Source organism: Citrobacter sp. ANG330 (assembly GCF_047467925.1).
In the GTDB taxonomy this organism is placed as follows: domain Bacteria; phylum Pseudomonadota; class Gammaproteobacteria; order Enterobacterales; family Enterobacteriaceae; genus Citrobacter_A; species Citrobacter_A amalonaticus_G.
The window spans coordinates 57,672-173,014 of record NZ_JASJUI010000004.1; the positions used below are offsets into that span (position 1 = coordinate 57,672).

Consider the following 115,343-nt stretch of genomic DNA (forward strand, 5'->3'; position numbering starts at 1 on the left):
ATCGAAAATCAACGCTGAAAATTTGATCGTCAATAGTAAGGGGACGTTCTACGCCGTTGGCCTCGATTCGGAATCTGCGGTGGATGCCAACCGTTCACTGATTCGTTATAAAAATGCCACGATTACATCCGTCGCCGATCAGTATGCGGACGGTATCAGTTCCAACGGGGCTGACGTTGAAGCGTTGGGTGACACCTCTATTGATGTCACCGTGAACGATGGGAATGGTGTGATTTCCGGGATCTGGGTTTCAGATGGTCTCACCGGCGTTGATCTGGATGCGCATGTGACCATGGCAGGGACGACGAGCCTGCTGCTGAAGTCGGGCGCGGAGAGTACCATTCTCAGTGGTGTCGAGTCTGTGGGAGCTTCGCAGTTTACCAGTAACGACCTGAATATCACGCTGGATACTCAGGGACATCAGCAAACAATCGGTACCGGCATTCGGGCCAGTAAAGAAGATGCACTCATTGCGGGTAAAATCGACATTAATGGTCGTCTGAACATTGATGTTGTCGATACTTCCCGCAGCGGGAGCTGGAACTACGTCCGTGCGGACAAGGGCGGTGAAATCACGCTGAACGGTGGGGTACAGATGGGGGTTAACTACAATGACCCGGACGCCACCGCCATTCTGGCTGAAAACGCCGACTCTCGCGTGACGATTAACCCGCAGCAAATCCAGGTTGTCGGAACGATTGAAGCCCTGGATTCCGCGGTGGTTGATGTCAGTGCAATAAACCAGTCGCGTTTCGTCGGCGGGATGGTCACCAGCGGCAATGCGGTGAATAACCTGTCGCTGGCCGATGGCTCAGCCTGGAACATGACCAAAAGTTCTCAGCTCACCAACCTGACGCTGAATGACTCCACGCTGACCTTTATGCCAGCCAGTACGAAGATCTTGAAACTGGCACGTGATGCCACGAGTTTCAAAACCCTGACGGTGGATGGTGATTACGCCGGTGCTAACGGTAACCTCGTGATGAACACCCAACTGGGTGACGACGCGTCGCCAACTGACCGGATGATCGTTGCGGGCAACACTTCCGGCACCACGAACGTTAAAGTACTGAACGCCGGTGGCGCAGGTGGACTGACGACGGCTGGTATCGAACTGATTAGCGTCGCTGGCAATTCTGACGGTGAGTTTAAACAGAATGGCCGTGTCGTGGCGGGTGCGTATGACTACACTCTGCATCGCGGTGAAGGCGAGAACAACAAAAACTGGTATCTGAGCAGCGCTCTGTCTCCGGTTACCCCAGTGGATCCTGTGAATCCCGCCAATCCCACCGATCCGCAGCAACCAGCCCCGACGCCGCGCGAACATGCGGTACGTCCGGAAGCCGGTCTGTACGGCATGAACCTGCAGGCGGCGAACACGATGTTTAACACCCGCTTGCAGGATCGTCTGGGGGAAGCGCATTACGTCAATGCGCTGACCGGCGAAGAGGCGGTTACCAGCCTGTGGTTGCGTAACGTTGGCGGGTATACCCGTCAGAAAGACAGCAGCGGCCAACTGGATATGCAGGCAAATCGTTATGTAATGCAACTGGGCGGCGATATCGCGCAGTGGTCTTCGGACAATACCGATCGCTATCATCTGGGGCTGATGGCGGGCTATGCTAACCAGAAGAGCCGTGCCGAGAACCAGCGTAATGGCAACCGTGCTGACAGCCGCGTTAACGGTTACAGCGTCGGTGTGTATGGCACCTGGCTGCAAAACAACGCCACGTACGAAGGGGCTTACGTTGATACCTGGGCGCAGTACAGCTGGTTTGATAACACCATTTCTGGTCGTGGTGTCGAATCAGAAGAGTATGATTCCAAAGGCTTCACCGCGTCTGTTGAATCCGGTTATACCTGGAAACTGGCGGAGCTGAGCGAGCGTAACACGCTGTATATTCAGCCCAAGGCCCAGGTGACCTGGATGGGCGTGAAGGCGGATGAGCACAAAGAAGTTAATGGTACTCGCGTCGAAGGTAACGGCGATGGCAACATCCAGACTCGCGTCGGCGTGCGTCTGTTCGGCAAGGGCCACAACAAACTGGACGACGGCAAAGGCCGCACCTTCCAGCCGTTTGTGGAAGCCAACTGGATCCACAACAGCAAAGACTTTGGCGTCTCAATGAACGGTGAAAACGTGAATCTGAAGGGCGCCCGCAATATTGGCGAACTGAAAGCCGGTGTTGAAGGTCAGTTAACGAAAAACGTCGCCCTCTGGGGTAACGTCGCCCAGCAGGTTGGCAACAACGGCTACAGCGACACTTCAGCGATGATCGGTATTAAAGCGTCGTTCTGATGACAACCCCCCGGTGGCGCAATGCGACCGGGGGAATTCCCGCTGATGCCGGGGCTTCGGGGATTATCGTGCAAAACCATTATTGATACAGATTTGCCCGCTGGTATGCAGGGTAAAGGCGATCTTCCCGGGATAGTTACTGTAATAATTATGCTCTTCTTCCAGTCCTTTTTCCTGCGCCAGTTTTACCGTCTCCAGTGAACAGGTACGGTATATCAAATCTTTTTCCATTAGCTTCTGTTTTTCGAGTTGTTGTGCGGGGGGAAGCGCTAACCATTTCTCTGAAAGTGAATAATCAAAGACCACGCGCTGACCCCTGGCCTGAATGTTTTGCGCTGTAATGTAATCATCAATTTTCACACTGGACTGGCCGCGCATTTTTTTCTGTTCTTCTGCTGCCGCATATTTTGCCAGCGCGGCACTGTCCATTCCGGCGATTTTTTCCTTATAGACTGCCACATAGTCTGCTGACTGCTGGTAGTGGTTGCTGTAGGCCTTGCGCATATCGTTGTCGCTCATCGTACAGCCGGCGAGAATAAATGGTAATAAAAGGAGTGGTTTATTTTTTAACATCAGATTGTTCCCATTCTGCCATTATTATGAATAATTAAACAGTCTCTCTCTGTGTTGAATTTATTTAAAAGAGAGTGCTTAATTTTTCGGGTAATAATGTTTTACAGCAAAGAGAATGGCTGGGGCAAATACTGCCCCCTGAAACTACTTTATTTCAGGGGGAGGGATTTAGCGATGGGTAATGCCTTCGTAGATTAACCGTAACGCCAGCAGGCCAATTATCGCGCCGATGATGCGACTGGCGACGCGCTGTATTCTGCCGTAGGCCCGACGCACCGCGGGCAACGAAAAAGCCTGACTCAGAAAGACGCGCCAGATAACCGAAGAGAGTACAATCCCGGCCCAGGCCATCATCCTTGCCCATGTCGGCGTATCCACGCTCAGCGTGACGGAGAAAATACTGATAAAAAACAGGACGGTTTGCGGATTCGACAGATCGGTCAGTAAGCCGCGACGAAAGAAGACCGTCCACGGCGCGCTAACGGGTTGCTGAAGCGCCGGCATCTGTGGGGTGGCCTGGTGACGAATGCTGTTCCACGCAAACCACAGCAGATACGCGCCGCCACCAATTTTTATCAGCGAAAATACCGCCTCACACTGGGTGATCAGCGTCGCCATGCCGAACAATCCCAGACCGGAATAGATAGCGTCACCCAGTGCGACACCCAGGCCCGTTAATACTCCAGCGCGTCGTCCGGAGGCCAGACTGGTTTGCACCACCACAAACAGGTTGGCACCGGGGTTGAAGAAGGTTAAGACGAACAGGCTGACGGTGAGGAATACCGCGTGAAGAGGGTCCATAAACCACATTTCCCTGAGCTGGATAACGTCACTCCATCTTATTTCTCATAAAATCTGAGGGATGCGAATGGGATCACAAAGGGAGAGCAGGGCGAAGAATACCACCCGTGTTGCCACGGGTGGTGGAAGGTCAGAAGCTGTATTTCAGCCCTAACATTCCCTGAGTATCACTGTAACCGTTATCGCCAATCTGCTGGGCAACGTTACCCCACAGTTGCAGACGCTGGCTCAACTGGCCTTCAACACCGGCTTTCAGTTCGCCAATATTACGGCTGCCTTTCACGTCGTTATTAATGTCATCCATCTGCACGCTGTAATTCTGCGTATTGTGGATCCAGTTGACTTCCACAAACGGCTGGAAGGTGCGGCCTTTCCCGTCATCCATGGCGTTATGCCCCTGCAGGTAGGCCTTCAAGCCAAGACGCGTTTGCAGATTACCGTCGGTTTTATCGACCACCCGGGTGCCGTTTTTCTCAACGTGCGTATCGGCCTGCACGTCCATCCAGGTGAGTTGCGCTTTAGGCTGAATATACAGCGCGTTGCGCTCGCTAAATTCGGCCAGTTTCCAGGTGTAGCCCGTTTCAACAGAAGCGGTGATGCCGTCTGAGTCATATTTCTCAGATGCCAGTCCCTGTCCGGACACGGTGTTGTCAAACCAGTTGTAGAGCAGCCAGCCATCGACGTAAGCTCCGGTTTTATCGGCGTCGTTGGCATACCAGGTGCCGTACAGACCAGCGCTGTAGCCGCTGATTTCCCCGCGTGAGCTGTATCCGGTCAGGCTGGAGTGGCTGCGGCTCTTGCTGTTGGCGTAACCGGCCATCAGACCCAGATGCCAGCGATCCAGACCGTCGGTGCTCCACTGGGCGAGGTCGCCGCCCAGTTGCATCACGTAGCGGTTGCTCTGGGTGCTGATCTGCCCGGAACCGTCCTTGAAGCGGTTATGTCCGCCGATATGGCGCATCCACAGGCTGGTAACTTTCTGTTCGCCGGTGAACGCATCGGTGTACTGGGTTTCGCCCAGACGATCGTGCAGACGGGTAGTGAACAGCGTGTTGGCGGCAAGGGTGTTCGCCAGATAGCTGCCGGTTTCCGGGCGATACTGATGTTCACCTTCCGGTGTCGGAGGGACAGGAATCACGGGTTCTTTCGGCTCAACCGGTGGGGTCGGCTGAACCGGCCCAGGCAAGGCCACGCTGGTCAGCGACCAGTTCTGGTTATCTCGTTTCACAATGTTGTAGTCATAGGCACCCGCGACGATACGACCTTCTTTGACAAAGGTCCCGCCAGAGACGCCTTCAACGTCAACTATGCGGATGCCTTCAATCGTCGCGGCTCCGTTACCGCCCGCGTTACTGACGCTGACGCGCGTGGTGCCGTGAGTATCCCCTTTCACTATCAGCTTATCTGTCGCCGAAAGGTCATCACCCAGTACGGTACGCAAGGCCAACAGACCGTTGTTGCCGGTATAATCGCCATTGATGGTTAACGTGGTTGGGGTAAAGGCGGCTTTCACCCGCGACGGAGAAGAGAGTATCGCCGCGCCTGCCAGTTCCAGCGAGTTCAGGGTTTGTGAATAGCCGTTAAGATCCAGTTGTGCACCGCTGTCCACATGATAATCCGATCTTGCACTTAGGGTATTTTCTGCACCAGCGCGCAGCGTGCCGTTCGCAACGTGGGTGGGGCCAAGGTAGGTGTTGGCCCCGGTTAGCGTGGTTGTCCCCGAGCCGACATGGTTCACTTCACCCGCGCCGGTGATTTTGGCCGAGAGCACGAAGTCGTCGCTGTTATGGTTAAAATTGAGTTCAGCGGTGTTCAGACCGCTGGCGTTGCCAAGATAAATCCACGGTAGATCCAGCGTCCCCGCGGCCTGTTGCGCTTCTCCCTTTGCGCCGCCAATATTCAGGATGCCGGTACTGCCTTCTCCCACTGCCAGCCAGATTAAGTTACCCGAGCGGACCGTTGCACCGTTGCTGACGGTGAGGATCCCGGTGGCGTCATTAGGCGTTGTTGCGAACCCCCCGAGGTAAATACCTTCCGTCACATCCAGCAGTGAGTTTTCACCGTCCACGAGGGTGACACCGTAGCCATTACGACTGGTGTTATTCGTATTGCCGACGTAGCCGATGTTCATATGCTCGCTTAAGGAGAGAGTGCCTCCGCGGGTAATGTTCAGGTTGCCGCGCCCCTGATCGCCGACCACGCTCCAGACGGATGAGATGGACGAATTAGCCCCATCGATGGTGACTGTCCCTTGGGCATTGGCGGCATATTCGCCAATGCGTAGTTCATCAATACCGCTAATTTTACTGCCGTTACTGACCTGCAGTGTTCCTGAGCCATCATGAGTTCCGAGCACCAGATTCAGATTACCCAGTGTCCAGGTTGCGCCATTTGTCATCGTCACGCTGCCGTTCGCGCCGTTCCCTATCATACCGGCGGCGGTGGCGATATCCCGGCCATCGATCAGCAGTGAGCCGTCGGAGTTCTCACCCACCCAGAGACTGCGGAAGTTATCCCATGCCGGGTCGGTATTTTCCGTTGTGGAAAGCGTAATACTTTGGCCATTATTAATGATAATAGTATCGTCCACTGTCGCTGGTGGTGAAATTGTATTATTGGCGGTTGCCGTGGACGTTAAGGCAATCGAAATTGCCATGGCTAATAGGGATTCAGGGAAATGCAGCGCATTTATTTTCATATATTGACTCTTCCTTAAGATTTAACTATTGCTCCTGTGCATGGACAAGAAATCTCCATGCTGAATAGTCGGTCATTAATATATTTGCTTAGGGTAAGCAGGTACGGATTAATTCTAATGGTATTTGTTGTGCGGGAAATAGCGTAATCGTTTTACGGCCGATTTGTATCAGGTATCGATAGGTTGAATCTATTAATGTTCATTAATGAGTGAAAATTGCTCGCACTGTTGCTAATCATTTGATTATTAATCTTTATTGGTTTTCTTTTTTTATCCAGGAATAATGCAAATTTAAAGTCAAAAACAACAAGATAGACTAAGTCTTCGATAAGCGAGGCTGAATGAATGTTACGGCTAAACGTTAATCTGGTAAGCTTGCTCATGTTTTTAATTAGGTGCGGATGTGCTTTTTTTTGAGATTTTTCAGGCTGAGAAAATATCTTTTTCTTGATGAGCGTCAAATTTTAAAAGGGAAGTAATCTGCGGGTTTTTCTGACATTATTAAGATTATTACCAATAATGTCGGGAGGGTTTTAATAATAATCTTAAGTGGTCTTATGCGAAACGGAGAATTTCATATTCTCACAGCGTTCATGCGTTATTAAAAAAGAGGCGTTTACCGTCTGGATAGTGATATGAAAAAAATAACGCAATTTTACTGTAGAATGTATAAAGAAGTACTGAGCAGGCAGAAACCACAAAAGCAACATATCCTTGAAGGGGCTCTGGATTTTTTATGGAAGCTGAACTAGTTATTAATCATCCCTGAACCGCGGCCTGCATTCAGGAGTGATGATAGCGTCATAACATAACCTGGAGCTTTACTATGAAAACTGGATATAAAGTGTTGATTGGTGCATTGGCTTTTGTGGCGACAAACGCGTTTGCAGCGGAACTGTTAACAAAGGCTGAGTTTGAGAAGGTGGAGTCGCAGTACACCCTGATTGGTAATATCAATACCAGCAATGAAACGTCCACTCAGGATGCGAAGGAAGATCTGCTCAAAAAAGCGGAAGAAAAAGGGGCTGATGTGGTCGTGCTGACTTCTGGTCAAACCGACAACAAAATTCATGGTACAGCCAATATTTACAAGAAAAAATAATTCGTAAGCGTGCCGGATGGTACTGGTCTGTAAGGGTTGTCAGCCCGATAAAACGCCACGCGTCACCATCCGGCAATTCACTCCTTCAGCCGTCGCCAGAATGTGGTTCGGCTGATCCCCAGATAGCGGGCAGCGGCGCGCTTATCACCGTTAAACTGCGCCAGCACCTGCTGCGGCGTAGCGGAAGTTAAAGGGGATGACGGCGATTCGTTCAGCGCCAGTTCCGGCAGTATCTGCTGTAATAAATGTTCATTCAGTTGTGGCATCGGTTCAACGCTTAAAAACAGCGCCAGCCGTTCCATCATATTGCGCAATTCGCGAATATTCCCCGGCCAGTGATAGTGCAACAACAGGCAGGCGCTCTGCGCCAGTCCGGCGCGCACCGACCCGGTAAACGGTACAGAAAGTGCGGCCAGCGACTGTTTTAAAAAAACTTCCGCCAGCGGCAGGATGTCGGCGGGTCGTTCACGCAGAGCCGGCAGCGACAAACGTAAAATACTCAGGCGATAAAACAGGTCACGACGAAACTGCCCCCGTTTCATTTCATCTTCCAGATTACAGTGGGTGGCGCTTATCACCCGCACATTCACCGGAATAGGGTGATGTCCGCCTACCCGGGTGACCTCCTTTTCTTCCAGCACGCGCAGCAACCGGGTTTGCAGCGGCAGTGGCATTTCACCGATTTCATCAAGAAACAGCGTTCCGCCGTGGGCGATTTCAAACAGCCCGGCACGGCCGCCGCGGCGCGAGCCGGTGAAAGCCCCTTCCTCGTAGCCGAACAATTCCGCTTCAAGCAGCGATTCGGTAATCGCCCCACAGTTTATCGCGACAAAGGGATGCGAGGATTTGTCATGACGATGGCCTGCGCGGGAACAAAATTCACGGTGAATGGCCTGGGCCGCCAGTTCTTTTCCGGTGCCGGTTTCCCCCTGAATCAGAACCGAGGCCGGCGAGCGGGCATACAGCGTAATGGTCTGGCGCACCTGTTCCATCTGCGCAGAGTCGCCACGTATATCCCCCAGCGCATAGCGGGTGCGCAACGTCCGATCTGACGCGTAGCGCCCATGCTGACGCAGGGTGATACGCGTCATATCCAGCGCATCGCTGAACGCCTGGCGCACCGTGGCGGCGGAATAGATAAAGATACCGGTCATGCCGGCCTCTTCCGCCAGATCGGTAATAAGCCCCGCGCCGACCACCGCTTCAATGCCGCCCGCTTTTAGTTCGTTGATTTGCCCGCGCGCATCTTCTTCGGTGACATAACTGCGCTGTTCCAGTTGCAGGTTAAAGGTTTTTTGAAAGGCCATCAGCGCGGGGAGTGTCTCCTGGTAAGTCACCACGCCAATGGAAGTGGTCAGTTTTCCGGCCTTTGCCAGCGCCTGTAACACGTCAAACCCGCTGGGTTTGATCAGAATAACCGGTATCGACAGGCGACTTTTCAGATACGCGCCGTTTGACCCGGCAGCGATGATGGCATCACAGCGTTCAGTCGCCAGCTTTTTGCGAATATAGGTGACCGCTTTTTCAAAACCGAGCTGGATCGGGGTGATAGTCGCCAGGTGATCAAACTCCAGACTGATGTCGCGAAACAGATCGAACAGTCGCGTTACCGAGACCGTCCAGATTACCGGTTTATCATCATTCACCCGTGGGGGAAGATTTGTCGTCGCCATAGCCAACCCAAATTAAAGACAGAGTATTGGGTGTAGTCGCGTTTCATCATTGTTTCAATGAAACGGAACAGGACGTTTCATGAAACGTTAGCTGACACGCTTTTTTATGTTCAATATGGCATGTGTTATTTTATCTTATTGTTATAGATGCAGTTATTTTTAAATAACCGATCTTGAATAGCCTTTGGCATAGCCCTTGCTTTATGTGAATCAACGTAAGTAACAAGTTGATAACACGAGGATGGACTATGTCTCTGGATTCTCCGGGTCAGGCATTTCGCGCTGCACTCACCAAAGAAAACCCCTTACAAATCGTCGGCACCATCAACGCCAACCATGCGTTGTTGGCTCAGCGAGCCGGGTATCAGGCGATTTATCTTTCTGGCGGCGGCGTTGCAGCCGGTTCGCTGGGACTGCCGGATCTGGGGATCTCCACCCTGGATGATGTGTTGACTGACATTCGCCGCATCACCGATGTGTGTCCGCTGCCGCTGCTGGTGGACGCTGATATCGGTTTTGGCTCATCGGCGTTTAACGTGGCGCGTACCGTGAAGTCGATGATCAAAGCCGGAGCGGCGGCGCTACATATCGAGGATCAGATCGGCGCAAAGCGCTGCGGTCATCGGCCTAATAAAGCGATCGTCTCAAAAGAGGAGATGGTCGATCGCATTCGGGCGGCGGTGGATGCCCGTACCGATCCCAACTTTGTGATCATGGCGCGTACCGATGCCCTGGCAGTGGAAGGGTTAGACGCGACGATCGATCGCGCCCGGGCCTATGTCGAAGCCGGGGCCGACATGCTGTTCCCGGAGGCGATCACCGAGCTTTCGATGTATCGCCAGTTTGCTGATGCAGTCCAGGTGCCCATTCTTGCCAATATCACCGAATTTGGCGCTACGCCGTTGTTCACCACCGATGAACTGCGCAGCGCGAACGTGGCGATGGCGCTCTATCCGCTCTCGGCATTCCGCGCCATGAACCGGGCCGCCGAAAAGGTCTACAACGTATTGCGCCAGGAAGGGACGCAAAAAAGCGTCATCGACACCATGCAGACCCGCAACGAGCTGTACGAAAGTATCAACTACTACCAGTACGAGGAGAAGCTCGACGCGTTGTACACCAAAAAGTAGGCCTGATAAGGCGTAGCTGCCATCAGGCAATGCCGGATAGCACTGCGTTTATCAGGCTGGACGAAAACCCTCAGTACCCTACACATGATAATAATGACGAGGACAACATGAGCGACACAACGATCCTGCAAAATAAAACCCATGTCATTAAGCCAAAAAAATCCGTCGCGCTGTCCGGCGTACCGGCGGGCAATACCGCGCTGTGCACCGTCGGCAAAAGCGGCAACGATCTCCACTATCGCGGCTACGATATTCTCGATCTCGCCCGGCAGTGCGAATTCGAAGAGGTCGCGCATCTGCTGATTCACGGCAAACTCCCGACCCGTGACGAACTTCAGGCCTACAAAAGTAAACTCAAAGCGCTGCGCGGACTGCCTGCCAACGTGCGAACCGTGCTGGAAGTGCTACCGGCGGCGTCGCATCCGATGGATGTCATGCGCACCGGCGTATCGGCGTTGGGCTGCACGCTGCCGGAAAAAGAGGGGCATACCGTTTCCGGTGCGCGCGATATCGCCGATAAGCTGCTGGCCTCGCTCAGTTCCATTCTTCTCTACTGGTATCACTACAGCCACAACGGTGAACGTATTCAGCCGGAAACCGATGACGACTCTATCGGCGGCCATTTCCTTCACCTGCTGCACGGCGAAAAGCCGTCCCGGAGCTGGGAAAAAGCGATGCACGTTTCACTGGTGCTGTATGCCGAGCATGAGTTCAATGCTTCCACCTTTACCAGCCGCGTGATTGCGGGAACCGGTTCTGACGTCTATTCGGCGATTATCGGCGCGATTGGCGCACTGCGCGGCCCGAAACACGGCGGGGCGAATGAGGTCTCGTTGGAGATCCAGCAGCGCTACGAAACGCCGGACGAAGCTGAAGCCGATATCCGCAAGCGCGTGGAAAACAAAGAGGTGGTGATTGGTTTTGGCCATCCGGTTTATACCCTTGCCGATCCGCGTCATCAGGTGATCAAACGTGTCGCGAAGCAGCTTTCCGAAGAGGGCGGCTCGCTGAAGATGTACAACATTGCCGATCGGCTGGAAGCGGTGATGTGGGAGACGAAGAAGATGTTTCCTAACCTCGACTGGTTCTCGGCGGTCTCCTACAACATGATGGGCGTCCCCACCGAAATGTTTACTCCGCTGTTTGTCATCGCTCGCGTCACCGGCTGGGCGGCACACATTATTGAACAGCGGCAGGACAACAAAATCATCCGGCCTTCCGCTAACTATACCGGCCCGGAAGATCGTGAGTTTGTCCCGATCGATCAGCGTCAGTAATCCATTACTTCTAAAGATAAAAAACAGGAAACGTACCCTATGTCCGCTCAAATTTTAAATGTTCGCCCGGAATTCGATCGTGAAATCGTTGATATCGTCGATTACGTCATGAGTTACGAGATAGCGTCAACGGTGGCGTATGACACCGCCCACTACTGCCTGCTCGATACGCTGGGCTGTGGCCTGGAAGCGCTGGAGTATCCGGCCTGTAAAAAACTACTTGGCCCGATTGTGCCGGGAACCGTGGTGCCCAACGGCGTGCGCGTGCCGGGTACTCAGTTTCAGCTCGACCCGGTACAGGCCGCGTTTAACATCGGCACGATGATTCGCTGGCTCGACTTCAATGACACCTGGCTGGCGGCAGAGTGGGGCCATCCTTCTGATAACCTCGGCGGAATTCTGGCGACGGCGGACTGGCTATCGCGCAACGCGGTCGCGGCGGGTAAAGCGCCGCTGACCATGAAGCAGGTGCTGACCGGGATGATCAAGGCTCATGAAATTCAGGGCTGCATTGCGCTGGAGAACGCCTTTAACCGCGTCGGCCTTGATCACGTTCTGCTGGTGAAAGTGGCCTCTACGGCCGTGGTGGCAGAAATGCTGGGATTAACGCGTGATGAGATCCTCAACGCGGTTTCGCTGGCGTGGGTGGACGGACAGTCACTGCGCACCTATCGTCATGCGCCGAACACCGGCACGCGTAAATCCTGGGCCGCGGGTGATGCGACCGCGCGCGCGGTGCGTCTGGCGCTGATGGCGAAAACCGGGGAGATGGGTTATCCGTCAGCGCTGACGGCGAAAACCTGGGGCTTTTATGATGTCTCGTTCAAAGGGGAGTCGTTCCGTTTTCAGCGTCCATACGGCTCCTATGTGATGGAAAACGTGCTGTTCAAAATCTCGTTCCCGGCGGAGTTTCACTCACAGACGGCGGTCGAAGCGGCGATGACCCTGTATGCACAGATGCAGGCGGCAGGCAAAACCGCAGCGGATATCGAGAAAGTCACCATTCGTACCCACGAAGCCTGCATTCGCATTATTGATAAGAAAGGGCCGCTAAATAATCCGGCTGACCGCGATCACTGTATTCAGTATATGGTGGCGATCCCGCTGCTGTTCGGACGCTTAACGGCGGCAGACTATGAGGACGATGTGGCGCAGGACAAACGTATCGATTCCCTGCGCGAGAAAATGAGCTGTTTTGAAGATCCGGCGTTTACCGCGGACTATCATGACCCGGAAAAACGTGCCATCGCCAACGCCATTACTCTCGAATTTACCGACGGTTCTCGGTTCGACGAGGTAGTGGTGGAATACCCGATTGGTCACGCCCGTCGGCGCAATGACGGGATCCCGAAACTTATCGAGAAATTCAAAATTAACCTGGCGCGCCAGTTTCCAACCCGTCAGCAGCAGCGCATCCTGGAGGTCTCCCTGGACAGAACTCGCCTGGAGCAGATGCCGGTCAATGAGTACATGGACCTTTATGTCATCTAGCACCCGCCTCATCAGGCGTAAGTTCAACAGGAGAACGTTATGTCTTATAGCGAGTTTTATCAGCGTTCCATTACGCAACCGGCGTCGTTCTGGGCCGAACAGGCCCGGCGTATTGACTGGCAGCAGCCGTTTACCCACACGCTGGATCACAGCAATCCGCCGTTTGCCCGCTGGTTTTGCGGCGGAACCACCAATCTGTGTCATAACGCCATTGATCGCTGGCTGGATAAACAGCCGGATGCGCTGGCTCTCATTGCCGTCTCATCCGAGACCGAAGAGGAGCGCACCTTTAGCTTCCGTCAGTTATATGACGAAGTGAACGTAGTGGCGTCGATGCTGCAATCGCTCGGCGTGCAGCGCGGCGATCGGGTACTGGTGTACATGCCGATGATTGCCGAAGCGCATATCACGCTGCTGGCCTGCGCGCGGATTGGGGCAATCCACTCGGTGGTGTTCGGCGGTTTTGCCTCGCACAGCGTGGCGGCGCGGATCGATGACGCGAAGCCAGTGCTGATCGTCTCCGCCGATGCCGGGGTGCGCGGCGGCAAAGTGTTGCCCTACAAAAAACTGCTCGATGATGCGATCGATCAGGCCCAGCATCAGCCGAAACAGGTGCTGCTGGTGGATCGTGGGCTGGCGAAAATGGCGCGTGTGGCTGGTCGCGATCTCGACTTCGCGACTTTGCGCCAGCAGCACCTCGGGGCGAGAGTACCGGTGACGTGGCTGGAGTCCAACGAAACCTCCTGCATTCTTTACACCTCCGGCACCACCGGTAAACCCAAAGGCGTGCAGCGCGATGTCGGCGGTTATGCGGTAGCGCTGGCGACCTCAATGGAGACCATTTTTGGCGGCAAAGCGGGCGGGGTGTTTTTCTGCGCTTCAGATATCGGCTGGGTTGTTGGCCACTCTTACATCGTTTATGCGCCGCTGTTAGCGGGGATGGCAACGATTGTGTATGAAGGGCTTCCGACCTATCCGGACTGCGGCGTGTGGTGGAAAATTGTCGAAAAATATCAGGTTAGCCGGATGTTCTCGGCACCGACAGCTATTCGCGTGCTGAAGAAGTTCCCGACCGCGCAAATCCGCAATCACGATCTCTCCTCGCTGGAGGTTCTTTATCTGGCAGGTGAACCGCTGGACGAACCGACCGCAAGTTGGGTGACAGAAACGCTGGGCGTACCGGTTATCGACAACTACTGGCAGACGGAATCCGGTTGGCCGATTATGGCGCTGGCGCGTGGTCTGGATGAGCGCCCCTCGCGCCTCGGCAGCCCCGGTGTGCCCATGTATGGCTACAACGTGCAGTTACTCAATGAGCTAACCGGTGAACCCTGCGGCGCCAACGAGAAGGGGATGGTGGTGATCGAAGGGCCGCTGCCACCCGGCTGTATTCAGACTATCTGGGGCGATGATGAACGGTTTGTGAATACCTACTGGTCGCTGTTTAATCGTCAGGTATACGCCACGTTTGACTGGGGTATTCGTGACGCCGACGGCTACTACTTCATTCTGGGGCGGACGGATGATGTGATTAACGTCGCCGGACATCGCCTGGGCACGCGGGAAATTGAGGAGAGTATCTCCAGCTATCCGAACGTCGCGGAAGTCGCGGTGGTCGGGGTGAAAGATGCGCTGAAAGGGCAGGTGGCGGTGGCGTTTGTGATCCCCAAACAGAGCGACAGTCTGGAAGACCGCGATGTGGCGCATTCGGAAGAGAAGGCGATCATGGCGCTGGTGGACAGCCAGATTGGCAACTTTGGCCGTCCCGCCCACGTCTGGTTTGTTTCACAACTGCCGAAAACCCGATCCGGCAAAATGCTCCGGCGCACGATCCAGGCCATTTGCGAAGGCCGCGATCCGGGCGATCTCACCACGCTTGACGATCCGGCGGCGCTACAGCAAATCCGCCAGGTCATTGAGGAGTAAACAGGGCGCCGGATGGCGGCGTACCGCCTTATCCGGCCTACAAAACCAGCCGTAGGCCTGATAAGCGTAGCGCCATCAGGCAATTAACGATAATGACTACAAAATGCAGGCCTGATAAGCGTAGCGCCATCAGGCAATTAACGACAATGACCCAAAATGCAGGCCTGATAAGCGTAGCGCCATCAGGCAATTAACAACAATGACTCAAAATGTAGGCCTGATAAGCGTAGCGCCATCAGGCAATTAACGACAATGACTCAAAATGTAGGCCTGATAAGCGTAGCGCCATCAGGCACTTAACGACAATGACCCAAAATGCAGGCCTGATAAGCGTAGCGCCATCAGGCACTTAATGACAATGACCCAAAATGTAGGCCTGATAAGCGTAGCGCCATCAGGCACTGAATCTGCTCTCTAACTCCATTTCACCTGATAGTGATAGCGCCCGGCGCTCAGTTGAAATTCAGGTGACACCGAAGGACTCCAGGAGTCGTCGCCGCCGACGCCCATATGAAAACCATCAATGTTCAGCCAGGCCCCGGCCTCCGGTTGTAGCAGATGCCGATGGCTGGTCTCCATCAGTTGCTTCTGGCTGAATCGGCTGATATTGAACAGAAAATCACCGCGCCAGACGTGCGCCCCGAACTTCAGTTCACGCGTGCCGCAGCGCAGGCCGTTCTCACTGGGAAAAACGTAAGGGGTATACATCTCATCCAGTGATAAGTCCCAGCGGTCAAAACAGGCTGAAGCCAGGCGGTCCGGGTAGTTTTCATGCGGACCAAGCCCCAGCCAGTTCACCCGTTCTGCTTCCTGCGTCAACTGGCAGGTCAGGCCGATACGTGCCGGATGCGGCGTGCCGCTGGCGACATCGACATCAACGGTGATCAGCATTTCGCCGTGGCCGTCGATGCGCCAGATTTTACGGCTGATAAACAAGGTTTCGCCCTGATATTGCCAGGCGTGAACGGTGGCTATCTGTACCGCGTCGGAAAGGGCATCGGCATCGCACTGTAGCAGTACTGCCTGTAGCTGATAATGACCAGCTGCTTTCCAGCGCTCAACCCAGGCATTAGGATCGATCCGTGTCACCTCACTGATACCTATATCGTTATCCAGCGGCGCACGGGTAAACTGATCGCGCAGCGGCGTCAGTAACTGCGGTGCATCGCCAGTCCAGTATTGCGTTAACGTGCCCTGCTCACGGCTGAATGCCCAACGTTTATGGCCGAGCGTCACGGTAAACGTCGCGTCGCTGACGCTGAGCTGTGGCGCAGTACTGGCGCGCGGTGTACATACGACGCTCAGTTTTTCCTCCAGCGGCCACTGTTGCCAGGCGCTGATGTGACCGGCAGGCGACCAGGCGGTTGCCTGCGGTTGTTCCACGCGCACCGTCAACCAGAGCTGACCCGCCGCGTCAGGCTGCGCAATGTCCGGCAGGGTGATGACCTGACGACCCTGCGGCGCGATATCCAGCGCGACCTCCCCGGAGGCAATGGGGTTGCCTTCCAGCGCAATCGACCAGTGAAGGATCTCGTTGTCACTCTGGCGGAACAGATATTCGCTGGTGACCTCAATCTGGCGTTTCGCGCCAGGCAGCAACGTGAACTGGAAAAACTGCTGTGCGTGTTTCGCCTCAAACAACGACGGATGCGGCGTGCGGTCGGCAAACACCAGTCCGTCCATACAGAACTGGCGATCGTTAGGCGTGTCGCCAAAGTCGCCGCCGTACGCGGACCAGGGGTTGCCTTCGTCATCGTATTTAATCAGCGATTGATCGATCCAGTCCCAGACAAAGCCGCCCTGCAAACGCGGATACTGGCGAAACGCCTGCCAGTATTTGGCGAACCCGCCGAGGCTGTTACCCATGGCGTGGGCGTATTCGCAGAGGATCAGCGGGCGCTGTTCGCCAGGTAGCGACAGCCATTTTTTGATTGACCACTTCGGCACCGCCGGGAACGGCTGATCCTGATCGACGCGGGCATACATCGGGCAAATAATATCCGTTGCTGACGTGTCCGCCCCGCCACCTTCATACTGCACCGGGCGCGACGGGTCGTCTGATTTTAGCCAGCGGTATAAGGCGTCATGGTTAGCGCCGTGACCGGATTCATTGCCCAGTGACCAGATAATAATGCTGGGATGATTACGATCGCGTTGCACCATGCGCGTTACGCGCTGGCTCATGGCGGGCAGCCACTCAGGATCGTCGCTCAGGCGATTCATCGGTACCATGCCGTGGGTTTCGATGTTGGCCTCATCCACCACGTACAGGCCGTAGCGGTCACAGAGCGTGTACCACCGCGGATGGTTCGGGTAGTGGGAGCAGCGCACGGCGTTAAAATTGTTCTGCTTCATCAGAATAATGTCCTGCACCATCGTCTCTTCATCCATCACCTGGCCGTTTTCAGGATGATGTTCATGACGGTTGGCGCCGCGAATCAGCAGTGGTTTACCGTTCAACAACAGCAGGCCGTTTTCAATGCAGACTTTTCGGAAGCCGACATCGCAGGCCTCGGCTTCAATCAGTGTGCCGTCAGCGGTATGGAGCAGCACAACCGCACGATAAAGATGCGGCGTTTCGGCGCTCCACAGTTTCGGTGTGTCGACTTCCAGACACACGGTGGTGCGATCGCCGTAGGCTCCGCGCTCATCAATGATCTCGCTGCCAAAAGGGGCGGTTCGCTCACCGATCAGGGACTCTTCTTCCCACAACTGCACGGTCACGCGCAGATTGTCTCGCCACTCGCCACGCATTCGGATGTCGGCGGCAAAGGTTGCCCGGCTGAAATCGTCATTAAAATGGGTGGAAATACGCAGGTCGCTGATTTGCGTTGCGGGTTTGGTTAGCAGGCTGACATCCCGGAAGATGCCGCTCATTCGCCACATGTCCTGGTCTTCCAGATAGCTGCCGTCGCTCCAGCGCAGCACCATTACCGCCAGACGATTCTCACCGCTGACCAGAAAATCGCTGAGATCAAATTCAGACGGCAGACGGCTGTCCTGACCGTAGCCGACCCAGCGCCCGTTGCACCACAGATGAAACGCAGAGTTCACGCCGTCGAAAATGATCCGTGTCTGGCCGCCCCGCAGTTCAGGCTCGCGGACGGTAAAGGTGAGCGAATAACATCCTGTGGCGTTTTCAGCGGGGACATACGGCGGATTTACCGGAATCGGATAGGTGACATTGGTATAAATCGGCGCGTCATACCCCTCCAGCTGCCAGTTTGAGGGGACGGCGATCGTATCAGCGTCGTCCAGATCGCAAATGCGCCAGCTTTCCGGCACCGCCTCTGGTGAGGCAAACCAGTTGAATTTCCACGTCCCGTTCAGGCAACGCACGTTCGGCGAAGGGGTATTATCGCGGGCATCGGTGGCGTTACGCCAGCTGGCAAACGGCGGATGCACCTCCAGGCGGTTACGTTGCGTGACGCCGGGATTTTCCCAGTCGCGTCGGGCCAGTATGGCGGCGAGTGAATTCGTGCTGAAGGTCATGGAGGCATCCTGTTGCGCAGTTTTTTCGTTCACAGGTTGCTGAAGATACGGTGCGCGGTGAAAGCCTGTAAAGGTGAGAAAGAGGAATGAGTGAGGTCACTCACTCAGAATCTGCTTGCGTCACGCCCTGAAAGGTTTTTCGCCATTCCATCGGACTGACGCCAAAGCGCGATTTAAAATGCTGACGCCAGGTGACTGGCGAGAGAAAGCCGACCTCTGTGGCGATACGCTCGACCGGAAGCCGGGAGGATTCCAGCAGTTCCTGGCTGCGGCGCAGGCGTTCAGCGATCAGCCATTCTGCAACGCTTGAGCCGGTTGCTTTCATAAAGTGACGGGTCAGGGTACGGCGACTCATCATCACCTTTTGCGCCAGCGAATCCAGGTCATGTTGTTCATGGCTGTGCTGGCGAAGGTACTCCAGCAGGCCGTTAATCCGCTGATCCTGGGTATTTTTCGCCACCGGTTGGGCAATAAACTGCGCCTGACCCCCTTCGCGATGCGGGGGCACGATCATCCGGCGAGCAATCTGGTTCGCCACCGAACTGCCAAACCGCTGGCGGATGAGATACAGACAACAGTCAAGCGCGGCAGCGGTGCCAGCCGAAGTAATAATGCCGTCATCCTCGACATACAGGGCGTTGATATCCAGGCGCGCATCGGGAAAGCGTGACTGGAACTCCTCTTCAAACTCCCAGTGAGTGGCGGCGCGTCTGCCGTCCAGCAGCCCTGCATAACCCAGCACAAAGGCGCCGAGACACAGCCCAACCACCTGCGCGCCGTTTTGCCGGGCCTGAACCAGCGCATCAAGCAGCGACTGCGGTGGACGATTCGCGGTCGTCCCCCACCAGGGGACAATCACGATATCGGCCCCGGACATCGCTTCAGGCCCATGCGTGGCGGTGACGGAAAATCCCTCCGCAGAGGTGACGACACCAGGGACTTCAGCGCAAATCAGCACCTCAAAGCGTTTCTTTGTTGCTGCTTTTTCACTGAACATGATGCACGGCACCGAGAAGTGAAACGGACTGAAATCTTCAACGGCGACGATCGCGACGGACACAGGGCGCATACCACTCCTCGGCTGGGGATTAAAACGTCAGGGTTTCTCCATCTTCCGGTACCCGGACAGATTCTGCAATCTGGTTGTCGCGCGCGTATTCCCTGAGCGCGGCGCGCGTCAGCAGGCAATGGTTTAACGCCTCCATGTGAACAGCCACAATCTGCGCGTCGGGCAGGGTGAGATGGGTTTTCAACACATCTTCTGCGCCCATGATAATCGCGCCAAACCCGATCACGTGCGCAAATCCGGCATTCAGGACCACCACATCCGGCTGGAAAGCGATGAGGTTAGCTTCAACCTCATCGCGCCAGATCGTATCGCCAACCAGATACAGCGTTTTTTCTTGCGGATGCTGGAAGATGACCCCGCAGGCCTCGCCCATCCGCTCGGCCATGGCGGGAATGGCGTACAGCCGGTCGGAGCCGTGCTGGCCGCCCGTTTTGCGCAGGGTGATATCGCCCAATCGGGTCTCGTTCGTCAGTACGGTGAGTTGGCTGAAACCCTGTTCCCGCAGAATTTGTGCATCCTGGTCGTTTTGTACATAAATCGGCTTCTCTTTTGGCACGACCTTTGCGGCGACCTCGTCCCAATGGTCCGCATGAAGATGGGTGACAATCACTGCATCCGCCTGCAACAGGGTGTCGATGTCGCACGGAAGTTCTACGCCAGGATTGCGGATTTCAGCCCGCGCCGTGCCGGGAAAACCGGGATACGCGCCTTGCGGGGCGAGCATTGGGTCAACCAGAAAGGTTTTGCCGCCAAAGGTAATCAACTGGGTGGCATTGCGAATAAGGGTAATGTTCATGGCGATACTCCACGTGAGACGGTCAGTGGTTCCATCGTAGAGTGTTAACCAGAGGCTGAATGTGGGCAAATGGGCGAATACCGATGAGATTGGGCCAACAGAGGGTTTCTGTGCCGTGAAGTATTTGTGTGCAATGTTGCATTTCGATACCGGAGATATTATCCGCGCGATAGCCACGAAAAGTAATATCTTTAGCCAGGAAGGTCATCGGCAGATCTCCGCGATGCGGTGAATGATAAGAATCCGAATGCCGCTTCTACATTTCCCATCTTATTTGTCGGTTGCAGATGAAATAAAGAGATATAAGGATTTATAAACGCGCCGCTTTATATTGTGGGTCACAAGGCGTAACAGCTTGTTTTTATCAAAGATTAAATTAATGTTTTTGCTTAAATGATTCTCTGTGCATTAATGGTGTGGCTATTTATTTTTTGTCTATCTCATTGATTTTGAAATGTTAATATTGTTGTTGTGTGAAATATAAACTTATTTAAGAATTTTGGTTTGTTTTTTTACTGCTATTTACTCTATGACGGTGTTTAGGTAGTTTTCAAATACTATCTTTTCTATCCATTACGCGTTAAGCAAATTCCGTAATTTAAATATTCACTGTTTCTCTTACTCGTTAGTTTTTTCAGGCTTATTTATTATCTAAATAATGCATTGAAATGAATTAAATGTTGTAGAAACTAACAAAGGAGTTATTTATGCAACATTTTAATAAAAATAAAATAGCGTTATTGCTTGCCTCAATCTTCATTTCATCCGGACCGGTAATCGGCGCCACGATCCATGTTGATGGCTCATTTCCTTATACGGCGCAATCCAACACAGGGACTCACGGGAGTAGCGGGGGCAGTGAAGGCGCCGGAGCCGGGTATGTACTCTCGCCGAACCCGGAAACGACCGCGGCGGATAACAGCGTAAGCGTCGGGAGTGGCATTACGATAAAAGGTGGTAATGGCTACGCTGGCGGCGAGGGTGCCGACGGAATGTCCGGTACCAGTGCAACCATTACGAACGGCGGTGCGATTACGGGCGGTGAAGGGAGCTATGGCGCTAGCGGCATTGGCACAGGTGGTAAGGGAATCTCGGGTACTGACCTGTCGATAACCAATTCTCGTACTGGCTCCATCACCGGTGGCGAAGGGGACAGATATTCCGCTAGCGGTGCGGGGATCGCTGGTAACAGCCTCATGATAACCAACGATGGCGCGATTACCGGAGGTGATGGCAGTTACGGCTATGATGACAACGGGGGGACGGGCGGCATTGGCGGCGCCGGAATATCCGGCACTGACCTGACGATTATCAATACTTACCGTATTACCGGTGGCGAAGGCAATTCCAGTGGCACAGGAGGCGATGCCATATCGGGTTCTGCGCTGTCCATAACCAACAGCGGCGCTATTCTTGGTGGCGGTGGGGGGTTTGGCTATAACGGTGCGGAAGGTGGCAATGCCGGCGCCGGAATATCCGGCAGTAATATGGTGATTGATAATATTGCCCGTGGGTCAATTACGGGTGGTCGAGGCAATTCCAGCAGCATAGGTGGCGATGCGATATCGGGTACCGACCTGAGAATCACCAACGGCGGATCTATTGTCGGGGGCGAAGGAGGGTTTGGCTATGATGGGGCGGAAGGTGGCAATGCCGGCGCCGGAATATCCGGCAGCAATATAGTGATTGATAATATTGCCCGTGGGTCAATTACGGGTGGGGCAGGCGAATCCGGCAGCGTAGGTGGCGATGCGATATCGGGTACCGACCTGAGGATCAGCAACGGCGGATCCATTGTCGGTGGCGAAGGAGGGTATGGCTACGGCTACGGAGAGAATGCCAGCAATGCGGGTGCTGGCATATCTGGCAGCGAGATCATCATTGACAACTTAGCTGGAGGTTCAATTACCGGTGGTGAGGGTGGCAGTGGAGGCCTGGACGGCCTCGGCGGTGCCGGGAGACCTTCCGCTGGCGGCACGGGAATACTTGGTGATAATTTGGCCATCAACAATGGAGGTTCCATCACCGGTGGCGAAGGCGCCTTTGCTGGCGGCGATACGACAAGCCCTGACGGTGCAAACGGTGGCACGGCTATATCCGGTCACAACCTGACCATCAGCAATTTGGCTGGCGGCATCATCACTGGTGGAAAAGGCAGTTACAGCGGCAGCACAAATAGTACTAACATCAGCAACGGCGGTAACGGCGGCGTCGGAATATTCGGTGACAGCCTGGGGATTAGCAACAGCGGTTCTATCGTTGGAGGCAAAGGCAGTTACAGTAGTAACGGTGGCGCTAACGGTGTCGGTGGCGCAGCGATATCCGGCAGTAATCTGACGATAATCAATAACCGCGTGATTACCGGTGGCGCTCCGTACTCGAGCGGTGGCGAAGCTGGCGCGGCTATCAGTCTTACCGGCGGCAGCAACATGCTGACACTGAATACCGACTCGACGATCACCGGCGATATCAGGCTGGCCGATGGCGCGACAACGTTGCAGATCGTCAGTAATGATGAGGCAAACAGAGCCATCAACGGTAATCTGACGGTGGGTCAGTCGGCCAGCGTAACGCTGTCTGAACAACCGATTGAATTTACCGGTAATGCGTCGTTTGCCGAAGGCGCAGCGCTCACTCTTGGCAGTGACGTCAGCCTCAAGGCGGCGTCGCTTTCGGTTGGCAATAACGCCTCGCTTAATGCCAACATTACTCACTGGGATATGCAGGACATTCTTCTGGTTGAAACCACAAACGGGATTACGGGCGCGTTTTCTTACAGTAATGCCCTCGTGGCAGGTATGAACCAACCGGATTTTGCCTATATCAATGCCGGCTCACGGATCATCAAATACTCCCTGTACTGGAACGGGCTGGATTCCGATGCGCACGGAACGTTCACGCTTGATGAGGGCAGAACTTTCAATCTCGGTGTCGCCCTGGCTGACAATACGGCGCACGTCAACCCGGCCTGGGACGGTAAAAGCCTGACCAAAGCGGGAGAAGGCACGCTGATACTGTCAGCGGAAAATACCTACACGGGGTCGACTTCTGTCAGTGAAGGCATGCTGAAGACGACGACGTCGAATGCATTTGCCAGTACCTCCGGCGTCACTATTGGCGAGGAAGGGACGCTTAACCTTAACGGCAACAGCCAGACCGTCAATGCGCTGGACAACCGTGGCACCCTGCTGATTGATGATTATGGTGTTCCGCCTTCCTCTCCTCTCAACGTTATGCTGACGGGCGATGTGACGAATAGCGGCAATATCATTCTTAACAACAGCATGACCAGCGCAGGGAATACATTGACCATCAATGGTGACTATGCGGGTCACGGCGGCACCCTTTCATTGGGCACCGTTCTCGGCGGCGACAGCAGCCTGACGGATAAGCTGGTGATTACCGGCAACGCGACCGGCACGACCTATGTGCATGTCAACAATGAGAATGGCTCAGGGGCCTTGCTGCATGAAGGGATTAAAATTATTGAGACCGGCAGTTCAACGCCAGAGGCTTTTGTGCAACAAGGTCGTATTGTGGCGGGAAGCTATGAATATCACGTGAAGCAGGGAACGGCTTCCGGCAGCGACAGGAATAACTGGTATTTGACCCACCTGGCGGACACGCCTGACCCTGACGATGCCCCTGATGTCATCGATAACGATCGTCCTGCGCCAGGCGAACCTTCGGATGCTGTCAACGTCTATCGCCCTGAGGGAGGAAGCTATGCCAGTAACCTCGCGGCAGCAAATACGCTGTTTAACACCCGACTGCAGGACCGTCAGGGAGGTTCCTGGTATACCGACCCTGCTACCGGGGAACGGCATATGACCAGTCTGTGGCTGCGTACGTCAGGCGGGCACAGCAAGGGGCGGATGTCGGACGGTCAGAACACATCGTCGTCCAACCGCGTGGTAATGCAGCTCGGCGGCGCGTTGCTCCAGGGGAGTGTGAACGGCACGGATAGCTATCAGTTGGGTGTAATGGCAGGCTATGGTAAGCAGGATAACGACATCCATAACAGCCTGTCAGGCTACGGTTCTCGTGGCGAGGTGAGCGGCTACAGCGCGGGTCTGTACGGAACCTGGTATCAGAACGCCGTGGATAAAACCGGTCTGTACGTCGATTCATGGGTACTCTATAACTGGTTTGACAACACGGTTAAAGGTGATGAGCTTGCTCAGGAAAGCTATAAAAGCAAAGGGCTGACGGCGTCGCTGGAATCGGGTTACGCTTTCCATATGGGGTCTTTCACGGCACCAGGCGACTGGGAAAGTAATGTCTATATTCGCCCACAGGCACAGGTCACCTGGATGGGGGTGAAGGCAAACGACCATACGGAGAAAAACGGCACGCGGGTTCAGGGGCAGGGCGATAACAATATTCAGACCCGTCTGGGCATGCGCCTTTACGCCAATGGTAAAAGCAGCGCGGAAAAAGGAACCGTACGCGAGTTTGAACCCTTTATCGAGGCGAACTGGATACACAACTCGAAGCAGTACGGCGTCAGGATGAATGACACGAGCACCTCCCTGCAGGGAAGTCGAAACGTTGGCGAGGTGAAAGTGGGCGTCGAGGGGCGTTTGACCCGGGACCTGAGCGTCTGGGGCAATGTTGCGCAACAAATGGGTAATAACGGATTTCGCGATACAAGCGGCGTACTGGGAATCAAATACCAGTTCTAGCCTTATGATGTTTCTCCAGCCATCCCGGTTTTTTTGCCGGGATGGCTGTTTATCTCTTACTTGCCCCGCACGTTGTAGTATGAACAAGTGCGCAGCATTCCTGCTTTCGTCTTAGTGCCAGCCTGCTTTGCACCTGCCAGAGTATAGATAACCCCCTGAAGCGGAGGCGTTATGAGCTGGCGACCCATTCTGTTCCTTATTGTTACGCCTTTCCCGGTGTTAAGCGCGCCACGCGGACGGCTGCGGCTGGTGCAGGGGGAAGGGGATTAGCCCAGGCCAGATACGCGTGGCGTCATCCGGCTTACAAAACAACGAAAACTTACTCCGCGTCCGTCAGCGCAAACATTCCATACGGATGAATTTCAAGGTAATACTGCTCGCCGATATCGGGTTGCAGACGAGTGGCGTTGACCTGTAGCAGGATCTCCTGCCCGTGCCAGTCCACCGTGACTTCGTACTGCGGCCCCATATAGGCGACATGGCGAATCACACAGCGCTGACTCTCTTCTCCACGATCGCTTAAGGTGATCGCTTCCGGGCGTACGCCAACGGTGCCTTTCCCCTGGGATGCAAAATGTGTCGGGCGAGGCAGACGATAACCAAAGATATCAACAGATGCTTCGCTGAAGGTCGCCGGGAAAAGGTTGGCGTCACCCATGAAACTCGCCATAAAACGGGATGCCGGTTGACGATAGAGATCCTGTGGCGAGCCGATCTGCATGATATGCCCCTTGTTCATCACCAGCACGGTGTCAGAAACCGCGAAGGCTTCACTCTGATCGTGGGTCACATACAGCGAGGTGATATCAAACTGCTTTTGCAGTTCGCGGATCTTGTCACGCATGCTGCGGCGCAGGTTGGCGTCGAGGTTGCTTAACGGCTCATCAAACAACAGCACCTTCGGTTTGAGGATCAGCGCGCGCGCCAGCGCCACGCGCTGCTGCTGCCCGCCGGAGATCTGATCGACGTAGCGATCCTCAAATCCTTCCAGATCGACCATCGCCAGCGCTTCTTTCACCCGCATTTTCACATCGGCGCGCGACACGCCCAGCATCTTCAGGCCGTAGCCGACGTTTTCACCCAGCGACATATGCGGGAACAGGGCGTACGACTGGAACACCATACAAATATCGCGCTGCTGAATAGAACGATGGGTGACGTCTTCGCCATCAATAAAAATTTGACCTTCGCTCGGTTTTTCCAGACCGGCGACCAGGCGCAGAATGGTGGTCTTGCCGCAACCGGACGGGCCAAGCAGCGTCACCATCTGCCCTTGCGGGATGGTGAGATTAATATTGTCGATAACCGTGTTACTGCCGAATCGTTTGGTGACGTTGCGCAGTTCAACGAAATTTTTCTGACTCATAGTGCGCTCCATTACGCCTGGTTTTTGGCTTTGGACCGGGAAATACGCGCTTCCCCAATCAGCCAGTCAAAGATGAAAATAATCGCCAGCATGACCACGATCAGAATCGACCCGTAGGCAATCGCCACGCCGTATTCGCCGTCTTCCACGCGGTTCAGAATGTAGGCCGTTGCCACACGGGTGTCCGGCGTAACGAGGAAGACAATCGCGCTGACGGTGGTGATGGCGCGCACAAAGCTGTAGATCAGCGCTGAAAGAATGGCCGGACGCAGCAGCGGCAGCAGGATGTGCGTGATGGTGCGCAGGCTCCCGGCACGCAGACTCAGCGAGGCTTCATCCAGCGATTTATCGATCTGTCCGAGTCCTGCGATCCCGGCGCGAATACCAACCGGCACGTTACGCATCACCATCGAGATAATGACAATGGCGGCGGTACCGGTGAGGTATACCGGGGCGCTGTTAAAGGCGAGGATGTAGGAGACGCCCGCCACGGTGCCCGGTACGGCAAAGCACAGCATAGTGGTGAACTCGATGGTCTTTTTGCCCTTAAACTGCTGGCGGACCACAATCCAGGCGATCAGCAGGCCGAACGCGGCGGTGATCGGCGCGGCAATTCCGGCATAGAGCAGGGTGTCGAGCAGGGAAGGCCATGCGCCGTCGCTCATGCCCTGGCCGAACAGCTTGATGAAGTTGTCCAGCGTCAGGGTGTAGTCCACGCCCCAGTTCACGGTGAAGCTGCCGTAGAAAATGCTGCCATAAAGCAGGGCGTTGAAAGCGATCCAGACCGCCAGAATGACAATCACGCTCCAGACCAGCGTCACCGGCAGCGGCTGGACGTCGCCACGGTACGATTTACCCGAAACGGTAACGTACGAACGTTTGCCAATCCACATGTACTGCACGCAGAACACCAGCAGCGAGAACAGCAGCAGGAACGCGCCGAGCGTGCTGGCAGCCTGGTAATCGAGCTGCGAGCCGGTGATGTAGAAGTAAATTTGCGTCGCCAGCACGTCGAAGTTACCGCCGAGGACCAGCGGGTTACTGAAGTCAGCCAGCGACTGCACGATAACGATCAGGAACGCGTTTGCCAGCGCCGGTTTCAGCAGTGGGACAAACACGCCGTTAAACGTCTGCCAGCGACTGGCGCGCAGGGTATATGACGCCTCTTCCAGCGACGGATGAATGGTTTTTATTGCCCCGTCGAGGATCATAAACGCCATAGGGGTAAATGCCAGCACCTGTGCCAGCCAGATACCGGTGAATCCGTACAGCCAGTTAGTGTTGGTTAGTCCAAACCATTCCACCATAAATTCGGTGACGTAACCGGAACGCCCCATCATCAGCGTGACGCCCAGTCCCACCACAAACGGTGGGGTGACGATAGGCAGAATCGAGAAGATGCGTCCGATAATGGCGCTTCGCTGAGCGATACGGGTGGTATAAATCGCCAGCACCAGACCGAAGAAGGTACAGCCGACACCCACTGCAATCGACAGGACGATGGAGTTAATAATGACCTGAATGATATGCGCCTGCGACAGCACATTCATAAATGCCAGCGGTGCGAACTCCCCGGCGTCGTTGGTGAACATCGGGATGAAAATGGCGATGCTCGGCCAGACGATAAAGATGCCGATGAGCGCCACGATAGTGACCAGCGAACCGATCACAAACCGGTCGCCGCCCAGCCATTCGAGGCGGGTCAGCGCCAGAGTCATGATCGCCCCCAGCGCTACAAACAGCACGATAGTGGCGTAGCCTAAACCCCGCCCTTCAACGGTGGCGCTGACAACAATAAACGCCATACACAACAGCGCCCAGCCAGCATCGAGGGTGTGGCGGCTGCGCTGCTCGCGTCTGGCTTCGTGGAGCGGGCGAATCAACAGCAGGCTCGGCAGCAGATACCACAGCCAACTGATATTGAACCGTGACCAGCCGTAGGCCTCGAGGATTTCATCGCTCGTGGACTCCAGCAGACCGTAATCCAGGCTCCAGCTCGGCAGCAGGACGAATGCCAGCCAGCCGAGTAAAACCCAAAGGAATATCGCATCCCGTTTTTTCACGGGATGGAGTGCAAGTGTGTGTGACATACGTTTTCCGGTGTTCAATCCCGAGTAGGCCGGATAAGCGTAAGCGCCATCCGGCATTCAGGGTGACGATGATTGCCGGGTGGTGGCATTGCCTTACCCGGCCTACGTAACCTTAACGTCATGAAGTCATCGTGTGGGCTTATTTACCCATCTTCACTTCGCTGACCCATTTATTGATCAACGCTTTGCGGACGTCTGTGGAGCCGTATTTGTCCATGTCGTAGTTGATGAGCTTCAGGTCGTCGAGCTTCAGCGAGTTCGGCGAGGTTTCTGCGGTGGTGTTGGTCAGGATCTGATAGGACTTACCTTTCTTCCACGCCAGTTCCTGGGCCTCTTTCGACAGCACCCAGTCGACGAACAGTTTGGCGTTGTCAAGGTTACGCGCCCCTTTCAGGATGCTGACGCCGCCGATTTCATAACCGGTACCTTCACACGGAGAAATCAGCTCCAGCGGCGCGCCCTGTTCTTTTTCCAGCGAATAGTCATGCAGGAAGCCAATGCCGATGGCGGTTTCGCCACGAGCCGCGTTACGCGCCGGGGCAATACCGGATTTTGTGTACTGCGAGACGTTGGCGTTCAGTTGTTTCAGATAATCAAAGGCCTGATCGTCGCCCCAGAGTTGGGCGAAAGTCGCCAGCGCGGTGTAGGCAGTGCCAGAGCTTTGCGGATCGGCAATCTGAATTTCGCCTTTGTATTCCGGTTTGGTCAGATCTTTCCAGCATTTCGGCACCGGCAGGTTTTTCTCTTTCAGGCGCTGGGTGTTGACGCCGAAACCGAGGATGCCTACGTAGACTGCGGAAGATAGGTTGCCTTTCACTTTCGCCGGATCGCGGAATTTCTCCATCACCTGTTCCAGGTTCGGGGATTTGTACGGCTGCAGCAGGCCCATTTCACCGGCCTGCGACTGCGGATCCAGCGTGCCGCCGTACCAGACGTCGGCCTGCGGGTTTTTCTTCTCGGCATCGACCTTCGCCAACGTACTGCCTGAGCCGTTGCGGATAAACGATGTTTTCACATCATATTTTTCGCCAAAAGCTTTGGTTTCCGCTTCGCACATTTCGTTGGTGGCACTGCAATACACCACCAGACGACCTTTCGCCTGTGCAGCGCCCGATAAGGTCGCCAGCGCAACGGCGGAGGCAATCAGAGTAGAGGTAAGGGTCATTTTCATTGTTTTATCCTTTGACTGAGAGTGGTGGTGATGCCCGCCATCAGCAGTGGCATCAGCAGTAAACCCATTAGTACCGCGGCGACCGAGAGCAAACTGAACATCCCCGACCAGCCGTAGCGTTCAATGACCAGCGACAGAGGCCAGCCCGCCAGCGCTGCCCCCAGATAAGCGAACAGGCCGAGAAAACCGGTGATGGAACCTGCCGCCGCTTTGTGTCCGCATTCCACCGCCGCCAGGCCAATCAACATTTGCGGGCCAAAGACAAAAAAGCCCACCGTAAAGAAACAGACTGCGAGCAGGGCGTAATGATGAACCGGTGCCAGCCACAGCGCGGCGACGGAAACCATCAGTCCCAGCGTAAACAGCAAAATCATCGGCGCCCGCTGGCCGCTAAACAACAGGTCCGAACCCCAGCCGGCAAACAGCGCGCCGAGGAGCCCACCCACTTCAAACAGCATCACCGTGGCGTTGGCGCTGAGCAGGTTGACGCCGTGGCTTTCCGTCAGCCAGATATTGCCCCAGTCGTTGAGCGCGATGCGAATCAAATAGACCAGGACATACGAGACGCCCAACAGCCATATCATCGGGTTTTTCAGCATCGTGGTGCGCAGCATTTGCCACAACCCCATCGGCGGACTTTGATGTTCCTGGCGCAGTTCCAGCGGATCGTTACGCCAGTGGCCAACCGACGGTAATCCCTCTTCCTGGGGCGTGCCTTTCAGCTGTAGCGTTAACCCGATCCCCAGAGCCATGCTGATGATCCCCGGCGCCAGCATCGCAGCTTGCCAGCCCCACCAGTGGGCGGCGAAGGCGCTGATCAGCGGGATAATCGCCCCGCCAATGTTGATAGACATATTCCAGCATCCCCACCAGAAACCGCGTTCGTTGCGCGAGTACCAGTGGGTCAGCAGGCGGGCGCAGGGGGGCCACCCCCAGCCCTGAAAAAATCCGTTCAGTGTCCAGACGGCCAGCAGCAGCGTCAGCGACTCGCCAAAAGCAAACACCACGTTCAGCAGGCCGGTAGCGAACAGGCCAACGCCCATAAACCAACGCTGCCCGTGGCTGTCATGCCACAGTCCGGCGGTAAATTTCGACAGGCCATAGGTCAGATAAAACAGGGAACCCAGCAGACCGATGTCGCTTTTATCCAGCCCGAGATCGGTTTGCAGCGCTGGAAGTACGTAGTTCACGCTTTTACGCGTCAGGTAAAACGCGGCGTAACCGATGACCATGTACATCAGCAGCCTGGGACGCAGCGTCCGGTAACGTTGAGTGATGTCAGTTGCTGCGTGCATAGCCGTCTCCGTTTTGCTGACTATAAGAAAGAGAGATCAAAAGGGGATGAGAGAAAGTCCGGACTGACTAAGACTTTTTCCTGGTCAGAAGGCGATTTGTTGCAAATTTGTGGGCAAGTTAACACTTACCCGCGTACCGTGCCGCGACTCCAGCGCCAGTTCGCCGCCGAGGGCGCTGACCCGCTCACGCATCCCCTGAATGCCGAAACCGGCCATTTTGTCTGCGCTGATCCCCACGCCGTTGTCGGTCACTTCCAGATGCAATATGTCTCCCTGCTGACACAGGATAATCTGCACTTCACTTGCCCCGGCGTGTTTACAGACGTTGTTGAGTAACTCCTGTAACAGCCGATAGAGAGTGAAGCGTACCGTTTCATTCTCTGGCGTGGCGGTGAGTTGATAATCAAACTGGCAGCGAATACCGCGCTCCGTGAAGGCGAACTCGTTGAGCAGATGGAGTAGCGCCTCTTTGAACGACAGCTCGTCGAGCGCGGGGGGGCGAAGCTGGCGTAACAACAGGCGGGTCGAGTGGTGGATGCGCCGGGCAAGATCGTTGATCTGGCTGGCGGCGGCCTGGGCTTGTGCCGGATCGTGCGCCCGTTTCACCAGTTGTGACTGGATCTGAATGGCAGTGATATTCTGCCCGATTTCGTCGTGCAGCTCGCGGGCCAGGCTTTTACGCGTATCCTCTTCGGTGTGCACCAGTTTTTCCGCCAGTGCCCGCCGCGCCGCCAGTTCGGCTTCCAGCCGCTGGCGGTAATGGTGCAGGTTTTGCGCCAGATGTTGCTGACGGCTGATGGCGATCCCCAGGCCCATTCCCAGCAGCGACTGCGTTGCGAGAAAGATCTCCAGTTCAACCAGATTGCTAAACCCCACGCCTATCTGGCGGGCGATGGTGATCATCATGCTGCCGAGTAGCCCCGAGAGTACGCCGCCCTGCCAGCCGAATTTCCACGCCATCACTACGTTAGGCAGGAACACCACAATCAGCAGCAGGCGCTCAATTTCCGGCGACAGCACCATCTGGGTGCCAATCCCGATGATAAAAAACAGGCTGCACCAGATGATGAGCGAGGTACGTAGCGGCGGGTTATTGGTGTCCAGCCCCAGCAGGTGGTAGCGATGCTGCTGGCGCAAAAATTCGAAGATCAGGTAGACGAACGGCGTCAGCAACACGCCGCCGGTAAACGACGCCAGCCCAAGCAACATCGCCGGACTTTTGACAAACGGCGACAGCAGGGCGGCGTTGAGCAGTGACGCCGCCGTGACCGTGGCCAGCAATAACGTCAGCCGCTGCCAGTAAAGAGGAAAACGGTACCAGAAGGTCTGCGCGAGGCTGGCGGGAATCACGCTGATGAGCGGCGTGGCCAGCAGAATATAGCCATTAAGCAGCTGTTCGCTGTGCAGCCAGAGCATCATCAGCATCGGTGGCAGCACCAGCGCGGGCCAGTAGCGGCGTGACAGCAGGATCAGCAGCGCCAGGTAGACGCCGTGCGGCAAAAACAGCGCCGCCTGCTGACCGTTGTGTGTCAGATAAAAGCCGAGCGTCCACAACATCAGCCAGCCGGTACCCCAGGCCAATACAATGAATAATGAGAGAACGGCGTGGCGGAGGCTGCGCGACATTAATACCCCGCCAGCAACTGGTGGTCGAGGGCGAAATGCACCAGATCGATGGTGCTGTGACAGTTCAGTTTGCCCAGCACATTGGCGCGGTGCACGTGCACCGTTTTATGGCTGAGATCGAGTTTGAAGGCGATCTCCTTCACGCTGTCGCCTTTGACGAGTAAATCAAAGACTTCTCGTTCGCGTGGGGTCAGTACATCCAGCACCGGTGACGAAGGCTTACCACCGCGCAGCGCCCGTAGCGCATCGGCGCAAAGATAATGCCCACCGAGGCCCACCGAGCGGACGGCCTGCACTAACTCTTCCGGCCCGCAGCGTTTAGTCAGATAGCCGCTGGCTCCCGCATCCAGTGCGCTCTGTACGAAGGCGGGCGTATCATAGATGCTAAGAATAATGGCGCGAAACTGTGGCTTTTGCGCCCGTAGCCGTTTCAACAGGCTCAGTCCGTTTTCGTCCGGCATGGCGATATCCATCACGGCCACGTTGACATCGTCATGCAGCAACGCAGGCCAGGCTTCGGCCGCGTTACTGTACTGGCCCACGACGTCGAGGTCTTCTTCGAGACTGAGTAATTGCGCAAAGCCGGAACGCACCACCACATGGTCGTCCACCAGCACTACACGGATCATGATTTTGCTCTCTTGCCGGATAATATCTCTATGATGCCTGGCGCCGCTGTGCTGGCAATCAATCAGGTACAGTTATGGAATGTATGTAACAAAATGGTGATATTCACAAAGGGTATGTTTTATTGCATACGGTTCCGTTCTCGTTATGCTCCGTACGGGTTGTCAGGTGTTTTCATGTCACTTCATCAAAGGGTTCCGTTCGCTTTATGACTGTTGCTTCTTTGGAACTCACTTACCCGCGAACGTGTTAAGGGCGTTCTCCGCCACGCCCTTAACAATCCCGGCTCCCGGCCGGGAAAATCGCCACTTCGTGGTCCATTCGCCTTATGTCGTCTGCCTGTCGGGTCGGGGCCGAGCCTGCATCCCTGCAGGCCGTCCCCTCCGCCCGCTTCCCTGCGGGCGGACCCGGTCAGCCGTCAACGGCTCATCGATTTTCACGCCGGACCAACGGCATCGCTTCGATTCTCTGCCTTTCAGGTAAATTCATTTCGCTGTAAAAAAAGCAAACCGCAGAGATGGTCAGGTGTGGATGGGGCGAATAATTCGCGAAGCGACAATTATCCTGCCGGGAGCCAGGATTGTTAAGGAGGCGGCGACGAGCCTCCTTAACACGTCCGCGGGAAATTTACGTCCAGAGAATCACGGTTCGTAGGGTGAACGGAACCCTTTAAAGGAGTGACATGAAAGTCATATCCTGACTAACCATTCCCGTTTTTTTTCTAAAAACGCTTTGTTCTTAACAAGAACGTTTAATTCCTTTATCAAATTCAGCCGCAACGAAATACTGCCTCCATAACAAGACAGGGGAGCAGACACTATGGCCGTTTCATCGCGTAACACAATTCTTGCCGTACTGGCATTCATCACCTTTCAGGCGCAGGCGGTAAACGTCACCGTCGCGTACCAAACCTCCGCTGAGCCGGCGAAAGTGGCGCAGGCGGATAACACCTTTGCCAAAGAGAGCGGGGCCACCGTCGACTGGCGTAAGTTCGACAGCGGCGCGAGCATCGTGCGCGCCCTGGCGTCTGGCGACGTGCAAATCGGTAATCTCGGCTCCAGTCCGCTGGCGGTTGCTGCCAGCCAACAGGTGCCTATCGAGGTTTTCCTGCTGGCGTCAAAACTCGGCAACTCCGAAGCACTGGTGGTGAAGAAAACGATCAGCAAACCCGAGGATCTGATCGGCAAACGTATCGCGGTGCCCTTTATCTCTACCACTCACTACAGCCTGTTGGCGGCACTGAAACACTGGGGGATCAAACCCGGCCAGGTGGAGATTGTGAACCTGCAGCCACCGGCGATTATCGCCGCCTGGCAACGTGGAGATATTGATGGAGCTTACGTCTGGGCGCCTGCCGTTAACGCGCTGGAAAAAGATGGCAAGGTGCTGACCGACTCGGAAAAAGTTGGTGAGTGGGGCGCACCGACGCTGGACGTGTGGGTGGTGCGCAAAGACTTTGCCGAGAAGCATCCGGAGGTGGTGAAAGCCTTCGCCAAAAGCGCCATTGACGCGCAGCAGCCCTATATTGCCAATCCCGACGAATGGCTGAAAAAACCGGAGAACATCAGCAAGCTGTCGCGTCTGAGCGGCGTGCCGGAAGCCGATGTGCCGGGGCTGGTGAAAGGCAACACTTATCTCACCCCTCAGCAGCAGACGGCTGAGCTGACCGGACCGGTGAACAAAGCGATTATCGACACCGCGCAGTTTCTGAAAGAGCAGGGTAAGGTGCCTGCGGTGGCAAGTGATTACAGTCAGTACGTCACCGATCGCTTCGTGCAATAAAGGAGGCGCTGATGCTGCAACTTTCTCATCTGTACGCCGATTACGGCGGTAAACCGGCGCTGGAAGATATTAATCTGACGCTCGACAGCGGTGAGCTGCTGGTGGTGCTGGGGCCTTCGGGATGTGGCAAAACGACGCTACTGAACCTGATTGCCGGATTTTTGCCGTATCAGCACGGCAGTATTCAGCTGGCGGGAAAACGTGTCGACGGGCCGGGGGCAGAACGCGGCGTGGTGTTTCAGCATGAAGGGCTGCTGCCGTGGCGCAACGTGCAGGATAACGTCGCGTTAGGTTTGCAACTGGCAGGTGTCGGGAAAGTGCAGCGTATCAGCATCGCTCAGGAAATGTTGAAAAAAGTGGGGCTGGAAGGCGCGGGAAAACGCTTTATCTGGCAGCTTTCCGGTGGTCAGCGCCAGCGCGTTGGCATTGCCCGCGCACTGGCGGCGAATCCACAGCTTTTGCTGCTGGACGAACCCTTTGGCGCACTGGACGCCTTTACCCGCGAACAGATGCAAACCCTGTTGCTGAAGCTCTGGCATGAGACCGGTAAACAGGTGTTGTTGATTACGCATGATATTGAAGAAGCGGTATTTATGGCGACCGAACTGGTGCTGTTGTCTCCAGGACCGGGCCGCGTGCTGGAGCGTCTGCCGTTGACCTTTGCCCGCCGTTTTGTGGCAGGCGAAGCGAGTCGCAGTATTAAGTCCGATCCGCAGTTTATCGCGACCCGCGAATATGTCTTAAGCCGCGTCTTTGAACAACGGGAGGCCTTCTCATGAGTGTGGTGATCAACGACAAACCGCGCCAACGGGCACTGAAATGGCGCTGGCCGTTTTCCCGGCAGATTACGCTGAGCCTGGCGACGCTGACGGTGATTCTGGCGGTGTGGTGGATAGTTGCTGCACTGCAACTGATAAGCCCGCTTTTTTTGCCGCCGCCGGATCAGGTACTGCAAAAACTTATCACCATCGCCGGTCCGCAAGGGTTTATGGATGCCACGCTGTGGCAGCATCTGGCCGCCAGCCTGACCCGCATCGTGCTGGCGCTGCTGGCCGCGGTGGCGTTCGGTATTCCGGTCGGGATTGCGATGGGGCTCAGCCCGACGCTACGCGGCATTCTCGATCCGATCATTGAACTTTATCGTCCGGTGCCGCCGCTGGCTTATCTGCCATTAATGGTTATCTGGTTCGGTATTGGTGAAACCTCCAAGATCCTGCTGATCTACCTGGCGATTTTTGCTCCGGTCGCGATGTCCGCGCTGGCGGGTGTGAAAAGTGCGCAACAGGTGCGGATCCGTGCCGCCCGATCGCTGGGCGCAACTCGGGCGCAGGTGTTGTGGCTGGTGATCCTGCCGGGCGCGTTACCCGAGATCCTCACCGGATTACGTATTGGGCTCGGCGTGGGCTGGTCAACGCTGGTGGCGGCGGAGCTGATTGCGGCGACGCGGGGATTAGGCTTTATGGTGCAGTCGGCCGGTGAGTTTCTGGCGACCGACGTGGTGCTGGCGGGGATCGCGGTGATTGCGATTATCGCCTTTATTTTAGAACTGGGTCTGCGTGCGCTTCAGCGCCGCCTGACGCCCTGGCATGGAGAAGTCCAATGAGTGAACGTCTGAGCATTACCCCGCTGGGACCGTACATCGGCGCACAGATTAGCGGTGCGGACTTAACCCGCCCGCTCAGCGACAATCAGTTTGAGCAGCTTTACCATGCGGTGCTGCGACATCAGGCGGTGTTCCTGCGCGAGCAGGCTATTACGCCGCAGCAGCAACGGGCGCTGGCCCAGCGCTTTGGCGATCTGCATATTCATCCGGTCTATCCGCATGCAGAGGGCGTGGAGGAGATTATCGTGCTGGATACGCACAATGATAATCCACCGGATAACGACAACTGGCATACCGACGTGACGTTTATTGAGACGCCGCCTGCCGGAGCGATTCTGGCGGCAAAAGAGTTACCGTCAACCGGCGGCGATACGCTTTGGGCCAGCGGCATTGCGGCGTTTGAAGCGCTGTCGGAGCCGTTTCGTCAGTTGCTGAGCGGCCTGCGGGCGGAGCACGATTTCCGAAAATCCTTTCAGGAATATAAATACCGTAAGACGGAAGAGGAACATCAGCGCTGGCGTGAAGCGGTAGCGAAACATCCCCCGCTTACGCATCCGGTGGTACGAACCCATCCGGTGAGCGGTAAGCAGGCGCTGTTTGTTAACGAAGGTTTCACGACGCGCATTGTTGATGTGACAGAAAAGGAGAGTGAGACGCTGCTCAGTTTCCTGTTTGCCCACATCACTAAACCGGAATTTCAGGTGCGCTGGCGCTGGCAACCCAATGACGTGGCGATCTGGGATAATCGCGTGACGCAGCATTACGCGAACGCAGATTACCTGCCGCAGCGGCGCATTATGCACCGGGCGACGATTTTGGGTGACAAACCGTTTTATCGCGCGCCTTGAGCGTCGGGCAACGGCGTTATAAATGTGCCTCAATATAGCGCTGATAACGACTGGTTTTCAGACGGGTTAAATCCACCAGGACCAGCCCATCTACGCAGTGGTTAAAATCCGGGTCGCTGCCAAAATCGATGAACTGAACGCCGCCCGGTTCGCACAGTTCCGAGTATTGCTTATAGAGCGGGGGAATACCGCAGCCCAGATTTCCCAGTAAGGATTTCAGGCGGATCAGATCTTCTGTGTAATCACGGCCTGAAAACTGCGCCAGAACGTTCGGCAGCGAAGCAGGATACGGCTGGCGCGAGATGGCCAATGGATGAGTGGGTGGAAACCACAGTCGATAGAAGGCAACCAGCAGATCGCGTGCATCTGGCGGCAATCCTCCGGAAATAGACACGGGGCCAAACAGGTAACGATACTGCGGGTAACGCGCCAGGTATGCGCCGATTCCTGACCAGAGATAATCCAGCCCGCGACGACCCCAGTAGCGAGGCTGAATGAAGCTGCGTCCCAGCTCAATACCGTGCTGCATGATGTTTGCCATTCGCTCGTCGTAGTCAAACAGACTGTGACTGTAGAGTCCTTCCAGCCCCCGTTTTTCCAGTTGCTGTGCGCAGGAGATAAACCGGTAAGCGCCGATGATTTCCAGCTCCTCCTCATCCCATAAGATCAGATGCTGATAGTCATCATCGTAGCGATCGATATCTCTGCGCTTGCCGCTCCCTTCGCCGACGGCGCGAAAGGCAATTTCGCGCAACCGTCCCAGCTCGCGCAGAATTGTCGCCTCTTCCTGGCCGTTGCGCTGCCACAGATAAATGCGTTTGCCATCGGCGGTGCGCCCGAGGCACTCCGCCTGCGCCAGCTCGCGCTTTAGACGCACCCTGTTTTCTGGCGGCGCGATGGTCGCTTCAGTCCGAAAGAGAGCAGGACGGCCTTTTCCCAATGCATTCACGTGCTCCCGGCATTTTTCCGCCTGCTCGCGAACGTGGCTTTTGCTGACGGACCACTGCGCCCAGGCAATCTGTTGACCGATGCGTACAGGCAGCGTGCTGCCGCGACGGCGAAACATTTGCTGCATTAACAGCAGCAGCGTGGCACGGGAAGAAATCAGCCCGCAGGTATAGAAGAGCGGGCTGTTATACGCCTGAATATGTACCGGCAGCAGCGGCGTTCGGTATTTTTCCGCCATGCGAATAAACCCGGAATGCCAGCAGCGTTCGGCTATCCCTTTCAGCGTCAGACGCGAGACTTCACCCGCAGGAAAGAAAACCAGCGCGCCGCCCGCCTGCAAGTGCGCATCCATATGCTGTAACGATGATTTTGGCGTCCGCCCCTGAATATTGTCTACCGGGATGAACAGCGCGCGCAGAGGTTCCAGATGAGAGAGCAGTCGGTTGGTCACCACTTTGATATCGCGACGCACGCGGGAGAGTGCATAGATAAGCGCCAGTCCGTCCAGCGCACCGGTAGGGTGGTTAGCGATAATCACCAGCGGGCCATTTTCGGGGATGTTTTCGATGTGGTGCTCGGGGATTTCACAACGTATTTGCAGGTGCTCCAGGATTTGCTCCACCATATCCACGCCTTTCAGATGGCGATGGCAGGCAGCAAACTGCTGGAACTCTTTTTCATATAACAGGTGTTTTAACACCTTTTTTTGCCAGGGCGCGGTCCTCGCCTCGGGCCAAAGGTCGCTGAGTACGTTATCGAGACTGAACATAACACCACCTCCTTCTGTCCTGTGCTGACAGTAGAAGCGGTAAGTGTCGCGGGTATGACGTTTGAATGACGTTTTGAGGAAGGGCCGGATGGCGAAACCACCCGGCAAAATAACGAAAACTTAACGCAGGATTTTTTTCTCTGCCAGATCAAGCGCGAAGTAGCTGAAGATCAGATCCGCGCCGGCACGTTTGATGGCACCTAAGCTTTCCAGCACCACTTTTTCTTCATCAATGGCGCCCGCCATGGCGGCAAATTTGATCATCGCATATTCGCCGCTGACCTGATACGCGCCGAGCGGCAGCTCTGTGCGCTCACGGATATCACGCAGCACATCCAGATAGGCCCCTGCCGGTTTCACCATCAGGCAGTCCGCGCCCTGCGCTTCATCAAGCAGCGATTCACGAATCGCTTCACGGCGGTTCATTGGGTTCATCTGGTAGGTTTTGCGATCGCCTTTCAGCGCGGTGCCTGCGGCTTCGCGGAACGGACCATAGAACGACGAGGCAAATTTGGTGGAGTAGGACATGATGGCGGTGTCAGTAAAGCCTGCGGCATCCAGCGCCTGGCGAATCGCCTGGACTTGTCCATCCATCGCCGCGGAAGGGGCGATGAAGTCTGCGCCTGCGGCGGCCGCGACAACGGCTTGTTTACCCAGGTTTGCCAGCGTTGCATCGTTATCCACGCCGTGCTCGCAGAGCACGCCGCAGTGACCGTGGGAAGTATATTCACAGAAGCAGGTATCTGACATCACGATCATTTCCGGAACGGTCTGTTTGCAGATACGCGACATCCGCGCCACCAGGCCGTCTTCCTTCCAGGCATCACTGCCGGTGTCATCGGTATGGTGGGAGATGCCAAAGGTCATTATGGAGCGGATACCGGCATTGGCAATGCGTTCTATCTCGCGCGCCAGCTGTTTTTCCGGGATGCGCATGACGCCGGGCATAGCCTCAATCGCTTTGTAGTCGTTGAGTTCTTCTTCAACAAAGATCGGCAACACCAGATCGTTCAAGCTGAGTGTTGTCTCTTCAAACATGGCGCGTAGCGCTGCGGATTTGCGCAGACGGCGAGGGCGATGGATTAAGTCTGTCATGGGATGCCTGATGTTTGTGAAAGTGTGAGCCATAGTATACCTGAAGCCGCGGGCGAGTGTTTTACGAAAATTGGCCTTATGGTTCTGTTTTATTAATAAATAAAAAATATTGCATGGCAATTTTTTAATACGAATAGCTAAAAATTCATATTCGGAAGTGTTATTGTTATTTGTCAGATTATTTAAAATATCTATTTGTTTGAATTTCACTACATATAAATTAATTAATTCTTTATTTATTCATCGTTATCACTGCCCGCTATGTTAAGTATCACTTTACTATATGCTTCCCCGTCTTTTTATTTTTTATTGCATTGATTTATAAGTCATTTTTTATTTTTCAATTGAATTTTTTCCTGGTTTTTATTATTGTCTGTATTCGGACTACAGGGAAAGAATAATTGAACCTTTCATTGTGGAGACCGCATAATCCTCCTCGCAAAACAAAATGTTTTCTATGCATTGATATTGATGGATCAACACTATTACGTCCCTGAGGAGGGATGACAAATGCACTCCTGGAAAAAGAAACTTGTAGTCTCACAATTAGCATTAGCCTGCACTTTGGCAATCACTTCTCAGGCGAATGCTTCAACAGATATTTCTGGCAAAACTTACACCACCTTTGAACATCTTAACGACGCGACTTATGCGGATGGTGTCTACTACGATGGCTATGTTGGCTGGAATAACTACGGCACCGATAGCGTGTATAACGGAGACATCTATCCGGTCATCAATAACGCGACCGTTAACGGCGTGATTTCAACGTACTATCTGGATGATGGTCTGGCGACCAACACCAACAGTAACAGCCTGACGATTAAAAACAGTACTGTTCACGGAATGATTACCTCACAGTGCATGACGGAAGAGTGTACCGGTCGTGATGCGACGGGCTATGTTTATGATCGTCTGGCGCTGACCGTTGATAACTCAACCATCGACGACAACTACGAGCATTATACCTACAACGGCACCTATACCGACGGCACTGCAGATACGCATGTTGTTGATGTTTATGATCTGGGTACTGCAATCACCCTGGATCAGGAAGTTGACCTGGCTATCAGCAACAACTCCCATGTTGCCGGTATCACCCTGACTCAGGGTTATGAGTGGCAGGATGTTGACGATAATACCGTCAGCACCGGCGTAAACAGTACTGAAGTGTTCAATAACACCATTACCGTGAAGGACTCTACCGTGACCTCAGGCTCATTGTCTGACGAAGGCACCACGGGCTGGTTCGGCAATAACGGTAACGCCAGCGATTACAGCGGTACAAATACTGCAGATGATATTGCATTAGCTGTGATTGCAAATCCGGCAGCGGATAACGCGATGCAGACTACCGCGACTTTCAGTAATTCTACACTGATGGGCGATGTGGTTTTCTCCAGCAACTTTGACGAAAACTTCTTCCCGAACGGCGCAGACAGCTATCGTGATACCGACGCAAATGTCGATACCAACGGCTGGGATGGTACCGACCGTCTGGATCTGACGTTAGATAACGGCAGCAAATGGGTCGGTGCGGCGATGTCCGTCCATCAGGTGGATACCGATGGCGACGGTGTGTACGACAGCGTTGCTGCGGGTACAGACGCTACTGCTACGCTGATTGATGTCGCGGCTAACAGCCTGTGGCCAACCTCAACGTATGGCATTGATAATGGCGATACCGCCTATGACGAAAATGGTCATGTTGTGGGTAAAGAGGTTTATCAAAGTGGTCTGTTCAACGTCACGCTGAAGAATGGTTCACAGTGGGATACCACCAAAACCTCTCTGATTGACACGCTGAGCATCAACAGCGGTTCTGTGGTGAATGTTGGGGACTCCACTCTGGTTTCTGACACCATTGGCCTGACCGGTGGCGCAGCGCTGAACATTAACGAAGATGGTCATGTAGCGACGGATACCCTGACGGTTGACAACAGTACCGTAACTATCGCCGATGATGTGGCTGCAGGCTGGAGCGTGGGTGATGCTGCGCTGTATGCCAACACCATTAAGGTCACAAACGACGGTGTTCTGGATGTCGGTAACAGCGCGGACTATGCGCTGCAGACGGATACCCTGAATCTGACCAGCACCACCGATGCGGGTGGCAATATTCATGCCGGCGTGTTTGACATTCACAGCAACAACTACGTTCTGAACTCTGATCTGGTGAACGATCGCACCGCTGACACTACCAAGTCTAACTATGGTTACGGTGTTATCGGCATGAATTCCGATGGTCACCTGACGATTAACGGTAACGGCGATGCTTACACCGCTGACCTGTCCGAAGTAGATAATGCGGGCGACGGCATTGCGGCGGCAAGCGGTAACTACAAAGTGCGTATCGATAACGCCACGGGTGAAGGCGCTATTGCCGATTACAAAGGTAAAGAGCTGATCTACGTTAACGATAAGAACAGCACCGCGACCTTCTCTGCGGCTAATAAAGCAGACCTGGGTGCATACACCTACCAGGCTCAGCAGCAGGGTAATACGGTTGTTCTGCAACAGATGGAGCTGACTGACTATGCCAATATGGCGCTGAGCGTCCCGTCTGCAAACACCAATACCTGGAACCTGGAGCAGGATACCGTTGGAACACGTCTGACCAACTCTCGTCACGGTCTGGCTGATAACGGTGGCGCATGGGTCAGCTACTTCGGCGGCGGTTTCAGCGGCGACAATGGCACCATTAATTACGACCAGGATGTCAACGGCATTATGGTGGGTGTGGATACCAAAGTTGATGGTAACAACGCTAAATGGATTGTCGGTGCTGCAGCCGGTTTCGCGAAAGGCGATATGAGCGACCATACCGGTCAGGTGGATCAGGATAGTCAATCTGCTTACTTGTACTCCTCTGCCCGATTTGCCAATGACATCTTTGTGGATGGCAACCTGAGCTACTCTCACTTCAACAACGACCTGTCTGCCAATATGAGCGACGGTCAGTATGTCGATGGCAACACCTCAACAGATGCCTGGGGCTTCGGTCTGAAAGTGGGCTACGACTGGAAAGTGGGTGATGCGGGTTATGTTACGCCGTACGGCAGTGTGTCCGGTCTGTTCCAGTCTGGTGACGACTATCGCTTGAGCAACGACATGCATCTTGACGGTCAGTCTTACGACAGCATGCGTTATGAACTGGGCGTGGACACCGGCTATACCTTCACCTACAGCCAGGATCAGGCTCTGACGCCTTACTTCAAACTGGCGTACGTGTATGACGATCAGGGTAACCATGCTGATGTCAACGGCGATTCTATCAACAATGGTACCAAAGGTTCAGCGGTTCGCGTTGGGCTGGGTACACAGTTCAGCTTTACCAAGAACTTTAGTGCGTATACCGATGCAAACTACCTCGGTGGCGGCGATGTTGATCAGGATTGGGCGGCTAACGCGGGCGTGAAATATACCTGGTAATCATTCCCTTATGGAAATGGATATCGCGTAGTTAATCTAAATAATGCCCGTCAAGGATTTGACGGGCATTACTGCAAGGAATGCACAGATGTTATCTCTGAATAAGCCGCTAAAAGAATTTGCTCAGCTCGATAAGGCTTTGTCTAAGTTTGCAACGCGCTTTGAAAATGTCCATGAAAAACATTTTCTTTATTCTAATGAAAAGAATTCCGATACAACGATAGTTATTCTTGAAGGGATTATTTCATTAAGGCGTAATGAACACATTCTTGTGGGGATCGCCCAGGCCCCTTTCATTATGGGACTGAGCAATGGAGTGATGAAAAATGATGCTCATTATGATCTCATCAGCGAGGGAATCTGTTCAGGCTATCACCTTTCGTCGTCACACGCTGTTGAGATTATTGAAGAATGCCAGCTGTGGCGTGAAGCATTTTACTGGTTAACCTGGCAGAACCGGGTCCTGCAGCAGCGCGATCGACAATTAATTGGCAATAATTCCTACGAACAGATCAGAACCACCCTGCTCTCGATGATAGAGTGGGATGAAGGTTTACGCTCCAGAATTGGGGTGATGAACTATATTCACCAGCGCACGCAAATTTCGCGTTCCGTGGTGGCAGAAGTCCTTGCGGCGTTACGAAAAGGCGGCTACATCGAAATGAATAAAGGCAAACTGGTGGGAATAAACCGTCTGCCTTCTGATTATTAATTAAGACGCCGGAACCGCGCGCGGTGTATTTTCGCTCAGTTCGACCACCAGCTCATTAATACCGTCGCTCATGCTTGTGAATCGGGTGAGCGGAGAGCGAGTCACGACGACAAAAGCACCGACATTTTTTTGCGGAATCATCGCCATATAGGTAATGAACCCGCCGCCGCCGCCGGTCTTTTGAATAATTCCCGGGCGTCCATTCTTCGGCGCCATATAGACCCATCCTAAGCCTAACGCATCGGCCTTGCCGGGGACATCCATGCCGGTTACCCGTGTTAACTGCGCGCGCTGATAAATCAGCGTTTGCATTCTGTCGGCCTGATTACTGCGCTGGTAAAAATCAGAGGAAAGATACTGCTGCATCCAGCGCATCATGTCCCCCGGAGTTGAATAAACCCCACCGCTGCCGATGGCCGCCAGCGTGTTATTACACGGGCTCGCCCCTTTCTCCGCTATCATCAGACGTTTGCACTGATCGGGAGAGGGCGTGTATGTGGTGTCTTTCATGCCAAGCGGACGAGTGATCTTCTCTTCAAACAGTTGGGTATAAGGTTTGCCGGAGGCATTTGCCAGCGCATCCGCCAGCAGGTCGAATGCCAGGTTGGAATAGGCCGCCTGTGACCCAGGCGCTGCTTTCAATGTCGCGGTGGAGAGATAACTCCAGCGTTGTTCACGCGTTGGCCAGACGAATACCGGACGCTTTGCCGCGCCGCCGGGTTGTTCACGGGGCAGCGCGCTGGTGTGCGTCGCCAGATTAACCAGCGTGATCGGTTTTCCCTCATACGACGGTACGCGCGCGCCCGGAGGCGCATATTTACTCAGCGGATCGTTCAGTTTAACCGTGCCCTGATCAAGCAGTTTGACCAGCATTTCACTGGTCATCAGCTTAGTCAGTGACGCAATGCGAACCACGGAATCCAGTTGTGGACGCACGTTATTTCCCGGGCGGGTTTCGCCGAAACTGCGAAAGACGCGCTGATTACCGTCGATCACGACGAGCGCCATCCCCGTCGCTCCGCTGCCATAAAAGATATGTTCAGCGTAACGCTCGACAATATCAGACGCAAAAACAGGGTCGGCGACAGGCTGGGCCGCCTGGACTGAGGTCAATGACGCCGCACACAGCGCGGCAGAAAAAAGCAGACTACGTTTCAACGGTGGTGTCCATGAATGAGAGTAAAAAAACTAAGCGTATTTATACTACTGTACCGCCTGTTGCAAAGCGCTAATTAGAGCAAGGATAGTGAGAAAAACGTAACGGAGCGTAAACACGGCACTTTTGTCGTGAAAGAAAGTCCGCTTTTGTGATCCTGGGCGTGCAATAATCTTTCATTACCACGCTTGAAAGGGGCTTACGATGTCTGAAAAACGGGTTGTGATGGTTGTTGATATGCAAATCGGTGTGTTTGCCACGCCGCGTATTCATCGGGCTGAGTGCGTAGAACGTATTAATCAGCTGACGCGGGCGGCCGATCTCACCATTTTTATTCAGCACACCGAGGCGGGTGGCCTGGAGGAGGGGAGCGTGGGGTTTGCGCTGCTGCCTGAACTGGATACGCCCGCGAACGCAAAATATGTCACGAAAACCGCCTGCGATGCTTTTTACAAAACGGCGCTCGAACAATTGCTTTGCGAAGAGGCGATTTCACACTTTGTCATCTGCGGCTGCGCGACGGACTATTGCGTTGATACCACCATCAGAAACGGTGCCAGTCGGGGTTATCGCATTACGGTTGCGGAAGATGCCCACACCACCGCCCATCGCCCGGCAGCACCGGCGCAGACGCTGATTGCACACCATAATGATGTCTGGCGTAATCTTACCGTACCGGGTAATCCGGTGCTGGTGAAACCCGTCGAAACAATTCTTCAGAACTGGAAAACGAACTAAGCGCCACCATGTTGGTCACAATGGGCGGTTTCGCCTGTTGTGAGCGTTTATTTTTAGCCCACGTAGCGGCAAAAAGCACAAACACAGCAGTTGTCATAACGATAAGAAGTTAGCAGGAGAGCATCATGTTTAAGTCTTTTTTCCCAAAGCCGGGTCCTTTTTTTCTTTCGGCTTTTATTTGGGCACTTGTCGCGGTTATCTTCTGGCAAGCCGGTGGTGGGGACTGGGTTGCGCGGCTGACTGGTGCAACGGGCGCCGTCCCCATTAGCGCCGCCCGTTTCTGGTCGCTGAGTTATCTGATTTTTTATGCCTACTATGTCCTTTGCGTTGGACTGTTTGCACTGTTCTGGTTTCTTTACTGTCCGCATCGCTGGCAGTACTGGTCAATTCTTGGCACCTCGCTGATTATCTTCGTCACCTGGTTTCTGGTGGAAGTTGGGGTGGCCGTCAACGCCTGGTACGCGCCATTTTACGATCTGATCCAGACCGCCCTCAGCGCGCCGCACAAAGTCACCATGAGCCAGTTTTATAACGAACTGGGGATCTTTCTTGGCATCGCGCTGATTGCCGTGGTGATTAGCGTGCTGAACAACTTTTTTGTCAGCCACTATGTGTTCCGCTGGCGTACGGCGATGAACGAATATTACATGGCGCAGTGGCAGCATTTGCGTCATATCGAAGGGGCGGCACAGCGTGTGCAGGAAGACACCATGCGTTTTGCGTCAACGCTGGAAAGCATGGGCGTGAGCTTCATCAATGCCATTATGACGCTGATTGCCTTCCTGCCGGTACTGGTTGCGCTTTCGCCACATGTGCCTGAACTGCCGATTGTCGGCCACGTGCCTTACGGTCTGGTGATTGCGGCAATCGTCTGGTCATTGATGGGCACCGGTTTGCTGGCGGTGGTCGGGATCAAACTCCCTGGGCTGGAATTTAAAAATCAGCGAGTTGAAGCGGCTTACCGTAAAGAACTGGTGTACGGGGAAGACGATGCCAGTCGCGCCACGCCGCCGACCGTTCGCGAGCTGTTCAGTGCGGTTCGTCAGAATTATTTCCGTCTCTATTTTCACTACATGTATTTTAATATCGCGCGCATTCTCTACCTGCAGGTCGATAACGTTTTCGGCTTGTTCCTGCTGTTTCCGTCGATTGTTGCCGGTACGATTACGCTGGGTTTGATGACGCAAATTACCAACGTCTTTAGCCAGGTGCGGGGCGCGTTCCAGTACCTGATCAACTCGTGGACGACGCTGGTTGAACTGATGTCTATCTATAAGCGTTTGCGCAGTTTTGAGCGCGAACTGGACGAGCGGGATATTCAGGCTGTCACCCACACACTTGGTTAACAAAAGGAAACGTTATGTCGGTGGTATCTCGTCTTTATCCTTTGTCATTGCTGGCCGGACTGGTGCTGGCAGGCTGTAGCAGCCAGCCTTCGCAACCGCTCAAAAAAGGCGAGAAACCGGTCGATGTCGCGAGCGTGGTACGACAGAAAATGCCGGCCAGCGTGAAGGATCGGGACGCCTGGGCGCAGGATATCGCCAAAACCTTTGAAAGCCAGAAGCTGGCACCAACCGTGGAAAATATCTGTTCGGTACTGGCGGTCGCGCAGCAGGAGTCCAACTATCAGGCCGATCCGGCTGTTCCGGGATTAAACAAAATTGCCTGGCAGGAGATAGACCGGCGCGCCGAACGGATGCACATTCCGGTTTTCCTGGTGCATACCGCGCTGAAAATCTCCTCCCCGAACGGGAAAAGCTACAGCGAGCGTCTGGATACCGTCAAAACGGAAAAACAGCTCAGCGCAATTTTTGATGATTTTATCAATATGGTGCCGATGGGGCAGACGCTGTTCGGCTCACTCAATCCGGTCCATACCGGCGGACCAATGCAGGTGAGCATTGCGTTTGCCGAGCAGCACAGTAAAGGGTATCCGTGGAAGATGGAGGGAACGGTGCGCCAGGAAGTGTTCAGCCGTCGCGGTGGCCTCTGGTTCGGAACCTACCATTTGCTCAATTACCCGGCCAACTACAGCGCGCCGATTTTCCGCTTTGCCGACTTTAACGCCGGATGGTATGCCAGTCGAAACGCCGCTTTTCAGAACGCGGTCAGTAAAGCCAGCGGCGTCAAACTGGCGCTGGATGGCGACCTGATCGCTTACGGCAGTAAAGATGCCGGGAAAACGGAGCTGGCGGTGCGTAAACTGGCAGGAAAACTGGATCTCAGCGACAGCGCGATCCGTCGCCAACTGGAGAAAGGCGACAGTCTTGCGTTTGAAGAGACGGCGCTTTACGAAAAGGTGTTTACGCTTGCTGAAGCGAAAACAGGCAAAAAATTACCGCGCGAAATGCTGCCGGGTATTCAACTGGAGAGCCCGAAAATCACGCGTAATCTCACTACGGCCTGGTTTGCAAAACGGGTCGACGATCGTCGTGCTAAGTGTATGGGTCAGTAATGGCCGGAGATCATTACTGACGGCGATAGCGCCAGCGCAAAATAGCGGCGATGACGCCAAAAATCAGACTGCCGACCAGAAAGGGCACCAGTCCAAAGATGGTGCCGACGCCCAGCCCAATTTCTACGCGCGGGCGTCCTGTCTCTTGCACCTGCATCAGGTGCTCGTATACGCCTGGCGCGTGAACCAGCAGATTCAGGATCTGCGCCCCGGCCCAAAAGCAGAACAGCACAAACACGGCATAAGCGATGTTGCCTGGCGTAGAGGCGGTTTCTCGATGTTTCCCGTTAAACAAGGATTTTGAGAGAGTGAAATCAGCCATAAATGACCTCCGCGAGTGATTCTGCATCTCTGACACCATGCCAGTAACTTACCGTGAGTGTGACAGGTCATCGCGTTTGTCAATATCAGAATGATGGTAATTTCAGCCTGGGATGAATCCTGAATTGCAGATTTTTGTGAGTTGTCACAAATTGGTTACCTTAAATTAAATTTGGCAACATTTAAGAAATTCCGTACACGACACAGACCGGTTTCCCGTAATATGTGACGATACGTTTTTTCGCTGCGGAGTTGCCATGAACCTGCCTCTAAAAATACGCCGTGACTGGCACTATTACGCCTTTGCTATTGGCCTGATTTTCATTCTGAACGGAGTTATCGGGCTGTTGGGGTTTGAAGCCAAAGGCTGGCAAACCTATGCCGTGGGCCTGGTGACCTGGATAGTCAGTTTCTGGCTGGCAGGATTGATTATTCGGCGTCGTGTGGAGGATGAAGCGGCGTAAGCCTGACAACAAACCGCTGTCAGGCTTACCGGGAAGTACAGATTACATCGTCGTTTTCAGCGCGTTATCCGCAGCGTGGCGCTCCAGCGCCAGTTCGATCAATCGGCTGATCAAATCAGTGTAACCTAAACCACTGGCCTGCCAGAGTTTCGGATACATGCTGATATTGGTAAAGCCTGGCAGGGTGTTGATCTCATTGATCACCACCTCATTGTCGGCCGTTAAGAAGACATCGACGCGTGCCATGCCAGCGCAGCCCAGCGCCTGATACGCCTGAATGGCGATCTTGCGAATGTTGTCGTTGATTTCAGGTGCAATCGCCGCAGGAACTACCACTTTCGCGCCATTATCATCAATGTATTTGGTGTCGTAGGCATAGAAATCACTGTTGAGAACGATCTCGCCACAGGTACTGGCCTGCGGGTGATCGTTACCCAGCACCGCGCACTCGATCTCGCGTCCCTTGATCCCTTGCTCCACCACCACTTTGTGATCGAACTCGAACGCCAGGGCGACAGCCTGCGCGTACTGCGCTTCGCTGGTAACTTTACTAACGCCGACAGACGATCCCTGATTGGCGGGCTTAACGAACAGCGGCAGGCCAAGACGGGCTTCTACCTCGGCAAAACTTATCGTGTTGCGGTTGGCTCGCGTCAGCGTAATAAACGGTGCGATATTCAGTCCGGCATCACGCAACAAGCGTTTGGTGACGTCTTTATCCATGCACGCCGCAGAGCCCAGTACGTCAGAACCGACGAAGGGCAGATTCGCCACGCGCAGCATGCCCTGCAGGGAACCATCTTCACCCAGCGTGCCATGCACAATCGGGAAAATCACGTCCACGGTCGGCAGCGGCTGGCCATTCTGGGCATCAATTAACTGTTGTTCATGTCTGCCCGGCACCTGCGCAAGGCTGGTCGCCGAAGGACGCAGCGCAATATGTGCCGGATCGTTCGCGTTAAGCAGGTAATTGTTGGCATCGCTGATGTGCCATTGCCCTTGCTTATCAATGCCTAACAGCACGACGTCGAAGCGGGACTTGTCGATGGCATCGACAATATTTTTTGCCGATTGCAATGACACTTCATGCTCCGCTGATTTACCACCAAAAACGATACCTACCCGCAATTTTGCCATCTTAAACCCATTCCCTCGAACACAAAGCGTATACATTACCACGACAAAACGAGGGATTCGCGGGCTTCTGCCATAATGTTAGGGAGAATTGCGCAGGAGGGGGCGTGAAAGGAAAAGGCTGGCTGGTGATGATCATTCTGGGCGTGGCGTGCGGCGTGGTGTATCGCTATCTGCCGTCGTATTACGATCCGCTCGCCCCCCTTGAGCTATCCGATCCGCCAAACTGGATCACTCAATTTAAGTTTAAACGTCTGACACCGGCGCGTTGTCAGGCGTTACTGGAGCAGGCAAACCAGCAAAAATTGATTACCTCACAGCCTGTGGCAGACAGCGCTGGCGAATGTCCCTTAACTGACGTGGTACGGGTGCGGGATTTTGGTGCAGTCAAGCTGAGCAACAGTTTTCTTGCTTCTTGTCCGTTGGCACTGCGTTCTGCGCTGTATGTCGGTCAACAGGCTGCACCCTTAACGGAACGTATGATGAAGAGCCGCTTGATCTGGGTAGAGCATCTCGGCAGCTATGCCTGCCGCAACATTTACCATCGCCCTGATGCGCGCCGTAGCGAACACGCCAGCGCGCAGGCCCTGGACATCAGCGGCTTTGTCCTTGCCGATGGCCGACACATTACCGTGCTGCAAGGCTGGAAGCAGGAGGACAGCGCCCCGTGGCTACGGATGCTGCTCAGCACGAGCTGCACGTATTACGGCAACAGTTTAGGACCAGACTATAACGCTGCTCACGCGAACCATTTTCACCTGGGAATGCGCGGCTATGGACTCTGCCGATAAGCAGGAAACCCTACTTATCCAGGGGTTTTAATGTGATGTATTTCACAAATCTGGTGAACGGGAAGATAAAATAGCAAATTACGCGGCAGCGCACCTCTGGATCCCCTGTCAGACGTGGACATTGCTACACTAGCCGACGTTTTCTGTTATTTATCACGATGAGCGTTTATGGAATCCTGGAAAGTTAATCTCATTTCCGTCTGGTTCGGCTGCTTTTTTACCGGTCTGGCAATCAGTCAAATTCTGCCGTTTTTACCGCTGTATATTTCGCAGCTCGGGGTAACCTCCCACGAAGCGCTTTCGATGTGGTCTGGTCTGACGTTCAGCGTCACATTCTTAATCTCGGCGATTGTCTCTCCGCTCTGGGGTAGCCTGGCAGACCGTAAAGGTCGAAAGCTGATGCTGCTGCGCGCCTCACTCGGCATGGCGATTGCGATACTGTTGCAAGCCTTCGCCACCAACGTCTGGCAGCTTTTCCTGCTGCGCGGCATCATGGGCTTAACGTCTGGCTATATTCCTAACGCGATGGCGCTGGTGGCGTCTCAGGTGCCCCGTGAACGTAGCGGATGGGCGCTCAGTACCCTGGCGACCGCGCAAATCAGCGGCGTGATTGGTGGCCCGCTAATGGGTGGTTTTATTGCCGACCATGTGGGGTTACGCCCGGTCTTTTTTATCACCGCGATGTTGTTGGTCGTCAGCTTTCTGGTCACACTCTTTTTGATTAAAGAAGGCGTGCGTCCGTCGCTGAAAAAGAGCGAACGATTGAGTGGGAAAGCCGTCTTTGCATCGCTGCCGTACCCGGCGCTGGTGATCAGTCTGTTTTTTACCACGCTGGTGATTCAGTTATGTAATGGCTCAATCAGCCCGATTCTGGCGCTGTTTATTAAGTCGATGGCTCCGGACAGCAATAATATTGCCTTTTTAAGTGGGTTGATTGCCTCGGTGCCTGGGGTATCGGCGCTGGTATCCGCCCCCCGACTGGGTAAACTTGGGGATCGCATTGGCACCGAAAGGATCCTGATGGCGACGCTAATCTGTGCGGTCGTGCTGTTTTTTGCCATGTCGTGGGTCACGACGCCTTTCCAGCTTGGGGTATTACGTTTTCTGCTTGGCTTCGCCGATGGCGCAATGCTGCCTGCCGTTCAGACGCTGCTGGTTAAATACTCCAGCGACCAAATTACCGGGCGTATTTTTGGTTATAACCAATCGTTTATGTACCTTGGCAATGTCGCTGGCCCGCTGATGGGCGCAACGGTATCCGCAATGGCGGGATTTCGTTGGGTATTTATTGCCACGGCAGTCATTGTGATGATTAACATTTGTCAGTTAGCGCTTGTCCTGCGCCAGCGGCGTAATATGCGTAAGCGGGTGTGAAATGGTAAAAAAAGAAATGACTTAAGTGAAACTGGCCGTTTTTTTATCATAACGTTAGATTATGGTCAGGGGTGACTATTTTATTCCTGACTTTTAATTGTGTATTCTGTTTCCGCAAGAGAAACGTTTCGCTCCCCGTATTCTGTGATTATTTACGCAAAGTCTTTCCTTTCTTATAAAAATACTACTTTAAGACTCTAGGCAGCATGGATTCATAATGATACCGTCAGCTTTCTTTGGATAAGGAAATGCGGTCATGAAAAATCTAATAGCTGAGTTGTTGCTTAAGCTTGCCCAGAAAGAGGAAGAGTCAAAAGAACTCGTTGCTCAGGTAGAAGCATTAGAGATAATCGTTACAGCGATGCTGCGCAATATGGCTCAGAACGAGCAGCAACTGCTGATTCATCAGGTAGAGGATGCACTTGATGGCGTAAAGCCCGATGCCAGCGTTCCGGATAACGATACGGAGTTGCTGCGCCAGTATGTACAGAAGCTGTTGAAGCATCCTCGTTACTAGCTTTAGCCGTTTTACACTGTCATAAACCTGTCATGTCAGAGACTTATAGTCGCTTTGTTTTTATTTTAAGTGTATTTAGTACATGGAGAAAATAAAGTGAAACAAAGCGCTATCGTTCTTGCATTGTTACCTCTGTTGTATATCCCTGCCAGTCATTCAGAAACATCATCAATCTCGGTCATAGACAACCGTGCCGCGCAGGGTGATATTACAAAGCCAGGCGGCGCTCGCCGATTATCAGCCGATCAAACGCAAGCATTGCGCGAATCACTGAATGATAAGCCCGCAAAAAATATTATTTTATTGATTGGCGATGGTATGGGAGATTCAGAGATCACCGCGGCGAGAAATTATGCTGAAGGCGCAGGTGGCTATTTTAAAGGGATTGATGCCTTACCGCTCACGGGACAATACACCCATTATGCGCTGAATAAAAAAACCGGTAAGCCGGATTACGTGACAGATTCAGCGGCGTCGGCAACAGCATGGACCACCGGCGTCAAAACTTATAACGGTGCCCTGGGCGTTGATATTCACGAAAAAGATCATACGACGCTACTGGAAATGGCAAAAGCGGCGGGACTGGCGACAGGTAACGTTTCGACCGCAGAATTGCAGGACGCCACGCCTGCTGCGCTGGTGGCGCACGTGACATCACGCAAATGCTATGGTCCGGGCGTGACGAGCGAAAAATGCCCGACGAATGCACTGGAAAAAGGCGGCAAAGGTTCGATCACTGAACAACTGCTGAATGCCCGTGCGGATGTGACGCTGGGGGGCGGTGCGAAAACGTTCGCCGAGATCGCGACGGCGGGCGAGTGGCAGGGAAAAACGCTGCGTGAACAGGCCGAGGCCCGGGGTTATCAACTGGTCGGTGATGCGGCTTCATTAACGGCGGTTACCGACGCTAATCAGGATAAACCGCTATTGGGGCTTTTCTCTGAAGGTAATATGCCGGTGCGTTGGGAAGGCCCGAAAGCCTCTTACCACGGTAATATTAATAAACCGGCCGTGACCTGTACGCCGAATCCAAAACGCGACGAAAGCGTGCCGACGCTGGCACAAATGACTGACAAAGCCATTGAGTTGCTCAGCAAAAATGAGAAGGGCTTCTTCCTGCAGGTAGAAGGGGCCTCTATTGATAAGCAGGATCACGCCGCCAACCCTTGTGGACAGATTGGCGAGACGGTGGATCTGGACGAAGCCGTACAGCGCGCACTGGCCTTTGCGAAGAAAGAGGGTAACACGCTGGTGATCGTCACCGCCGATCACGCCCACGCCAGCCAGATCGTCGCGCCGGAAACGAAAGCGCCGGGCCTGACCCAGGCATTAAACACCAAAGATGGCGCCGTGATGGTGATCAGTTACGGTAACTCCGAGGAGGAATCGCAGGAGCATACCGGCAGCCAGTTGCGTATTGCGGCCTACGGCCCTCATGCGGCTAATGTGGTCGGACTGACCGATCAAACCGACCTGTTTTATACCATGAAAGCGGCGTTAGGCCTGAAATAATCCAACCCCCGGCAGGATAACTTTTGCTGCCGGGTGGTTTTTTTATCGTTAGCAGCCAGACTTATCTGCATATCTGCGCGTTTCCCCGCGCGAGATAGTCGAGTAAATACTCAAAAAAGGATGGTGCTATGAAAATAACATTACTGGTTACCCTATTATTTGGTTTGATCTTTTTAACGACTGTTGGCGCGGCAGAGAAGACGTTAACGCCACAACAGCAGCGCATGACCACCTGTAATCAACAGGCGACGGCGAAAACGTTGAAAGGAGATGCCCGTAAGGCGTACATGAGCGATTGCCTTAAAAACAGCAAGTCCGCTCCTGATGAAAAAAGTCTGACGCCGCAACAGCAAAAAATGCGCGAATGCAACGTCAAAGCGACGGAACAATCGCTGAAAGGTGACGATCGCAGTAAATTTATGAGTGCCTGCCTGAAGAAAGCGGCGTAGCGCCGACATAGTGCTAACGGGTGAGCAGAGAAAAACGCTCACCCGAAATATCATACTTTCCTCACCCGCCCCGTCTCTATAATTTGGGAAAATTGTTTCAGAATGTTCCCAAAAAATAATGAATGATGAAAACTTTTACAAAAACGCGGTCGAGCTGGATGAAGCCTCTCTTTCATTGCAGAAAAATGACCATCAACGTTCTGGACTGCGATTCGCCCGGCGGTTAAGAGTGCCGCGCGCAGTGGCGCTGGGGGGAATGTTTTTTCCTGTTGCAACTGCGCTGGTCGCAACCCCCGTCTCCGGCGTCTGGTGGTTGTTACTGGTGGGATGGGCGTTTGTCTGGCCTCACCTGGCCTGGCAGATCGCCAGCAGAGCGGTTGATCCGCGGAGTCGGGAATGTGCCAATCTCAAGGCGGATGCGATCCTCGCGGGAATATGGGTCGCTCTGATGGGGGCCAATGCGCTGCCTTCCGCCGCGTTGTTGATGATCACCTGCATGAATCTGATGGGGGCAGGCGGTGTACGACTGTTTGTTGCCGGGCTCGTCCTGATGGTGATCGCTTGTCTGGTCACGCTGCAACTGACGGGCATCTCGCTGGCGATAAGAAGCGCGCCGTTAGAAGTGGGGTTGACGCTGCCGGTCATGGTGATCTACCCGCTGTTATTTTCCTGGATCAGCTATCAGGCTGCGATAAAACTGGCGCAGCACAAGCGCCGGTTACAAGTGATGAGCACCTGTGATGGCATGACGGGGGTTTACAACCGACGACATTGGGAAATCTTACTGCGTAACGAATTTGAGCACAGCCGTCGCCAGCATCGGGATGCCACGCTGCTAATTATCGATATCGACCACTTCAAGAGTATTAACGATACCTGGGGGCATGACGTGGGGGATGAAGCCATTCTGGCGCTGACCCGGCAGTTAAGAATGACCCTGCGCGGGAGCGATATGATCGGCCGTTTTGGCGGTGATGAATTTGCGGTGATTATGTGCAGTACGTCAGCGGAAAGCGCTATCGCAGCGATGTCGCGGGTTCACGAGGGATTACGCGGGTTACGCCTGGCCTGCGCGCCGCAGGTCATTTTACATATCAGCGTTGGCGTTGCACCGTTAACGCCGCAGTTCGGTCACTACCGGGAATGGCTGAAATCAGCCGATCTGGCGCTCTACAAAGCAAAGAAAGCCGGACGTAACCGTACTGAAGTGGCGGCCTGACGTCCGGTTGTTCACTCAGGATTTACTGAGTTTCTCTGACTTCTCCATGCACTTCGCCATCGCTTCAATCACCGCCGCACGAAATCCTCGCTCTTCCAGTACGCGGACCGCTTCAATCGTCGTGCCGCCAGGCGAACAGACCATATCTTTTAATACGCCAGGGTGCTCACCGGTTTCCAGCACCATTTTCGCTGAGCCCATGACCGCCTGAGCCGCAAATTTATAGGCCTGCGCACGCGGCATGCCACCCAGAACGGCCGCATCTGCCATCGCTTCGATAAACATAAAGACATATGCCGGGGCGGAACCACTGACGCCAACCACCGGGTGGATCATCGGCTCGGCAATCACTTCGGCCTCACCAAAGCAGCGGAAAATATTCAGCACGTCTGCGGTATCTTCCGGCGTCACCAGCGCGTTTGGCGTCACTGAGGTCATTCCGGCGTTCACCAGCGACGGGGTGTTCGGCATCGCGCGTACGATTTTCCGGTCGTGCCCCAGTGCGCGGGCGAGTTGATCGAGAGTCACGCCTGCCGCAATCGAGACCACCAGCGAGTCTTTGTTCAGGCTGGAAGTTATCTCGCTGAGCACTTTGATCATAATGCCCGGCTTCACGGCGCCGAAAACGATATCTGCAATCTGGGCCACTTCCTGGGCGGACTGCGCAGCGTTGATCCCGTACTGGTCATGCAGTGCGGCAACTTTATCGGGGGAAGGGGTGTAGACCCAGATCTGGCCTGGAAGCACCTGACCACTGGCAATCAGGCCGCCGAGGATCGCTTTCCCCATATTACCGCAGCCGATAAAACCGATTTTCTTCTCCATCTCGTCACTCCCTATGGGTGATAGTTGTTGTTTTGTCTGATAAAGCCTAGCTTAGCGCGGATTGAAAGACGCATGAAGGATAAACAGCACTTTGCCCCAGCGCAAAAGCACGAGACAATAACCCCTTGCACAAGAAACGGGAGACAGTATGACCATATGGGTGGATGCGGATGCGTGTCCGAACGTCATTAAAGAGATCCTCTATCGTGCCGCCGGGCGTATGCAAATGTCGCTAATTCTGGTGGCGAACCAGAGCCTGCGCGTGCCGCCGTCGCCGTATATCCGCACGCTGCGCGTTCCGGCAGGCTTTGACGTGGCCGACAACGAGATTGTGCGTCAGTGTGAGGCAGGCGATCTGGTCATCACGGCCGACATTCCACTGGCTGCCGAGGTGCTGGCGAAAGGCGGGGCGGCACTTAATCCGCGCGGTGAACGCTACACCGAATCGACCATTCGTGAACGTCTGACGATGCGCGATTTTATGGATACCTTACGCGCCAGCGGGATCCAGACAGGCGGCCCGGACACCCTCTCTGCGCGGGATCGTCAGCATTTTGCGGCGGAGCTGGAAAAATGGTGGCTGGAAGTTCAACGCCGAAAAGCATGATGTAATTTATTTTTTACACTTTCCTCGGTGATATTTCTTGATATAGTAGGGCATGGATTGATATCTCCACTTTTTGTGGAATGAAATCTTTACATTTAACGCCGTACTAGTTTGATGGTATGATTATTTCTTTAATGACATCTGAACCCGCAGCTTTGCGGCTTTCTGGGGAACGCCCACTATGACGCAACCGCTCTATCTTGTTGGCCCGCGCGGCTGTGGAAAAACAACGGTTGGCATGGCGCTGGCGACGGCAATTGGCTGTCGGTTTGTCGATACCGATCAATGGCTGCAGTCGCAGGTACAAATGACCGTGGCGGAAATCGTCGAGCGTGAAGGCTGGTCGGGATTTCGCGCCAGAGAGACGGCTGCACTGGAGGCGGTGACCGCGCCATCGACGGTTATCGCGACCGGCGGGGGGATCATTCTCACGGACTATAACCGTCACTTTATGCGTGATAACGGCATTGTCATTTATTTAAGCGCGCCGGTTCTGACGCTGGTTAATCGTCTTGAGGCGTCGCCTGAAGAAGCGTTGCGCCCGACGCTGACCGGTAAGCCTCTGAGTGAAGAGGTACAGGAGGTGCTACAACAGCGGGACATGCTGTATCGCGAGGCGGCTCATTTCATTATTGATGCAGAAAATTCACCCAGCCAGGTGATTTCTGAAATTCAGCGCAGACTGGCGCATAGCACGCTGCGCAGACAAGGTGGGGTCTATACTTAAACTTCATTCAACAGAAGGAAGCACTATGCCAACCAAACCGCCTTATCCACGCGAAGCGTATATTGTCACCATTGAAAAAGGAGCGCCGGGACAGACGGTCACCTGGTACCAGTTGCGCGCCGATCACCCGAAACCGGATTCGCTCATTAGCGAGCATCCCAGCGCACAAGAAGCGATGGATGCAAAAGTCCGCTACGAAGATCCCGATAAAACCTGATGACTGAATAACTCGGAATGGAATCTGAGTGAGTGTAAATCCTACCAGCATCACACTTTTCACCAATGATCCGTAGTACCTGAAAGCTAACATCAAACAATAACAATCTATTACTGGAGTTATCTGGAATCTTTACACAGCGATTTGTTCTGCGCCTGCTACGCTTTTTTGCATTTGCGAAGGTAAGTGTCGGCAGTGGTGCAGCGCATTTGCCCGGGAATAAACGACGAAGTAAAAAAGAAGGTGGAAAAAATGAGTGCGTCGTTGGCTATCCTCACAATCGGTGTTGTGCCCATGAGTGAAGTGTTACCGCTTCTGACCGAGTACATCGACGAAGAACATATCACCCATCACAGTCTGCTGGGAAAAATGAATCGTGATGACGTTCTGGCAGATTACGCGCTGGAGTCTGGCGAAGACTCACTTTTAACCCTGCTTAACGATAATGAACTGGCGTATGTTTCGCGACAGAAAGTGGAGCGTGACCTGCAAAGCGTCATCGAAGTGCTGGATAACCAGGGCTATGACGTTATTTTATTGATGAGCACCGTGTCGATTGCCAGCATGACAGCCCGTAACAGCATTCTGCTTGAACCTCTGCGCATTATTCCGCCGCTGGTGGCCTCGATTGTTGACGGACATCAGGTGGGGGTCATTGTGCCAGTTGAAGATCTGATGGCCGATCAGGCGGAGAAATGGCAGGTTTTACAGTCGCCGCCGTTATTCTCGCTGGCGAATCCCGTACACGGTACCACCGAGCAGTTGATTGAAGCCGGTAAAGAGCTGCTGGAGCAAGGGGCCGATGTCATTATGCTGGATTCACTTGGTTTTCATCAGCGTCACCGCGATGTTCTGCAAAAATCGCTGGATGTTCCGGTGCTGCTCTCCAACGTGTTGATTGCACGCCTGGCGTCAGAACTGCTGACGTAATTTTGCGTGACAGGCCAAAGGGCTGGCCCCTATATTGGTTGTCAATCTACCAACGAGACAGGGTCTGTTTATGCTTCAAAGTAACGAATACTTTTCCGGCAAAGTGAAATCGATTGGCTTTACGAGCAGCAGTACTGGCCGCGCCAGTGTCGGCGTGATGCTGGAAGGAGAATACACATTTGGTACTGCCGAACCGGAAGAGATGACGGTGGTGAGCGGCGCGCTGAATGTGTTGCTGCCGGATGCTACCGAGTGGAAAGTCTATGCTGCAGGAGAGGTATTCAACGTCCCGGGCCATAGCGAGTTTCATTTACAGGTCGCTGAACCAACCTCTTATCTTTGCCGCTATTTGTAACCGCTAAACGCCGGATGGTGACGCTAGCGCGTCTCATCCGGCCTACGGAGTCGGCAAATTCACTCAGCGCTGCGCTTCGCCGCCTAAACCTTCCACCAGATTCTGAATCAACGCGGCCAGTTCACCGGTCATCAGGATAAAGTCCGCGTCAAAGCGCTGGGCAAAATCTTCCCTGTCGATATCTTCGTTTTGATCGCGCAGTTCATCGCTGAATTTCAGGCGCTTGATCGAAGCGTCATCGCAGATCATAAACTGAATACGCTGCTGCCAGTCGAGCGCCAGCTTGGTTACCACTTTACCGGCTTCAATGTGGACGGCGATCTCATCGCTGACCAGATCCTGTTTTTTCGCCCGAATCACGCCGCCGTCTTCCAGCATTGCTTTCAGTTCGGCTTCGTCAAGTAACTGGAAGCCCTGAGCCACGGTGCCAGAACGCACCCATTCGGTGAGCGTCAGCTCAATCGGGTTTTCCAGTGCCAGCGGAACCACCGGGAGAGATCCGAGGCTCTTACGCAGCAGCGCCAGTGTATCTTCCGCTTTTTTCGCGCTTGCGCAGTCCACCATGATCAACCCGTTCACGGTATCGATCCACATCATGGTCTGACTAAAGCGGCTAAAGGCGCGTGGCAGCAGTGAATGCAGCACTTCATCCTTCAGCGAATCTTTCTCGGTTTTCTTCAGTTTGCGCGCCTGCTCGGCTTCCAGTTTGGCGATCTTCGCTTCCAGCGCCTGTTTGATCACCGGAGAGGGCAGGATCTTCTCTTCTTTACGCGCGCAAATCAAAATCTGGCCGTTGTTAGTATGCGTCAACGCATCGCTGTGCGATCCCATTGGCGGCACCCAGCCCGTCTTTGCCATATCCTGGCTACCGCAAGGGGTAAACGTCATTGAGGCTAGCTGTTTTTCCATCTCCTCGGCACGCAATGAAATATCGCGGCTAAGACGGTAAACCATTAAATTTTTGAACCACAGCATGATAATTTCCACGGCCTTGTCGTTAAATCCAGCGCGTATAGTAACGAATTGTCGGCGGGCTTGCATTGCCATTCCCAAAGCCTCGCTCTACTCTGTTGATATTCCCTAAAAAAAGAGGAACACCGTGTGCGTATTGGTATTGATTTAGGCGGCACCAAAACGGAAGTGATTGCGCTCAGTGAGGCAGGGGAGCAACTGTTCCGCCATCGTCTGCCGACGCCGCGAAACGACTATCAACAAACCATCGAAACCATTGCCACGCTGGTGGCGATGGCGGAGGAGGCCACCGGGCAAACGGGCACGGTGGGGATGGGCATCCCCGGCTCCATTTCGCCTTATACCGGCGTGGTGAAGAATGCCAACTCGACGTGGCTGAATGGAAAACCGTTTGATAAAGACCTCTGCGCGCGTTTGCAACGTGAGGTTCGTCTGGCGAATGACGCGAACTGCCTGGCCGTTTCTGAGGCAGTGGATGGGGCGGCAGCCGGAGCGCAGACCGTTTTTGCGGTGATCATTGGTACAGGCTGCGGCGCGGGCGTGGCGCTCAACGGGCGGGCGCACATCGGCGGCAATGGGACGGCGGGCGAATGGGGACACAACCCTTTACCGTGGATGGATGAAGATGAATTGCGCTATCGCGCTGAAGTGCCTTGTTACTGTGGAAAACAGGGATGTATTGAGACGTTTATTTCCGGCACCGGCTTCGCCACCGATTATTATCGACTGAGTGGCAATTCGCTTAAAGGCAGTGAAATAATCCGCCTGGCGGAGGGACAAAACGCGTTGGCCGAACTGGCGCTCAGCCGCTATGAACGGCGGCTGGCGAAATCGCTGGCCCATGTGGTGAACATTCTCGACCCGGATGTTTTCGTTCTCGGCGGCGGGATGAGCAACATCGATCGCCTGTACAAAACAATTCCACCGTTGATTAAACAGTTTGTGTTCGGTGGTGAGTGCGAAACGCCGGTGCGCCAAGCCCTGCACGGTGATTCCAGCGGCGTGCGCGGCGCCGCGTGGCTGTGGCCGCAGGAATAACGTCTCTCAGGACAGGCCGGCGTTCTCCGGCCTGTCGTCCTGTTATTCCACGGCAAACATCCGATCGAGCTTGCTGTAGCCCAGGCCGTTAATCTTCTTCACCTTGATCTGCACCGGAATCCGTTCTTTCATCGCTTCCACATGGCTAATCACCCCAATGGTTTTGCCGCTGGCGTTGAGCGCATCCAGCGCATCAAGGGCGGTATCCAGTGTTTCACTGTCGAGCGTGCCGAAGCCTTCATCAAGGAACAGCGAGTCAATGCGCGTTTTGTGGCTGACCAGATCGGAGAGCGCCAGCGCCAGCGCCAGACTGACCAGGAAGCTCTCGCCACCGGAAAGGGTACGGGTATCGCGCACGGCGTCGGCCTGCCAGGTATCGACCACCTCCAGTTCCAGCGCTTCACTGGCTTTGCGCTGTAACAGATAACGGCCATGCAGGCGGGTCAACTGGTTATTCGCCAGCCAGACCAGATTATCCAGCGTTAGCCCCTGAGCGAACTTACGGAACTTATCGCCCTCTTTAGAGCCGATCAGTGTATTCAGATATCCCCAGTCCTCAACCTGTTGCATTGCGTCGCTGATTTTCTGCATTAACGCCTGCTGATGTTGGCGGTTATCGCTATCCTGTTTAAGCTGCTGGCGAATCTCGCCCTGACGCGTGGCGTTGTCGCGCACCCGATCGTTAAGCTGTGCCACGGCTTGCTGAATATTTTCGACCGACTGCGTCAGGTCCAGTCCTGCCGGTGGCTGTTGTTGATGCGTCGCCAGCGCCTGGGCTGACTGCGTGGCGAGTGTCTGCGCCTGTTGAAGCTGGTTTTCCAGCGACTGCTTCAGTTGTTCCAGACGCGTGATGGCCTCGTCATCCAGCAGCGCGGCAAGAAACGCTGCCTGATCGACAAACCGACTCTGCGCCAGCGCGGCATCAAACTGCGCCTGCGCGTCGGCGGCGCGCTGAGTCTCCTGCCGCTCCTGTTGTTGTAACGTCTGTAACTGACTCATCAGCGACAGACACTCATCATGAACCTGACGCCAGTTTTCCAGCGATACGCTTTCATCATCCTCAACGTCGATATCTGCGACAGGTAGTGTCTCGAGCAGCGGGGTGAGTTGCGCGATCTGCGCCTGTAACGCCGTCAATTCCGTCTGCCGCTGTTGCCACGTTTGTGCCTCTGCCGCGCGAGCGTCTAACCACGCTTCCTCGCAGCCTTCCTCAGGAAGTGACAACGTATAGCGGCTTAACTGTGCTGTCAGCGTCGCCTGGCGCTGGTCGATTTGCTGGCGGTACTGCGCCACCTGCTGCGCATGGGCGGTAATTTGCGCCTGTAGGTCATGGCGCTGGCTAAGCTGGTAGAGCTGTTGTTCGTGCTCATCCTGTGCCGTCAGCCAGGGTTGAATATCATCCTGCGGTTGTAACGTGATTTTCAGAGCGCCGATCGTGGTCTGCCACTGTTGAGTGAGCGCTTGCTCCTCTTTAGCCAGCGTCTGCGCTTCGCTTTCGTCACGCTGTCGCTGTTGGTTTAACGCTTCCGACTGCCCACGCAAGGCGGCGCCTTCGTCCGCCAGCGCTTTAACCTCTTTTTCTAACGCATCACGCCGTTCCTGATTAACTCCGGGCTCAAGCGCCTGATATGCCGCGACAGCAGGATGAGTGGTTGAACCGCAAAGCGGGCAGGGCTGACCTGCCTGTAACAGTGCACGCTGGTTTTCCAGGTCTTTGATTCGCGCTTCCTGTTCACAAAGGGTTTTAACATCCTGATACTGCTGATGTTTATCTTTATACTGCTGACGTTTTGCCTCCAGCAGGGTATTGAGTCGGGCGAGTTCCTGTTGATTATGCGCCATCGCCGCCTGTAGCTGGCGCAGACGTGTCAGTCGGGGAACAATCTGCCCGTGGAGGGAAAGCAACTGCTGGCGCAGAGGGCGCTGTTTCGCGTGCTGCGCCAGCGCCGTTGTGACCTCATCCGCCGTCAGGTTTAGCGCCACTGGCGGCAGTGCTTCCAGCTTACGGCTATCGTTTATCTGCTGTTGCTGCCATTTTGCCAGTTGCGCCTTATCGCTGACTTGCTGAGCAAAAAGGGCGCGCCATCCTCCTGACTCGTTGCTCCACAGGCGAAAGCGATCGTGTTCGTTTAGCCACTCGTTCAGCGTCTGCTGGGTAGCGAGCAGGGTGGTGGATTGCCGCTCTGCCAGGCGGCGGATGTGATTGCGCAGTGTGAATCTACTCTGTAAGCGAGCATTTACTTCGTTAATCTGCTGACGGGTGCGGAAAACGGTAGCGGATTGCTCCTGAATGCGATCCCATAGCGGGCGCAACGCTCTGGCAGGCTGTGCGAGGCTGAGGGTGGCCAGCTGTGGCTGGGCGTTTTCCAGCGCTTCCTGAGCAGCCCGCTGCGCCAACTGCCGCTGGTTCGCGTCGGCCTGCAATTCGTGTTGTCGCATCAGCCAGTTCAGTCGCTGCTGTTCAGTCTGCTGTTGGGCAAGCAGTTGTTTTTCTTCGTCAGTGAGCGCCTGCAAACTTTCTGTCAGCGTCTGCAACGCCTCTGGCGCTAACAGTGCGACGCCGCTGGCCTGCGCCTGTAATTTTTCCAGTTCGGTACGCGTGATTTTATGCTGCTCAAAAACCTGGGCGGAGATCTGGCCGTAAATTTCCGTACCGGTCAATTCCTCCAGCAGCTCCGCGCGTTCCTTTGGCTTCGCATTGAGGAAGGCGGCGAACTGTCCCTGCGAGAGCAGCATCGAACGGGTAAAACGACCGTAATCCAGCCCGGTCAGTTCTGCCGTCATTTCCAGTTTGTCTTTCACTTTATCGGCAAGGATTTTCCCGTCGGCGCAGCGTGCAAGCTCCACGCGTGGCACCTGCAAATTGCCGTCGGGCTGGTTGCGCGCACGGTTCTGGCACCAGAATGCCCGATACGCTTCCCCTTTCACTTCAAACTCCACTTCCGCCAGGCACTCCGCGGTATCACGGGTCATCAGATCGTTCTGCGATTGCGACACGGTATTCAGGCGCGGCGTCTCGTGGTATAGCGCCAGGCAAATCGCGTCGAGCAGCGTGGTTTTGCCTGCTCCGGTAGGCCCAGTAATGGCAAACAGGCCGTTGCTGGCAAAGGGTTCTACCGTGAAATCGACCTTCCATTCTCCTTTCAGCGAGTTGAGGTTTTTCAGGCGCAGACTGAGAATCTTCATGCCTCATGCTCCCCGGACAGTGTTTGTAGTGTGCGGTGAAAAAGTGATGTCAGGCGTTCGCACTGTGGAGGTTCAAGGGCTTCGAGCGCGAGTCGGCGGGCAAAAACCTCATCCACGCTCAGCTCGCTCAGCGTTTCACGGCGTTCGTTACTCAACATGCGTTCGCGCTGCTCCCGACTGCGGCGAACTAACAGCACCTCAACGGGCAGTGTTTCCGTTAGCGCCTGAATTTTGCGCTGCATATCATGCAGATACTCATCCGTGGTGATTTCGATATCCAGCCAGACCGGAGGGTTCCGATCGCTATCACGCCACTGTTCCAGTTGTTCGGTAATGGCAACGAGATCGCCTTTTAATACTGCCAGTGGTTGGGTGACCGGAACGGTGAGCGCCTCGACGCTGGCTAACTTGCCGTCCTGGAAGTCCACCCGATACACGTATTTGCTTTTGCCGCATTCGTCAAAGCTCAGCGCGAGGGGGGACCCGCAGTAGCGGATATGTTCTGTGCCGCCAATTTTCTGCGCCCGGTGGATGTGGCCCAGGGCGATATAATCGGCAGGCGGGAAATTCTGCGCCGGGAAAGCATCCAGCGTACCAATATAAATGTCACGGACGGCGTCACTTTTGCTGGCGCCCACGGTGGTCAGGTGACCCGTGGCGATAATCGGCAGAGCGCGATCGCCGCGCAGCGCGCAGGCGGCGTCATATTGTTGCTGGTAGTATTCCGTGATGGCCCCCAGCAGATGCTGCTGTTTCTCTGTACCAGAAAGCCCTGCCTGGCTGCTGATAATGTCGCGTGGACGTAAAAACGGCACCGGGCACAGCACCGCGCCAGGTTGGCCGTCGCGACGATTCAGGATTTGGGGAGCATGGCCGGCGCTGGCGACCACTGTAGTATTGAGAAACGCCAGTATTTCTCGAGATTCATTCAGGGTGGCGACGGAGTCATGATTTCCAGCCAACACCACCAGATGACAGCCCGTTTGCTGTAGGTTGACCACAAAACGGTTATAGAGCTCGCGGGCATAGCTTGGCGGTGAGCCGGTATCGAAAATGTCGCCGGCCACGATGATCGCATCCACTTGCTGCTCAACCGCCGTTTCCAGCAGCCAGTCGAGAAAGGCCTGATGTTCAGCGGCGCGGCTTTTGCTGTAAAAATTTTGTCCAAGATGCCAGTCAGAGGTGTGAAGGATGCGCATAACGGTTCCATGGCAAAAAAGCATAAAGGGGATTATAACCATTCGGGGGCTGTAATATCTCGTTTATCGGGTGTCATAAATCAACAACCTAAGGTTAACGTCAGCACGCATTTTCATAAATCTGTCATAAAACTGACGCATAATGACGCCGCATTAAGACTGATGATGACAAGCAACTTATATAACAGGGCAAATCATGGCGAGACGTATTCTGGTCGTAGAAGATGAAGCTCCAATTCGCGAAATGGTCTGTTTCGTGCTTGAGCAAAATGGCTTTCAACCCGTTGAAGCTGAAGATTATGACAGTGCGGTGAACCAGCTTAATGAACCCTGGCCGGATTTGATCCTCCTTGACTGGATGTTGCCCGGCGGTTCTGGTCTACAGTTTATTAAACACCTCAAGCGCGAAGCGATGACCCGGGATATCCCGGTTATGATGCTGACCGCCAGAGGGGAAGAAGAGGATCGGGTGCGCGGCCTGGAAACTGGCGCGGACGACTACATTACCAAACCGTTCTCGCCGAAAGAGCTGGTTGCCCGCATTAAAGCGGTGATGCGCCGGATTTCACCGATGGCGGTGGAAGAGGTTATTGAGATGCAGGGGCTGAGCCTGGATCCGACCTCGCATCGCGTGATGACCGGTGAAAACCCGCTCGATATGGGGCCGACGGAATTTAAACTTCTGCATTTCTTTATGACGCATCCTGAGCGGGTTTACAGCCGTGAACAACTGCTGAATCACGTCTGGGGCACCAATGTCTACGTTGAGGATCGTACCGTCGATGTGCATATTCGCCGTCTGCGCAAGGCGCTGGAAACCAGTGGCCACGATCGGATGGTGCAGACGGTTCGCGGGACTGGGTATCGTTTTTCGACCCGTTTTTGAAAGGCAAGAATAAGAGCCTGGCTCTGAAGGGAGAGTGACCCGTGCTGGAACGGCTGTCATGGAAAAGGCTGGTGCTGGAGCTGATATTTTGCTGTATCCCGGCCTTGATCCTAAGTGCATTTTTGGGTTACCTGCCCTGGTTTTTACTGGCATCGGTAACAGGACTGCTTATCTGGCATTTCTGGAATTTATTGCGCCTCTCATGGTGGCTGTGGGTCGACAGAAGCATGACGCCGCCGCCGGGACGAGGCAGTTGGGAACCGCTATTGTACGGCTTGCATCAGATGCAACTGCGCAATAAAAAGCGCCGTCGCGAGTTGGGCAATCTGATTAAACGCTTTCGCAGCGGAGCAGAGTCGCTGCCCGATGCAGTGGTGTTGACCACCGAAGAGGGTGGGATCTTCTGGTGTAACGGCCTGGCGCAACAGGTGCTGGGTTTACGCTGGCCAGACGACAGCGGACAGAATATCCTGAACCTGCTGCGCTACCCGGAGTTCACGCAGTATCTTAAGCTGCGGGATTTCAGTAGACCGTTAAATCTGGTGCTCAACACCGGCCGGCATCTGGAAATTCGCGTCATGCCGTATACCGATAAGCAATTGCTGATGGTGGCGCGTGATATGACACAGATGCATCAGCTTGAAGGTGCGAGACGCAATTTCTTCGCCAACGTGAGCCACGAGCTGCGTACCCCGCTGACGGTGTTGCAGGGCTATCTTGAGATGATGCACGAGCAGCAACTGGAAGGCGCCACGCGTGAAAAAGCATTGCTGACGATGCGTGACCAGACCTCGCGCATGGAAGGGCTGGTGAAGCAGTTGTTGACGCTGTCGAAAATTGAAGCCGCGCCGGCGCTTTTGCTCAATGAGCAGGTTGATGTTCCGATGATGCTGCACATGGTTGAACGCGAAGCGCAGACGCTCAGCCAGCAGAAGCATACGTTCCACTTTGAGGTGGATAACCAGCTCAAAGTGCTGGGGAATGAAGAACAACTGCGTAGTGCGATGTCGAACCTGGTTTATAACGCGGTAAACCATACGCCAGCGGGAACGCATGTTACCGTGCGCTGGCATCGTGTGCCGCACGGCGCGGAGTTTAGCGTGGAGGATAACGGGCCGGGTATTGCGCCGGAACATATCCCGCGCTTAACGGAGCGTTTTTATCGGGTAGATAAAGCGCGATCGCGACAAACGGGCGGCAGTGGCCTGGGGCTGGCTATCGTAAAACACGCGGTGAATCATCACGAAAGCCGCCTGAATATCGACAGTCAACCGGGCAGAGGGACGCGCTTTAGTTTTGTGCTGCCGGAACGATTAATTGCCAAAAAAAGTGCTTAAAGTACAATCGTAAGGTTTTCTTTCCATAAGCCAGCCAATGCTGGCTTATTTTCTTTGCGGCTAAGATAAGTCTGCTGAATTAATTAACGTCTGGTTGTTTTTTGTTCGCATGATAAGCCAGGACTTTTCCGGATGAATAGTGTTTTATACTGATGTATAATTTGATATCGCTATAATCTTCCAGTTTTTAGATCCCACCTTGCTTTAAAACGTTATAAGCGTTTAAATTGCGCCCCAGATGCTGTCAGACTGACTGTATTCAGGCGGTAAATCGAAAAACTATTCTTTGCTTTCCAGGTTATGGGATATATCCCTCTGGAATGGCTTAAAAAAACCGCTGTTTCTTCCCACAGGGAAAGACAATAAGTCACTTTAATCAACACCACATCCACAGGCCGTAAGCTTTATGACCCATCAGTTAAAATCGCGCGATATCATTGCGCTGGGCTTTATGACTTTTGCGCTGTTCGTCGGCGCAGGGAACATCATCTTTCCTCCAATGGTTGGTTTGCAGGCCGGCGAAAACGTCTGGATAGCGGCTTTCGGCTTTCTGATCACCGCTGTAGGCCTACCGGTGCTGACCGTTATCGCGCTGGCGAAAGTGGGCGGGGGTGTCGATAGTCTGAGCACGCCAATCGGTAAAGTCGCAGGCGTACTGCTGGCGACCGTCTGCTATCTGGCCGTCGGGCCATTATTCGCCACCCCGCGTACTGCGACGGTCTCTTTTGAAGTGGGCATTGCGCCGTTGACCGGCGACTCGACGCTGCCGCTGTTGATCTACAGCGTGGTCTACTTCGCGATTGTCATTCTGGTGTCGCTCTATCCGGGCAAACTGCTGGATACCGTGGGTAACTTCCTGGCGCCACTGAAGATTCTGGCGCTGATTGTGCTCTCCGTTGCGGCCATCATCTGGCCTGCCGGCCCGATCAGCCATGCGATGGAAGCGTACCAGACCGCTGCGTTCTCCAATGGTTTCGTTAACGGTTACCTGACGATGGATACGCTGGGCGCGATGGTCTTTGGTATCGTTATTGTTAACGCGGCGCGTTCTCGCGGCGTGACCGAAGCGCGTCTGTTGACCCGTTATACCGTCTGGGCTGGCCTGATGGCAGGCGTAGGATTAACGCTGCTGTACCTGGCGCTGTTCCGTCTCGGATCTGACAGCGCCACGCTGGTCGATCAGTCGGCGAACGGCGCGGCGATCCTGCATGCCTATGTTCAGCACACCTTTGGCGGTGCGGGCAGCCTGCTGCTGGCGGCGCTGATCTTTATCGCCTGTCTGGTGACGGCGGTCGGTCTGACCTGCGCCTGTGCGGAGTTCTTCGCCCAGTATGTGCCGCTCTCCTACCGCACGCTGGTGTTCATTCTTGGCGGCTTCTCGATGGTGGTGTCCAACCTGGGGCTTAGCCATCTGATTCAGATCTCTATTCCGGTACTGACGGCCATCTACCCGCCATGTATCGCACTGGTTGTATTAAGTTTTACCCGTTCATGGTGGCATAATTCGACCCGCGTTATCGCACCGGCAATGTTTATCAGCCTGATTTTTGGTATCCTTGATGGTATTAAAGCATCGGCAATCGGCGACGTGTTACCGGCCTGGACCCAGCGCCTACCGCTGGCGGAACAAGGTCTGGCGTGGTTAATGCCCACTGTCGTGATGGTGGTCCTGGCGGTTATCTGGGATCGCGCAGCGGGTCGACAGGTGACCTCCAGCGCACACTAAGATTGCGGGAAAAGTGTTTTAACCACGGGGCTATTACTGGCCCCGTGGTTTTTTATTGTGTTGATGGGTTAGGAATCGATGGAAAGTAATAACAAGCTGAAGCGTGGGCTAAGCACCCGACACATTCGCTTTATGGCCCTGGGCTCAGCCATTGGCACCGGGCTGTTTTATGGCTCTGCGGATGCCATCAAAATGGCCGGGCCGAGCGTGCTGCTGGCCTACATCATTGGCGGCGTGGCGGCCTATATCATTATGCGCGCGTTGGGGGAAATGTCGGTACACAACCCTTCCGCCAGTTCATTTTCGCGCTATGCGCAGGAAAACCTCGGCCCACTCGCGGGTTACATCACCGGCTGGACCTACTGCTTTGAAATCCTGATTGTCGCTATTGCTGACGTGACCGCATTCGGTATCTATATGGGCGTCTGGTTCCCGACGGTGCCGCACTGGATCTGGGTGCTCAGCGTGGTGCTGATCATCTGTGCCATCAACCTGATGAGCGTGAAAGTATTTGGTGAGCTGGAATTCTGGTTCTCCTTTTTTAAAGTCGCCACCATCATCATCATGATTGTGGCAGGCTTCGGGATCATCATCTGGGGGATTGGCAACGGCGGGCAACCGACCGGGATCCATAACCTGTGGAGTAACGGCGGTTTCTTCAGCAACGGCTGGCTGGGGATGGTGATGTCGCTGCAGATGGTGATGTTTGCCTACGGCGGTATTGAAATCATCGGTATCACTGCCGGTGAAGCGAAAGATCCGGAAAAATCTATTCCACGCGCCATTAACTCGGTGCCAATGCGTATTCTGGTGTTCTACGTAGGGACGCTGTTCGTCATTATGTCTATCTACCCGTGGAACCAGGTGGGAACCGACGGTAGCCCGTTTGTGCTGACCTTCCAGCATCTCGGTATTACCTTTGCCGCCAGTATTCTCAACTTTGTGGTACTCACCGCGTCACTGTCAGCAATCAACTCTGACGTCTTTGGCGTCGGTCGTATGCTGCACGGGATGGCGGAGCAGGGGAGTGCGCCGAAAGTGTTCGCCAAAACCTCGCGTCGGGGGATCCCGTGGGTCACGGTTATGGTGATGACTATCGCGCTGCTGTTTGCGGTGTATCTGAACTACATCATGCCGGAGAACGTCTTCCTGGTGATTGCTTCGCTGGCAACCTTCGCGACGGTCTGGGTGTGGATTATGATCCTGCTGTCGCAAATCGCTTTCCGTCGTCGTCTGCCGCCGGAAGAGGTGAAAGCGCTGAAGTTTAAAGTACCGGGCGGTGTGGCAACGACCATTGCGGGCCTGATTTTTCTCGTCTTTATCATCGGGCTGATTGGCTATCATCCTGATACCCGCATCTCGCTGTATGTGGGGTGTGGCTGGATTGTTCTGCTGATGATTGGCTGGATTTTCAAACGCCGCCACGATCGCCAGATGGCGCAAGTGCAGTAATGTTGTACCGGGTGGCGCGAATGCCATCCGGTCATTTCTCCTCCCCCGAACTCCTCCCCCAATTAACCGTCAGATGATGAGTTATCCTGTAAATCGCTATGGCAAGGTGAGCTCATTTTCATCAAAGGGGATACGTGATGTTGAACGCCTGGCACCTACCGGTTGCCCCATTTGTTAAGCAAAACAAAGACCAACTGACCATTACGCTCTGGCTGACCGGAGAGAATCTGCCGCAGCGGGTCACGCTACGTGCGGAGAACGACAACGAAGAAACTACGCTGGTGATGCACAAACGGCGTACGCAGCCATCGCCGGGTGTGACCGCCTGGCGTGCGGTGATTGATCTTCGTAGTGGGCAACCGCGTCGACGCTACAGTTTCAAGCTGCTCTGGCACGATCGTCAGTTGTGGTTCACACCGCTTGGGTTCAGCCGTTTTCCTCCCGCGCGTCTGGAGCAATTTGCCGTGGATGCGCCAGACAGCGGACCGCAGTGGGTAGCCGATCAGGTTTTCTACCAAATCTTTCCTGACCGTTTTGCCCGCAGTTCGTCACGCGACGCACAGCAGGATAAGGTCTATTACCATCACGCCGCCGGGCAGGAGATTGTGCTGCGTGACTGGGACGAACCGGTGACCGCACAGGCCGGTGGATCCACGTTTTATGGCGGCGACCTCGACGGTATCAGTGAAAAACTGCCTTACCTGAAAAAACTGGGCGTCACCGCGCTGTACCTGAATCCGGTGTTCACTGCTCCGAGTGTGCATAAATACGACACCGAAGATTATCGCCATGTTGATCCGCAGTTTGGCGGCGATCACGCGTTACTGCGTCTGCGCGAGAAAACGCAGCAGCAGGGAATGCGGCTGGTGCTGGACGGCGTGTTTAACCACAGCGGCGATTCTCATGCCTGGTTTGACTGCCACAACCGCGGCACCGGCGGCGCGTGCCATAACCCAGAATCGCCCTGGCGCGACTGGTACAGCTTTTCTCCAGACGGCGTTGCGCTGGACTGGCTGGGTTACCCCAGTCTGCCAAAACTGGATTATCAGTCCGAAAGTCTGGTCAATGAAATCTATCGCGGTGAAGACAGCGTCGTGCGTCACTGGCTGAAAGCGCCGTGGAACATGGATGGCTGGCGGCTTGATGTGGTGCATATGCTGGGAGAAGCGGGCGGTGCGCGCAATAACCTTCAGCATGTCGCCGGGATCACCCAGGCGGCAAAGGAAACGCAGCCAGAAGCCTACGTCTTTGGTGAACACTTTGGTGATGCGCGACAGTGGCTGCAGGCGGATGCAGAAGATGCGGCGATGAACTACCGGGGCTTCACCTTTCCGCTATGGGGGTTTCTGGCCAATACCGATATCTCGTATGACCCGCAACAGATTGACGCGCAAACCTGTATGGCGTGGATGGAAAATTACCGCGCCGGACTTTCGCATCAGCAGCAACTGAGGATGTTCAACCAGCTCGACAGCCACGATACCGCCCGTTTCAAATCGCTGTTGGGCAAAGATGTTGCCCGCCTGCCGCTGGCGGTGGTCTGGTTGTTTAGCTGGCCCGGCGTGCCCTGTATCTATTACGGCGATGAGGTGGGACTGGATGGCAATAACGATCCCTTCTGTCGCAAGACGTTCCCCTGGCAGGCAGAAAAACAGGATGCCACATTGCTTGCCCTGTATCAGAGAATGGCAAAGCTGAGGCATAGCATTGCGGCGCTGCGCTACGGTGGGTGCCAGGTGGTCTATGCGGAAGATAACGTGGTGGTGTTCTTGCGCGTCTACCAGCAGCAGCGCGTGCTGGTAGCCATTAACCGCGGTGAAGCCTGTGAAGTGGTGCTCCCGGCGTCACCGCTGCTGAACGTAACAGAATGGCGTTGTAAAGAAGGAAAAGGGCAGAGGGTTGAGGACGTCCTGTCGCTGCCGGCGATTTCTGCCACCCTCTGGCTGAATCACTGATACAACTGCGCGATGTCGCGGCTGGCAAGCAGCGTTTCCCGCCACCAGTGTTGCGCCAGCCCGTGGTTGCCATCGCGCCAGGCCATATAAGCGACATCTTTTTCGCGAAAAGAGATGACGCTTTTTTCGACCAGTTCGCCCGTGGCAAGCCACGGGCTGGCGATATGCCGCGGAAGAAACCCGCAGCCCATCCCGGCGCGCAGCAGCGCCACTTTACTATGAAAATCATCGACATGAATCTGCGGCTGTTCTTCCATCAGGTTGGTTTGCAGCGGATGGCAAAAACGCGCGCTGTCGCTGATGACAATGGCGCGGTGCAGGCAGAGTTGTTCATTCGTCAATCTGTCAGAGAATGCGGCCAGCGGATGATTGGGGGCCACGACAAAAACATTATCCAGAGTGCCTAACATTTTGTAGGACCACGCCGCAGACGTCGGCGGTTCGTTAATCGCGCCAAGAATGATATCCGCGCCATTATGCGTGAGTTCTTCCCATGACCCGGCCAGCGTGTGATACGAAAATTTAAGCAGCGTTTGTTTGTTCAGCGCGTGGAAGGCCTCAATATGGGGTAACAGTACCTCAAAGGGGAAGGAGACATCCAGCGCAATGACCAGCTCTTTCTCCCAGCCGGAGCTCAGCTGCAGCGCCTGCTTTTCCAGATCTTTGGCTGCGCTCAGCAACAAACGCCCCTTTTCCAGCATCATCAGTCCGGTATCGGTGAATTTTGCCCGATGCCCGGAGCGGTCAAGCAGTTCGATATTGAGATCTTTTTCCAGCTTTTGAATCATATAGCTGAGCGCCGCGGGAGTTTTAAACAACGATTCGGCTGCGGCGGCAAAAGTACCGTATTTATCGATTGCGTCCAGAATAAGCAGAACGTCCAGATTAATGCGCATAAGCTGAAAATATCCCTGAATGAAAACCCCTCTGTTGTACCGAATAGCGATAAACAAAACCAGTGAAGAAATTAGACGGAAGAACCGCATTTTTTTGAAGGTGCCAGAATATATCGCCGGAAAAGGCTTATTCCACGCGCTGGTCAGTTTTCTTTAATAAGTCGTATACTAAACAGGCTTTCTGATTCAGGATTTGATGGCTGACGGCGGATACCAGACGTCAATTTCTAACTCATTGATTAAGGAAGTGTATTATGTCTATTCGGGAACTGATTAATCCATCTAACTCGACGCTCATTTTTATTGACCATCAGCCGCAAATGGCATTTGGGGTAGCGAATATTGATCGTCAGACGCTGAAAAATAATACCGTCGCGCTGGCGAAAGCAGGCAAGATATTTAATGTGCCGGTCATTTATACGTCAGTCGAAACAAAAAGTTTTAGTGGTTACATCTGGCCTGAGTTACTGGCGGTACATCCGGATGTGAAACCCATTGAGCGTACCTCCATGAACTCCTGGGAAGACGCGGCATTTGTGAAAGCCGTGGCGGCAACCGGACGTAAAAAATTGATTATCTCTGCGCTATGGACCGAAGTGTGCCTGACCTTCCCGGCACTGATGGCGCTGGAAGCCGGTTACGAAGTGTATGTAGTAACGGACACCTCCGGCGGCACCTCTGTTGACGCGCATGAACGCGCCATCGACCGTATGGTACAGGCCGGTGCCGTACCGGTGACCTGGCAGCAGGTTCTGCTGGAGTACCAGCGTGACTGGTCACGTAAAGAGACCTATGACGCGGTGATGGATCTGGTTCGTGAGCACAGCGGCGCCTACGGCATGGGCGTGGATTATGCCTACACTCTGGTGCATGGCGCACCGGAACGTAAGGCCTGATTCTGAATTAAAAGCCAGCAAAATCAATCCATTGATTTTCGGCTGATAACCACAAAGAAGAAAAACTCCGCTTTTCCTTCTTTGTCAGCAGCCTGATGGCGGGGCAACCCGCCATTAACCTTCAGCAAGGAACTTTTCATGGCGCAGAGTAAACCTGTGACGCTGGTGATTACGCATACTTTGCAGCCCAATCAGGCCGCGCGGTATGAACAATGGCTGGGAAAAATTATGCCGGTTGCGGCGCAATTTCCCGGACACCTTGGCGCGAACGTCATTCGCCCGACGGATGGGCAAAATCTGTGGAACATCATTATTCGCTTCGACACGCTCGAGCATCTCTATAACTGGACACAATCCGATACGCGGCGGCGGCTGGTCGAAGAGATCGCCCCGCTGCTGGCGGAAGGCGATAAAACAGAGATCCACACCGAAGCGGCATTCTGGTTTACGCCGCCCGCGCCGCACGTCCGTCAACCGCTGCGCTGGAAGCAATTTCTGATCACCTTGTTGGTTATCTTCCCCAGCACGAATCTGGTGCCGTGGTTGACTGGCATGCTAGTGCCCTCGCTGAAGGGAACGCTATTACTGCATCTGATTAACGATGCCTGTGTGGTTGCGCTGGTGGTCTGGTTGTGGATGCCCATCGTAACCCGTCTGTTTGCCGGCTGGCTGAAAAAGGCCTGATCGGCTTATCAGGAGAATGTTATGTCTCACTCTGCTTCATTAATTCTGACCCACGGCAAAATTCATACCCTCGACAGGCAAAATCCGCAGGCGGAAGCCGTGGCTATCAAGGATGGAAAAATCCTCGCCACGGGAACGCACGACCAGGTGATGCGTTTTGCCGCTGACGGTACGCAGGTGGTTGATCTGAAAGGCCACACGGTGATCCCGGGGCTTAATGATTCCCACCTGCATCTGATCCGGGGTGGGTTGAATTATAACCTTGAGCTGCGCTGGGAAGGGGTACCCTCGCTGGCCGATGCGTTGCGCATGCTGAAAGAACAGGCTGACCGAACCCCGTCGCCGCAATGGGTTCGCGTGGTGGGCGGCTGGAGTGAATTTCAGTTTGCCGAACGCCGGATGCCGACGCTGGAGGAGCTTAACGACGCCGCGCCGGATACCCCCGTTTTCGTTCTGCACCTCTACGATCGCGCGCTGTTAAACCGCGCGGCGCTGAAAGCCGTGGGCTACACCAAAGCGACACCCGATCCGGCAGGCGGCGAGATCGTCCGTGATGGCAACGGTAACCCCACCGGGATGCTGATCGCCAAACCTAACGCCATGATCCTTTACTCGACGCTGGCGAAAGGGCCAAAACTGCCGCTGGAGATGCAGGTGAACTCCACCCGCCAGTTTATGCGTGAACTGAATCGGCTCGGGCTGACCAGCGCCATCGACGCCGGGGGCGGTTTTCAGAACTACCCGGAAGATTACGAGATCATTGAGCAACTGCATGCCAACAATCAGATGACGGTGCGCATCGCCTATAACCTGTTTACCCAGCGACCGAAGCAGGAACTGGACGACTTCGAGCGCTGGACCGATATGCTTAAGCCGGGTCAGGGGACCGATTTCTATCGTGCGAACGGGGCCGGGGAAATGCTGGTCTTCTCCGCAGCGGACTTTGAAGACTTCCTGCAACCGCGCCCGGATTTACCACAAGGAATGGAAGATGAACTGGAGCGTGTGGTGCGCCACCTGGTCGAGCACCGCTGGCCGTTCCGTCTGCATGCCACTTACGATGAATCGATCAGCCGGATGCTGGATGTGTTCGAGAAAGTGAACCGTGATATTCCGTTTAACGGTCTGCACTGGTTCTTTGACCACGCCGAGACCATCAGCGAGCGCAATATCGATCGCGTGAAAGCGCTGGGTGGCGGCATTGCGGTACAGCATCGCATGGCGTTTCAGGGTGAATACTTTATCGACCGCTATGGGAAAGAGGCGGTGAAACAGACGCCGCCGGTGGCGAAAATGCTGGCCGCTGGAGTGCCGGTAGGGCTCGGAACGGATGCCACCCGCGTCGCCAGCTATAACCCGTGGACGGCGCTGTACTGGCTGGTTTCCGGCCGTACGGTGGGCGGGACGGTAATGTATGACGATAACAACCGCCTGCCACGCGACGTGGCGCTGGAACTGTGGACGGCGGGCAGCGCGTGGTTCTCCAGCGAGCAAGGCAAAAAAGGTCGCATTGCTAACGATCAACTGGCTGATCTGGTGGTGTTATCCAAAGATTACTTCAGCGTGCCGGAAGAGGAGATCAAAGGCATTGAGTCCGTAATGACCGTGGTTGACGGTAAAGTGGTGTATGCCGCCGGGCATTTCTCTCCGCTCGCGCCGCCAGCGATCCCGGTTGTCCCGGACTGGTCTCCGGTGGTGAAAGTGCCGGGGCACTATCGCTCGGCGCCGCCAGCCGCCGCGAAAGTGGGCGCCATGGTGCAGATGCACCAGTGCTGCGGGAGCTGCGGCGTACACGGTCATCAGCATGATATTGCCCGCCAGTCGGGGATCCCGGTGTCTGACGATCGGGCCTTCTGGGGCGCGCTCGGCTGCTCGTGCTTCGCGTTTTAACGCGCCAGCCGGATGTGTCGTTAACGGCATATCCGGCATTTTCACCTTCAGAGATAGCGCGAATGCAACAATTTGTGTCAATCTTAGTCGATCCCGTATAGTGAAGGTGAATACATGGACGACCTTTTAATCCTCGGCTGCATCATTTTGTTCTTCGCACTGGTGGTGGTGCCTGTTCTGGCGATTGTCGCTATCAGCCGAAGTTCAACGACGCGTGATGAGCTTGCCCGCTTACGCCGTCGGGTGGAGGAGCTTGAACAACGTGGCGTCGTGGCGCCGACGGTGATGCAGACCGCGCCGGTGCCGCCGACGCAGACAGTCACGGAAAGCGAGCCGATACCGGTCGCCGTGTCGGAATCTGAACCTGAACCTGCCAGTCCGTGGCGTGCTCATACGCAACCGGCTGCTGATGGCGTCGAAAAAATTCCCCCGCGTGCTCCCGCTGTTGAAAAACAGCCTTCTGCCTTCGGCGGGGTCATTTCATCACTGGTGCGCTGGTTTATGCAGGGTAACCCGTTGGCTAAGCTGGGGATCCTGCTTCTCTTTCTCGGCCTCTCTTTCCTGCTGCGCTATACGGTCGAGCATTCTCTCTTCCCGCTTGAACTTCGCCTGGTGGCGGCAGCGCTGTTTGCGATCGTCCTGCTGGCGATTGGCTGGCGGTTACGGCATAAACAACCGGTTTATGCGCTTATTTTGCAGGGGGGCGCTACGGGCGCGCTCTATCTCACCGTTTTTGGCGCCTTCCGCCTCTGGCAGATGCTGCCGATGACGCTGGCCTTTGTGCTGCTGGTGGTTATCTGTGCGGCGAGCGTGGGGCTGGCGATTCTGCAAAAGGCGCTCAGTCTGGCGATGCTGGCAAGCCTCGGCGGTTATCTTGCGCCGCTACTGCTGTCGACGGGAAGCGGTAATTATGTGGCGCTGTTCTCCTTCTATTTGCTGCTGTCGGTCGGCATTCTGGCGATCAGCGTCTGGCAGCACTGGCGCGAGCTTAATCTGCTCGGCCTGCTCTTTACCTTTGGCGTTGGCGGTCTCTGGGGGCTGGATGACTATCAGCCGGCGTATTACCTGAATTGCCAATTGTTCCTGATCGCCAACATTCTGCTTTTTGGCGTGCTGAGCGTGGCGCTCTCGTTACGGGCGCAAGAGAAAGGCAGGCAGATTATTGATGGCGTTTTGTTGTTTGCGCCGCCGCTGATCGGCTTTGGCATGCAGTATGCCATGACTCGTCACTGGGAATACGGCCCGGCGCTCAGCGCGCTGGGCTACGGCGGTTTTTATCTGGTGCTGGCCTGGCTGGCATTACGCCGCTACCCGTCACTGGGGCGTCCGCTGGTGCTGGCCGCACTGGCGCTGGGCGGTGCGTTTACCACGCTGGCGATCCCGCTGGCGCTGTCGGCACAGTGGACGGCCATGGCCTGGGCGCTCGAAGGGCTGGGTATTTTGTGGCTGGGCGTGCAACAGCAGCAGCGACGCATGAGTTACAGCGGCACCGCGCTGCTGGTACTAGCGCTTGGCAGCGCACTGTGGTCACAGGCGAACGGCACCACTGCGCTTTCGCTGATGCTGATCTTTGCTGTACTCAGCCTCAGTTGGCTGGCTGGCGCATGGCTGTGGCGCAAGATTCATCTACGCGGAAGTCTGGGACTCTTGGCGGGAGGCGTCATCTTCTGGATTGTGGCGCTTACAGGGGCATCACAGTGGATGTTGACCACCGATTCGCAGGTAATGGCGGGCGTGCTGGCGCTGATGGCCGTGTCGGTCTGGGGCTGGCGAATTGCCGCCGCACGCCTGACGTGGCAGGCGCTGGATGCCTGCAAATGGCTGCTGTGGCCGACGATACTGGCGGCGCTGCTGTATCAGATTTCTCAGCAGCAGATTTTTGCCGCAGGCTGGCAGAATCTGGCCTGGTGTCTGGCGTTACCCGCTGCGGTGGCGTTGCTCTGGCGTGATGCTGTGGCGTTACCGCCGCGTCTGTCCAGACTGGCGCATCTCTCGTTCTTCTGGATGCTTCTGCTGGCGCTGGCGACGGAACTGTTCTGGTTTGCCCGCGACCTGCCGTGGGGAATGGCGGCCTGGGGCAGCGGTGTGGCAATGGCGGCAGGCGGTGCGTTGATTTTACTGGTCTCAATGGCTGTTCGCCGTCAGCTCTGGCCGTTCCGGGTCTGGCCTGCGCTGTATGCCTGTCAGGGGCTGATTCCCGTCGCGGCGGCACTGGTCGGTCTGTTAGTGCTGACCAATTTACAGGATGGCGTGGTTTATCGTCAGACCTGGCTGCCGCTGGTGAATCCTCTGGAAGAGGGGGCGGCTTTTGCGCTGCTGGGGCTGATTGTGTTTTATCGCGCCTCCCTGCATTTTTTCCCGGTGCAGCTGTCGGTATGTCGTCCGTGGCCGGTGGTTGCCCTGGTCGTACTCGGCTTCTGGTGGCTGAATGGGATGCTGCTACGAGCGTTGGCCTGGTATGGCGACGTGGCGTGGAACGTGGAAGCGCTATGGCATTCACGGCTGATTCAGACCTGTTTTGCGCTGTTCTGGATGCTGGCGGCGCTGATGGTGATGCTGCGTGCGACCCGCTATCGTTCACGCCGGGAATGGCTGTGCGGGGCGGTATTGTTAGGGATTGTGATTGTGAAACTGATGCTGGTGGACAGCGCGCGTGGCGGCGGCCTGGCGCGCGCGGTTGCGTTTATCGGTGTGGCTATACTGGTGCTCATTGTCGGATATTTTTCACCGTTACCGCCCAAAGCAGGAGAAGAAAAATGAAATGGATGAAAGCGGTATTATGTAGTGTGCTGCTGGGCGTGGCAGGAACCGCCGTTGGCAGTGATGACGTGAAGGAGTCACCGAGGGATTACGCGACGGGCGTTATGCTGGAAACCCTCGGCGCATCGCCGTGGTATCGCGTATCGCTCCCGCAGCCGGTGTATCAGGGCACTGCCTGGCCCGATTTACGTGATGTCCGCGTTTTTAACCACGCCGGAGAAACGGTGCCATTTACGCTGGTGGCGCAGAAAACCCAGCCGGTCACGCCGCAAACGGTCACGCTGAGACTCTTCCCGCTGGATATGTCACCCGTCACGCCGCGTGAAGAGGGCAGACGTCGCGGGGAATCTTTTGTCTTACGCTCGAAGACCGGCATTGAAATTCATCTGGAAAGTGATGACGTTAAAACGGTTGGGCAGAGCTATTTACTGATGCTCCCGGAGGGGATGAAAGACGACTTTTTCCTGGAACAACTGCGTCTGAACTGGGATACCCCGACGGGCAACTGGCAGGGAAAAGCGTCGGTCTACGTCAGTCGTGATTTACGCTACTGGCGGTCCGTGCAGGAAGAGGCTCCGCTGATGACGCTGACGCGTGATAACGATCGACTGAAAATGGACACCATCAGCGCCAGCCTGAGACTCTCCGCCGATGGGAATCGTTATCTGCTGGTGATCCTCGATTCGCAAAGTCAGGCGCTGACGTTAAACAGCGTGACCGCTATTGCGGAAAACAGTGCGCCGGAATCCGCACGAATCGAGATCGATGCACAAGAGGAGAAGGTGTCCAATGACGAAGCGATCTGGCGCTGGACACAGCCGCAGCCTCTGACATCGCTCAGAATTGTTCTCGACGATGAAGGCGTATTACCGGTGGAACTGGCCTGGCGCAGTGGTGAAAAAGCGCCCTGGCAGCCGTTAACGAAAACCGTGCTTTATCGCCTGAATGGCCAGCGTTCTGAGGATGTTCGTCTGTCCGGTCAGTTGGTTGAAGCCGTTCGGATGACGACCATTAATGCTCGCCTGCCGGAGAGACTGCCTGTGCTGAGCGGCGCGCGCGACAGCTATCAACTGGTGTTTAACACTCAGGGAAAAGGGCCTTACATGCTGGCCTGGGGCAACCGGGCGGCGCAAAAAGCGGATATTGGTCTTGATCTGTTGATTCCCGCGTCGCTACGTAAAACGCAGGCGCTGGACTCTCTGCCACGGGCCACGCCTCAGGAGGATGTTGCCCTCGGCGGTGAGGTGCGATTAACAGCAACATCAGTCGCTGAGCAACAAAGCCAGTGGAAAACTGTGCTGGTGTGGGCGGCGCTGATAATGGGTGTTGCCATCCTGGCGTTGATGGCCTGGCGCATCTGGCGCGAGGTCAAAAAGGACGGTACGCAGTAAGCGATAAAAAGGTTCGTCGTCAGCACTATATTGCCCGCCCCGGTGTTTTCCGGCGGCGGGTTTTCCCTGGTATTACGTCAGTCTATAAAGCCAAACGTTTCTAATAGCGGTTTTGCGAGCCAAAAAGCTCGATGCGCCGCGCAATCATCTCACGTACCGGTTTTAGCCCCTGATTGATCACTTTCCGCGGGTCATTTACGTCGTGACCGGTATCAGCAGCAAATATCGCTTTCACTTCCTGGCACCAGGCGTACATATTCTCGGTATTGACGTTAATTTTTGCCGTCCCGCAGGCAATGGCTTTACGCATGTCGTCGTCTGCAATACCGGTGCCGCCGTGCAATACCAGCGGGACTTTCACCAACTCAGAAATGGTTTTCATCTCCGTAAACCCCAGTTTTGCTTTGCCTTTATACAGGCCATGGGTTGAACCCAGCGCGGCTGCCAGGCAATCGACCTGGGTTTCTTTGACCAGGGTGTAGCACTCCTGAGGATCGGCGTAGATGACCTCGGAATTGACAATACCATCTTCACTGCCGGCGATGGTGCCGAGCTCTGCCTCAACCGAAATGCCTTTGCTATGGGCCAGCTCAACCAGATGGCGGGTGATGGCCAGGTTCTCGTTAAACGGCAGGTGCGAACCGTCAAACATAATGGAACTGAATCCAGCATTTATAGCCGCTTCGCAGGCTTCGCGGGTGGTTCCGTGATCAAGGTGCAGTGCGACGGGAATATCAATGTTTAAATAATCCATCGCATTCACCACAATGTCATGAATGCATTTTAATCCCAGCATATGTTTAACCGTACCGCCAGAAACGCCTAAAATAACCGGAGAGCGCAGCTGTTGTCCGGTGCTTAATACGGCACCGACCCATTCCAGATTATTAATATTGAATTGGCCTACGGCGTAACCGTCCCGTAGGGCATGCTGAAGCATGTCCTTCATAGAAACTAACATAGTCACCTCTTGATGTTTATTAAAAGCAATTATTCACCAAAATATTGCTTTAAGTTTCTTTCGTAGCTATTTAACGAATTATGGACAACGGCAAGATCCGGCATGGATTCGCGTACGCCTTTTTTCTCTATGGAAATGGCAGCGGTCAGGCTGGCAAATAAAATAATATTATCAATATGCCATGAGTAATGAACGCCGTAAGTAAAGGCTCCGTGGAATACATCTCCTGCGCCGGTGGTATCAACGGCATTGCACAGCCAGGCTGGCACAATTTGCAGCATGCCATTTTTTAATAGCGCGCACCCTTTTTCTCCCAGGGTAATAAACGCTTCGCCACGACAAATTTTCGTTAACTCGATAAGCGCAGTTTTAATTTCTGCTTCAGTATCCAGCGCGCGATATCCCATATAGTCACGAGCAAAATGCTCGCTAACCACAAAGTAATCGGTCCAGGCCGCTAGTTTAATATTGCTGTCACGTAATGAACCGCCATCCATGACCACACGTGCCGAGGGGAGTTTCTTAATTAAATATTCACTGATTTCGGCTTCATGACCATCAATTAATAGCGTTACCGGTTCTTCTGATGCAATCAACCGTTCAGCCAGATCATCAAGCCTGAGCTTCTGATCATAGGTCAGCGAAGGCGGCGTCTGCATTTTACGGGTAATAATCGTCCGCGACCCGGTTAAGCGGTTCACCAGTACCGAGGCCAGCGGCGTGATCATTTCATCGGAGAAGACGACCTGACTGGTATCGACGCCCGCTTGCGCAAACTCATCAATAATACGCTGGCCATAAAGGTCCTGGTTCAGATGGCCGATGTAATAAACATCTTCGCCCCATAATCCCAGTAGCCACGCTGCGTTTGCTGCCGGGCCGCCGCCGCTTTCAATAAAGTCATGGCAGAAATTCTTTGTATTTTCCTGCGGCCATTCGTTCAAAAAGAAAAACTGATCAAAACATGAAAACCCAATGGACAAGATAGCCATAACAACTCCTGATTATTTTGTCAGCTGCGGGAAGAAATCCCTTCCCGCAGGGAAAAATGAAACGACTTATTCATTTTTCTTATCCGCAGTGAGCTCCTCATAGCTGAGCGTGTCACCGACTACACGAACCGAACGGAAGCAGAATGGCACCAGCAGTGCGACGATAAGCGCCAGGCAAATCAGATAGATAGTGATCTGGCCAAACTGGGTGAAGGCGTTACCAATAATGATTCCCCATACGGCGAAGTCAAAATCAGCGAAGGTGCTGTTTTCAAAGCCCAGGTTACCCAACGCCGGAAGCAGCATGGCTGGCAGGAAAGCAAGGAATATGCCGCCGATAAACGAGGCAATGATGCAGCCACGCTTCCCCCCAAGCTTGTCGGCGAATACCCCGGACGTCCCGCCACAGAAGAAGTGCGGTACCATGCCAGGAATAATCAGCGCCATTCCCAGTCCGCCTAACATGAGCATACCGACCAGGCCGCCCACAAATGAACTGATAAAGCCTACGACGACTGCTGTTGGGCTGAAGGTGAAGAACACCGCGCAGTCAACCGCAGGGATCGAATCAGGTATCAGTTTCTGGCTGATCCCCTGGAATGCCGGAACCAGATCGCCGAGGATCAGCCGCACGCCGTTGTAAACGATGGCGACGCCAACCGCGAACTGCAGACCGGTAAGGACAGAGAAGATCAACATGTTCTGATCCGTTATCGTACGCAGGTATTCAGTTCCGGCGACGGCGCTGCAGACAAAGTAGATAATGAACATCACAATCCCGGTTGTGACTGTGGTATCGCGCAGAAAACCCCATTTTTCTGAGATTTCAGTATCGGCGAATGAATTTGCCGGGTTACCGGTTTTGGTGGCGATCCAGGCGGAGATGTAATAGCCCAGCGAGCCAAAATGCCCCATTGCAATACCGCCGTCTTCAGTCACCTGTTTGGTATAACGCTGACCGATAGCTGGCGATATGGCCGACCATGAACCGAGTAAGAATCCGCCAATTAAAACTAACATCCAGCCGCGGAATTCCGCTGCCTGTAGCACCGCCGAGAACAGACACGCCAGAAAGAAAGAGTGGTGGCCGGTCAGAAAGATATATTTGTACTTAGTACAGCGAGCAATAATGAGGTTAAAAATAAAACCTAGCAGCAAGATGCTCATGGTTTCTACACCCAGCACCTTCTGTGCGACGGAAACAATGGCCTCGTTGTTAGGGATTACTCCGCGAATATTAAATCCGGCTTCGATAATGCCGCCAAGCGGATTCAGGTTGGCAACGATAACACCTGCACCGGCACTTAACATTAAATACCCTAAAATAGGCTTTAAGGTACCGGTGAGCAATTTATTCCCGGGAGAGCGCAGCGCCACTAAACCGACAAATGCGATAATCCCCATCAGGAATGCGGGTTGGCTAAATATTTCTGATAAGAAACTGAGAATAGCCTGCATGAGCGTTCCCTCAATAATGATTAAGAGTGAGTTGCAGCAATTTTAGTGAGTGCTTCGGTAATATCTTCAGCAATTTTCGCTTTGTGCACGTAGCTACGAATAATGGCGACGTTACAGTGTGCCGGAAACTGATTTGCCAGCTCTTTAATCGTGACATAAAGATCGGCTTTTTCACCGACAGCGTTAGCGAAATCAACGGAAGCAACGTCGGCTTTGATGCCTAATTCATCACAAATTTTTTTGACATTATTCGCAGCCATTAATGAACTGCCAATACCGTTACCACAAACCGTTCTGATAACTAACATAATGACGACTCCATATGTTTTTGGATGAAATGTAATACTGAATTACTGTCATTCTCCTGCTGAAGAAAGGTCACGATGTCGGACTCAATCAGTGAAGCGATCAGCTGGATCATTCTTATATGACTGTCGGCATCCGCGCCTGCGATGGCGATGATGACGTTAACGGGATCAAACTCCTCATGACCAAAGACGATCGGTTGTTGGCTGGTGACTAAAGAAAACCCAGTGCGCAATGCGCCTTTTTCTGGCCGGGCGTGGGGCATTGCAAGGCCATCATCAAGAACAATAGCGGAACCGAAGCCCCGGTAAACTTCGAGCATTTCACTGACATATTCCGGGCGACAAATATGTTGCCGGGTAAGTAACGAGCCAGCCAGTTCAATAGCTTGCTCGGGGCTGGAAATATTCTGCTTAAGCGCAATCAGTCCAGGGTTAAAAATAATGTCCATAATCCGATCCTTAATGCGTTCATATTCCTGAACTTGATCATGGCCAACAATGGCAACAAAAATTATGGCTCAGATCACAGATAGGTTTTTAAATATTGAAGTTGATCACATCGGGCGAGGTTTGGAATTATTTTGCCAGTAAAAGGTTTATTTATTAAGTCGTTTTATATCAATGTGTTAGAGGCTGTTATTTTTAATCGGGAGAAACGGAGAGTAATGATAAGAAGTCAAATGTCTGAATTTAAAATCAAGAAATTCGATGTCAGTCACAAATAATGAGGCGCTTTTTTATCAAAGTTTGAACGAGTTGGCAAAAATCAGGCTGATGGGCGATTTTACTCATTTACGTTATCAATATTTGTATGACAATGCGTTAAAAAGCTGTTGCGACATGGTGGGGAGAAGCAGTAAGAAAACAAAAAAGGCTCGCCGTGGCGAGCCTTTCGTCAATTCATGCCGATTACAGGCTGGAGACGTTTTCGGTCAGGTATTTTGCTACGCCGTCCGGAGACGCGTTCATACCTTCTTTGCCTTTTTCCCACTGTGCAGGGCACACTTCGCCGTGCTCTTCGTGGAACTGCAGCGCGTCTACCATACGCAGCATTTCGTCGATGTTACGACCCAGCGGCAGGTCGTTAACGACCTGGTGGCGAACCACTCCGTTTGCGTCGATCAGGAAAGAACCACGCAGCGCAACGCCCGCTTCCGGGTGCTCGATACCGTAGGCTTTCTGAATTTCACGCTTCACGTCAGCAACCATTGCGTATTTCACTGCACCGATGCCGCCTTTGTCGACAGGGGTGTTACGCCATGCGTTGTGGACGAATTCAGAGTCAAAAGAAACGCCAACCACTTCAACGCCGCGCTTCTGGAATTCTTCATAACGTTTGTCGAACGCGATCAGCTCAGACGGGCAAACGAAGGTGAAGTCCATCGGCCAGAAGAACAGAACGGTCGCTTTACCGTTGGTGTGTTGTTTGAAATTGAAGTTTTCAACAATCTCACCGCTACCGAGTACCGCAGCTGCTGTGAAATCCGGAGCCTGACGAGTCACCAGTACCATATTATTCTCCTGCAAAGTTAAGGGTTTTTGGAACGCAACGCGGGCCAGTATAGAAGGTGATGGTGAATAAGACAAAGAGGCGCTGACAATCGTTCAGTGAGCTTTTACCTATCAATATTCTCAGTAGGCCCGGTAAGCGAAAGCGCCACCGTTCAAATCGCCAGAGGGCGGCTTTGCCTTATCCGGTCGCCTGATCAAACGGGGATCAGAGCGTTTTCTGCCTGGCTTGTTCCATCATGCGCGGATAAAACCGCCAGAAGCGCGTTTCCAGGGCATCGTAATGGTTGTCAAGGTCATACCAGGAGTCGCGCAGCGCATCCAGACGCGGTCGGCGGCTCGCCATTCCATTCAACACATTCTGAATAAAATCCATATCGCGATAACGCTCAAGCCACTTTTCTGACCACAGATAGTTGTTCAGATTGACAAAACGCGGCGGCGAATCGGGCAGAATAATCGACACCTGTTGATGGGCATAGCGCACGAACTCCGGTAGCGGCATGTCCGGGGACAGCTGGGACCAGTGGCGCGACAGGAAATGATCCCACATCACGTCGAGCGTGATCGGCGCAACACGACGCGTTTGTGGGCGAAACCACGCTTTGGCCTCCGTTACCTCGGGCAGGTTATCGGTTAGCACATCGATGCGGCGATGCATAAAAATACCGTCGACAACCTCCGGGCAATAGTCCTCCGCGGGGTTGCCGCGCACAAAATCGGCCAGCAAATTGCCGGAAAGCGAGCTGCCAGCGAGATGCGCGAGATGCAGGTGAGCGAGAAAATTCATGCGTTTTATTTTTCCAGAAGCGGCTAGTTGTTGCAGCAAGAGGGTGTGAGCACTAGACTATGCCGCCTGTTTTTAAGTCACGAGTATACGTCATGCGCGTCGCCGATTTCTCCTTTGAACTACCTGAATCCCTGATTGCTCACTATCCCATGCCTGAGCGCAGCAGCTGTCGCTTACTGTCACTGGATGGGCCAACGGGCGAGCTGACGCACGGTACGTTCACCGATTTGCTCGACAAGCTCAACCCTGGCGATCTGCTGGTGTTTAATAATACCCGCGTGATCCCGGCGCGTCTGTTTGGCCGTAAAGCCAGCGGAGGTAAGATTGAAGTGCTGGTCGAACGTATGCTCGATGATAAACGTATTCTGGCACATATTCGCGCCTCTAAAGCGCCGAAACCGGGTGCGGAACTGCTGCTGGGCGATGACGAGAGCATTAAAGCGACCATGACCGCGCGTCACGACGCGCTGTTCGAGGTGGAGTTTGATGACGCGCGCACGGTGCTCGATATCCTTAACGCTATCGGCCATATGCCGCTGCCGCCGTACATTGAGCGCCCGGACGAAGACGCCGATCGCGAGTTGTACCAGACCGTCTACAGCCAGAAGCCAGGCGCAGTCGCGGCACCGACGGCGGGGCTGCACTTTGACGAACCACTGCTGGAAAAACTGCGCGAGAAAGGGATTGAAATGGCGTTTGTGACGCTGCATGTCGGCGCGGGCACGTTCCAGCCGGTGCGCGTGGACACCATCGAAGACCACATCATGCACTCTGAGTACGCCGAGGTACCGCAAGAGGTGGTGGATGCAGTGCTGGCGGCGAAAGCGCGCGGCAACCGGGTCATTGCGGTAGGCACGACCTCTGTGCGTTCTCTGGAAAGCGCGGCGCAGGCGGCGAAAAACGGCCTTATTGAGCCGTTCTTTGGCGATACGCAAATCTTTATTTATCCTGGCTATCAGTATCAGGTGATTGATGCGCTGGTAACCAACTTCCATCTGCCTGAATCAACACTGATTATGCTGGTCTCGGCGTTTGCCGGCTATCAGCATACAATGAATGCCTACAAGGCTGCGGTAGAACAAAAATATCGCTTTTTTAGCTACGGGGACGCGATGTTTATCACGTACAATCCGCAGGCTTTGAATGAACGCGTTGGGGAATAAATCCGCGGCGCTGGTTGACACGTTGGACTGTTTTTCTGACGTACTGGAGAAAAAATGAAATTCGAACTGGATACCACTGACGGTCGCGCCCGCCGTGGCCGCCTGGTGTTTGATCGCGGCGTTGTCGAAACGCCTGCTTTTATGCCTGTTGGCACGTACGGCACCGTTAAAGGGATGACGCCGGAAGAAGTCGAAGCGACCGGCGCGCAAATCATCCTCGGTAATACCTTCCACCTCTGGCTGCGTCCGGGCCAGGAGATTATGAAGCTGCACGGCGACCTGCATGACTTTATGCAGTGGAAAGGCCCGATCCTGACCGACTCCGGCGGTTTCCAGGTCTTCAGCCTGGGCGATATCCGTAAGATCACCGAACAGGGCGTGCACTTCCGTAATCCAATCAACGGCGATCCGATTTTTCTCGATCCCGAAAAGTCGATGGAGATTCAGTACGATCTCGGTTCCGATATTGTCATGATTTTTGACGAATGCACGCCGTACCCGGCGGACTGGGACTATGCTAAACGATCGATGGAGATGTCTTTACGCTGGGCGAAGCGCAGCCGCGACCGTTTTGACGGTCTGGGCAATAAAAATGCGCTTTTTGGCATCATCCAGGGCAGTGTTTACGAAGATTTACGTGATATCTCTGTGAAAGGTCTGGTAGAGATTGGCTTTGATGGCTACGCTGTCGGCGGTCTGGCTGTGGGTGAGCCTAAAGAGGACATGCACCGTATCCTGGAGCATGTTTGTCCGCAAATTCCGGCAGATAAACCGCGTTACCTGATGGGCGTCGGTAAACCTGAAGATCTGGTTGAAGGCGTGCGTCGCGGTATCGATATGTTTGACTGCGTGATGCCAACCCGCAATGCCCGTAATGGTCACCTTTTCGTGACCGATGGCGTGGTGAAAATTCGTAATGCGAAGTATAAGAGCGACACCAGCCCACTCGATGCAGAGTGTGATTGCTATACCTGTCGCAATTATTCGCGTGCCTACTTGCATCATCTTGATCGTTGCAACGAAATATTGGGCGCGCGACTCAACACGATTCATAACCTGCGTTACTACCAGCGTTTGATGGCGGGTTTACGCAAGGCTATCGAAGAGGGTAAATTAGAGAGCTTCGTGGCCGATTTTTACCAACGTCAGGGTCGACCGGTTCCACCTTTGAACGTTGATTAATTTTAATAATGAGGGAATTTGAATGAGCTTTTTTATTTCTGATGCGGTAGCGGCAACAGGTGCTCCGGCGCAGGGCAGCCCGATGTCTCTGATTCTGATGCTGGTGGTGTTTGGTCTGATTTTCTATTTCATGATCCTGCGTCCACAGCAGAAGCGCACCAAAGAACATAAAAACCTGATGGCTTCTATCGCGAAAGGTGATGAAGTCCTGACTAACGGTGGCCTGGTAGGCCGTGTGACCAAAGTTGCTGAATCGGGTTACATCGCTATCGCACTGAACGATACCACTGAAGTGGTTATCAAACGTGACTTCGTAGCTGCCGTTCTGCCGAAAGGCACCATGAAGGCGCTGTAATAGTAACTTTTCCCTAAGGGAACTGCCGTGTTAAACCGTTATCCTTTGTGGAAGTACATCATGCTGATCGTCGTCATTGTCGTCGGTCTGCTGTACGCGCTTCCCAACCTGTATGGTGAGGATCCGGCCGTTCAAATCACTGGCGCGCGCGGTGTCGCCGCCAGTGAGCAAACGCTGATCCAGGTCCAGAATACGTTACAAAAAGAAAAAATTACCGCTAAGTCTGTGGCACTGGAAGAGGGCGCGATTCTTGCGCGCTTCGACACCACCGACACCCAACTGCGCGCACGTGAAGCGCTGGTGGACGTGCTGGGTGATAAATACGTCGTGGCGCTTAACCTTGCTCCGGCAACTCCGCGCTGGTTGGCGGCCATCAAAGCAGAACCGATGAAACTCGGTCTTGACCTGCGTGGCGGCGTTCACTTCCTGATGGAAGTGGATATGGATACCGCGCTGGGTAAACTGCAGGAACAAAATATCGATAGCCTGCGCAGCGATCTGCGTACAGAAGGCATCCCGTATACTACCGTTCGTAAAGAAGATAATTACGGCCTGAGCATCAATTTCCGTGATGCTGACGCACGTGATAAAGCGATTGCTTACCTCAGCAAGCGTCACCCGGATCTGGTGATTTCAAGTCAGGGCAGCAATGCGCTGCGCGCGGTGATGACCGATGCGCGTCTGAGCGAAGCGCGTGAATACGCGGTACAACAGAACATCAATATCCTGCGTAACCGTGTGAACCAGTTGGGCGTCGCCGAACCGGTGGTACAGCGTCAGGGCGCCGACCGTATCGTGGTCGAACTGCCGGGTATTCAGGACACGGCGCGGGCGAAAGAAATTCTCGGCGCGACAGCAACGCTGGAATTCCGTCTGGTCAACACCAACGTTGATCAGTCTGCGGCGGCATCCGGGCGTGTTCCAGGTGACTCCGAAGTGAAACAGATGCGCGAAGGTCAGCCGGTTGTGCTGTACAAACGCGTTATCCTGACCGGTGACCATATCACTGACTCCACTTCAAGCCAGGACGAATACAACCAACCGCAGGTAAACATCTCGCTGGATAGCGCAGGTGGCAACATCATGTCTAACTTCACCAAGGACAATATCGGTAAACCGATGGCGACCCTGTTTGTGGAGTACAAAGACAGCGGTAAGAAAGATGCAAACGGTCGTGCGGTACTGGTGAAACAGGAAGAGGTGATTAACATCGCCAACATCCAGTCTCGTCTGGGTAACAGCTTCCGTATTACCGGGATCAACAACCCGAACGAAGCGCGTCAGCTTTCTCTGCTGCTGCGTGCCGGTGCGCTGATTGCGCCGATTCAGATTGTGGAAGAGCGGACCATCGGTCCAACGCTGGGGATGCAGAACATCAAGCAGGGTCTGGAAGCGTGCCTGGCCGGTCTGGCGGTGTCCATCCTGTTCATGATCCTGTTCTATAAGAAATTTGGTCTGATTGCGACCAGCGCGTTGATTGCTAACCTGGTGCTGATTGTCGGCATTATGTCGCTGCTGCCAGGGGCAACGTTGAGTATGCCGGGGATTGCGGGGATCGTCTTAACCCTTGCCGTCGCCGTCGATGCGAACGTCCTGATCAACGAACGTATCAAAGAAGAGTTGAGTAACGGACGTTCGGTGCAGCAGGCGATCAACGAAGGGTATGCGGGCGCGTTCAGTTCCATCTTTGATGCGAACATTACGACGCTGATTAAGGTCATTATCCTGTACGCAGTCGGCACCGGGGCAATTAAAGGGTTCGCGATTACTACCGGTATCGGTGTGGCGACGTCGATGTTTACCGCGATCGTCGGTACGCGTGCCATCGTAAACCTGTTGTATGGCGGCAAGCGCGTCAAAAAGCTGTCAATCTGAGGAGTGCGAAGTGGCACAGGAATATACTGTTGAACAATTGAACCACGGCCGTAAAGTCTGGGACTTTATGCGCTGGGACTACTGGGCTTTCGGCATCTCGGGTCTTTTGCTCGTTGCTGCCATCATCGTGATGGGCGTGCGCGGCTTTAACTGGGGTCTCGATTTCACCGGTGGTACGGTGATCGAAATCACGCTGGAAAAACCGGCCGAGATGGACGTAATGCGCGACGCGCTGGAAAAAGCGGGCTTTGTTGATCCGCTTTTACAGAACTTCGGCAGCAGTCACGACATCATGGTCCGTATGCCGCCGACCGAAGGGGCCAACGGCGGCCAGGTGCTGGGCAGCAAAGTGTTGAGTGTGATTAACGAATCCACCAATCAGAATGCCGCGGTGAAGCGCATTGAATTCGTCGGACCGAGCGTCGGTGCCGATCTGGCGCAAACCGGTGCGATGGCGCTGCTGGCAGCGCTGATCTCCATCCTGGTTTACGTGGGTATCCGTTTCGAATGGCGACTGGCGGCGGGCGTGGTTATCGCGCTGGCGCACGACGTCATCATTACGCTGGGGATCCTGTCGTTATTCCATATCGAGATCGACCTGACTATCGTGGCATCGCTGATGTCCGTTATCGGTTACTCGCTTAATGACAGTATCGTGGTTTCTGACCGTATTCGTGAAAACTTCCGCAAAATTCGTCGCGGGACGCCTTACGAAATCTTTAACGTGTCACTGACCCAGACGCTGCACCGTACGTTGATTACCTCCGGTACGACGTTAATGGTTATCCTGATGCTGTTCTTGTTTGGTGGTCCGGTGCTGGAAGGCTTCTCGCTGACCATGCTTATCGGGGTGTCCATCGGTACGGCATCGTCCATTTACGTGGCATCGGCGCTGGCGCTGAAACTTGGTATGAAGCGCGAGCATATGCTGCAACAGAAAGTCGAGAAAGAAGGGGCGGATCAGCCGTCAATTCTGCCGTAACCCGATTTTCAGTTAACGCTCAGAAATCCCGGTCATTCGATCGGGATTTTTCTTTTCTCCCTTTCTCTTGTCCTGCAATCACTACTGACACTATGCTGTCAGGAGCCCTGTTTTATCCTCTTCCTGAACTTACCCACACAGGCAGGAGGAACGATGAAAAGCATTATTAACTGGTTTGAAATTCCCGTAACGGATATGGAGCGCGCGATTGCGTTTTATGAGCCGGTCATGGGGCTGTCGCTGCGTCGTGAAAAAATGGACTTTGCCGATCTGGCGGTTTTCCCGTATGACGATCCGGCCACCGGTGGTGCGCTGGCGAAGTTTGACGGCATTGCGCCTTCATTACAGGGTGCCATTGTTTATCTGCATACGGACGATCTCGGCGCCACGCTGGATCGCGTCGCCAGTGCCGGTGGCAACTGCGTTTTTGGTCCGCTCGATCTCGGTAAAGAGATTGGTACCATCGCGCTGTTTACTGACAGCGAAGGCAATCGTGTGGGTTTACATCAACCGGCTTAATCACAGAGAGCAACTATGACCCGTCGCGCTGACCGTTTGTTCCAGATAGTGCAGATCCTGCGTGGCAGGCGGCTGACAACGGCAGCGCTGCTGGCGGAGCGGCTTGAGGTGTCAGAGCGGACGATCTATCGTGATATCCGTGACCTCTCGCTCTCCGGCGTGCCGGTCGAAGGGGAGGCGGGTAGCGGCTATCGGCTGATGGCGGGGTTTGATCTCCCGCCGCTGATGCTGACGCACCGGGAATCGGAAGCGCTGATTGCCGCCATTCGTCTGTTGCATACCTGGGGCGGTGATCTGCTCTCCAGAGAACTGGAGTCGGCACAGGAAAAAGTATTGGCGATATTACCGGAAGAAAGCCGACGTAAGGCCGAGCAGGCACGTATCTTCGCCCCGGATTTTGGCAGACAGCAGCATTCACGCAGCGCGTTCGATGTGATCCACCGGGCGGTGAGCACGCAACAGGTGCTGGCGTTACATTATCGTGACGAGGCGGGGCAGCTCACCTGGCGGGACGTCCAGCCGCTAGGGATTTTTTTCCAGGGAGAGTTCTGGCTGCTGGTAGCCTGGTGCGAACGGCGCGAGGACTATCGCTGTTTTCGTGTCGATCGCTGTTTGAGCATCACGCCGCTCGACAGGCGATTTAGTGAGTGCGCCGACCGTTCGCTGAGTGATTTTTTACGTAAGATCCGCGACGAAACGCACGCATAAAAAAGCCAGCGCTCAGGCTGGCTTTTGCAGGAAACAGGACGTTATCAGAAGTTGTAACCGACAACCAGGTAGCCACCCCAGCCGGTGGATTTCACGTTGAAATTGCCTTTACCGAAGTTCAGCTCAGCGTCGTCATTCCACTGACCCCCGTTGTGCCAGTAACGCGCGACGACCGAGTAGTGCCAGTGATCGTAGTTCAGCGCCAGAATATGGCTGGAGGCGATGGAATCATTGGTACGCGCTTTGTTGCCGTTCAGATCGGAGAAGTCGTTGTCGCCCAGATCGGAACCCCAGTCAAAGTTGGTGAAGCCGATATAGCTCAGGTTACCGCCCCACAGTTCGGTAATCGGAACAAAGTATTTCACTTTGAAACGGTAGCCGTCCCACTCGTTTTCGTTAGCGGCGCCGTAGTTCTGCCACTGATACTTAGCATACACGTTCAGAGACAGGCTCATTGGCAGGCCGGTATCAATATCGGTACCCAGACCCATATACCAGGTGCTCTGACGGCCATCTTTGTTACGACCCATGTCGTAGATGTAGTTATTGGCGAAGTACCACTCTTTAAACGGACCGAAGCTCAGATCAGTGCCGGTCAGTTTGTCGATGGAGAAACGCGGTTCGATTTCCATAAACAGCGGAGAACCGTGGTTCCAGATCCCTTTCGCGTCGGTGTTACCCCCGAAGAAAACCGGCGCATCCATGTAGCCATAGAAGTCAAACCAGTCTTTCTTGGCGAAAGCTTCATATTCCAGGTAGGTATCGTTACGGAGCTGCGGTCCGAAACGGGTGTGATAGCTACCGACAACGTTGACACTCTGGTGCCACCAGTCTGAAAGATACTGCGGTTTGTCATTTTCCGCAGCGTTAACGGCGAATGACGAGGAGAGCGCGAGCACGGCACCGGCTGCAAGTAATGTTTTTTTCATATTGTATGCCACTGTTTGAAATCCCTGACGGGAGTGAAAAAGGCGCAAATAGCGTTTCTTAATAATTCATGTTTCTGGGAGCCTATTATAGAAATCATTGCTCACAAAAATATGTCTTGTTTCACAGTTCTATCATATGCGTAATCGATTGCGTTCACGTTTGCGTATTTTAGCGCGGCGATTGTACTGACTTTCATGCTGATTGCCAACGTTGTTAAAAAATGACGCGGATGTCAGAGGAGTAACAAAAAGTGGCAGAGGGATGTTGCGGAACGCACAAAACGTTCCGCAAGGAGGTTTATTGCGTAACAGGCTGGATGTCGTGGATACGCACAAATCCTAACTGGTCGGGAGTCATGCCATTCAACTGAAGCGGGATGTCTACATCGCTCGGCGCCAGCACGCTAGCCGGGGCATTGATTAACTGATTCTGCACATTCACTTCCTGATAATTGTCAGTTGTTCCCTGAATTTGTCCATACTCAACGGTGCCACTAAAGGCCGGCAGCGGATCGTTGGACTCCCCCTGAATGCGCAGCGTCACCCGGGTGCCAGTGGCATTCGGCGCAATGTTGATAAGCGACATGCGCAGTGTGCCTATCTGACTGTTCAGACGTGCTGGCGTATTGGAGCCCGGTAGCAGGTAAACACCACGGGTAGATTTAACGTTCAGACTGTTTTGCTGAGTAATCTTCACCGTTTCCTGATTGAGCTGATTCATCTCTTTATTCAGCGTCGAAACGCTTTGATGCATCTGGCGCACTTCGCTTTGTTGCGCGCAGGCGCTCAGACTAAAGAGACTTCCCACCAGGAGAATTCTTAGGTAACGTCTTGTCATCTCTCTTATTTCCTGAATAGTCGCGATACCATCATGGTAGTTCGTAATATGATCAAAGGCATCGATCCATTGTCTCAAAAGCGTTGCGCCTTTGTTGTCACGTCAGTTCAGGTTAAAATAGATTTCTGTTAACCACCTGGTCAGGACGCCGTATGCATTGCCCATTCTGTTTCGCCGTAGACACTAAGGTAATTGACTCTCGTCTTGTGGGCGAGGGCTCTTCCGTACGCCGCCGTCGGCAGTGTCTGGTTTGTAATGAACGTTTCACTACCTTTGAAGTGGCAGAACTGGTGATGCCACGCGTTGTGAAAAGCAACGACGTGCGCGAACCGTTTAATGAAGAAAAGCTGCGCAGTGGAATGCAACGTGCGCTGGAAAAGCGTCCGGTGAGTTCCGATGACGTCGAAATGGCGTTGAATCATATTAAGTCGCAACTGCGCGCCACCGGCGAACGTGAAGTCCCCAGTAAGATGATTGGCAATCTGGTGATGGAACAACTGAAAAAACTCGATAAAGTCGCCTACATCCGCTTTGCCTCGGTTTACCGCAGTTTCGAAGATATCAAAGAATTTGGCGAAGAGATCGCTCGCCTACAGGATTAAGCCATGCAGGATGAGTTATACATGGCGCGAGCGCTGAAGCTGGCGCAGCGCGGGCGGTTTACCACCCATCCCAACCCTAACGTCGGCTGCGTGATCGTCAATAACGGCGAGGTTGTCGGTGAAGGTTTTCACCATCGTGCGGGCGAACCGCATGCGGAAGTGCATGCCTTGCGCATGGCGGGCGAAAAGGCCAAAGGGGCAACGGCTTACGTCACCCTTGAACCCTGTAGTCATCATGGGCGCACGCCGCCGTGCTGTGATGCGCTGATCGCCGCGGGCGTTTTCCGTGTCGTCGCGGCGATGCAGGACCCGAATCCGCAAGTGGCGGGACGCGGATTATACCGTTTACAGCAGGCGGGCATTGATGTCAGCCACGGGCTGATGATGAGTGAAGTCGAAGCGTTAAATAAAGGTTTCCTAAAACGGATGCGCACCGGGTTTCCCTATGTGCAACTGAAGCTCGGCGCTTCGCTGGACGGTCGTACGGCGATGGCCAGCGGCGAAAGCCAGTGGATTACCTCACCGGAGGCACGACGCGATGTTCAGCGTCTGCGTGCGCAAAGCCACGCCATTTTAACCAGCAGCGCGACGGTGCTGGCGGACGATCCGCTACTTACCGTGCGCTGGTCAGAACTCGGCGAGGCGACACAGGATCTTTATCCGCAGGAAGCCGTGCGCCAGCCGGTGCGAATTGTGATAGACAGTCAGAACCGCGTGACGCCAGAGCACCGTCTGGTACAGCAGCCAGGAGAAACCTGGATTGCGCGCACCAAAGAAGACGCGCGCGTCTGGCCCGATTCGGTTCGCACGATTTTAGTGCCGGAGCATAACGGGCATCTGGATCTGGTGGTGCTGATGATGCTGCTCGGCAAACAGCAAATTAACAGCCTGTGGGTGGAGGCCGGTCCAACGCTTGCCGGTGCGCTCTTGCAGGCGGGGGTGGTCGATGAACTTATTGTTTATCTTGCCCCTGCCTTGTTAGGCAGTGACGCCAGGGGATTATGTGTACTGCCAGGGCTTGAGAAACTGGCTGACGCCCCCTATTTCAAATTCAATGAGATACGCCAGGTGGGCCCGGACGTTTGCCTGCATTTAACCCCTGCGTGAGGCTTTCTGAATAAGAGGAAGCAGCGCACAGAATATTATGATAAAATCCGCCCCCCTTACGGGGCCATATCGAACCCGAAGGAAGAATATGAACATTATTGAAGCTAACGTTGCTACTCCGGACGCTCGCGTCGCCATCACCATTGCGCGTTTCAACAACTTTATCAATGACAGCCTGCTGGAAGGTGCGATTGATGCCCTGAAACGCATTGGTCAGGTCAAAGATGAAAACATTACCGTCGTTTGGGTTCCGGGTGCCTACGAACTGCCGCTGGCAGCTGGCGCGCTGGCGAAAACCGGTAAATATGACGCGGTGATTGCACTGGGTACGGTTATTCGTGGCGGCACAGCTCACTTCGAATATGTCGCTGGCGGTGCAAGCAACGGCCTGGCGCACGTCGCTCAGGACAGCGAAATTCCGGTCGCCTTTGGCGTACTGACCACCGAAAGCATTGAACAAGCTATCGAACGTGCCGGCACCAAAGCTGGCAACAAGGGCGCGGAAGCTGCACTGACCGCGCTTGAAATGATTAATGTATTGAAAGCCATCAAGGCCTGATTTTTGTAAGGGGAAATCCGTGAAACCTGCTGCTCGTCGCCGCGCTCGTGAGTGTGCCGTTCAGGCGCTCTACTCCTGGCAGTTGTCCCAGAACGACATCGCTGATGTTGAATACCAGTTCCTGGCAGAACAGGACGTGAAAGATGTTGACGTCATGTACTTCCGTGAACTGCTGTCCGGGGTGGCGACTAACAGCGCGTACCTGGATGGTTTGATGAAACCTTATCTCTCTCGTCTGCTGGAAGAGCTGGGTCAGGTGGAAAAAGCCGTACTGCGTATTGCGCTGTTCGAGCTGTCTAAACGCAGTGATGTGCCATACAAAGTGGCCATCAACGAAGCGATCGAACTGGCAAAAACGTTCGGTGCGGAAGACAGCCACAAGTTCGTCAACGGCGTTCTGGATAAAGCAGCGCCTGCGATTCGCCCCAACAAAAAGTAATCTCCAGGCCGTCAGCGAAGTGGAATCTATTCCTCTGTCCTGACGGCTTTTTCTTTTTTTCTGCTGAGGCATAACGTATGGCATGCGGCGAATTTTCCCTGATTGCCCGTTATTTTGACCGTGTCAGAAGCTCTCGTCTTGACGTCGAAACCGGTATTGGCGACGACTGTGCACTTCTGAACATCCCCGATAAACAGACGCTGGCGATCAGTACCGATACGCTGGTGGCGGGCAACCATTTCCTGGCCGACATTGATCCTGCCGATCTGGCGTACAAAGCGCTGGCGGTGAACTTAAGCGATCTGGCGGCGATGGGGGCCGATCCGGCGTGGCTGACGCTGGCGATCACCTTGCCTGAGGTGGACGAACGCTGGCTGGAAACCTTCAGCGACAGTCTGTTTGATCTCCTGAATTACTACGATATGCAACTGATCGGCGGTGACACCACGCGGGGTCCGCTGTCGATGACATTGGGTATCCACGGCTTTGTTCCTGCCGGACGAGCCCTGAAACGCGCCGGGGCGAAACCGGGCGACTGGATCTACGTGACCGGCACGCCGGGCGACAGCGCCGCAGGTCTGGCGATTTTGCAGGATCAGTTGCAGGTTGCCGATGAGGACGACCGCGAATATCTGCTCAAACGCCATTTGCGTCCAACACCGCGTATTTTGCAGGGCCAGGCGCTGCGCGATCTGGCCAGTTCAGCGATTGATCTCTCTGACGGACTGATTTCCGATCTTGGGCATATTGTTAAAGCCAGCGCCTGCGGCGCGCGCGTCGATCTTGATGCGCTGCCGTGGTCAGGCGCGATGACGCGTCACGTCGAGTCCGAACAGGCGCTGCGCTGGGCGTTGTCCGGTGGTGAAGATTACGAGTTATGCTTCACCGTACCGGAACTGAATCGGGGCGCGCTTGAGGTGGCAATGGGCCAGCTTGGTGTTCCCTTTACCTGTATTGGGCAGATGAGCGCGGATGTCGAAGGGATTCATTTCATGCGTGACGGAATGCCTGTCACTTTTGACTGGAAAGGATATGACCATTTTGCCACGCCATAAAGATGTCGCCAAAAGCCGCCTGAATCTGCGTAATCCGTGGCATTTACTGGCGACCGGGTTTGGAAGCGGCCTCAGTCCGATTGTTCCAGGGACGATGGGATCGCTGGCGGCGATCCCCTTCTGGTATCTGATGACCTTTCTGCCATGGCAGCTCTATTCGCTGGTGGTGATGCTGGGCATCTGTATCGGCGTCTATCTTTGCCATCAGACGGCAAAAGACATGGGCGTGCACGATCACGGCAGTATCGTCTGGGATGAATTCATCGGAATGTGGATCACCCTGATGGCGCTACCGACCCTCGACTGGCAGTGGGTCGCCGCCGGGTTTGTGATTTTCCGCATTCTGGATATGTGGAAACCGTGGCCGATCCGCTGGTTCGATCGTAACGTGCATGGCGGGATGGGGATCATGGTGGACGATATTGTCGCCGGAGTGATTTCCGCGGGGCTTCTCTATTTCATTGGCCATCACTGGCCGATTGGGATTATTTGACGGGTGATACCGGCGCCGGATGACGGCGTTAACGCCTTATCCGGCCTACAAGCGTTCGTTCGGGCCTCTGAGATCGTGTGCGTAGGCCCGATAAGCGAAGCGCCATCGGGCAATGTGAGGCTATTTAAATCCGGCGACCGGATGCGGCTTATACGGTGTTTCCAGTTCGGCGATATGCTCGGGTTTCAGCGTGAGATCCACGGCGTTCAACAACTCATCGAGCTGTTCTTCCCGCGATGAGCCAATAATCGGCGCGGCAATGCCGGGTTTGCTTAACAGCCACGCCAGCGCTACCTGGGCACGCGTTGCGCCAAGCTCTTCGCTCACACCAGCCAGCCGTGCGGCAATCTGCGCATCGTTTTCATCGCTTTCGCTATACAGCTTTTTACCCACTTCATCAGAGACCAGACGTGCCGTGGTTTCTCCCCAGGGACGCGTCAGACGCCCGCGGGCCAGCGGACTCCAGGGGATCACCGCCACGCCTTCCTGATAACACAGCGGCAGCATTTCGCGCTCTTCCTCACGGTAGATGAGGTTGTAGTGGTCTTGCATACTGACAAACTGCGCCCAGCCGTGCTGTTTTTGCAGTGCCAGCGCCTGGGCAAACTGCGAGGCGTGCATTGATGAGGCACCGATATAACGCGCCTTACCGGCTTTGACCACATCGTTTAACGCTTCCAGCGTCTCTTCAATCGGTGTGTTGTAATCCCAGCGGTGAATTTGCAGGATATCGACGTAGTCCATCCCCAGCCGTCTCAGACTGTCATCAATAGAGCGCAGAATTTGCGCGCGGGATAATCCTTCCGGCAGGTCATCCACCCGATTAAACACTTTAGTGGCAACCACCACCTCATCACGACGGGCGAAATCACGCAGTGCGCGACCAACGATCTCTTCACTGCTGCCGGCTGAATAGTTGTTAGAGGTATCGAAAAAGTTGATGCCGCCCTCAAGGGCGCGCTGAATGATAGGGCGACTGCTCTCTTCGGGAAGCGTCCAGGCATGGTTGCCGCGATTCGGCTCGCCGAACGTCATGCAGCCCAGACAAAGGCGGGAAACCCGGAGGTCCGTTTTTCCTAAGATGTTGTATTGCATTATTTCGCTCCTGTTATGCTCGTTATTCAGTAAGCATAGCAGGAGCGAAGAAGGGATTATGCCAACCAGGCCTTGATTTTGGCCTCAATGCCTGCGGCATCCAGACCCAGCCCGGCGCGGGCTTCATCCTGGGTTCCTTGCGGAATGAAGAAGTCCGGCAGGCCGATATTCAGGACCGGAACCGGTTTGCGATGCGCCATCAGCACTTCGTTCACGCCGCTACCGGCACCGCCCATAATGGCGTTTTCTTCCAGCGTCACCAGCACCTCATGACGAGCCGCCATTTCAAGGATCAGAGCCTCATCCAGCGGTTTCACAAAGCGCATGTCGACGAGTGTGGCGTTGAGGGATTCCGCCACTTTCGCCGCCTCGGGCATCAGCGTTCCGAAGTTCAGGATCGCCACCTTCTCGCCATGACGCTTCACCAGCCCTTTCCCGATCGGCAGTTTTTCCAGCGGCGTCAGTTCCACGCCGACGGCATTGCCGCGAGGATAGCGTACCGCCGTTGGGCCATCGCTGTAGTGATAACCGGTAAACAGCATCTGGCGGCATTCATTCTCATCGCTCGGGGTCATGATGATCATATCCGGGATACAGCGCAAATAGGAGAGATCGAACGCCCCCTGGTGCGTTTGTCCGTCAGCCCCGACGATCCCCGCACGGTCAATCGCAAACATCACCGGTAGCTTTTGAATCGCCACGTCATGAATCACCTGATCGTACGCGCGTTGCAGGAACGTTGAGTAGATAGCGACAATCGGCTTGTAACCGCCAATAGCCAGCCCGGCGGCAAAGGTCACCGCGTGCTGCTCGGCAATCGCCACGTCAAAGTAGCGGTCCGGGAATTTACGCGAGAACTCGACCATGCCGGATCCTTCGCGCATGGCCGGGGTGATCGCCATCAGTTTGCTGTCTTTGGCCGCTGTTTCGCACAGCCAGTCACCGAAGATTTTCGAATAGCTCGGCAGGCCGCCGCTACTTTTCGGCAGACAACCGCTGGACGGATCGAATTTCGGTACGGCGTGGAAAGTAATCGGGTCTTTTTCCGCTGGCTCATAACCCCGACCTTTCTTGGTCATGATATGCAGGAACTGCGGGCCTTTCAGGTCGCGCATGTTTTTCAGCGTGGTGATAAGTCCCAGTACATCGTGACCGTCGACCGGGCCGATATAGTTAAAGCCCAGCTCTTCAAACAGCGTGCCGGGCACGACCATGCCTTTAATATGTTCTTCGGTGCGTTTGAGCAGTTCTTTAATCGGCGGTACGCCAGAGAATACTTTTTTTCCGCCTTCGCGCAGGGAAGAGTAAAGCTTGCCAGAGAGCAACTGCGCGAGGTGATTGTTCAGCGCGCCGACGTTCTCAGAAATCGACATTTCGTTGTCGTTGAGGATAACGAGCATATCCGGCTTGATATCGCCCGCATGGTTCATCGCTTCGAACGCCATCCCGGCGGTAATCGCTCCGTCGCCAATCACGCAGACGGTACGGCGATCTTTACCCTCTTTTTGCGCAGCAACCGCCACGCCGATACCCGCGCTGATCGAGGTAGACGAGTGGCCCACGCTCAGGACGTCGTATTCGCTTTCACCGCGCCATGGGAACGGATGCAGGCCGCCTTTCTGACGGATAGTGCCAATTTTATCGCGACGACCGGTCAGAATTTTGTGTGGATAAGCCTGGTGGCCCACGTCCCAAATCAACTGGTCAAACGGGGTGTTATAGACATAGTGCAGCGCCACGGTCAGTTCTACCGTGCCCAGCCCGGAGGCGAAGTGTCCGCTGGAACGACTGACGCTGTCGAGTAAATAGCGGCGCAGTTCGTCGCAGAGTTTCGGCAGACTCTCTTTTGGTAGCAGTCGCAACTCCTGGGTGGCATCGACCAGTGCCAGGGTAGGGTATTTGGCGATATCAAAACTCATCAGAGGCCTTTAAGTAAGACAGAGTGTTCATTTATTACGCTGGATTATGTAGTCCGCTAGCGCTTCCAGTGCCGAGGTATCGAGTGACTGTGCGGCCAGCTGTTGTAACGACTGACGGGCCTCTTCGATTAAATCCCGGGCTTTGTTCCGGGCTTGCTCAAGGCCCAGAAGTGCAGGATAGGTACTTTTGCCAAGCTGCTGGTCGGCGCCCTGACGTTTACCCAACGTTGCAGTATCGCCCACCACATCCAGAATGTCATCCTGAACCTGGAATGCCAGACCGATACTTTCTGCGTATTTGTCGAGTATTGGCAGCACTTTTCTGCCATTTTCTCCGGCACTTAATGCACCCAGGCGTACCGCGGCGCGAATCAATGCGCCGGTCTTATGGCGATGGATTTTCTCCAGCGCCTCCAGCGGCACCTGTTTTCCTTCGGCATCAAGATCCAGTGCCTGACCGCCGCACATTCCGGCGATGCCGCTGGCGTTTGCCAGTTCGGAAATCATCGCGATCCGATCGCGATCAGCGACTTCCGGCATCGGCGCGTCGCTGATAATCGAGAATGCCAGCGTTTGCAGGGCATCGCCCGCGAGAATCGCATTGGCCTCGCCAAACTTGATGTGACAGGTCGGCAGGCCGCGCCGCAGATCGTCATCGTCCATCGCGGGCAGATCGTCATGGATCAGCGAGTAGGCGTGAATGCACTCAACGGCGGCTGCCGGGGCATCCAGCGTGTTGAGGCTGATACCAAACATCTTACCGGTCGCATACACCAGAAATGGACGCAGACGTTTACCGCCTAATAATGCGCCATACTGCATGGTTTCGACCACGGGAGTGTTCTGAAAGGGCAGTGGGGCAATAAAACGGCTCAGCGCCTGGTTGGCCTGCTCGACGCAGGCCTGAAGCTGCTGCGAAAAATCCATTTACTCGTTATCCGCTGTAAAAGGCGTAGGAGATGCGTCTTCATTGTCAGACAGCAGGATTTGCACACGCTGTTCAGCCTGTTGCAATTTTACCTGCCCCTGACGTGCCAGTTGCACGCCACGTTCGAATTCGTTCAGCGCCTCTTCCAGCGGCAAGTCGCCACTTTCCAGACGCGTTACAATTTGCTCCAGCTCGTTCAGCGACGTTTCAAAGCTGACCGGCGCCTCATTTTTCTTCGCCATAATAAATGTCTGACTCTCAGTATTTTCAGCCCTGATATGGTAACGGACTCAGAGCAATTATCAAATTTACCCGTCATACTTCAAGCGGCATTTGCGTTGGCTGCAACTCGAATTATTTAGTGTATAACGCGCAATGTGCACAGGTTCGGCGGGATAGTGGTATACTTCCGCGCCTGGATGCAGCCGTGTTAACGGGTTGCTGTACTCTTTCTCCAATACAAGCCTTAGATGGCTTGCTTAAGAACCATTGCCGCCATGAAGTTTATCATTAAATTGTTCCCGGAAATCACCATCAAAAGCCAATCTGTGCGTTTGCGCTTCATAAAAATGCTGACGGGGAACATTCGTAACGTTTTAAAGCACTATGATGAGACCCTCGCCGTTGTCCGTCACTGGGATAACATCGAAGTTCGTGCGAAAGATGAAAATCAGCGTCTGGCGATCCGCGACGCGCTGACCCGTATTCCGGGCATTCACCACATACTCGAAGTTGAAGACGTGCCGTTTACCGACATGCACGATATTTTCGAGAAGGCGCTGGTGCAATACCGCGATCAGCTGGAAGGCAAAACCTTCTGCGTGCGCGTTAAACGTCGCGGTAAACACGAGTTTAGCTCGATTGACGTGGAACGTTACGTAGGCGGCGGTTTAAACCAGCATATTGAATCGGCGCGTGTGAAGCTGACCAACCCGGATGTCACTGTTCATCTGGAAGTGGAAGATGATCGCCTGCTGCTGATTAAAGGCCGCTACGAAGGGATCGGCGGTTTCCCGATCGGGACCCAGGAAGACGTGTTGTCGCTGATCTCCGGCGGTTTCGACTCCGGCGTTTCCAGCTATATGCTGATGCGTCGTGGTTGCCGCGTGCACTACTGTTTCTTTAACCTTGGCGGCGCGGCCCATGAAATCGGCGTTCGTCAGGTGGCGCACTATCTGTGGAACCGCTTCGGCAGTTCGCATCGTGTGCGTTTTGTCGCTATCAACTTTGAACCAGTTGTCGGTGAGATCCTTGAGAAAGTCGATGATGGACAGATGGGCGTGGTGCTGAAACGTATGATGGTTCGCGCCGCGTCGAAAGTGGCGGAGCGCTATGGCGTGCAGGCATTGGTCACCGGCGAAGCGCTGGGCCAGGTTTCCAGTCAGACGTTGACCAACCTGCGTCTGATCGATAACGTCTCTGATACGCTGATTCTGCGTCCGCTCATCTCTTATGATAAAGAGCACATCATCAATCTGGCGCGCCAGATTGGGACTGAAGATTTTGCCCGCACGATGCCGGAATACTGCGGTGTAATTTCAAAAAGCCCAACGGTGAAGGCCATCAAGGCGAAGATTGAAGCGGAAGAAGAGAACTTTGACTTCAGCATCCTCGATAAGGTGGTTGAGGAAGCCAGTAATATCGATATTCGCGACATCGCCCAGCAGACTCAGCAGGACGTGGTGGAAGTTGAAACCGTCAGCGGTTTCGGGCCGAACGACGTGATTCTGGATATCCGCTCCATTGACGAGCAGGACGATAAACCGCTGCAGGTAGAAGGCGTGGATGTGGTTTCACTGCCGTTCTACAAGCTGAGCACTCAATTCGGCGATCTCGACCAGAATAAAACCTGGCTGCTGTGGTGTGAACGCGGCGTGATGAGTCGTCTGCAGGCGCTGTATCTGCGTGAGCAGGGCTTTGAAAATGTGAAGGTTTATCGCCCGTAATCGCAATTTCCCCCGGCCATCTGCGCCGGGGGAATCTTACTCCTGCAGATGAAGCGCTTCGACGCTTCTCACTAACTGTCCGGCAATCTGCGGCATGTCGTCTGTACTAAAGAACCCCATCGTCACGGCAATCGCCACCAGCTCTCCCTTTTTATTGCGTAACGGACAGGCAATCGACTGTGCGCCAGGGATCCCCTGTGTCGGATTGTGACGCACCGCGTAGCCCCGAGAGCGTATCTGCTCGATCAGTTGTGCCTGCGCCTGGCTTTGCGGCTGCCAGGTGGAATAACTCATGAATACCTGGCCCGCTGAACTGGCGTGAAGCGGAACGGGCGTGTTAGGCAGAAAATCGATATCCACATTACGGAAGCTGCGATTGTAATGCCTCAGGACTAATCCGCCGTCCGTCTCAACCACCACACCGGTAGAGTGGTTAAAGGTATCGCGAAACGCGATCAGCGCCGTATTGAGTTCACTCACCGGATCGCGTACCGCCGTTGGATGACCCGCCATCTGAAGAAGGGTCGATCCCAGACAATACAGTCCTTTTTCGTTTTGCCCCAGCATACCGGTTCGACAGAGTGAGACCAGATACTTGTGTAAACGACTCTTGGACAAGTTGCATCCCGTGGCGATATCGATGGCGCGTGTCTGGCCGTTTTGACTGGCAACAAACGCCAGAATGTTGACGGCGATATCAACCGAATTGACCCCTTGCGATGTTTCAGCCATATGCGTTCTCTTTTTTGATTCTCCAGGAGTATACCATCGCGGCTGAAATCAGTACTGCCTTCGCATTTTAAAAAGCTCACTACTCCTAAATGGTTAGATGTTGACCTGTGTCAGGTTAATCACTGGTGAACCTGGGTTAACTAATAATGAACTATTTTAGGGGTAAGAACATGAACGCATTGAGCAATATCCGATTAAAAAGAAGAACCCTGCTAAAAGGGTTCGGTGTAGTGGGGTTATCGTCACTGGTGCCCACATTTCTGACGTTACGTCAGGCTAACGGTTCGCCGTTGCCCCGGGTACGGCTTAAGCAAACGGATTACCAGACGTTTCGCTCGACCTGTGCAATGGAGTGTTTACACTGCAACCTGACGGCGTACGTCTGGAAAGACCGTTTAATGAAAATTGAAGCGACGAAAGGCTTCAATGTGAAGTGCTGTTTACGGGGAATTAGTCGCACCAAATGGGTCTATCATCCGCTACGGTTGACGCAACCGCTGTTGCGAACCGGAGAAAAAGGCGAGGGTAAATTTAAACCCATCACCTGGGACGCAGCCCTGGATCTGATTGAAAAGAATATCCGGGAGACCATTGCCACTGAGGGCAATAAAGGCTTACTGCTCACCGCCGCTTCGGGGAACATGGATTCCATCAAGAACGATATGGCCAAGGCCTTCTTCGATTATCTGGGTGGCAGTACCAAAACCGCCGGCTCGCTCTGCTGCGCAGCGGTGACCGCCGCTATGATGCCGATGGTTGGCCTGCGTTATGCCGATACCCGTGACACCATTGCGGACAGCCGCTACATCCTGTGCTGGGGGAATAACCCGGCGGTCACCATGCACGCCTATTTTAAAAACTACTCGCAGGCGCAGAGAAACGGCGCACGACTGGTGGTGATCGACCCGCGATTTAACGAAACGGCGGCCAAAGCCGACGAGTGGGTACCGATCGTGCCGGGTACCGACATCGCTCTGGCATTAGGGATGATTAACACCATCATGCTGGAGAAACGCTATGACGCGGATTTCCTGCGCGTGCATACCGGCGCGGTTTATCTGGTGGATCCGCAGCAGCAACTGATGCGTGCCGATCCTAAAGATGCGGACAGCTATCTGGTGTTTGATACCCAGAGTCAGACCCTGAAACGCCATGATACCCCTGGCATCGTGCCCGCTTTGCTGAGCGAGGAATTACCTGCCAACAGTGAATTCACTACTGTGCTGGATAACGTCTGGGCGCAGGCAAAACCCTGGACGCCGCAAAAGGTGGAAGAAGAGACTGACGTGCCCGCGCAGACGGTGCTGCGCCTGGCGCGCGATTATGCCGCAACGCAGCCGGCAATGATTGTGCAGAACATGTCGGGGGCACAGAGAACCGAGTTTGGGACTTACGTTGCCGCCAGCCAGTTCTATCTGGCGTTGATCACCGGCAATATCGGCAAAGCCGGGGCGGGGGTCTGCGATGCGGGTGGCGTCAGACAGATGGCAACATTCTCGCCCATCGTTCCTCCGGCGCCAAATGCGGCCAAAATTCCCGCCATTCCTATACCCAAAATCGGTGACTGGGTTGTTAACGAAAAACCGCATGCAATTAAGTTCTGGTGGAATATGACACTGGGTGCGATGACCCAGTTGCCCAATACCAACCAGGTCAGAGAGGCCTTTAAAAAGGTACCGTTTGTGGTGGTAGCCGACAATCTGATGAGCTCGTCTGCGCTATATGCCGATCTGGTGCTTCCCGTCACGACTATTTTTGAAGATGTCAGCCTTATGGCAGGTGTGCGCAGCCACTATGTGCAATTGATGGAGAAGGCAGTGGAGCCACCGGGAGAAGCCAAACCCGACTACTGGATTTTTGCCCGTCTGGCCGAGCGTTTTGGCTTTGGCGAAGTCTTTAATCAGCCCATTGAGCACTACATCGACGCCTGCCTGAAAGGCTCGGGTATTACCCGTGACATGCTGAAAAAGGGGCCAGTTTGCCCTGTCGAGGACGACTGGATCCCATTTAAAGATGGACAGTTTCGGACCACGACAGGTAAAGCGCATCTGTACATCGAGGAATGGGCGAAAAAGGATTTCCTGCCGGTGGTGACCTGGAAGCAGGTGAAAGAGTCGGTCAAAGGATCGCCTGAACTGGCGAAAACCTATCCGTTAATGGCGGTGCAGCGCAAGCTTGCGCGCAGCGTGCATTCCAGTCATGGCATGAACGAATGGATCCTTGAGGTTCAGCGTAACCGCCCGAATGTGATGATCCACCCGGAAGATGCCCGTCAGCGGCAGATTAAGCCCGGAGAGTGGGTCGTGGTGTTCAATCATCGCGGTCAGCATCGGGCGATTGCCGACGTGACCACTCATATCAAACGCGGGGTGGTGAGTCTGGACAACGGCTGGTGGGAACAGCAGGGAGGAAGCAGTAGCCATGTCACGAACGATCAGGTGGAGGTGCTGGGAAATGGACACTGTTGCAACAGTACGTTGGTGGATGTGAGAAGGGAGGCATGATCGTGATGAAACAGTATGGATTTCTTATTGATATGCAAAATTGCTACGGTTGTAAAACCTGTAGCATGGCCTGCAAATCAGAAAACATGACGCCGATGGGCGTGCTCTGGCGTCGGGTTCGTGAACGTCATACGGATGAGCCCAATACGCAAGCCTTCATCAGCATGTCGTGCAACCACTGCGATGACCCGCAGTGCATGAAAGTCTGCCCGGCGGGGACGTACAGTAAACGCGCCGACGGCATTGTCGTGCAGGATCACGATCGCTGCATTGGCTGTCGAATGTGCATCATGGCCTGTCCATGGAGCGCGCCGGTATACGACCCCGCGGAAGGGAAAACCAGTAAGTGCAATCTGTGTGCTGAACGTCTCGATGAAGGATTGCAGCCGCGCTGCGTGGAATCCTGTCCGGCTGGCGTATTACGTTTTGGCGAGATCGCCGAGCTGCGTAAGGAGCATACGACGCAATGGGCGGTGCTGGAAAAACGCTACAACCTGCCCGATCACACGATCAGTCAGCCTAACATTGTCATTATTCCGCCACAGGATTGAGGAAAACGAGATGGAACACTATGAATTACCCTTGGTCTTCTTCACCGTCTTCGCCCAGTGGGGGATTGGCGGCGTACTGGCGTTGACACTGTGTCAGTCTGGCCGTAAGTGGAAGTTCAGTACCGCGCAGTACCGAACGCTGGCGCTGGGATTCTGGATAATCACCGTACTGGGATCTTTTGCCTCGCTGGCGCATCTGGGATCGCCTGAAGGCGCTTACCGCTCCCTTGCCGGGTCAGGGCATTCCTGGCTCAGTCGGGAAGTGATTGCATTTATTGTGCTCAATGGCGTGATGTTTTGTTGGCTACTGTTGTGCTGGTTCAGGCCGGAACAACGCGGCGTGACGTTTCTCGGCGGCGTAACGGCACTGGTGGGATTGGGCACCATTCTGGTGACGTCTCAGGTCTATTACCAGATGCCACTGCACCCGCTCTGGCACAACGTCGCGACGCCTGCCGCGTTCCTGGGTACGGCGCTGCTGACGGGATTTATGAGCGTCGCCATTGCCAGAGCGTACTGGCACCTTTCACCATCAACGGTTTGTAATGCGGGGATCGTGACGGGCATTGTACTGAGTGCAGGCGCACTGGGGCTTCGCTATCAGGTTCCGGGCGCCGATGCATCCAGTCTTCTGCTCTGGTGGCAGCTATTCGCCAGTATTTGTGTTGCGGTGTGGAGCATTTCGCGGCTGAACAATGGGATGCGCAGTTGGGCATGGATGGCATTAATCATCACGGGAGAACTGGCCGGTAGAATGCTGTTTTACAGCAATGTGATGAGCGGCGCGCCCTGGTTTTGAATGATTGGTCGAGGGCCTGATAAGCGCAGCGCCATCAGGCATTAATTTATCGATGTTGCCGGATAAGACGCTAAAGCATCTTATCCGGCCTGGGGACTGGCAGGCGTGGCGTCATCTTACTCGTAGTAATTATAAATGCCTGCCGCCATCACCAGTTGTGACGCCACTTCGTGGGCTTTCTCGCGCCCCACCAGCAGGTCGATAATCTTTAAGCCAAAATCGATAGAGGTGCCCGGCGCCTGGCTGGTCAGTAATTTCACCCGTGGATCCCACACCACGCGTTTATCCTGCCACTGCTCCGCGGGGATTTTATCTTTCAACGCCGGGAAGCCGGTCATATTGCCGATGGGAAAAATGTCATGCGGAACGAGTACGGTAGCGGCGGCTGCGCAAATGGTGGCAACAATCCGTCCGGAACGGTGAAACTGTTTAACGGTTTCAACCAGCAGCGTACTGTCGCGAAAACACTCGGCGCCTTTGATGCCGCCCGGCAGGACGATGATATCGTAATCCCCGTCGGCGACTTCAACCAGCGGCGCATCCGCCAGCAGTTTTACGCCGCGTGAACAGACAATGGTCAGGCTGCCGTCGCTGGCGACGCTCGCGGTGGTAACGTTGATTCCACCACGAACCAGCAGGTCGATAGTGGTAACCGCTTCGGTTTCTTCACTACCAGGGGCGAGGCATACCAGTGCCGATGCGCTCATACTCACTCTCCTTTCGTTTTACTAACTCAAACAGGCGGCTGTTTTCCGGAACGGCAATCCCGTGCGCACGGGCGCGTTTCAACAGATAGCCGGTAATATAGTCTATCTCGGTATGACGCATGGCCCGAATATCCTGTAGCATCGACGAGATATTTTCTGCTGTGCTGTCAACGACTTGCTCGACATAAAAGCGTAAATCGTCGGCTGAAGTGTGATGTCCTTCGCGCTCAATGACCGCCGCAACCTCCTGACAAATCAGGTTGATCTGTTCAGGATGGTTACGCAGTTCACCATTCGGGCAGTTCCACAGTGCGGTCAGCGGATTGATCACGCAGTTCACCGCCAGTTTACGCCACATCTCGGCGCGAATATTGTTATGCCAGGCGACGTCGGGCAGTACGCATTGCAGCATATCGGCAAGATAGCTGAAATCGCCATCCTGCTCGCGCGCCGCTCCAATGCGCGTGGTGCCGTTCGCGACATGGATAATGACATTGCCATCACGTCGCGCGGCATGGGTGGTCGTTCCCATCAGCAACGGCTGGTGGATATTTCGCAGTTCCTCAATCGTTCCCATGCCGTTGTGAATTAACAAAATGGGGGTTGTTGCCGGCAGCATTGACGCCAGCGCTTTAACCGCGTCGGAAACCTGCCAGGCTTTCAGCGTCACCAGTAGCAGATCGCTGGTCGCTAAAAATTCCGGATCGTTAGCCGTCAGGGATTCGTTAAATAGTGACCCATCCGTCTCAATCACATTCACACTACAATAGGGCTGCGCGATACGTAGCCAGCCCTGTACTTCATGTCCCTGTTTGCACAGTGCTGAAAGCCAGAGTTGTCCTAAGGCTCCGCATCCCAGTACGGTAATTTTCATTCTTCCTCCTCACCTGCAACAGCACCAGGTGTTTGCTAACATAGTATAGCGCTGTCTGTTGAGTGACTTTGCAGGTATTATGCTTCGCATCAAAAATGAAGGGAGAGGAAAAGATGCCATCTTTCGATATTGTTTCTGAAGTGGATCTTCAGGAAGCGCGTAACGGCGTAGATAACGCAATCCGTGAAGTTGAATCACGTTTTGATTTTCGTGGCGTTGAAGCAAGCATTGAGCTGAACGATGCCAGTAAAACCATTAAAGTGCTGAGCGAATCTGATTTCCAGGTCAACCAACTGCTGGATATTCTGCGGGCGAAGCTGCTCAAGCGCGGCATTGAAGGGGCATCGCTTGATGTGCCGGAAGAGTTCGTGCACAGCGGGAAAACCTGGTTTGTCGAAGCGAAGCTCAAGCAGGGCATCGAGAGTGCCGTGCAGAAGAAGATCGTCAAGCTGATTAAAGACAGCAAGCTGAAAGTGCAGGCGCAGATTCAGGGCGAAGAGATTCGCGTGACCGGGAAATCCCGCGATGACCTCCAGTCCGTAATGGCGCTGGTGCGCGGTGGCGATTTGGGACAGCCGTTCCAGTTCAAAAATTTCCGCGATTAAGTCGTAATGCCTGATGGCGCTACGCTTATCAGGCCTACAGGTAGCAGACGCTATTGGTAGGCCGGATAAGGTGATAGCCGCCATCCGGCAATCTTCACGTCAGCCTGATGGCCTGCTCAATCTCAAAGCGGTTGGTCACCTTACTGTCGATCTTCACGTAAGCAGAATGTTCCTGCTGTGCAATCAACACTTCACTGACGCCTTCTGTAGCCAGCAAACGCTGCTTCAGCACGTCATCGGCCGCAATCTCCGGTGGAATCACGATGCGCAGGCTGCTGACATACGGCGGCTCTTTCATGGTGCTGGCGACGGCGAGCCAGACAACGGCTAAAAACGCGCCCGCTAGGAAAACGGTCTGACCGTCAAACATCCCGTCAACCCAGCCGCCCAGTGAGCCGCCCAGCGCCACGCCGAGGAACTGGCTGGTGGAATAAACGCCCATCGCTGTCCCTTTGTAACCCGCGGGAGACTCTTTGCTGATGAGCGAAGGGAGGAGGGCTTCCATTAGGTTGAAGGCGAGGAAGAACAGCTGTACGCCGATAATCAATTCCCAGAAATGGCTGCCTGCGCCCCAGAGAACAATTTCAGCGATTACAATCAGCGCCACGCAGAACAGGAACACGCGTTTCATCCGGCGTTTCACCTCAGCGTAGATGATGAACGGGACGACTGAGCCAAACGAAATCAGCATTGTCACCAGATACACTTTCCAGTGTTCGGCGGCCGGTAAACCCGCGTCGGCAAGCTGGCCGGGCAAGGCGACAAACGTGGACATCAGCAGTATGTGCAGACACATAATGCCAAAGTTGAGTTTCAGCAGCTTAGGTTCCGCCAGCACTTTGCTGAAGCTGCCTTTGACCATCCCCGACTCGCGATTCAGAACGTGATTCGCGCTGTCAGGAACGACCCACAGAGTGAGGACGATCCCAAGCGTCGCAAGAATGGCAATCATCCAGAACAGGGCATTAAGCCCCAGCGCATGGGTGATGATTGGCCCAAGCACCATGGCGATCGCGAAGGTGATACCAAAGCTCACGCCGATAAACGCCATCGCTTTTGTGCGGTTTTGCTCACGGGTTAAGTCTGACAGCAACGCCATCACCGCAGCGGCAATCGCGCCCGAACCTTGTAACGCGCGGCCAAGAATAATGCCCCAGATGGAGTCTGACAGCGCGGCAATAATACTGCCGAGGATAAACACCGCCAACCCGCCGACAATCAGCGGCTTGCGACCGATACGGTCGGAAAGCAATCCGAAGGGGATCTGGAAGATAGCCTGCGCCAGCCCATAGATGCCGATGGCGAGTCCAATTAAGGCTTCACTGGCACCCTGTAGCGCCATACCGTATGTGGTCAGAACCGGCAGGACCATAAACATGCCAAGCATGCGCAGCGAAAATACGGTCCCTAAACCCCAGGTGGCG

The 115,343-nt window shown here is 54.4% G+C and carries 97 protein-coding genes (2 of these 97 cut by a window edge); 57 read left to right on the forward strand and 40 right to left on the reverse strand.

What is annotated here, in order from left to right; translation table 11 throughout:
- A protein-coding gene (locus tag QNN88_RS11135) for an autotransporter outer membrane beta-barrel domain-containing protein (RefSeq protein ID WP_414240282.1) crosses the window boundary here: on the forward strand, window positions 1–2,299 show its 3' portion. The gene continues 653 nt to the left of window position 1, outside the view; the window shows 2,299 of its 2,952 coding nt (coding positions 654–2,952); the start codon falls outside the window, past its left edge; its stop codon occupies window positions 2,297–2,299.
- Between the two features lie 63 nt (window positions 2,300–2,362).
- Here the strand turns inward: QNN88_RS11135 and QNN88_RS11140 are convergent, their stop codons facing one another.
- The 3 genes from QNN88_RS11140 to QNN88_RS11150 form a co-directional block, all read right to left on the reverse strand.
- Complete coding sequence (locus QNN88_RS11140; protein ID WP_414240283.1) at window positions 2,363–2,818, reverse strand: hypothetical protein; 456 nt, start codon at window positions 2,816–2,818, stop codon at window positions 2,363–2,365.
- Between the two features lie 222 nt (window positions 2,819–3,040).
- Window positions 3,041–3,673, reverse strand: a complete 633-nt coding sequence (locus tag QNN88_RS11145) for a LysE family transporter (RefSeq protein WP_414240284.1) — start codon at window positions 3,671–3,673, stop codon at window positions 3,041–3,043.
- A gap of 130 nt (window positions 3,674–3,803) precedes the next feature.
- On the reverse strand, window positions 3,804–6,371 hold the full coding sequence (locus tag QNN88_RS11150; protein WP_414240285.1) for an autotransporter outer membrane beta-barrel domain-containing protein: 2,568 nt from the start codon (window positions 6,369–6,371) through the stop codon (window positions 3,804–3,806).
- A gap of 826 nt (window positions 6,372–7,197) precedes the next feature.
- On the opposite strand from QNN88_RS11150, the gene yahO reads away from it, so the two are divergent.
- Window positions 7,198–7,473, forward strand: a complete 276-nt coding sequence (yahO, locus tag QNN88_RS11155; RefSeq protein WP_046476027.1) for a DUF1471 family periplasmic protein YahO — start codon at window positions 7,198–7,200, stop codon at window positions 7,471–7,473.
- A gap of 77 nt (window positions 7,474–7,550) precedes the next feature.
- Here yahO and prpR read toward each other — a convergent pair whose 3' ends face one another.
- Window positions 7,551–9,146 carry a propionate catabolism operon regulatory protein PrpR gene (prpR, locus tag QNN88_RS11160; protein WP_414240286.1) on the reverse strand — a complete coding sequence of 532 codons (1,596 nt, stop codon included), beginning with the start codon at window positions 9,144–9,146 and terminating at the stop codon, window positions 7,551–7,553.
- A 248-nt stretch (window positions 9,147–9,394) separates the two neighbouring features.
- Between prpR and prpB the strand changes: the two genes are divergently transcribed.
- The 4 genes from prpB (at window position 9,395) to prpE (ending at window position 14,970) form a co-directional block, all read left to right on the forward strand.
- Window positions 9,395–10,276, forward strand: coding sequence for a methylisocitrate lyase (gene prpB, locus QNN88_RS11165; protein WP_414240287.1), 882 nt, complete (start codon window positions 9,395–9,397; stop codon window positions 10,274–10,276).
- 107 nt (window positions 10,277–10,383) lie between these two features.
- Window positions 10,384–11,553 (forward strand): 2-methylcitrate synthase, encoded by a 1,170-nt coding sequence (gene prpC, locus QNN88_RS11170; RefSeq protein WP_414240288.1) that lies wholly within the window; start codon window positions 10,384–10,386, stop codon window positions 11,551–11,553.
- A 39-nt stretch (window positions 11,554–11,592) separates the two neighbouring features.
- Window positions 11,593–13,044, forward strand: a complete 1,452-nt coding sequence (locus QNN88_RS11175) for a bifunctional 2-methylcitrate dehydratase/aconitate hydratase (protein WP_414240289.1) — start codon at window positions 11,593–11,595, stop codon at window positions 13,042–13,044.
- A gap of 39 nt (window positions 13,045–13,083) precedes the next feature.
- On the forward strand, window positions 13,084–14,970 hold the full coding sequence (gene prpE / locus QNN88_RS11180) for a propionate--CoA ligase (RefSeq protein ID WP_414240290.1): 1,887 nt from the start codon (window positions 13,084–13,086) through the stop codon (window positions 14,968–14,970).
- A gap of 414 nt (window positions 14,971–15,384) precedes the next feature.
- Here the strand turns inward: prpE and QNN88_RS11185 are convergent, their stop codons facing one another.
- The 3 genes from QNN88_RS11185 to QNN88_RS11195 all read right to left on the reverse strand — a co-directional run bounded on the left by QNN88_RS11185 (window position 15,385) and on the right by QNN88_RS11195 (window position 20,327).
- On the reverse strand, window positions 15,385–18,462 hold the full coding sequence (locus tag QNN88_RS11185; RefSeq protein ID WP_414240291.1) for a beta-galactosidase: 3,078 nt from the start codon (window positions 18,460–18,462) through the stop codon (window positions 15,385–15,387).
- Window positions 18,463–18,562: 100 nt separating this feature from the next.
- On the reverse strand, window positions 18,563–19,531 hold the full coding sequence (locus tag QNN88_RS11190) for a GlxA family transcriptional regulator (RefSeq protein WP_414240292.1): 969 nt from the start codon (window positions 19,529–19,531) through the stop codon (window positions 18,563–18,565).
- A 19-nt stretch (window positions 19,532–19,550) separates the two neighbouring features.
- Window positions 19,551–20,327 carry an MBL fold metallo-hydrolase gene (locus tag QNN88_RS11195; RefSeq protein ID WP_414240293.1) on the reverse strand — a complete coding sequence of 259 codons (777 nt, stop codon included), beginning with the start codon at window positions 20,325–20,327 and terminating at the stop codon, window positions 19,551–19,553.
- A gap of 707 nt (window positions 20,328–21,034) precedes the next feature.
- Here QNN88_RS11195 and QNN88_RS11200 point away from each other — a divergent pair.
- On the forward strand, window positions 21,035–25,012 hold the full coding sequence (locus QNN88_RS11200) for an autotransporter outer membrane beta-barrel domain-containing protein (protein WP_414240294.1): 3,978 nt from the start codon (window positions 21,035–21,037) through the stop codon (window positions 25,010–25,012).
- Window positions 25,013–25,331: 319 nt separating this feature from the next.
- Here the strand turns inward: QNN88_RS11200 and fbpC are convergent, their stop codons facing one another.
- The 6 genes from fbpC to QNN88_RS11230 form a co-directional block, all read right to left on the reverse strand.
- The gene (gene fbpC, locus QNN88_RS11205; protein ID WP_414240295.1) at window positions 25,332–26,378 is read right to left on the reverse strand and encodes a ferric ABC transporter ATP-binding protein; all 1,047 of its coding nucleotides are present in this window, start codon (window positions 26,376–26,378) and stop codon (window positions 25,332–25,334) included.
- Between the two features lie 11 nt (window positions 26,379–26,389).
- The gene (locus QNN88_RS11210) at window positions 26,390–28,468 is read right to left on the reverse strand and encodes an ABC transporter permease (RefSeq protein ID WP_414240296.1); all 2,079 of its coding nucleotides are present in this window, start codon (window positions 28,466–28,468) and stop codon (window positions 26,390–26,392) included.
- A gap of 139 nt (window positions 28,469–28,607) precedes the next feature.
- Complete coding sequence (locus QNN88_RS11215) at window positions 28,608–29,639, reverse strand: ABC transporter substrate-binding protein (protein ID WP_414240297.1); 1,032 nt, start codon at window positions 29,637–29,639, stop codon at window positions 28,608–28,610.
- Window positions 29,636–30,958: an MFS transporter family glucose-6-phosphate receptor UhpC gene (gene uhpC / locus QNN88_RS11220; protein ID WP_414240547.1), complete on the reverse strand. Its 1,323-nt coding sequence runs from the start codon at window positions 30,956–30,958 to the stop codon at window positions 29,636–29,638. The genes QNN88_RS11215 and uhpC overlap by 4 nt, the downstream gene beginning before the upstream one ends.
- A gap of 60 nt (window positions 30,959–31,018) precedes the next feature.
- A complete protein-coding gene (locus tag QNN88_RS11225; protein WP_414240298.1) occupies window positions 31,019–32,560 on the reverse strand; it encodes an MASE1 domain-containing protein in 1,542 nt (513 codons plus the stop codon).
- Window positions 32,560–33,189, reverse strand: a complete 630-nt coding sequence (locus tag QNN88_RS11230) for a response regulator (RefSeq protein ID WP_414240299.1) — start codon at window positions 33,187–33,189, stop codon at window positions 32,560–32,562. The genes QNN88_RS11225 and QNN88_RS11230 overlap by 1 nt, the downstream gene beginning before the upstream one ends.
- A gap of 817 nt (window positions 33,190–34,006) precedes the next feature.
- On the opposite strand from QNN88_RS11230, the gene tauA reads away from it, so the two are divergent.
- The 4 genes from tauA to tauD are packed head-to-tail and all read left to right on the forward strand — an operon-like array spanning window position 34,007 to window position 37,420.
- The gene (tauA, locus tag QNN88_RS11235) at window positions 34,007–34,969 is read left to right on the forward strand and encodes a taurine ABC transporter substrate-binding protein (RefSeq protein WP_414240300.1); all 963 of its coding nucleotides are present in this window, start codon (window positions 34,007–34,009) and stop codon (window positions 34,967–34,969) included.
- Between the two features lie 11 nt (window positions 34,970–34,980).
- Entirely contained in the window at window positions 34,981–35,748 is a 768-nt protein-coding gene (gene tauB / locus QNN88_RS11240; RefSeq protein ID WP_414240301.1) for a taurine ABC transporter ATP-binding subunit, read from the forward strand.
- Window positions 35,745–36,572, forward strand: coding sequence for a taurine ABC transporter permease TauC (gene tauC, locus QNN88_RS11245; RefSeq protein ID WP_414240302.1), 828 nt, complete (start codon window positions 35,745–35,747; stop codon window positions 36,570–36,572). Before tauB ends, tauC begins: the two co-directional genes overlap by 4 nt.
- Window positions 36,569–37,420 (forward strand): taurine dioxygenase, encoded by an 852-nt coding sequence (tauD, locus tag QNN88_RS11250; RefSeq protein WP_414240303.1) that lies wholly within the window; start codon window positions 36,569–36,571, stop codon window positions 37,418–37,420. The genes tauC and tauD overlap by 4 nt, the downstream gene beginning before the upstream one ends.
- A 16-nt stretch (window positions 37,421–37,436) precedes the next feature.
- Here tauD and QNN88_RS11255 read toward each other — a convergent pair whose 3' ends face one another.
- Window positions 37,437–39,137: a lysophospholipid acyltransferase family protein gene (locus QNN88_RS11255; protein WP_414240304.1), complete on the reverse strand. Its 1,701-nt coding sequence runs from the start codon at window positions 39,135–39,137 to the stop codon at window positions 37,437–37,439.
- A 120-nt stretch (window positions 39,138–39,257) separates the two neighbouring features.
- Window positions 39,258–40,232, reverse strand: coding sequence for a porphobilinogen synthase (gene hemB / locus QNN88_RS11260; RefSeq protein ID WP_414240305.1), 975 nt, complete (start codon window positions 40,230–40,232; stop codon window positions 39,258–39,260).
- A gap of 510 nt (window positions 40,233–40,742) precedes the next feature.
- Here hemB and ehaB point away from each other — a divergent pair.
- Both ehaB and iprA read left to right on the forward strand, forming a co-directional pair.
- A complete protein-coding gene (ehaB, locus tag QNN88_RS11265; RefSeq protein WP_414240306.1) occupies window positions 40,743–43,664 on the forward strand; it encodes an autotransporter adhesin EhaB in 2,922 nt (973 codons plus the stop codon).
- Window positions 43,665–43,752: 88 nt separating this feature from the next.
- Window positions 43,753–44,376 carry a hydrogen peroxide resistance inhibitor IprA gene (iprA, locus tag QNN88_RS11270; RefSeq protein ID WP_414240307.1) on the forward strand — a complete coding sequence of 208 codons (624 nt, stop codon included), beginning with the start codon at window positions 43,753–43,755 and terminating at the stop codon, window positions 44,374–44,376.
- Here iprA and ampH read toward each other — a convergent pair whose 3' ends face one another.
- Window positions 44,377–45,534, reverse strand: coding sequence for a D-alanyl-D-alanine-carboxypeptidase/endopeptidase AmpH (ampH, locus tag QNN88_RS11275; protein ID WP_414240308.1), 1,158 nt, complete (start codon window positions 45,532–45,534; stop codon window positions 44,377–44,379).
- Between the two features lie 202 nt (window positions 45,535–45,736).
- Here ampH and QNN88_RS11280 point away from each other — a divergent pair, with 202 nt between their 5' ends.
- The 3 genes from QNN88_RS11280 to QNN88_RS11290 all read left to right on the forward strand — a co-directional run bounded on the left by QNN88_RS11280 (window position 45,737) and on the right by QNN88_RS11290 (window position 48,725).
- Complete coding sequence (locus tag QNN88_RS11280; RefSeq protein ID WP_414240309.1) at window positions 45,737–46,270, forward strand: isochorismatase family protein; 534 nt, start codon at window positions 45,737–45,739, stop codon at window positions 46,268–46,270.
- A 125-nt stretch (window positions 46,271–46,395) separates the two neighbouring features.
- Entirely contained in the window at window positions 46,396–47,616 is a 1,221-nt protein-coding gene (sbmA, locus tag QNN88_RS11285; protein WP_414240310.1) for a peptide antibiotic transporter SbmA, read from the forward strand.
- A 14-nt stretch (window positions 47,617–47,630) separates the two neighbouring features.
- Window positions 47,631–48,725, forward strand: a complete 1,095-nt coding sequence (locus QNN88_RS11290) for a DUF1615 domain-containing protein (protein WP_414240311.1) — start codon at window positions 47,631–47,633, stop codon at window positions 48,723–48,725.
- A 13-nt stretch (window positions 48,726–48,738) separates the two neighbouring features.
- Here QNN88_RS11290 and QNN88_RS11295 read toward each other — a convergent pair whose 3' ends face one another.
- Window positions 48,739–49,047 carry a YaiY family protein gene (locus QNN88_RS11295; RefSeq protein ID WP_043001638.1) on the reverse strand — a complete coding sequence of 103 codons (309 nt, stop codon included), beginning with the start codon at window positions 49,045–49,047 and terminating at the stop codon, window positions 48,739–48,741.
- A 256-nt stretch (window positions 49,048–49,303) separates the two neighbouring features.
- Between QNN88_RS11295 and QNN88_RS11300 the strand changes: the two genes are divergently transcribed.
- On the forward strand, window positions 49,304–49,510 hold the full coding sequence (locus QNN88_RS11300; RefSeq protein ID WP_414240312.1) for a DUF2754 family protein: 207 nt from the start codon (window positions 49,304–49,306) through the stop codon (window positions 49,508–49,510).
- A gap of 42 nt (window positions 49,511–49,552) precedes the next feature.
- Here QNN88_RS11300 and ddlA read toward each other — a convergent pair whose 3' ends face one another.
- Window positions 49,553–50,647, reverse strand: a complete 1,095-nt coding sequence (gene ddlA, locus QNN88_RS11305) for a D-alanine--D-alanine ligase (RefSeq protein ID WP_414240313.1) — start codon at window positions 50,645–50,647, stop codon at window positions 49,553–49,555.
- 128 nt (window positions 50,648–50,775) lie between these two features.
- On the opposite strand from ddlA, the gene QNN88_RS11310 reads away from it, so the two are divergent.
- From QNN88_RS11310 to adrA, 6 genes are all read left to right on the forward strand, one after another.
- Window positions 50,776–51,435 carry an extensin family protein gene (locus QNN88_RS11310; protein WP_414240548.1) on the forward strand — a complete coding sequence of 220 codons (660 nt, stop codon included), beginning with the start codon at window positions 50,776–50,778 and terminating at the stop codon, window positions 51,433–51,435.
- A gap of 168 nt (window positions 51,436–51,603) precedes the next feature.
- Entirely contained in the window at window positions 51,604–52,809 is a 1,206-nt protein-coding gene (locus tag QNN88_RS11315; RefSeq protein WP_414240314.1) for a multidrug efflux MFS transporter, read from the forward strand.
- 256 nt (window positions 52,810–53,065) lie between these two features.
- Window positions 53,066–53,326 carry an anti-adapter protein IraP gene (gene iraP / locus QNN88_RS11320; protein WP_414240315.1) on the forward strand — a complete coding sequence of 87 codons (261 nt, stop codon included), beginning with the start codon at window positions 53,066–53,068 and terminating at the stop codon, window positions 53,324–53,326.
- 96 nt (window positions 53,327–53,422) lie between these two features.
- Window positions 53,423–54,838 carry an alkaline phosphatase gene (phoA, locus tag QNN88_RS11325; protein WP_414240316.1) on the forward strand — a complete coding sequence of 472 codons (1,416 nt, stop codon included), beginning with the start codon at window positions 53,423–53,425 and terminating at the stop codon, window positions 54,836–54,838.
- Between the two features lie 128 nt (window positions 54,839–54,966).
- On the forward strand, window positions 54,967–55,287 hold the full coding sequence (gene psiF, locus QNN88_RS11330; RefSeq protein ID WP_414240317.1) for a phosphate starvation-inducible protein PsiF: 321 nt from the start codon (window positions 54,967–54,969) through the stop codon (window positions 55,285–55,287).
- A 118-nt stretch (window positions 55,288–55,405) separates the two neighbouring features.
- The gene (adrA, locus tag QNN88_RS11335) at window positions 55,406–56,506 is read left to right on the forward strand and encodes a diguanylate cyclase AdrA (RefSeq protein WP_414240318.1); all 1,101 of its coding nucleotides are present in this window, start codon (window positions 55,406–55,408) and stop codon (window positions 56,504–56,506) included.
- A 15-nt stretch (window positions 56,507–56,521) separates the two neighbouring features.
- Here adrA and proC read toward each other — a convergent pair whose 3' ends face one another.
- Window positions 56,522–57,331: a pyrroline-5-carboxylate reductase gene (gene proC, locus QNN88_RS11340; protein WP_414240319.1), complete on the reverse strand. Its 810-nt coding sequence runs from the start codon at window positions 57,329–57,331 to the stop codon at window positions 56,522–56,524.
- Between the two features lie 148 nt (window positions 57,332–57,479).
- On the opposite strand from proC, the gene QNN88_RS11345 reads away from it, so the two are divergent.
- From QNN88_RS11345 to ppnP, 5 genes are all read left to right on the forward strand, one after another.
- Window positions 57,480–57,938, forward strand: coding sequence for a YaiI/YqxD family protein (locus QNN88_RS11345; RefSeq protein ID WP_414240320.1), 459 nt, complete (start codon window positions 57,480–57,482; stop codon window positions 57,936–57,938).
- 181 nt (window positions 57,939–58,119) lie between these two features.
- A complete protein-coding gene (aroL, locus tag QNN88_RS11350) occupies window positions 58,120–58,665 on the forward strand; it encodes a shikimate kinase AroL (protein ID WP_414240321.1) in 546 nt (181 codons plus the stop codon).
- Between the two features lie 25 nt (window positions 58,666–58,690).
- The gene (gene yaiA, locus QNN88_RS11355; RefSeq protein ID WP_414240322.1) at window positions 58,691–58,882 is read left to right on the forward strand and encodes a protein YaiA; all 192 of its coding nucleotides are present in this window, start codon (window positions 58,691–58,693) and stop codon (window positions 58,880–58,882) included.
- A gap of 252 nt (window positions 58,883–59,134) precedes the next feature.
- Complete coding sequence (locus QNN88_RS11360) at window positions 59,135–59,812, forward strand: AroM family protein (RefSeq protein WP_414240323.1); 678 nt, start codon at window positions 59,135–59,137, stop codon at window positions 59,810–59,812.
- A gap of 70 nt (window positions 59,813–59,882) precedes the next feature.
- The gene (ppnP, locus tag QNN88_RS11365; protein WP_046476127.1) at window positions 59,883–60,167 is read left to right on the forward strand and encodes a pyrimidine/purine nucleoside phosphorylase; all 285 of its coding nucleotides are present in this window, start codon (window positions 59,883–59,885) and stop codon (window positions 60,165–60,167) included.
- 63 nt (window positions 60,168–60,230) lie between these two features.
- Here ppnP and rdgC read toward each other — a convergent pair whose 3' ends face one another.
- Complete coding sequence (rdgC, locus tag QNN88_RS11370) at window positions 60,231–61,142, reverse strand: recombination-associated protein RdgC (protein ID WP_044259030.1); 912 nt, start codon at window positions 61,140–61,142, stop codon at window positions 60,231–60,233.
- Window positions 61,143–61,268: 126 nt separating this feature from the next.
- On the opposite strand from rdgC, the gene mak reads away from it, so the two are divergent.
- Entirely contained in the window at window positions 61,269–62,177 is a 909-nt protein-coding gene (gene mak / locus QNN88_RS11375; protein ID WP_414240324.1) for a fructokinase, read from the forward strand.
- A 42-nt stretch (window positions 62,178–62,219) separates the two neighbouring features.
- Here the strand turns inward: mak and sbcC are convergent, their stop codons facing one another.
- Window positions 62,220–65,363, reverse strand: coding sequence for an exonuclease subunit SbcC (gene sbcC, locus QNN88_RS11380; protein ID WP_414240325.1), 3,144 nt, complete (start codon window positions 65,361–65,363; stop codon window positions 62,220–62,222).
- Complete coding sequence (gene sbcD, locus QNN88_RS11385) at window positions 65,360–66,562, reverse strand: exonuclease subunit SbcD (RefSeq protein ID WP_414240326.1); 1,203 nt, start codon at window positions 66,560–66,562, stop codon at window positions 65,360–65,362. Before sbcD ends, sbcC begins: the two co-directional genes overlap by 4 nt.
- A gap of 196 nt (window positions 66,563–66,758) precedes the next feature.
- Between sbcD and phoB the strand changes: the two genes are divergently transcribed.
- From phoB to malZ, 5 genes are all read left to right on the forward strand, one after another.
- Entirely contained in the window at window positions 66,759–67,448 is a 690-nt protein-coding gene (gene phoB / locus QNN88_RS11390) for a phosphate response regulator transcription factor PhoB (RefSeq protein ID WP_042286011.1), read from the forward strand.
- 41 nt (window positions 67,449–67,489) lie between these two features.
- Entirely contained in the window at window positions 67,490–68,785 is a 1,296-nt protein-coding gene (phoR, locus tag QNN88_RS11395) for a phosphate regulon sensor histidine kinase PhoR (RefSeq protein ID WP_414240327.1), read from the forward strand.
- A 406-nt stretch (window positions 68,786–69,191) separates the two neighbouring features.
- Window positions 69,192–70,511 carry a branched-chain amino acid transporter carrier protein BrnQ gene (brnQ, locus tag QNN88_RS11400; RefSeq protein WP_414240328.1) on the forward strand — a complete coding sequence of 440 codons (1,320 nt, stop codon included), beginning with the start codon at window positions 69,192–69,194 and terminating at the stop codon, window positions 70,509–70,511.
- Between the two features lie 78 nt (window positions 70,512–70,589).
- Window positions 70,590–71,963 (forward strand): proline-specific permease ProY, encoded by a 1,374-nt coding sequence (proY, locus tag QNN88_RS11405; protein ID WP_414240329.1) that lies wholly within the window; start codon window positions 70,590–70,592, stop codon window positions 71,961–71,963.
- A gap of 137 nt (window positions 71,964–72,100) precedes the next feature.
- Complete coding sequence (malZ, locus tag QNN88_RS11410; protein ID WP_414240330.1) at window positions 72,101–73,918, forward strand: maltodextrin glucosidase; 1,818 nt, start codon at window positions 72,101–72,103, stop codon at window positions 73,916–73,918.
- On the opposite strand, the gene QNN88_RS11415 is transcribed toward malZ, so the two are convergent.
- Window positions 73,912–74,814, reverse strand: coding sequence for a LysR family transcriptional regulator (locus tag QNN88_RS11415; RefSeq protein ID WP_414240331.1), 903 nt, complete (start codon window positions 74,812–74,814; stop codon window positions 73,912–73,914). The genes malZ and QNN88_RS11415 overlap by 7 nt on opposite strands.
- A gap of 254 nt (window positions 74,815–75,068) precedes the next feature.
- Between QNN88_RS11415 and QNN88_RS11420 the strand changes: the two genes are divergently transcribed.
- From QNN88_RS11420 to QNN88_RS11440, 5 genes are all read left to right on the forward strand, one after another.
- Window positions 75,069–75,710, forward strand: a complete 642-nt coding sequence (locus QNN88_RS11420) for a hydrolase (protein ID WP_042324582.1) — start codon at window positions 75,069–75,071, stop codon at window positions 75,708–75,710.
- A 138-nt stretch (window positions 75,711–75,848) separates the two neighbouring features.
- Window positions 75,849–76,394: an antibiotic biosynthesis monooxygenase gene (locus tag QNN88_RS11425; protein WP_414240332.1), complete on the forward strand. Its 546-nt coding sequence runs from the start codon at window positions 75,849–75,851 to the stop codon at window positions 76,392–76,394.
- A gap of 21 nt (window positions 76,395–76,415) precedes the next feature.
- On the forward strand, window positions 76,416–78,284 hold the full coding sequence (locus QNN88_RS11430) for an amidohydrolase (RefSeq protein WP_414240333.1): 1,869 nt from the start codon (window positions 76,416–76,418) through the stop codon (window positions 78,282–78,284).
- A 114-nt stretch (window positions 78,285–78,398) separates the two neighbouring features.
- Complete coding sequence (locus QNN88_RS11435) at window positions 78,399–81,044, forward strand: DUF2339 domain-containing protein (protein WP_414240334.1); 2,646 nt, start codon at window positions 78,399–78,401, stop codon at window positions 81,042–81,044.
- Entirely contained in the window at window positions 81,041–82,435 is a 1,395-nt protein-coding gene (locus QNN88_RS11440) for a DUF3999 domain-containing protein (protein ID WP_414240335.1), read from the forward strand. The genes QNN88_RS11435 and QNN88_RS11440 overlap by 4 nt, the downstream gene beginning before the upstream one ends.
- A 100-nt stretch (window positions 82,436–82,535) precedes the next feature.
- On the opposite strand, the gene fba is transcribed toward QNN88_RS11440, so the two are convergent.
- The 7 genes from fba to acpH all read right to left on the reverse strand — a co-directional run bounded on the left by fba (window position 82,536) and on the right by acpH (window position 88,453).
- Window positions 82,536–83,396, reverse strand: coding sequence for a class II fructose-1,6-bisphosphate aldolase (fba, locus tag QNN88_RS11445; protein WP_414240336.1), 861 nt, complete (start codon window positions 83,394–83,396; stop codon window positions 82,536–82,538).
- A 29-nt stretch (window positions 83,397–83,425) separates the two neighbouring features.
- Entirely contained in the window at window positions 83,426–84,388 is a 963-nt protein-coding gene (locus QNN88_RS11450) for a carbohydrate kinase family protein (RefSeq protein WP_414240337.1), read from the reverse strand.
- A 66-nt stretch (window positions 84,389–84,454) separates the two neighbouring features.
- Window positions 84,455–85,846 carry a PTS ascorbate transporter subunit IIC gene (locus QNN88_RS11455; protein WP_414240338.1) on the reverse strand — a complete coding sequence of 464 codons (1,392 nt, stop codon included), beginning with the start codon at window positions 85,844–85,846 and terminating at the stop codon, window positions 84,455–84,457.
- 20 nt (window positions 85,847–85,866) lie between these two features.
- The gene (locus tag QNN88_RS11460; RefSeq protein ID WP_004099415.1) at window positions 85,867–86,154 is read right to left on the reverse strand and encodes a PTS sugar transporter subunit IIB; all 288 of its coding nucleotides are present in this window, start codon (window positions 86,152–86,154) and stop codon (window positions 85,867–85,869) included.
- Window positions 86,148–86,603, reverse strand: a complete 456-nt coding sequence (locus QNN88_RS11465) for a PTS sugar transporter subunit IIA (protein ID WP_414240339.1) — start codon at window positions 86,601–86,603, stop codon at window positions 86,148–86,150. Before QNN88_RS11465 ends, QNN88_RS11460 begins: the two co-directional genes overlap by 7 nt.
- A 460-nt stretch (window positions 86,604–87,063) precedes the next feature.
- Window positions 87,064–87,666 carry a peroxiredoxin gene (locus tag QNN88_RS11470; protein WP_042324573.1) on the reverse strand — a complete coding sequence of 201 codons (603 nt, stop codon included), beginning with the start codon at window positions 87,664–87,666 and terminating at the stop codon, window positions 87,064–87,066.
- 205 nt (window positions 87,667–87,871) lie between these two features.
- A complete protein-coding gene (gene acpH, locus QNN88_RS11475; protein ID WP_414240340.1) occupies window positions 87,872–88,453 on the reverse strand; it encodes an ACP phosphodiesterase in 582 nt (193 codons plus the stop codon).
- A gap of 92 nt (window positions 88,454–88,545) precedes the next feature.
- On the opposite strand from acpH, the gene queA reads away from it, so the two are divergent.
- The 7 genes from queA to QNN88_RS11510 all read left to right on the forward strand — a co-directional run bounded on the left by queA (window position 88,546) and on the right by QNN88_RS11510 (window position 95,237).
- Window positions 88,546–89,616 carry a tRNA preQ1(34) S-adenosylmethionine ribosyltransferase-isomerase QueA gene (queA, locus tag QNN88_RS11480; RefSeq protein ID WP_414240341.1) on the forward strand — a complete coding sequence of 357 codons (1,071 nt, stop codon included), beginning with the start codon at window positions 88,546–88,548 and terminating at the stop codon, window positions 89,614–89,616.
- Between the two features lie 54 nt (window positions 89,617–89,670).
- On the forward strand, window positions 89,671–90,798 hold the full coding sequence (gene tgt, locus QNN88_RS11485; protein WP_414240342.1) for a tRNA guanosine(34) transglycosylase Tgt: 1,128 nt from the start codon (window positions 89,671–89,673) through the stop codon (window positions 90,796–90,798).
- Between the two features lie 22 nt (window positions 90,799–90,820).
- Complete coding sequence (gene yajC, locus QNN88_RS11490) at window positions 90,821–91,153, forward strand: preprotein translocase subunit YajC (protein ID WP_042324569.1); 333 nt, start codon at window positions 90,821–90,823, stop codon at window positions 91,151–91,153.
- A 27-nt stretch (window positions 91,154–91,180) separates the two neighbouring features.
- The gene (gene secD / locus QNN88_RS11495; protein WP_414240343.1) at window positions 91,181–93,028 is read left to right on the forward strand and encodes a protein translocase subunit SecD; all 1,848 of its coding nucleotides are present in this window, start codon (window positions 91,181–91,183) and stop codon (window positions 93,026–93,028) included.
- 10 nt (window positions 93,029–93,038) lie between these two features.
- The gene (gene secF, locus QNN88_RS11500) at window positions 93,039–94,010 is read left to right on the forward strand and encodes a protein translocase subunit SecF (protein ID WP_414240344.1); all 972 of its coding nucleotides are present in this window, start codon (window positions 93,039–93,041) and stop codon (window positions 94,008–94,010) included.
- Window positions 94,011–94,163: 153 nt separating this feature from the next.
- Window positions 94,164–94,529, forward strand: coding sequence for a VOC family protein (locus tag QNN88_RS11505; RefSeq protein ID WP_414240345.1), 366 nt, complete (start codon window positions 94,164–94,166; stop codon window positions 94,527–94,529).
- 15 nt (window positions 94,530–94,544) lie between these two features.
- The gene (locus tag QNN88_RS11510) at window positions 94,545–95,237 is read left to right on the forward strand and encodes a helix-turn-helix transcriptional regulator (protein WP_414240346.1); all 693 of its coding nucleotides are present in this window, start codon (window positions 94,545–94,547) and stop codon (window positions 95,235–95,237) included.
- A 44-nt stretch (window positions 95,238–95,281) separates the two neighbouring features.
- Here the strand turns inward: QNN88_RS11510 and QNN88_RS11515 are convergent, their stop codons facing one another.
- Complete coding sequence (locus QNN88_RS11515) at window positions 95,282–96,166, reverse strand: nucleoside-specific channel-forming protein Tsx (RefSeq protein WP_354650881.1); 885 nt, start codon at window positions 96,164–96,166, stop codon at window positions 95,282–95,284.
- A 298-nt stretch (window positions 96,167–96,464) separates the two neighbouring features.
- On the reverse strand, window positions 96,465–97,004 hold the full coding sequence (locus QNN88_RS11520; protein WP_414240347.1) for a DUF3251 domain-containing protein: 540 nt from the start codon (window positions 97,002–97,004) through the stop codon (window positions 96,465–96,467).
- Window positions 97,005–97,156: 152 nt separating this feature from the next.
- Between QNN88_RS11520 and nrdR the strand changes: the two genes are divergently transcribed.
- From nrdR to pgpA, 6 genes are all read left to right on the forward strand, one after another.
- Window positions 97,157–97,606, forward strand: a complete 450-nt coding sequence (gene nrdR, locus QNN88_RS11525; RefSeq protein WP_042324561.1) for a transcriptional regulator NrdR — start codon at window positions 97,157–97,159, stop codon at window positions 97,604–97,606.
- A 3-nt stretch (window positions 97,607–97,609) separates the two neighbouring features.
- Window positions 97,610–98,713, forward strand: a complete 1,104-nt coding sequence (gene ribD, locus QNN88_RS11530; protein WP_414240348.1) for a bifunctional diaminohydroxyphosphoribosylaminopyrimidine deaminase/5-amino-6-(5-phosphoribosylamino)uracil reductase RibD — start codon at window positions 97,610–97,612, stop codon at window positions 98,711–98,713.
- Window positions 98,714–98,801: 88 nt separating this feature from the next.
- On the forward strand, window positions 98,802–99,272 hold the full coding sequence (ribE, locus tag QNN88_RS11535; RefSeq protein WP_001021161.1) for a 6,7-dimethyl-8-ribityllumazine synthase: 471 nt from the start codon (window positions 98,802–98,804) through the stop codon (window positions 99,270–99,272).
- A gap of 19 nt (window positions 99,273–99,291) precedes the next feature.
- Complete coding sequence (gene nusB / locus QNN88_RS11540; RefSeq protein ID WP_042285962.1) at window positions 99,292–99,711, forward strand: transcription antitermination factor NusB; 420 nt, start codon at window positions 99,292–99,294, stop codon at window positions 99,709–99,711.
- A gap of 77 nt (window positions 99,712–99,788) precedes the next feature.
- The gene (thiL, locus tag QNN88_RS11545) at window positions 99,789–100,766 is read left to right on the forward strand and encodes a thiamine-phosphate kinase (RefSeq protein ID WP_414240349.1); all 978 of its coding nucleotides are present in this window, start codon (window positions 99,789–99,791) and stop codon (window positions 100,764–100,766) included.
- The gene (gene pgpA / locus QNN88_RS11550) at window positions 100,744–101,259 is read left to right on the forward strand and encodes a phosphatidylglycerophosphatase A (RefSeq protein WP_414240350.1); all 516 of its coding nucleotides are present in this window, start codon (window positions 100,744–100,746) and stop codon (window positions 101,257–101,259) included. Before thiL ends, pgpA begins: the two co-directional genes overlap by 23 nt.
- A 120-nt stretch (window positions 101,260–101,379) precedes the next feature.
- Here pgpA and yajO read toward each other — a convergent pair whose 3' ends face one another.
- From yajO to xseB, 4 genes are read right to left on the reverse strand one after another with little or no spacing between them, the layout of a single operon-like run.
- Window positions 101,380–102,354: a 1-deoxyxylulose-5-phosphate synthase YajO gene (yajO, locus tag QNN88_RS11555; protein WP_414240351.1), complete on the reverse strand. Its 975-nt coding sequence runs from the start codon at window positions 102,352–102,354 to the stop codon at window positions 101,380–101,382.
- Between the two features lie 56 nt (window positions 102,355–102,410).
- Window positions 102,411–104,273 carry a 1-deoxy-D-xylulose-5-phosphate synthase gene (dxs, locus tag QNN88_RS11560; protein ID WP_414240352.1) on the reverse strand — a complete coding sequence of 621 codons (1,863 nt, stop codon included), beginning with the start codon at window positions 104,271–104,273 and terminating at the stop codon, window positions 102,411–102,413.
- Between the two features lie 27 nt (window positions 104,274–104,300).
- Complete coding sequence (gene ispA, locus QNN88_RS11565; RefSeq protein WP_414240353.1) at window positions 104,301–105,200, reverse strand: (2E,6E)-farnesyl diphosphate synthase; 900 nt, start codon at window positions 105,198–105,200, stop codon at window positions 104,301–104,303.
- Window positions 105,201–105,443, reverse strand: coding sequence for an exodeoxyribonuclease VII small subunit (gene xseB / locus QNN88_RS11570; RefSeq protein WP_042324547.1), 243 nt, complete (start codon window positions 105,441–105,443; stop codon window positions 105,201–105,203).
- Window positions 105,444–105,698: 255 nt separating this feature from the next.
- On the opposite strand from xseB, the gene thiI reads away from it, so the two are divergent.
- Window positions 105,699–107,147, forward strand: coding sequence for a tRNA uracil 4-sulfurtransferase ThiI (thiI, locus tag QNN88_RS11575; protein WP_414240354.1), 1,449 nt, complete (start codon window positions 105,699–105,701; stop codon window positions 107,145–107,147).
- Window positions 107,148–107,183: 36 nt separating this feature from the next.
- Here thiI and QNN88_RS11580 read toward each other — a convergent pair whose 3' ends face one another.
- On the reverse strand, window positions 107,184–107,879 hold the full coding sequence (locus QNN88_RS11580) for an IclR family transcriptional regulator (protein ID WP_414240355.1): 696 nt from the start codon (window positions 107,877–107,879) through the stop codon (window positions 107,184–107,186).
- A 170-nt stretch (window positions 107,880–108,049) separates the two neighbouring features.
- Here QNN88_RS11580 and QNN88_RS11585 point away from each other — a divergent pair, with 170 nt between their 5' ends.
- From QNN88_RS11585 to QNN88_RS11595, 3 genes are read left to right on the forward strand one after another with little or no spacing between them, the layout of a single operon-like run.
- The gene (locus QNN88_RS11585) at window positions 108,050–110,383 is read left to right on the forward strand and encodes a molybdopterin-containing oxidoreductase family protein (RefSeq protein WP_414240356.1); all 2,334 of its coding nucleotides are present in this window, start codon (window positions 108,050–108,052) and stop codon (window positions 110,381–110,383) included.
- A gap of 2 nt (window positions 110,384–110,385) precedes the next feature.
- Window positions 110,386–110,934, forward strand: a complete 549-nt coding sequence (locus QNN88_RS11590; RefSeq protein ID WP_414240549.1) for a 4Fe-4S dicluster domain-containing protein — start codon at window positions 110,386–110,388, stop codon at window positions 110,932–110,934.
- 10 nt (window positions 110,935–110,944) lie between these two features.
- Complete coding sequence (locus QNN88_RS11595) at window positions 110,945–111,733, forward strand: dimethyl sulfoxide reductase anchor subunit family protein (RefSeq protein WP_414240357.1); 789 nt, start codon at window positions 110,945–110,947, stop codon at window positions 111,731–111,733.
- Between the two features lie 116 nt (window positions 111,734–111,849).
- Here the strand turns inward: QNN88_RS11595 and yajL are convergent, their stop codons facing one another.
- Both yajL and panE read right to left on the reverse strand, forming a co-directional pair.
- Complete coding sequence (yajL, locus tag QNN88_RS11600) at window positions 111,850–112,440, reverse strand: protein deglycase YajL (RefSeq protein ID WP_414240358.1); 591 nt, start codon at window positions 112,438–112,440, stop codon at window positions 111,850–111,852.
- Window positions 112,403–113,314: a 2-dehydropantoate 2-reductase gene (panE, locus tag QNN88_RS11605; protein ID WP_414240359.1), complete on the reverse strand. Its 912-nt coding sequence runs from the start codon at window positions 113,312–113,314 to the stop codon at window positions 112,403–112,405. The genes yajL and panE overlap by 38 nt, the downstream gene beginning before the upstream one ends.
- Window positions 113,315–113,427: 113 nt before the next feature.
- On the opposite strand from panE, the gene QNN88_RS11610 reads away from it, so the two are divergent.
- The gene (locus QNN88_RS11610; protein ID WP_414240360.1) at window positions 113,428–113,919 is read left to right on the forward strand and encodes a YajQ family cyclic di-GMP-binding protein; all 492 of its coding nucleotides are present in this window, start codon (window positions 113,428–113,430) and stop codon (window positions 113,917–113,919) included.
- A 94-nt stretch (window positions 113,920–114,013) separates the two neighbouring features.
- Here the strand turns inward: QNN88_RS11610 and QNN88_RS11615 are convergent, their stop codons facing one another.
- Window positions 114,014–115,343, reverse strand: the 3' portion of a protein-coding gene (locus QNN88_RS11615) for an MFS transporter (protein ID WP_414240361.1). The gene runs 35 nt beyond the window's last position; 1,330 of the gene's 1,365 nt are visible here — the last part of the coding sequence; its start codon lies off the right edge, out of view — the gene reads right to left on this strand; it ends in the stop codon at window positions 114,014–114,016.

Coding starts and splice junctions, on each gene's coding strand:
- QNN88_RS11295 (WP_043001638.1), bottom strand. CDS start 49,047: ATGGCTGATTTCACTCTCTCAAAATCCTTGTTTAACGGGAAACATCGA.
- acpH (WP_414240340.1), bottom strand. CDS start 88,453: ATGAATTTTCTCGCTCACCTGCATCTCGCGCATCTCGCTGGCAGCTCG.
- QNN88_RS11310 (WP_414240548.1), top strand. CDS start 50,776: ATGATCATTCTGGGCGTGGCGTGCGGCGTGGTGTATCGCTATCTGCCG.
- brnQ (WP_414240328.1), top strand. CDS start 69,192: ATGACCCATCAGTTAAAATCGCGCGATATCATTGCGCTGGGCTTTATG.
- QNN88_RS11215 (WP_414240297.1), bottom strand. CDS start 29,639: ATGAAAATGACCCTTACCTCTACTCTGATTGCCTCCGCCGTTGCGCTG.
- pgpA (WP_414240350.1), top strand. CDS start 100,744: ATGACCATTTTGCCACGCCATAAAGATGTCGCCAAAAGCCGCCTGAAT.
- QNN88_RS11595 (WP_414240357.1), top strand. CDS start 110,945: ATGGAACACTATGAATTACCCTTGGTCTTCTTCACCGTCTTCGCCCAG.
- QNN88_RS11580 (WP_414240355.1), bottom strand. CDS start 107,879: ATGGCTGAAACATCGCAAGGGGTCAATTCGGTTGATATCGCCGTCAAC.
- QNN88_RS11435 (WP_414240334.1), top strand. CDS start 78,399: ATGGACGACCTTTTAATCCTCGGCTGCATCATTTTGTTCTTCGCACTG.
- QNN88_RS11145 (WP_414240284.1), bottom strand. CDS start 3,673: ATGGACCCTCTTCACGCGGTATTCCTCACCGTCAGCCTGTTCGTCTTA.
- fba (WP_414240336.1), bottom strand. CDS start 83,396: ATGTTAGTTTCTATGAAGGACATGCTTCAGCATGCCCTACGGGACGGT.
- QNN88_RS11190 (WP_414240292.1), bottom strand. CDS start 19,531: ATGCGCCCTGTGTCCGTCGCGATCGTCGCCGTTGAAGATTTCAGTCCG.
- tgt (WP_414240342.1), top strand. CDS start 89,671: ATGAAATTCGAACTGGATACCACTGACGGTCGCGCCCGCCGTGGCCGC.
- QNN88_RS11345 (WP_414240320.1), top strand. CDS start 57,480: ATGACCATATGGGTGGATGCGGATGCGTGTCCGAACGTCATTAAAGAG.
- iraP (WP_414240315.1), top strand. CDS start 53,066: ATGAAAAATCTAATAGCTGAGTTGTTGCTTAAGCTTGCCCAGAAAGAG.
- tauA (WP_414240300.1), top strand. CDS start 34,007: ATGGCCGTTTCATCGCGTAACACAATTCTTGCCGTACTGGCATTCATC.
- prpE (WP_414240290.1), top strand. CDS start 13,084: ATGTCTTATAGCGAGTTTTATCAGCGTTCCATTACGCAACCGGCGTCG.
- QNN88_RS11200 (WP_414240294.1), top strand. CDS start 21,035: ATGCAACATTTTAATAAAAATAAAATAGCGTTATTGCTTGCCTCAATC.
- QNN88_RS11450 (WP_414240337.1), bottom strand. CDS start 84,388: ATGGCTATCTTGTCCATTGGGTTTTCATGTTTTGATCAGTTTTTCTTT.
- QNN88_RS11230 (WP_414240299.1), bottom strand. CDS start 33,189: ATGATCCGTGTAGTGCTGGTGGACGACCATGTGGTGGTGCGTTCCGGC.
- QNN88_RS11140 (WP_414240283.1), bottom strand. CDS start 2,818: ATGAGCGACAACGATATGCGCAAGGCCTACAGCAACCACTACCAGCAG.
- QNN88_RS11420 (WP_042324582.1), top strand. CDS start 75,069: ATGTCTATTCGGGAACTGATTAATCCATCTAACTCGACGCTCATTTTT.
- sbcC (WP_414240325.1), bottom strand. CDS start 65,363: ATGAAGATTCTCAGTCTGCGCCTGAAAAACCTCAACTCGCTGAAAGGA.
- QNN88_RS11460 (WP_004099415.1), bottom strand. CDS start 86,154: ATGTTAGTTATCAGAACGGTTTGTGGTAACGGTATTGGCAGTTCATTA.
- QNN88_RS11280 (WP_414240309.1), top strand. CDS start 45,737: ATGTCTGAAAAACGGGTTGTGATGGTTGTTGATATGCAAATCGGTGTG.
- QNN88_RS11505 (WP_414240345.1), top strand. CDS start 94,164: ATGAAAAGCATTATTAACTGGTTTGAAATTCCCGTAACGGATATGGAG.
- prpR (WP_414240286.1), bottom strand. CDS start 9,146: ATGGCGACGACAAATCTTCCCCCACGGGTGAATGATGATAAACCGGTA.
- fbpC (WP_414240295.1), bottom strand. CDS start 26,378: ATGAGTCAGAAAAATTTCGTTGAACTGCGCAACGTCACCAAACGATTC.
- tauB (WP_414240301.1), top strand. CDS start 34,981: ATGCTGCAACTTTCTCATCTGTACGCCGATTACGGCGGTAAACCGGCG.
- prpC (WP_414240288.1), top strand. CDS start 10,384: ATGAGCGACACAACGATCCTGCAAAATAAAACCCATGTCATTAAGCCA.
- dxs (WP_414240352.1), bottom strand. CDS start 104,273: ATGAGTTTTGATATCGCCAAATACCCTACCCTGGCACTGGTCGATGCC.
- QNN88_RS11510 (WP_414240346.1), top strand. CDS start 94,545: ATGACCCGTCGCGCTGACCGTTTGTTCCAGATAGTGCAGATCCTGCGT.
- proC (WP_414240319.1), bottom strand. CDS start 57,331: ATGGAGAAGAAAATCGGTTTTATCGGCTGCGGTAATATGGGGAAAGCG.
- panE (WP_414240359.1), bottom strand. CDS start 113,314: ATGAAAATTACCGTACTGGGATGCGGAGCCTTAGGACAACTCTGGCTT.
- nrdR (WP_042324561.1), top strand. CDS start 97,157: ATGCATTGCCCATTCTGTTTCGCCGTAGACACTAAGGTAATTGACTCT.
- tauD (WP_414240303.1), top strand. CDS start 36,569: ATGAGTGAACGTCTGAGCATTACCCCGCTGGGACCGTACATCGGCGCA.
- hemB (WP_414240305.1), bottom strand. CDS start 40,232: ATGACAGACTTAATCCATCGCCCTCGCCGTCTGCGCAAATCCGCAGCG.
- aroL (WP_414240321.1), top strand. CDS start 58,120: ATGACGCAACCGCTCTATCTTGTTGGCCCGCGCGGCTGTGGAAAAACA.
- QNN88_RS11515 (WP_354650881.1), bottom strand. CDS start 96,166: ATGAAAAAAACATTACTTGCAGCCGGTGCCGTGCTCGCGCTCTCCTCG.
- QNN88_RS11440 (WP_414240335.1), top strand. CDS start 81,041: ATGAAATGGATGAAAGCGGTATTATGTAGTGTGCTGCTGGGCGTGGCA.
- prpB (WP_414240287.1), top strand. CDS start 9,395: ATGTCTCTGGATTCTCCGGGTCAGGCATTTCGCGCTGCACTCACCAAA.
- ispA (WP_414240353.1), bottom strand. CDS start 105,200: ATGGATTTTTCGCAGCAGCTTCAGGCCTGCGTCGAGCAGGCCAACCAG.
- QNN88_RS11610 (WP_414240360.1), top strand. CDS start 113,428: ATGCCATCTTTCGATATTGTTTCTGAAGTGGATCTTCAGGAAGCGCGT.
- QNN88_RS11195 (WP_414240293.1), bottom strand. CDS start 20,327: ATGAACATTACCCTTATTCGCAATGCCACCCAGTTGATTACCTTTGGC.
- QNN88_RS11185 (WP_414240291.1), bottom strand. CDS start 18,462: ATGACCTTCAGCACGAATTCACTCGCCGCCATACTGGCCCGACGCGAC.
- ribE (WP_001021161.1), top strand. CDS start 98,802: ATGAACATTATTGAAGCTAACGTTGCTACTCCGGACGCTCGCGTCGCC.
- thiI (WP_414240354.1), top strand. CDS start 105,699: ATGAAGTTTATCATTAAATTGTTCCCGGAAATCACCATCAAAAGCCAA.
- QNN88_RS11150 (WP_414240285.1), bottom strand. CDS start 6,371: ATGAAAATAAATGCGCTGCATTTCCCTGAATCCCTATTAGCCATGGCA.
- QNN88_RS11520 (WP_414240347.1), bottom strand. CDS start 97,004: ATGACAAGACGTTACCTAAGAATTCTCCTGGTGGGAAGTCTCTTTAGT.
- rdgC (WP_044259030.1), bottom strand. CDS start 61,142: ATGCTGTGGTTCAAAAATTTAATGGTTTACCGTCTTAGCCGCGATATT.
- sbcD (WP_414240326.1), bottom strand. CDS start 66,562: ATGCGCATCCTTCACACCTCTGACTGGCATCTTGGACAAAATTTTTAC.
- QNN88_RS11300 (WP_414240312.1), top strand. CDS start 49,304: ATGAACCTGCCTCTAAAAATACGCCGTGACTGGCACTATTACGCCTTT.
- QNN88_RS11455 (WP_414240338.1), bottom strand. CDS start 85,846: ATGCAGGCTATTCTCAGTTTCTTATCAGAAATATTTAGCCAACCCGCA.
- thiL (WP_414240349.1), top strand. CDS start 99,789: ATGGCATGCGGCGAATTTTCCCTGATTGCCCGTTATTTTGACCGTGTC.
- tauC (WP_414240302.1), top strand. CDS start 35,745: ATGAGTGTGGTGATCAACGACAAACCGCGCCAACGGGCACTGAAATGG.
- yahO (WP_046476027.1), top strand. CDS start 7,198: ATGAAAACTGGATATAAAGTGTTGATTGGTGCATTGGCTTTTGTGGCG.
- malZ (WP_414240330.1), top strand. CDS start 72,101: ATGTTGAACGCCTGGCACCTACCGGTTGCCCCATTTGTTAAGCAAAAC.
- QNN88_RS11315 (WP_414240314.1), top strand. CDS start 51,604: ATGGAATCCTGGAAAGTTAATCTCATTTCCGTCTGGTTCGGCTGCTTT.
- QNN88_RS11585 (WP_414240356.1), top strand. CDS start 108,050: ATGAACGCATTGAGCAATATCCGATTAAAAAGAAGAACCCTGCTAAAA.
- phoB (WP_042286011.1), top strand. CDS start 66,759: ATGGCGAGACGTATTCTGGTCGTAGAAGATGAAGCTCCAATTCGCGAA.
- adrA (WP_414240318.1), top strand. CDS start 55,406: ATGAATGATGAAAACTTTTACAAAAACGCGGTCGAGCTGGATGAAGCC.
- proY (WP_414240329.1), top strand. CDS start 70,590: ATGGAAAGTAATAACAAGCTGAAGCGTGGGCTAAGCACCCGACACATT.
- queA (WP_414240341.1), top strand. CDS start 88,546: ATGCGCGTCGCCGATTTCTCCTTTGAACTACCTGAATCCCTGATTGCT.
- ehaB (WP_414240306.1), top strand. CDS start 40,743: ATGCACTCCTGGAAAAAGAAACTTGTAGTCTCACAATTAGCATTAGCC.
- xseB (WP_042324547.1), bottom strand. CDS start 105,443: ATGGCGAAGAAAAATGAGGCGCCGGTCAGCTTTGAAACGTCGCTGAAC.
- psiF (WP_414240317.1), top strand. CDS start 54,967: ATGAAAATAACATTACTGGTTACCCTATTATTTGGTTTGATCTTTTTA.
- ribD (WP_414240348.1), top strand. CDS start 97,610: ATGCAGGATGAGTTATACATGGCGCGAGCGCTGAAGCTGGCGCAGCGC.
- QNN88_RS11425 (WP_414240332.1), top strand. CDS start 75,849: ATGGCGCAGAGTAAACCTGTGACGCTGGTGATTACGCATACTTTGCAG.
- QNN88_RS11175 (WP_414240289.1), top strand. CDS start 11,593: ATGTCCGCTCAAATTTTAAATGTTCGCCCGGAATTCGATCGTGAAATC.
- QNN88_RS11210 (WP_414240296.1), bottom strand. CDS start 28,468: ATGTCACACACACTTGCACTCCATCCCGTGAAAAAACGGGATGCGATA.
- yaiA (WP_414240322.1), top strand. CDS start 58,691: ATGCCAACCAAACCGCCTTATCCACGCGAAGCGTATATTGTCACCATT.
- yajO (WP_414240351.1), bottom strand. CDS start 102,354: ATGCAATACAACATCTTAGGAAAAACGGACCTCCGGGTTTCCCGCCTT.
- QNN88_RS11465 (WP_414240339.1), bottom strand. CDS start 86,603: ATGGACATTATTTTTAACCCTGGACTGATTGCGCTTAAGCAGAATATT.
- QNN88_RS11430 (WP_414240333.1), top strand. CDS start 76,416: ATGTCTCACTCTGCTTCATTAATTCTGACCCACGGCAAAATTCATACC.
- sbmA (WP_414240310.1), top strand. CDS start 46,396: ATGTTTAAGTCTTTTTTCCCAAAGCCGGGTCCTTTTTTTCTTTCGGCT.
- QNN88_RS11255 (WP_414240304.1), bottom strand. CDS start 39,137: ATGTTCAGTCTCGATAACGTACTCAGCGACCTTTGGCCCGAGGCGAGG.
- ppnP (WP_046476127.1), top strand. CDS start 59,883: ATGCTTCAAAGTAACGAATACTTTTCCGGCAAAGTGAAATCGATTGGC.
- QNN88_RS11470 (WP_042324573.1), bottom strand. CDS start 87,666: ATGGTACTGGTGACTCGTCAGGCTCCGGATTTCACAGCAGCTGCGGTA.
- QNN88_RS11415 (WP_414240331.1), bottom strand. CDS start 74,814: ATGCGCATTAATCTGGACGTTCTGCTTATTCTGGACGCAATCGATAAA.
- ddlA (WP_414240313.1), bottom strand. CDS start 50,647: ATGGCAAAATTGCGGGTAGGTATCGTTTTTGGTGGTAAATCAGCGGAG.
- yajL (WP_414240358.1), bottom strand. CDS start 112,440: ATGAGCGCATCGGCACTGGTATGCCTCGCCCCTGGTAGTGAAGAAACC.
- QNN88_RS11360 (WP_414240323.1), top strand. CDS start 59,135: ATGAGTGCGTCGTTGGCTATCCTCACAATCGGTGTTGTGCCCATGAGT.
- yajC (WP_042324569.1), top strand. CDS start 90,821: ATGAGCTTTTTTATTTCTGATGCGGTAGCGGCAACAGGTGCTCCGGCG.
- QNN88_RS11225 (WP_414240298.1), bottom strand. CDS start 32,560: ATGTCGCGCAGCCTCCGCCACGCCGTTCTCTCATTATTCATTGTATTG.
- iprA (WP_414240307.1), top strand. CDS start 43,753: ATGTTATCTCTGAATAAGCCGCTAAAAGAATTTGCTCAGCTCGATAAG.
- QNN88_RS11290 (WP_414240311.1), top strand. CDS start 47,631: ATGTCGGTGGTATCTCGTCTTTATCCTTTGTCATTGCTGGCCGGACTG.